Annotated in this window: 94 protein-coding genes (1 of these 94 running past the window's edge); 43 read left to right on the forward strand and 51 right to left on the reverse strand. The window is 70.3% G+C overall.

Annotated features, from left to right (window positions below):
• A partial coding sequence (locus FDA94_RS24095; RefSeq protein WP_137249353.1) for a M48 family metalloprotease occupies positions 1-713 on the reverse strand: 713 nt, incomplete at its 3' end.
• A gap of 65 nt (positions 714-778) precedes the next feature.
• Here FDA94_RS24095 and FDA94_RS24100 point away from each other — a divergent pair.
• Positions 779-1,165 carry a BlaI/MecI/CopY family transcriptional regulator gene (locus FDA94_RS24100; RefSeq protein WP_137249354.1) on the forward strand — a complete coding sequence of 129 codons (387 nt, stop codon included), beginning with the start codon at positions 779-781 and terminating at the stop codon, positions 1,163-1,165.
• Between the two features lie 61 nt (positions 1,166-1,226).
• On the opposite strand, the gene FDA94_RS24105 is transcribed toward FDA94_RS24100, so the two are convergent.
• Positions 1,227-2,141 carry a TIGR03619 family F420-dependent LLM class oxidoreductase gene (locus FDA94_RS24105; RefSeq protein ID WP_137249355.1) on the reverse strand — a complete coding sequence of 305 codons (915 nt, stop codon included), beginning with the start codon at positions 2,139-2,141 and terminating at the stop codon, positions 1,227-1,229.
• Positions 2,142-2,242: 101 nt separating this feature from the next.
• Between FDA94_RS24105 and FDA94_RS24110 the strand changes: the two genes are divergently transcribed.
• Entirely contained in the window at positions 2,243-4,348 is a 2,106-nt protein-coding gene (locus FDA94_RS24110) for a hypothetical protein (RefSeq protein ID WP_137249356.1), read from the forward strand.
• Here the strand turns inward: FDA94_RS24110 and FDA94_RS24115 are convergent.
• The 5 genes from FDA94_RS24115 to FDA94_RS24135 all read right to left on the reverse strand — a co-directional run bounded on the left by FDA94_RS24115 (position 4,292) and on the right by FDA94_RS24135 (position 11,252).
• Positions 4,292-5,248 carry a hypothetical protein gene (locus tag FDA94_RS24115; RefSeq protein ID WP_137249357.1) on the reverse strand — a complete coding sequence of 319 codons (957 nt, stop codon included), beginning with the start codon at positions 5,246-5,248 and terminating at the stop codon, positions 4,292-4,294. The genes FDA94_RS24110 and FDA94_RS24115 overlap by 57 nt on opposite strands.
• Positions 5,245-7,785 carry an AAA family ATPase gene (locus tag FDA94_RS24120; RefSeq protein WP_137249358.1) on the reverse strand — a complete coding sequence of 847 codons (2,541 nt, stop codon included), beginning with the start codon at positions 7,783-7,785 and terminating at the stop codon, positions 5,245-5,247. The genes FDA94_RS24115 and FDA94_RS24120 overlap by 4 nt, the downstream gene beginning before the upstream one ends.
• Entirely contained in the window at positions 7,785-8,933 is a 1,149-nt protein-coding gene (locus tag FDA94_RS24125; protein WP_137249359.1) for a metallophosphoesterase family protein, read from the reverse strand. The genes FDA94_RS24120 and FDA94_RS24125 overlap by 1 nt, the downstream gene beginning before the upstream one ends.
• A 30-nt stretch (positions 8,934-8,963) precedes the next feature.
• Positions 8,964-10,655 carry an ATP-binding protein gene (locus FDA94_RS24130; RefSeq protein ID WP_246060129.1) on the reverse strand — a complete coding sequence of 564 codons (1,692 nt, stop codon included), beginning with the start codon at positions 10,653-10,655 and terminating at the stop codon, positions 8,964-8,966.
• Between the two features lie 69 nt (positions 10,656-10,724).
• The gene (locus tag FDA94_RS24135) at positions 10,725-11,252 is read right to left on the reverse strand and encodes an HIT family protein (RefSeq protein ID WP_246060130.1); all 528 of its coding nucleotides are present in this window, start codon (positions 11,250-11,252) and stop codon (positions 10,725-10,727) included.
• Positions 11,253-11,362: 110 nt separating this feature from the next.
• On the opposite strand from FDA94_RS24135, the gene FDA94_RS24140 reads away from it, so the two are divergent.
• Positions 11,363-11,839, forward strand: coding sequence for an Asp23/Gls24 family envelope stress response protein (locus FDA94_RS24140; protein WP_137249362.1), 477 nt, complete (start codon positions 11,363-11,365; stop codon positions 11,837-11,839).
• Between the two features lie 320 nt (positions 11,840-12,159).
• Here the strand turns inward: FDA94_RS24140 and FDA94_RS24145 are convergent, their stop codons facing one another.
• A complete protein-coding gene (locus FDA94_RS24145; protein ID WP_137249363.1) occupies positions 12,160-12,759 on the reverse strand; it encodes a TetR/AcrR family transcriptional regulator in 600 nt (199 codons plus the stop codon).
• Between the two features lie 121 nt (positions 12,760-12,880).
• On the opposite strand from FDA94_RS24145, the gene FDA94_RS24150 reads away from it, so the two are divergent.
• Positions 12,881-13,273: an ester cyclase gene (locus tag FDA94_RS24150; protein WP_137249364.1), complete on the forward strand. Its 393-nt coding sequence runs from the start codon at positions 12,881-12,883 to the stop codon at positions 13,271-13,273.
• 126 nt (positions 13,274-13,399) lie between these two features.
• On the opposite strand, the gene FDA94_RS24155 is transcribed toward FDA94_RS24150, so the two are convergent.
• From FDA94_RS24155 to FDA94_RS24160, 3 genes are all read right to left on the reverse strand, one after another.
• A complete protein-coding gene (locus tag FDA94_RS24155; protein ID WP_137249365.1) occupies positions 13,400-15,229 on the reverse strand; it encodes a glycoside hydrolase family 15 protein in 1,830 nt (609 codons plus the stop codon).
• Positions 15,230-15,297: 68 nt separating this feature from the next.
• On the reverse strand, positions 15,298-15,522 hold the full coding sequence (locus FDA94_RS39405) for a hypothetical protein (RefSeq protein WP_170991094.1): 225 nt from the start codon (positions 15,520-15,522) through the stop codon (positions 15,298-15,300).
• 270 nt (positions 15,523-15,792) lie between these two features.
• On the reverse strand, positions 15,793-16,470 hold the full coding sequence (locus tag FDA94_RS24160; protein ID WP_137249432.1) for a TetR/AcrR family transcriptional regulator: 678 nt from the start codon (positions 16,468-16,470) through the stop codon (positions 15,793-15,795).
• 101 nt (positions 16,471-16,571) lie between these two features.
• Here FDA94_RS24160 and FDA94_RS24165 point away from each other — a divergent pair, with 101 nt between their 5' ends.
• Positions 16,572-17,537 (forward strand): NAD(P)-dependent alcohol dehydrogenase, encoded by a 966-nt coding sequence (locus tag FDA94_RS24165; RefSeq protein WP_137249366.1) that lies wholly within the window; start codon positions 16,572-16,574, stop codon positions 17,535-17,537.
• A gap of 95 nt (positions 17,538-17,632) precedes the next feature.
• Here FDA94_RS24165 and FDA94_RS24170 read toward each other — a convergent pair whose 3' ends face one another.
• The 3 genes from FDA94_RS24170 to FDA94_RS24180 all read right to left on the reverse strand — a co-directional run bounded on the left by FDA94_RS24170 (position 17,633) and on the right by FDA94_RS24180 (position 20,808).
• Positions 17,633-18,091 carry a MarR family transcriptional regulator gene (locus FDA94_RS24170; protein ID WP_137249367.1) on the reverse strand — a complete coding sequence of 153 codons (459 nt, stop codon included), beginning with the start codon at positions 18,089-18,091 and terminating at the stop codon, positions 17,633-17,635.
• Between the two features lie 38 nt (positions 18,092-18,129).
• On the reverse strand, positions 18,130-20,094 hold the full coding sequence (gene thrS, locus FDA94_RS24175) for a threonine--tRNA ligase (protein ID WP_212735477.1): 1,965 nt from the start codon (positions 20,092-20,094) through the stop codon (positions 18,130-18,132).
• Between the two features lie 120 nt (positions 20,095-20,214).
• Entirely contained in the window at positions 20,215-20,808 is a 594-nt protein-coding gene (locus FDA94_RS24180) for a glycoside hydrolase family 25 protein (RefSeq protein ID WP_137249368.1), read from the reverse strand.
• An 84-nt stretch (positions 20,809-20,892) separates the two neighbouring features.
• Between FDA94_RS24180 and FDA94_RS24185 the strand changes: the two genes are divergently transcribed.
• Both FDA94_RS24185 and FDA94_RS24190 read left to right on the forward strand, forming a co-directional pair.
• Positions 20,893-21,462 carry a TetR/AcrR family transcriptional regulator gene (locus FDA94_RS24185; RefSeq protein WP_137249369.1) on the forward strand — a complete coding sequence of 190 codons (570 nt, stop codon included), beginning with the start codon at positions 20,893-20,895 and terminating at the stop codon, positions 21,460-21,462.
• A gap of 50 nt (positions 21,463-21,512) precedes the next feature.
• Positions 21,513-22,607, forward strand: a complete 1,095-nt coding sequence (locus FDA94_RS24190) for a Gfo/Idh/MocA family protein (RefSeq protein ID WP_137249370.1) — start codon at positions 21,513-21,515, stop codon at positions 22,605-22,607.
• Here FDA94_RS24190 and FDA94_RS24195 read toward each other — a convergent pair.
• The 7 genes from FDA94_RS24195 to FDA94_RS24225 all read right to left on the reverse strand — a co-directional run bounded on the left by FDA94_RS24195 (position 22,582) and on the right by FDA94_RS24225 (position 32,638).
• Positions 22,582-23,700: a glycosyltransferase family 4 protein gene (locus tag FDA94_RS24195; protein WP_246060132.1), complete on the reverse strand. Its 1,119-nt coding sequence runs from the start codon at positions 23,698-23,700 to the stop codon at positions 22,582-22,584. The genes FDA94_RS24190 and FDA94_RS24195 overlap by 26 nt on opposite strands.
• An 11-nt stretch (positions 23,701-23,711) precedes the next feature.
• Positions 23,712-24,602 carry a sulfotransferase family protein gene (locus tag FDA94_RS24200; protein ID WP_246060133.1) on the reverse strand — a complete coding sequence of 297 codons (891 nt, stop codon included), beginning with the start codon at positions 24,600-24,602 and terminating at the stop codon, positions 23,712-23,714.
• 76 nt (positions 24,603-24,678) lie between these two features.
• A complete protein-coding gene (locus tag FDA94_RS24205; RefSeq protein WP_212735478.1) occupies positions 24,679-25,395 on the reverse strand; it encodes a DUF7158 domain-containing protein in 717 nt (238 codons plus the stop codon).
• Positions 25,392-29,522, reverse strand: coding sequence for a glycoside hydrolase family 38 N-terminal domain-containing protein (locus tag FDA94_RS24210; RefSeq protein WP_137249373.1), 4,131 nt, complete (start codon positions 29,520-29,522; stop codon positions 25,392-25,394). The genes FDA94_RS24205 and FDA94_RS24210 overlap by 4 nt, the downstream gene beginning before the upstream one ends.
• Positions 29,519-30,331 carry a carbohydrate ABC transporter permease gene (locus FDA94_RS24215; RefSeq protein WP_212735479.1) on the reverse strand — a complete coding sequence of 271 codons (813 nt, stop codon included), beginning with the start codon at positions 30,329-30,331 and terminating at the stop codon, positions 29,519-29,521. The genes FDA94_RS24210 and FDA94_RS24215 overlap by 4 nt, the downstream gene beginning before the upstream one ends.
• Positions 30,328-31,272, reverse strand: a complete 945-nt coding sequence (locus FDA94_RS24220; protein WP_137249374.1) for a carbohydrate ABC transporter permease — start codon at positions 31,270-31,272, stop codon at positions 30,328-30,330. Before FDA94_RS24220 ends, FDA94_RS24215 begins: the two co-directional genes overlap by 4 nt.
• Positions 31,273-31,339: 67 nt before the next feature.
• The gene (locus tag FDA94_RS24225) at positions 31,340-32,638 is read right to left on the reverse strand and encodes an ABC transporter substrate-binding protein (RefSeq protein WP_137249375.1); all 1,299 of its coding nucleotides are present in this window, start codon (positions 32,636-32,638) and stop codon (positions 31,340-31,342) included.
• Positions 32,639-32,800: 162 nt separating this feature from the next.
• Between FDA94_RS24225 and FDA94_RS24230 the strand changes: the two genes are divergently transcribed.
• The gene (locus tag FDA94_RS24230) at positions 32,801-33,823 is read left to right on the forward strand and encodes a LacI family DNA-binding transcriptional regulator (protein ID WP_212735480.1); all 1,023 of its coding nucleotides are present in this window, start codon (positions 32,801-32,803) and stop codon (positions 33,821-33,823) included.
• Between the two features lie 240 nt (positions 33,824-34,063).
• Here the strand turns inward: FDA94_RS24230 and FDA94_RS24235 are convergent, their stop codons facing one another.
• Positions 34,064-35,314: a BtrH N-terminal domain-containing protein gene (locus FDA94_RS24235; RefSeq protein ID WP_137249376.1), complete on the reverse strand. Its 1,251-nt coding sequence runs from the start codon at positions 35,312-35,314 to the stop codon at positions 34,064-34,066.
• 189 nt (positions 35,315-35,503) lie between these two features.
• The gene (locus tag FDA94_RS24240; RefSeq protein ID WP_137249377.1) at positions 35,504-36,130 is read right to left on the reverse strand and encodes a hypothetical protein; all 627 of its coding nucleotides are present in this window, start codon (positions 36,128-36,130) and stop codon (positions 35,504-35,506) included.
• A 17-nt stretch (positions 36,131-36,147) separates the two neighbouring features.
• Here FDA94_RS24240 and FDA94_RS39410 point away from each other — a divergent pair, with 17 nt between their 5' ends.
• Positions 36,148-36,300: a hypothetical protein gene (locus tag FDA94_RS39410; protein WP_170991095.1), complete on the forward strand. Its 153-nt coding sequence runs from the start codon at positions 36,148-36,150 to the stop codon at positions 36,298-36,300.
• Positions 36,301-36,309: 9 nt separating this feature from the next.
• Here the strand turns inward: FDA94_RS39410 and FDA94_RS24245 are convergent, their stop codons facing one another.
• The 6 genes from FDA94_RS24245 to FDA94_RS24270 form a co-directional block, all read right to left on the reverse strand.
• Complete coding sequence (locus FDA94_RS24245) at positions 36,310-37,167, reverse strand: spermine/spermidine synthase domain-containing protein (protein ID WP_212735481.1); 858 nt, start codon at positions 37,165-37,167, stop codon at positions 36,310-36,312.
• Positions 37,164-37,544: an adenosylmethionine decarboxylase gene (gene speD / locus FDA94_RS24250; protein ID WP_062428271.1), complete on the reverse strand. Its 381-nt coding sequence runs from the start codon at positions 37,542-37,544 to the stop codon at positions 37,164-37,166. The genes FDA94_RS24245 and speD overlap by 4 nt, the downstream gene beginning before the upstream one ends.
• A complete protein-coding gene (locus FDA94_RS24255) occupies positions 37,544-38,731 on the reverse strand; it encodes a type III PLP-dependent enzyme (protein WP_212735482.1) in 1,188 nt (395 codons plus the stop codon). The genes speD and FDA94_RS24255 overlap by 1 nt, the downstream gene beginning before the upstream one ends.
• Positions 38,732-38,943: 212 nt before the next feature.
• Positions 38,944-40,653, reverse strand: a complete 1,710-nt coding sequence (locus FDA94_RS24260) for an MOSC and FAD-binding oxidoreductase domain-containing protein (RefSeq protein WP_137249378.1) — start codon at positions 40,651-40,653, stop codon at positions 38,944-38,946.
• A 19-nt stretch (positions 40,654-40,672) separates the two neighbouring features.
• The gene (locus tag FDA94_RS24265) at positions 40,673-41,596 is read right to left on the reverse strand and encodes a pirin family protein (protein ID WP_137249379.1); all 924 of its coding nucleotides are present in this window, start codon (positions 41,594-41,596) and stop codon (positions 40,673-40,675) included.
• Positions 41,597-41,676: 80 nt separating this feature from the next.
• Positions 41,677-42,903: a hypothetical protein gene (locus FDA94_RS24270; RefSeq protein ID WP_137249380.1), complete on the reverse strand. Its 1,227-nt coding sequence runs from the start codon at positions 42,901-42,903 to the stop codon at positions 41,677-41,679.
• A gap of 187 nt (positions 42,904-43,090) precedes the next feature.
• On the opposite strand from FDA94_RS24270, the gene FDA94_RS24275 reads away from it, so the two are divergent.
• Positions 43,091-43,651, forward strand: a complete 561-nt coding sequence (locus tag FDA94_RS24275) for an RNA polymerase sigma factor (RefSeq protein WP_137249381.1) — start codon at positions 43,091-43,093, stop codon at positions 43,649-43,651.
• A gap of 43 nt (positions 43,652-43,694) precedes the next feature.
• Positions 43,695-46,115, forward strand: coding sequence for a helix-turn-helix transcriptional regulator (locus tag FDA94_RS24280; protein ID WP_170991096.1), 2,421 nt, complete (start codon positions 43,695-43,697; stop codon positions 46,113-46,115).
• Here the strand turns inward: FDA94_RS24280 and FDA94_RS24285 are convergent.
• Complete coding sequence (locus FDA94_RS24285) at positions 46,097-46,894, reverse strand: ABC transporter ATP-binding protein (protein WP_137249383.1); 798 nt, start codon at positions 46,892-46,894, stop codon at positions 46,097-46,099. The two genes, FDA94_RS24280 and FDA94_RS24285, sit on opposite strands and share 19 nt — an antisense overlap.
• A 22-nt stretch (positions 46,895-46,916) precedes the next feature.
• Positions 46,917-48,926: a beta-galactosidase gene (locus FDA94_RS24290; RefSeq protein ID WP_137249384.1), complete on the reverse strand. Its 2,010-nt coding sequence runs from the start codon at positions 48,924-48,926 to the stop codon at positions 46,917-46,919.
• Between the two features lie 154 nt (positions 48,927-49,080).
• Between FDA94_RS24290 and FDA94_RS24295 the strand changes: the two genes are divergently transcribed.
• Both FDA94_RS24295 and FDA94_RS24300 read left to right on the forward strand, forming a co-directional pair.
• Positions 49,081-50,277, forward strand: a complete 1,197-nt coding sequence (locus tag FDA94_RS24295) for an ROK family protein (RefSeq protein WP_137249385.1) — start codon at positions 49,081-49,083, stop codon at positions 50,275-50,277.
• Positions 50,278-50,367: 90 nt separating this feature from the next.
• A complete protein-coding gene (locus FDA94_RS24300; protein WP_030456848.1) occupies positions 50,368-50,589 on the forward strand; it encodes a hypothetical protein in 222 nt (73 codons plus the stop codon).
• A gap of 104 nt (positions 50,590-50,693) precedes the next feature.
• Here the strand turns inward: FDA94_RS24300 and recQ are convergent, their stop codons facing one another.
• The gene (gene recQ / locus FDA94_RS24305) at positions 50,694-52,628 is read right to left on the reverse strand and encodes a DNA helicase RecQ (protein ID WP_281286621.1); all 1,935 of its coding nucleotides are present in this window, start codon (positions 52,626-52,628) and stop codon (positions 50,694-50,696) included.
• 412 nt (positions 52,629-53,040) lie between these two features.
• Here recQ and FDA94_RS24310 point away from each other — a divergent pair, with 412 nt between their 5' ends.
• Positions 53,041-53,520: an RNA polymerase sigma factor gene (locus FDA94_RS24310; RefSeq protein ID WP_137249386.1), complete on the forward strand. Its 480-nt coding sequence runs from the start codon at positions 53,041-53,043 to the stop codon at positions 53,518-53,520.
• Positions 53,517-54,653, forward strand: a complete 1,137-nt coding sequence (locus FDA94_RS24315; RefSeq protein ID WP_137249387.1) for a hypothetical protein — start codon at positions 53,517-53,519, stop codon at positions 54,651-54,653. The genes FDA94_RS24310 and FDA94_RS24315 overlap by 4 nt, the downstream gene beginning before the upstream one ends.
• Before the next feature lie 67 nt (positions 54,654-54,720).
• Here FDA94_RS24315 and FDA94_RS24320 read toward each other — a convergent pair whose 3' ends face one another.
• On the reverse strand, positions 54,721-55,431 hold the full coding sequence (locus FDA94_RS24320) for a MerR family transcriptional regulator (RefSeq protein ID WP_137249388.1): 711 nt from the start codon (positions 55,429-55,431) through the stop codon (positions 54,721-54,723).
• Between the two features lie 49 nt (positions 55,432-55,480).
• Here FDA94_RS24320 and FDA94_RS24325 point away from each other — a divergent pair, with 49 nt between their 5' ends.
• The 7 genes from FDA94_RS24325 to FDA94_RS24355 all read left to right on the forward strand — a co-directional run bounded on the left by FDA94_RS24325 (position 55,481) and on the right by FDA94_RS24355 (position 65,629).
• Positions 55,481-56,428: a zinc-dependent alcohol dehydrogenase gene (locus FDA94_RS24325; protein ID WP_137249389.1), complete on the forward strand. Its 948-nt coding sequence runs from the start codon at positions 55,481-55,483 to the stop codon at positions 56,426-56,428.
• A 298-nt stretch (positions 56,429-56,726) separates the two neighbouring features.
• Complete coding sequence (locus FDA94_RS24330; protein WP_137249390.1) at positions 56,727-58,169, forward strand: sugar ABC transporter ATP-binding protein; 1,443 nt, start codon at positions 56,727-56,729, stop codon at positions 58,167-58,169.
• Positions 58,166-59,119 carry an ABC transporter permease gene (locus FDA94_RS24335; protein WP_137249391.1) on the forward strand — a complete coding sequence of 318 codons (954 nt, stop codon included), beginning with the start codon at positions 58,166-58,168 and terminating at the stop codon, positions 59,117-59,119. Before FDA94_RS24330 ends, FDA94_RS24335 begins: the two co-directional genes overlap by 4 nt.
• Positions 59,116-60,039 carry an ABC transporter permease gene (locus FDA94_RS24340; protein WP_137249392.1) on the forward strand — a complete coding sequence of 308 codons (924 nt, stop codon included), beginning with the start codon at positions 59,116-59,118 and terminating at the stop codon, positions 60,037-60,039. Before FDA94_RS24335 ends, FDA94_RS24340 begins: the two co-directional genes overlap by 4 nt.
• A gap of 3 nt (positions 60,040-60,042) precedes the next feature.
• Positions 60,043-61,263: a substrate-binding domain-containing protein gene (locus FDA94_RS24345; protein WP_425460173.1), complete on the forward strand. Its 1,221-nt coding sequence runs from the start codon at positions 60,043-60,045 to the stop codon at positions 61,261-61,263.
• The gene (locus FDA94_RS24350) at positions 61,264-62,097 is read left to right on the forward strand and encodes a sugar phosphate isomerase/epimerase family protein (protein WP_137249394.1); all 834 of its coding nucleotides are present in this window, start codon (positions 61,264-61,266) and stop codon (positions 62,095-62,097) included.
• A 28-nt stretch (positions 62,098-62,125) separates the two neighbouring features.
• Complete coding sequence (locus FDA94_RS24355) at positions 62,126-65,629, forward strand: ThuA domain-containing protein (protein ID WP_137249395.1); 3,504 nt, start codon at positions 62,126-62,128, stop codon at positions 65,627-65,629.
• Between the two features lie 47 nt (positions 65,630-65,676).
• Here the strand turns inward: FDA94_RS24355 and rhaS are convergent, their stop codons facing one another.
• Genes rhaS through FDA94_RS24375 form a run of 4 tightly spaced genes read right to left on the reverse strand, consistent with a single transcriptional unit; the run spans position 65,677 to position 70,133 of the window.
• Complete coding sequence (gene rhaS, locus FDA94_RS24360) at positions 65,677-66,744, reverse strand: rhamnose ABC transporter substrate-binding protein (RefSeq protein ID WP_137249396.1); 1,068 nt, start codon at positions 66,742-66,744, stop codon at positions 65,677-65,679.
• Positions 66,741-67,682, reverse strand: a complete 942-nt coding sequence (locus FDA94_RS24365; RefSeq protein ID WP_137249397.1) for an ABC transporter permease — start codon at positions 67,680-67,682, stop codon at positions 66,741-66,743. Before FDA94_RS24365 ends, rhaS begins: the two co-directional genes overlap by 4 nt.
• The gene (locus FDA94_RS24370) at positions 67,672-68,667 is read right to left on the reverse strand and encodes an ABC transporter permease (protein WP_137249398.1); all 996 of its coding nucleotides are present in this window, start codon (positions 68,665-68,667) and stop codon (positions 67,672-67,674) included. Before FDA94_RS24370 ends, FDA94_RS24365 begins: the two co-directional genes overlap by 11 nt.
• Entirely contained in the window at positions 68,664-70,133 is a 1,470-nt protein-coding gene (locus FDA94_RS24375; RefSeq protein ID WP_137249399.1) for a sugar ABC transporter ATP-binding protein, read from the reverse strand. The genes FDA94_RS24370 and FDA94_RS24375 overlap by 4 nt, the downstream gene beginning before the upstream one ends.
• A gap of 148 nt (positions 70,134-70,281) precedes the next feature.
• Here FDA94_RS24375 and FDA94_RS24380 point away from each other — a divergent pair, with 148 nt between their 5' ends.
• Positions 70,282-71,268, forward strand: coding sequence for a LacI family DNA-binding transcriptional regulator (locus FDA94_RS24380; RefSeq protein ID WP_137249400.1), 987 nt, complete (start codon positions 70,282-70,284; stop codon positions 71,266-71,268).
• 4 nt (positions 71,269-71,272) lie between these two features.
• Here the strand turns inward: FDA94_RS24380 and FDA94_RS24385 are convergent, their stop codons facing one another.
• Positions 71,273-71,587, reverse strand: coding sequence for a gamma-glutamylcyclotransferase family protein (locus FDA94_RS24385; RefSeq protein ID WP_212735484.1), 315 nt, complete (start codon positions 71,585-71,587; stop codon positions 71,273-71,275).
• Positions 71,588-71,602: 15 nt separating this feature from the next.
• On the opposite strand from FDA94_RS24385, the gene FDA94_RS39415 reads away from it, so the two are divergent.
• Positions 71,603-71,764 (forward strand): hypothetical protein, encoded by a 162-nt coding sequence (locus FDA94_RS39415; RefSeq protein ID WP_170991093.1) that lies wholly within the window; start codon positions 71,603-71,605, stop codon positions 71,762-71,764.
• Positions 71,765-71,767: 3 nt separating this feature from the next.
• On the opposite strand, the gene FDA94_RS24390 is transcribed toward FDA94_RS39415, so the two are convergent.
• Genes FDA94_RS24390 through FDA94_RS24400 form a run of 3 tightly spaced genes read right to left on the reverse strand, consistent with a single transcriptional unit; the run spans position 71,768 to position 73,350 of the window.
• Positions 71,768-72,010, reverse strand: a complete 243-nt coding sequence (locus tag FDA94_RS24390) for a type B 50S ribosomal protein L31 (protein ID WP_062339748.1) — start codon at positions 72,008-72,010, stop codon at positions 71,768-71,770.
• A gap of 3 nt (positions 72,011-72,013) precedes the next feature.
• Entirely contained in the window at positions 72,014-72,178 is a 165-nt protein-coding gene (gene rpmG, locus FDA94_RS24395; RefSeq protein ID WP_137249401.1) for a 50S ribosomal protein L33, read from the reverse strand.
• 17 nt (positions 72,179-72,195) lie between these two features.
• Positions 72,196-73,350 carry an epoxide hydrolase family protein gene (locus FDA94_RS24400; RefSeq protein WP_137249402.1) on the reverse strand — a complete coding sequence of 385 codons (1,155 nt, stop codon included), beginning with the start codon at positions 73,348-73,350 and terminating at the stop codon, positions 72,196-72,198.
• Positions 73,351-73,414: 64 nt separating this feature from the next.
• On the opposite strand from FDA94_RS24400, the gene FDA94_RS24405 reads away from it, so the two are divergent.
• Complete coding sequence (locus FDA94_RS24405; RefSeq protein WP_137249403.1) at positions 73,415-74,443, forward strand: helix-turn-helix transcriptional regulator; 1,029 nt, start codon at positions 73,415-73,417, stop codon at positions 74,441-74,443.
• On the opposite strand, the gene FDA94_RS24410 is transcribed toward FDA94_RS24405, so the two are convergent.
• A complete protein-coding gene (locus tag FDA94_RS24410; protein WP_170991097.1) occupies positions 74,379-74,708 on the reverse strand; it encodes a hypothetical protein in 330 nt (109 codons plus the stop codon). The genes FDA94_RS24405 and FDA94_RS24410 overlap by 65 nt on opposite strands.
• Before the next feature lie 193 nt (positions 74,709-74,901).
• Between FDA94_RS24410 and FDA94_RS24415 the strand changes: the two genes are divergently transcribed.
• From FDA94_RS24415 to FDA94_RS24450, 8 genes are all read left to right on the forward strand, one after another.
• Positions 74,902-77,625: a discoidin domain-containing protein gene (locus FDA94_RS24415; RefSeq protein WP_137249405.1), complete on the forward strand. Its 2,724-nt coding sequence runs from the start codon at positions 74,902-74,904 to the stop codon at positions 77,623-77,625.
• Between the two features lie 207 nt (positions 77,626-77,832).
• Positions 77,833-78,615: an IclR family transcriptional regulator gene (locus FDA94_RS24420; protein WP_137249406.1), complete on the forward strand. Its 783-nt coding sequence runs from the start codon at positions 77,833-77,835 to the stop codon at positions 78,613-78,615.
• On the forward strand, positions 78,612-80,000 hold the full coding sequence (locus tag FDA94_RS24425) for an aldehyde dehydrogenase family protein (RefSeq protein WP_137249407.1): 1,389 nt from the start codon (positions 78,612-78,614) through the stop codon (positions 79,998-80,000). The genes FDA94_RS24420 and FDA94_RS24425 overlap by 4 nt, the downstream gene beginning before the upstream one ends.
• Positions 79,997-81,466 (forward strand): sugar ABC transporter ATP-binding protein, encoded by a 1,470-nt coding sequence (locus FDA94_RS24430; RefSeq protein WP_137249408.1) that lies wholly within the window; start codon positions 79,997-79,999, stop codon positions 81,464-81,466. Before FDA94_RS24425 ends, FDA94_RS24430 begins: the two co-directional genes overlap by 4 nt.
• Positions 81,463-82,410: an ABC transporter permease gene (locus FDA94_RS24435; protein ID WP_212735486.1), complete on the forward strand. Its 948-nt coding sequence runs from the start codon at positions 81,463-81,465 to the stop codon at positions 82,408-82,410. Before FDA94_RS24430 ends, FDA94_RS24435 begins: the two co-directional genes overlap by 4 nt.
• Before the next feature lie 18 nt (positions 82,411-82,428).
• Positions 82,429-83,412: a substrate-binding domain-containing protein gene (locus FDA94_RS24440; RefSeq protein ID WP_212735487.1), complete on the forward strand. Its 984-nt coding sequence runs from the start codon at positions 82,429-82,431 to the stop codon at positions 83,410-83,412.
• Between the two features lie 67 nt (positions 83,413-83,479).
• The gene (locus tag FDA94_RS24445; RefSeq protein WP_137249409.1) at positions 83,480-85,297 is read left to right on the forward strand and encodes a discoidin domain-containing protein; all 1,818 of its coding nucleotides are present in this window, start codon (positions 83,480-83,482) and stop codon (positions 85,295-85,297) included.
• Between the two features lie 79 nt (positions 85,298-85,376).
• The gene (locus tag FDA94_RS24450; protein WP_212735488.1) at positions 85,377-85,661 is read left to right on the forward strand and encodes a hypothetical protein; all 285 of its coding nucleotides are present in this window, start codon (positions 85,377-85,379) and stop codon (positions 85,659-85,661) included.
• A 9-nt stretch (positions 85,662-85,670) separates the two neighbouring features.
• Here the strand turns inward: FDA94_RS24450 and FDA94_RS24455 are convergent, their stop codons facing one another.
• The gene (locus FDA94_RS24455) at positions 85,671-86,837 is read right to left on the reverse strand and encodes a pectate lyase (RefSeq protein ID WP_137249410.1); all 1,167 of its coding nucleotides are present in this window, start codon (positions 86,835-86,837) and stop codon (positions 85,671-85,673) included.
• A gap of 157 nt (positions 86,838-86,994) precedes the next feature.
• On the opposite strand from FDA94_RS24455, the gene FDA94_RS24460 reads away from it, so the two are divergent.
• Both FDA94_RS24460 and FDA94_RS24465 read left to right on the forward strand, forming a co-directional pair.
• Positions 86,995-87,477, forward strand: a complete 483-nt coding sequence (locus tag FDA94_RS24460; protein WP_137249411.1) for a hypothetical protein — start codon at positions 86,995-86,997, stop codon at positions 87,475-87,477.
• A 16-nt stretch (positions 87,478-87,493) separates the two neighbouring features.
• Positions 87,494-87,796, forward strand: a complete 303-nt coding sequence (locus tag FDA94_RS24465; RefSeq protein WP_137249412.1) for a hypothetical protein — start codon at positions 87,494-87,496, stop codon at positions 87,794-87,796.
• A 63-nt stretch (positions 87,797-87,859) separates the two neighbouring features.
• On the opposite strand, the gene FDA94_RS24470 is transcribed toward FDA94_RS24465, so the two are convergent.
• Positions 87,860-88,063, reverse strand: a complete 204-nt coding sequence (locus FDA94_RS24470) for a cold-shock protein (protein WP_137249413.1) — start codon at positions 88,061-88,063, stop codon at positions 87,860-87,862.
• Positions 88,064-88,411: 348 nt separating this feature from the next.
• Between FDA94_RS24470 and FDA94_RS24475 the strand changes: the two genes are divergently transcribed.
• Together FDA94_RS24475 and FDA94_RS24480 are read left to right on the forward strand one after the other, a co-directional pair.
• The gene (locus FDA94_RS24475; RefSeq protein ID WP_137249414.1) at positions 88,412-90,124 is read left to right on the forward strand and encodes an NAD-dependent malic enzyme; all 1,713 of its coding nucleotides are present in this window, start codon (positions 88,412-88,414) and stop codon (positions 90,122-90,124) included.
• Entirely contained in the window at positions 90,124-91,536 is a 1,413-nt protein-coding gene (locus FDA94_RS24480) for a class II fumarate hydratase (RefSeq protein ID WP_137249415.1), read from the forward strand. The genes FDA94_RS24475 and FDA94_RS24480 overlap by 1 nt, the downstream gene beginning before the upstream one ends.
• A 127-nt stretch (positions 91,537-91,663) precedes the next feature.
• Here FDA94_RS24480 and FDA94_RS24485 read toward each other — a convergent pair whose 3' ends face one another.
• From FDA94_RS24485 to FDA94_RS24505, 5 genes are read right to left on the reverse strand one after another with little or no spacing between them, the layout of a single operon-like run.
• Positions 91,664-92,836, reverse strand: coding sequence for a DNA cytosine methyltransferase (locus tag FDA94_RS24485; RefSeq protein ID WP_137249416.1), 1,173 nt, complete (start codon positions 92,834-92,836; stop codon positions 91,664-91,666).
• A 10-nt stretch (positions 92,837-92,846) separates the two neighbouring features.
• Positions 92,847-93,824 (reverse strand): DNA cytosine methyltransferase, encoded by a 978-nt coding sequence (locus tag FDA94_RS24490; protein ID WP_246060135.1) that lies wholly within the window; start codon positions 93,822-93,824, stop codon positions 92,847-92,849.
• Positions 93,825-93,855: 31 nt separating this feature from the next.
• The gene (locus FDA94_RS24495) at positions 93,856-94,683 is read right to left on the reverse strand and encodes a DUF6339 family protein (protein ID WP_137249417.1); all 828 of its coding nucleotides are present in this window, start codon (positions 94,681-94,683) and stop codon (positions 93,856-93,858) included.
• Positions 94,680-95,612: a hypothetical protein gene (locus FDA94_RS24500; protein ID WP_137249418.1), complete on the reverse strand. Its 933-nt coding sequence runs from the start codon at positions 95,610-95,612 to the stop codon at positions 94,680-94,682. The genes FDA94_RS24495 and FDA94_RS24500 overlap by 4 nt, the downstream gene beginning before the upstream one ends.
• Positions 95,609-97,717 (reverse strand): helix-turn-helix domain-containing protein, encoded by a 2,109-nt coding sequence (locus tag FDA94_RS24505; protein ID WP_137249419.1) that lies wholly within the window; start codon positions 97,715-97,717, stop codon positions 95,609-95,611. The genes FDA94_RS24500 and FDA94_RS24505 overlap by 4 nt, the downstream gene beginning before the upstream one ends.
• Positions 97,718-98,151: 434 nt before the next feature.
• Between FDA94_RS24505 and FDA94_RS24510 the strand changes: the two genes are divergently transcribed.
• Genes FDA94_RS24510 through FDA94_RS24530 form a run of 5 tightly spaced genes read left to right on the forward strand, consistent with a single transcriptional unit; the run spans position 98,152 to position 111,914 of the window.
• A complete protein-coding gene (locus FDA94_RS24510) occupies positions 98,152-102,840 on the forward strand; it encodes a DEAD/DEAH box helicase (protein WP_246060136.1) in 4,689 nt (1,562 codons plus the stop codon).
• A complete protein-coding gene (locus FDA94_RS24515) occupies positions 102,837-104,708 on the forward strand; it encodes a UvrD-helicase domain-containing protein (protein WP_137249420.1) in 1,872 nt (623 codons plus the stop codon). Before FDA94_RS24510 ends, FDA94_RS24515 begins: the two co-directional genes overlap by 4 nt.
• Entirely contained in the window at positions 104,692-107,913 is a 3,222-nt protein-coding gene (locus FDA94_RS24520; RefSeq protein WP_137249421.1) for a helicase-related protein, read from the forward strand. Before FDA94_RS24515 ends, FDA94_RS24520 begins: the two co-directional genes overlap by 17 nt.
• Before the next feature lies 1 nt (position 107,914).
• On the forward strand, positions 107,915-109,792 hold the full coding sequence (gene drmB / locus FDA94_RS24525; protein WP_212735489.1) for a DUF1998 domain-containing protein: 1,878 nt from the start codon (positions 107,915-107,917) through the stop codon (positions 109,790-109,792).
• Positions 109,793-109,817: 25 nt separating this feature from the next.
• The gene (locus FDA94_RS24530) at positions 109,818-111,914 is read left to right on the forward strand and encodes a UvrD-helicase domain-containing protein (RefSeq protein WP_137249422.1); all 2,097 of its coding nucleotides are present in this window, start codon (positions 109,818-109,820) and stop codon (positions 111,912-111,914) included.
• Here FDA94_RS24530 and FDA94_RS24535 read toward each other — a convergent pair.
• Entirely contained in the window at positions 111,892-113,826 is a 1,935-nt protein-coding gene (locus FDA94_RS24535; protein ID WP_170991098.1) for a serine/threonine protein kinase, read from the reverse strand. The genes FDA94_RS24530 and FDA94_RS24535 overlap by 23 nt on opposite strands.
• A gap of 154 nt (positions 113,827-113,980) precedes the next feature.
• Here FDA94_RS24535 and FDA94_RS24540 point away from each other — a divergent pair, with 154 nt between their 5' ends.
• Complete coding sequence (locus tag FDA94_RS24540) at positions 113,981-114,415, forward strand: very short patch repair endonuclease (RefSeq protein ID WP_170991099.1); 435 nt, start codon at positions 113,981-113,983, stop codon at positions 114,413-114,415.
• Positions 114,416-114,418: 3 nt separating this feature from the next.
• On the opposite strand, the gene FDA94_RS24545 is transcribed toward FDA94_RS24540, so the two are convergent.
• Positions 114,419-115,343 carry the 3' portion of an ROK family transcriptional regulator gene (locus FDA94_RS24545; RefSeq protein ID WP_212735490.1) on the reverse strand. Its footprint extends 248 nt past the window's final position, so the window shows 925 of its 1,173 coding nt (coding positions 249-1,173); its start codon lies off the right edge, out of view — the gene reads right to left on this strand; the stop codon is at positions 114,419-114,421.

Genomic DNA, 115,343 nt, shown 5'->3' on the forward strand with positions numbered 1-115,343 from the left:
AGCCCCGGCCGGCCCGCCGCCACCAGCGCGGCCTGGCCGACCGCCTGCGCCACCAGCCGCCGGTCGCCCACCTCGGCCGCCGCCCGCTCGTCGGCCGCCCGCTCCACCAGGAAGCCGACCTGGGCGCTCACCCAGCGCAGCGCCGGATGCGCGGCTCCGGCCAGTTCCGCGAGCCGCACCAGGCGGTGGTGCGCGCCGTCGAGATGGGCGCGTTCGTGGGCCAGCAGGGCGGCGTACTGCCGGTCGGTCAGCGCGGCGCGCATGCCGCTGGTGACCACCACCCAGCCCGGCCGGCCGGGGACCGCGAAGGCCGTCACGGCGGGGTCGTCGACCAGCAGGACGTCACCGTGGGGACGCGGGAACAGCCGCCCGGCGCGCAGGTCACGGCGGTGCCGCCGGTGCGTCCACGCCACCGCGGCGACCACCGCCGCCAGCAGCGGCGCCGACCCCCACGACACCCACGGCACCTCGGCGACGTCGGCCCGGACGACGCGCTCGGACCACCCCATCAGGTGGGCCACCGACGGGACCTCGGCGAGCGCGTGGAGGGCGAACACCAGCAGGTTCGCCGTCCCGGCCACCGCGACCGCCACGGCCGACCAGGCCAGCACCCGCGCGGCCAGCGCCGGGGCGAGCCGGCCCGCCACGAGCGCGGCGACGAGCACCGCCAGCGGCGGCACGACCACCACCGAGACCACGAAGTGATCGAACATCCGGGCACCTCCCGGCCATCAGCCTGCCACGAGATCCGGAACGTCCCGATATAGGGTGTGCCCCGATGAACACGGACCCCGGTGACCGCGACGGGCGCCGCCCGCCCGGCGGGCTGGAGGCCGCGATCCTGACGGCCCTGCGCGAGGCGGGCCGCTCGCTCACCCCCGGCCAGGTCAGGGACCTGGTCGCCCCGGACGGCGGCCTGTCCTACAGCGCCGTGGTCACCACCCTGATCCGCCTGCACAAGAAACAGGCCGTGACCCGCCGCCGCGAGGGCCGCTCCCACCGCTACGGCGCTCTGGTCGACCCGGCCGACCTGGTCGCCCAGCGGATGACCGCCCTGCTGCAGGCCGAGCCCGACCGCTCGGGCGTGCTCCGGCGCTTCGTCGACGACCTGGCCGCCGAGGACGAACAACTCCTGCGCCGCCTCCTCGACGACGCCACCGAGTAATGAATCGTCTCAGAACCGGCTGCTTGGTGACGGCGCGGTTCAAGCCGGTCGGCGCCCTGGCTCAGCCGAGGGAGTTTCCGGTGACGTCCCACAGCCGCGCCGCGATCTCCATCCGCTCGACGAACCCCTCCTCCGTGAGGGTCGCGTCGTCGAGGACGAAGTCGAGGAAGACCTCGTCGATCCCCGCGTCGCGGTAGGCCGCCAGGTCGGCCCCGATCTGCTCCCAGGTGCCCTGGAAGGGCCGCCGCCGGTGCTCGGTGAAGCGGACGTTGGCCCGCACCACCACCTCCGGCTCCGGCCGGCCCGCCTCGCGGGCGCTCGTGAACAGGGTCTCCCGCAGGGGCAGCAGCATGTCGAGCGGCAACCCGCCCGGCAGCCACCCGTCGGCCAGCCGGCCGGCCCGTTCGACCGCGCGGGGGGCGTACACGCCCAGATAGATGCGCGGGGCGGCCGGCTTCGGTTCGAAGGCCGTCTCGGGGACGGTGAAGAACTCCCCCGTGTACGCCGTCGTCCCCGCGCCCCACAACCCCCGGAGCACCGTGACGAACTCCTCGCTGCGCCGCCCCTGGCCGTCGGGGGTGTTCCCGGCCGCCTCGATCTCGTCGAGCGACCAGCCCTGGCCCAGGCCGGGGCGCAACCGGCCGCCGCTCAGCGCGTCGAGCGTGGCCAGTTGCTTGGCCAGCACGACCGGGTTGTGCAGCAGCATGCACAGCACGCTCGTGCCCAGGGTGATCCGCGTGGTCACGGCGGCGGCGAAGGCCAGCGTCGTGAGGGGGTCGTAGGCGATCTTCATGGTCTGCGGAAGGCCGCCGTCGCGCGTCCCCGGATAGCGGCTGCGCGGCTTGACCGGGTCGAGCAGGCGCTCGCCCGCCCACAGAGAGTGATAGCCGAGCTCCTCGGCCCGCCGGGCTGCCGAGGCGATGAAGCCGGGTGAGGCGAGGTGTCCGAGAGTCGGCAGTCCGAGTCCTAGTCGCATATCGAGAACCTTCCACGATCACTCGCCGTTGACGCTGGACGCGGCGCACGCCGACCCCCTACGGTGCCGTGTGCCTGGTGGCGTCGACAGAGGGGGACACCGTGCGGCGGTGGGCTGCGGGGATGGTCACGGCCATGCTGGTCGCGATCGTGTGGGGGGCGCCGGCGGCGGCCCGCGCCGAAGGCCCCGGGCAGGTGGCGCTCATCGGGGTGCCCGGCCTGATGTGGAGCGACGTCACCGAAAGTGACACCCCCAACCTGTGGCGGCTGGCCGGTGAGAGCGCCGTCGGGTCGCTGTCGGTCAAGGCGGTCGGCACGATCACCTGTCCCTACGACGGATGGCTGACGGTCTCGGCCGGGGTCAGGTCGGCCGTCGGCCGCCGGTGCGGGCTGCCGCCCCTGCCGGTCGAGGGCACCAACCGGCTCCACGAGTTCGGCTGGTTCGCCTCGGTCGCCGGGGTGCCCACCGCGGGCTCGGTCGGCACGCTGCCCGGCACGATGGCGGTCGGTCCCGGCGGGGTGCTGGCGCTGTCCGACCGGCAGGGCGCCGTCGGCCGCTACCACGCCACGGTCGAGGAGGTCGCCGACTGGTCGGCGCCGGTGATCGCGGTCGACGTCGACACGCTGATCCGGCCCTACGTCGGCGCCGACGGCAAGGTCTCCCCCGAGCCCGAGGCGGTCGCCGCGGCCGATCGGACGGCGGCGGTCCGGCAGGCCGACGCCCAGGTGGGCGCGGTGCTGGCCCAGCTGCCCGCCACGGCGACCGTGCTGGTCGCGGGGCTGGCCGACCACGGGTCGGTGCCCCACCTGCGGGTGGCGATGATGCGCGCGCCCGGCACGACCGGCACCAGCCTGCTCGGCTCGGGCTCGACCCACCGCGACGACATGATCATCCTGCCCGACCTGACCGCGACCCTGTTCAGCGCCGCAGGGCAGGCCGCCGCCATCCCGCCGACCGTCATCGGGCAGCCGCTGAAGGCGGGTGCGCCGATCCCGCTCGACGAGGCCGTCGACCGGCTCAGGAACGCCGACACGGCCGGGCAGACGATCCGGAACATGGGCGGGATCTTCTTCACCACGCTGGCCGTGCTGCAGGTGCTCTTCTACGGGGCGGCGTTCCTGCTGCTGCGCCGCCGGTCGGCACTGGGCCTGGTCAGGGTGGCCGCCGTCGCGCTGGCCTCGATCCCGGTGTCGACCTACCTGATCAACCTCACGCCCTGGGAGGCCGGCCCCGCCCCGACGCTCACCCTGATCGGCGGGCTGGTCGCCTGCGACGTCGTGCTCACCGTGCTCGCCCTGCGGGCGGCCCGGCTCACCAAGCCGGAGAACATCCTCGCGCCGCTCATCGTCGTGGCGGGCGTCACCGCCGCCGCGCTGCTCGGCGACCTTCTCTCCGGTACGCACCTGCAGCTCAACAGCGTCATGGGCTACACGGGCGTGGTCGGGGCCCGCTACTACGGCCTGGGCAACATCCCGTTCGCGCTGCTGGCCACGGCGGTGCTGCTGGTCGCCACGGCGGTCGCCGACACGCTGGTCCGGCACGGCCGCCGGCCCCTCGCGGTCGGCCTGATCGCCGCGCTGGGGGTGTTCGCGATGATCCTCGGCGGCTGGCCGGGGGTCGGCAGCGACTTCGGCGGCGTGATCGCGTTCGTGCCCGGCATCGCGGTCGCCGCGCTCATCGTCGCGGGGCGGCGGGTGTCGATCTGGAAGCTCGGCCTGTTCTGCGTGGCCGGCGGCGTGATCGTGCTGTCGATCGCCTACCTCGACTACCGGCGCCCGCCCGGGTCGCAGACCCACCTCGGGCGGTTCGTCGGGCAGATCTTCGACGGCACGTTCTGGCCGGTCATCGCGCGCAAGCTCGACGCCATGCTGGGCACCCTGCTCAGCCCCAACCTGATGCCCGTCGTCATCGCCGCCGTGGCGTTCCTGGTGTTCGCGGTGCTGCGGCCGGGCGCGGCGACGGCCGGGGTGCTGCCGGTGGCGTTCGAGCGGGCGCCCATGCTGAAGGCGGGCCTGCTCGGCGCGCTGGTCAGCGGCGGCGTCGGCATGCTGGTGAACGACTCGGGCGCGGCCGTGCTGTCGATGGCGCTGGCCCTGGCGGTGCCGCTGGTGCTGAGCGCCGGGATCAGGGCCATCCAGCTCGACGGGGCCTCACCCGGCGACGGCAGCCGTGCGGAGGGCGCGGTAAAGCAGCCGCGCGTCGCCTAGCCGGTGGCGCAGCAGCTTCTCCAGCCCGCCGATCGGGACCAGGTTCTGCGGCGCCCTCGGGTCTTTGTAGTCGACCCCCGCCATCGGCGGCAGCGCGACCGTGACCCGGTCGGCGAGCTCGGCGGCGTCTTCGGCCGACAGGTCGGCGCCCGCCTCGCAGCGGGCGATCCCGGCCCACGGGGCCGTCGAGATCGTGGGCAGCCGCAGGTACCAGGCGTAGCGGCTCCAGTTCGTGCCCATGAAGAAGACCGGGGTCCGCTGGCCCGGCTTCAGGTCGGACACCACGGCCGACTGGGCCGGCGGCAGGTAGGACGTGTGGTGGGTCTTCACGTAGCCGACCGCGTTGGGCAGGTGGGTGCGCCCCCGCAGCGGCCCGTCGACCACCAGCAGCTCGTCGTGCCCGGTCTGCGCGCGGTATCTCAGGGCCAGGTCGACTTCGAGCTCGGTCAGTTTCTGCTGGAGCGCCAGTGACCCGTCGTCGTCGCCGGTCACCTCGTGGGAGGTGTACGTCACCGGCCCCGCCACCAGGTCGGCCACGCCCTTGGCCGGGCTGAACACCCCTCTCTTGACCTCGACCGCGACGGGTTCGGCCCCCTCGCCGCACCGCACGATCCCGGCGGCGTAGGAGGCCGCGATGCCGGGCGCGGGCATGCCGCCCTCGGGGTCGTCGACCCAGACCCGGGCGTCGATCCGGCGCACGCCGTCGGCGATCAGCAGCGTCTCGGGCCGTTTCGTCGTCGCGCCGGGGGTGATCGGCCGCCACTGCAGGACGGGGATCTCGACGTCGAGGGTGAGGGCGGCGCTGCTGCCCTCCATCTCGGCCTCGAAGGCCAGGCTCGCGCCGTAGCCGGGGTCCCAGGGATCGACGCTGAACCCGGGGGCGTGGTACGTGGTGGTCACCGAACCACCTTTCTGACGTGGGAGCCGGAGGCGTCGCGGGCGACCTCGTACCGGACCGGAACCCGGTCGGCCAGGGCCGGAACGTGGGTGACGACGCCGATCATGCGTTCGTGGCCGGAGGCGAGCTTCTCGAGGGTCGCGGCCACCGTGTCGAGCGTGGCGGGGTCGAGGGTGCCGAACCCCTCGTCCAGGAAGATCGAGTCGAGGCTCCGGGCGGCGGCCGCCGCGAGCCCCGCGACCTGGTCGGACAGCGCCAGCGCGAGGGCGAGGGAGGCCTGGAAGGTCTCTCCGCCCGACAGGGTGCGGGCGCTGCGGCGCAGCCCCGCCTCGGCGTAGTCGACGACCTCGATGTCGCCCCTGCTGCCGAGCACGAGCTCGTACTGACCGTCGGACAGATCCTTCAGGGTCTCCGAGGCGGCCGCGACGAGCAGTTCGAGCGCCTCGGCGCAGAGCCAGCGCTCGAACTGGTTGGCCCGCAGCAGCAGAGCCAGCTCGTGGGCGACCCTGGCCTCCCCCTCGTGACCGGCGACGCGCTCGGCCAGGTCGGCGGCGCGCTCCCGCGCCTCCCTGACCCGGGCGAGCCTCTCGTCGGCCTGCGCGGCGGCGCGGGCGACCTGCTCGGCCATCCGGTCGCCCGCCTTCACCGCGACGCCGTGCTCGGCGATGCGCTCGGCCAGCACCCGGCGGGCCTCCTGCGCGCTCCCCCGGGCCCTCTCGAACCCGGCTTCGGCGGCCTCGGCCTCCCGCCGACGGACCTCGGCGGCGCCGTCACGCCAGGCCAGCAGGGCGGTCCAGGCGGCGTGGACGTCACCGGGGTCGAGTGGCGGCGGCCCGAAGGCGGCGACGGTGTCACGGGCCGCGTTGAGATCCCGCCAGGCCTGCTCTGCCTTGCGTCGGGCCTCGTCGACCGCGCGGGCGGCCTGTGCGGCGTGGCGGCGGGCCTCCCGGGCGTCGCGCCGGATGTCTCCCACCTTCCCGGCGGCCCGGTCGATCGCGACAAGGAGCTCCTCGATAGCGGCGACCCTCTCGAGGTCGGGCGGAGCGGCCGTGGCCAGCTCACGGGCCCGGGCGGTGAGGAGCTCGGCCTTGGCGGCGAGACCGTCGTGCCGGGTGCGGGCCTGCTGCCCCTTCTCCCGAATCGCGGCCAACCGGCGTTCCGCAGCGGCCAGCTCCTCGGCCGCGGAGACGACATGGCCGTGGGGGCCGCGCGGCTCGGGCCCGCCAGAGCCGGCGGGCACGTCAGCGCCGTGCGGGTCGGACCCGCCGGCGCGGGCCTGCTGACTCGCGGGCACGTCGGTCGGTCTCGGGCCGATGGGGAGGACGGTGACGAGCTGGTGGCAGACCGGGCAGGGGTCGCCCGGGGTGAGCGTGCGCGCCAGGTCGGCGGCCGTGTGGGCGATCCTGGTCTTCGTGAGGTGGCGGTCGGCCTCCTCGTAGTCGCGGAAGGCCGCGGCCAGCGACTCGGCGGCCTCCGCCAGCTGGACGGTGACGGTGTCGGCCTCCTTCCGGGCCGCTTCGGCTTCGGCGGTGCGGCGGGTGCGGTCGGCGAGGTCGGCGAGCTCTCGCCTCAGGGCGGTCTGGTTGCCCAGGGCCTCCAGGTCGGTCTCCGCCTCTTCCTCCAACGCGTCGAGGCGGGCCTGTTCGAGCACCGCCGCCTCGGCCCGTTCGGTGGCGCGGCGGGCCGATTCGGCCAGGCCGGGCACCTCACCGGGCAGCGCGAGGGCGCCCAGCTGGGCCAGCGCGCGGAGCACCGTCACCCGTTCGGCGTCGGCCGTCTTGGCCGCCTCGTCGAGGGCCCGGAGTTCCTCCAGGTCGGCGCCTACCCGCTCCGACAGCGCGCGCAGGGCGGCGGCGCGCTCGCGGGCGGTCTCCTCGGCCTGCTCGTCGGCGTCGTGCAGGCGGGACAGCTCGCCCCTGGCGAACTCGGCGGCCTGGTTCTGCTTGGTCTCCTCGGCGACGGCGGCCTTGCGGACCTGCTCGTAGACGTCGGCGTCGAGGAGCTGCACGAGCAGGTCCTGGCGGTCGCTCGGGGTGGCGTGCAGGAACTCGGCGAAGCGGCCCTGGGGCAGCACCACGCACTGGGTGAAGAACTTGTATTCCAGGCCGGTGACCTGGGCGACCTCGGCGGCGACCTGTTCGCCTTCGGCCACCGGCCGGGAGGTCGCGGTCAGCTCGACCAGGTCGGAGTCGGCCGGGACCGACGGGTCGAGCAGGTCGAGCCGGGCCTCCTTGGTGCGGACCGTCCCCTTGGCGTCGCGCAGCAGGGTGCGGACGGCGGCGTAGCGGCGGCCGGAGACCTCGAAGACCAGGGCGACCTTGCCGGAGGCGGCGGAGGGGGCCAGCGCGTAGGCGACGACGTTCTCCTTGCCCCACCGGGGCACGCTGCCGTAGAGGGCGAAGCAGATGGCGTCGATGACGGTGCTCTTGCCGGCCCCGGTCGCGCCGACCAGCGCGAAGTAGTCGACCTCGGCGAAGTCGACGTCGGTGGCGGCCCGGAAGCTGCCGAAGTTCTCCATGTGCAGCCGGAGGGGGCGCATCAGCCGGTCACCTCGTCGTGCAGCCGGTCGAACAGGGCCCCCAGTGCTTCGACGTCCTTGCCCGACGCGGCCAGGTATTCGCGGACCAGGTCGCGCGGGCCCCTCCCCGCGCCGGTCGCCTGGCGTCTGCGCACGCTCGCGGGCCGGAAGTCGGGATGCAGGTCGACCTGGAGGGCGCCCGGGAGGAGTTCCCTGACCGTGTCGGCCAGCCCCGCCCGGGGCTTCTCGGCCACGACCACCCGGAGCCAGGCGTCGCCCAGGTCGGCGGCCATCGCCTCCAGCCGGTCGAGACTGCCGGTGACCGTGGTCAGCGTCTTGGCCTTCTCCAGGGCCACCTCGCGCACCTTCGCCGGTACGCCGGGCTCGACCTCGACGATCAGCACGCCCGGCTGGTTCTTCTCCTCGCCGAAGTCGACGGCGATGGGCGAGCCGCTGTACCAGATCGGGCACGCCCCCGGCATCTGCTGCCGCCGGTGGAGGTGGCCCAGCGCGGCGTACTGGGCGGTGGGGGGGAACGCGGTCGACTCGAAGTAGTAGGAGAAGATCGTCTGGGCCTGGCGTTCGCCGCCGCCCATCTTCCCGCCGGGGAGGGTGCCGTGGGTGGTCACCAGGTTGACGGTGTCGCCGGTGAAGCCGGAGGTCAGCGCCTCGGCCAGGCGGCCGAAGCGGTCGGCGTAGCTGCGGTTGTGCTCGGCGGCGGTCTCGGTGATCAGCTCGGCGGCCCGCACCACGTGGCGGTGGGACAGGAACGGCAGCACCGCGCACTTCACCGGTTCGCCGGTCCGGGCGGTGAACTCGATCAGCCCGCCCTGGTCGGGCCGCCGGAACAGCCCTGAGACGTGGATGCCCAGCGCCCCCAGCACCGGCCGGTAGACCTCCAGGAGCTGCGCGTTGTCGTGGTTGCCGGCCAGCACGACCACCTCGCGGCCGCCCTCGCGCAACTGCATCAGCGCGTTGACGACCAGGCCCTGCGACTCGGGCGTGGGCGCGGAGGTGTCGAACAGGTCACCGGCGACCAGCACCAGGTCGACGTCTTCGCGCCGGGCCACGCCGACCAGCTCCCAGAGCACGGCGCGGTGCTCGTCGTGCCGCCCCCGGCCCTTGAGGACCTTGCCGACGTGCCAGTCGGCCGTGTGCAGGATCTTCATCGCGCCCTTCTTCTTGCAGGCAGATTCGCTTCAGAACGGGGGAATGTCGTCTTCAGGCGCGGGCAGCCCCGCGAACGGATCTCTCTGAAGGGCCGGGGACGCGGGGGCCGCGCCGGCCTCCGACGGCCGGGTGGCCCAGGCGGGGAACGGGAAGTTCACGGCCAGCGGTACGGGGATCTCCGGCTGGACCGCGAACATGGTGCCCGGTTTGGCGATGGTGGCGCGGTCGCGGGCGGTGCCGGTCAGCCAGCCGTATTCCGAGCGGGTGGCCTCGGCGGGGTCGAGCCGCCCGGCGATGCGGACGGCGCAGTTGGCGACGATGCGCCGCTCCACCTCGGAGGCGGTCTGCTGGGCCCCGATGAGGATGACGCCGAGCGAGCGGCCGCGCTCGGCGACGTCGAGCAGGATCTCCTTGATCGGGGAGTCGCCGTCGCGGGGGGCGTACTTGTTGAGCTCGTCCAGGACCACGAACAGCAGCGGCCGGGCCGAACCCGACAGCTCCTTGCGGGCGAACTCGCCGCGCAGCACCACGCCCACCACGAACCGCTGGGCGCGTTCGGGCAGGTTGTGCAGGTCGACGATGGTGACCTGGGCGTCGGAGACGCCGATCGAGTGGGCCCGCCCGGCCGGCAGGTCGCCCCGCACGATCGGGGTGAGCGACCTTATCGAGCTGCGCAGCCGCCGCAGGAACGCGTTGACCGTGCCCAGCGACGCCGGGAAGCCGGTCCAGGAGGCCCGGCTCGACTCGTCGGCCAGCCGTTCGTCGATCAGGTCGACCAGCTGGGGGTAGGTGCGGCACTCGACGTCGTCGACCTTGACCGCGCCCGAGTCGCCCAGCGGCTCGGCCAGCACCTTCAGCTTCGCCGCCACCTGGCCGATCAGCAGGCTGTACTGCGCCTTCTCGTCGTCGGCGTCGGCGAAGACGTAGCGGAGGAGCTCGGCGTCGCAGAACTCGGCCAGCGTCCAGTAGAAGGAGCTGACGCCCTTGGTGCGGGCCGTGACGTGGGGCACGCCGTGGACGTCGCCGGGCCTCGGCGGCGCGAACACGTGGACGCTCCTGAACGGCTGGGCGGGCAGCCCGAGCGTGGCGTAGGCGGCGCGGGCGGTGTCGTCGACGCGGGTGTTGGCGTGGTCGAGGAACAGCAGGTCCTCACCCTTGACGGAGAAGATCAGCGCCTTGGTGTTGGCCGCCTCGGGCCCCAGCACGCCGGAGTTGAACACCGAATAGAGCAGGAACGTCGCGAACGAGGTCTTGGTCGCCACGCCGGACACCCCGGAGATCGACACGTGCGCGCCGCGGGTGCCGTCGAGGAAGTCGAAGTTGAGGTAGGCCGGTTCGCCGTCGCGGCCGAGGCCCATGGGCACCCGGCGCTCCATCACGTCGAAGTAGAGCGCCTGGTCGCGGTCGGCCCCCTTGGCCCGGAACGCCGGCGCCCCCGGCAGCGGCGGCACGAACACCTCGGGCTCGACCCGGGTGACCCGCACCTCAGCGACCTCGACGACGGCCGCCGGCAGCGACCCCTCGGAGATCAGGAACACGTCGGAGTCGTAGGCGGCCCCCTCGTGCCGGGCCTCGACGTGGGTGACCACCCCGGCGACCAGCACCGGCCCGTGGCCCGGCACCTCGCGCCGCGTCACCACCACTTCGTCGAGCTGCACGACCTTCCCCGGCTCCAGGCCGATCCAGAACGACAGGGGCGAGGCCGACTGTGTGCCCAGCACACGGCCGACGGCCTCCCCGGCAGGGGCACCAGCGAACCCATCCGTCACCCGAGGCAGGGTAGTGCAGCCTTACGACGTTTTCTCGGGCCATGCCCGCGCGAGCAACTCGCGGGTGTCTCGGAGCAACTGTGGTAGGACGCGCGTCTGCCCGACGATCGGCATGAAGTTGGTGTCGCCGCCCCAGCGGGGCACGACGTGCTGGTGGAGATGGGCGGCGATGCCGGCCCCCGCGACGTGCCCGAGGTTCATCCCGACGTTGAACCCCTGCGCCCCGCTCGCCTCCCGCAGCGTGACGAGCGCCTTCTGGGTGAACTCGGCCAGTTCGGCCGTCTCGGCGGCGTCGAGGTCGGTGTAGTCGGGCACGTGCCGGTAGGGACAGACCATCAGATGGCCGGAGTTGTACGGATAGAGGTTCAGTACGGCGTACACGACCTCGCCCCGGGCCACGATGAGCCCGTCGGCGTCGTCCATCTTCGGGATCTCGCAGAACGGGCACCCGTCACCGGCGCCCGGCCCGGTCGGCTTGTTCTCCCCCTTGATGTACGCCATCCGGTGCGGCGTCCAGAGCCGTCCGAATGCGTCGGGCACGTCTGTCATGTCGGCCAGCATAGGGGGGCCGGCTCACGCGACCCCCGCCGACCGGGCCTAACGCCGGACAAACCCTTCGATCTTCCGGCAGAATCCTGCTGACCTGAGGAGATGATCGTGTGACCGACGTCGCGTACGAGCACCAGAACGAGACCCCCTCCGAGGAAGAAGCCCCCGCCGCCGAGGAGAGCTCCCCCGCTCCCCAGATCTCCGTCGCGGGCCTGAAAGGCAAGATCACCGTCGCCGACGAGGTCGTCGAGAAGGTGACCGCCCTGGCCGCCATGCAGGTCCCCGGCGTGGCCGACCTGGGCGGCGACCTGGCCCGCGCGTTCGAGTCGGTCCGCGACCGCATCGGGTTCGGCTCCAAGCGCGCCAACCAGGGCGTGCGGGCCGAGATCCAGGACGGCATGGTCGCCATCGACATCACGATCGTCATCCTCTACGGCCACGTCGTGATGGAGGTCGCCGCCGAGGTCCAGTCGAGCGTGGCCACGTCGGTCGCCCAGATGCTCGGCATGGAGGTCGTCGAGGTCAACGTGACAGTCGACGACGTGCGCCTCCCGGGCGAGGGCAAGGCCGACGAAGCCGCCGCCTGAACGGAACTCACCCCGACCGGGCTCCCCGCGGGGCCCGGTCTCGCGTGTCCGGGGAACCTGGACGAGTCTTTTCCGGACACTGTCAGTGGTCATGGGCGGTCAGTGAGCGGTAAGGCCGCCTGGCCGGTCCGGAAGTGCGCCAGATCACGGCAGCGAGTACCCGGACCCGTCGTGCGACGCGGACAGCGACGCCTTCGACGGTCCGTGCGCTGGGTCGCTGCAGGCGGAAACGTGATCCGCCGAGGCTCTCGCGGAACTCGCACAGGTGAACGTCACCAAAGCCGGCTCGCGGGGCAGGACGTGCTTCGCGGCCTGTGGCGTCAGGCGGGTGGCCAGTTCCGCAACGTTGCGTCGGCCACCTGTTGCAGGTCCTCGCATGCCGCGCCGCCGGCTGCCTGTACGGCGATGCCGTTCGCGATCGTCATGACATAGCGAGCGATTTTCTCCGGGTCGGCGCTGTCGGGCAGATCGCCCGTCTGGACGGCCTGCCGGAACCTGTCCCGGAGCAGTGCCTGGCCGTGGGCGCGCCACTCGGCCAGGATGTCGCGGGCGGTCCGTCCGGTCCCGCCGGCGGCCAGTGCGCCCTGGACGCCCAGGCAGCCGGCGGGGAGTCCGGGCATGGTGCCGGAGCGGGCGGCGCCGGCGAGGAAGGCCGCGGCGACCTCGCGGGCAGTGGGTTCCCGCAGCGCTTCGGCGACGTAGGCGCCGGGGCCTTCTTCGTAGCGCCGCAATGCCTTGCGGAAGAGGTCCTCCTTGTTGCCGTAGGCCGCGTACAGGCTCTTGCGGGAGATGCCCATGGCTTCGGTCAGGTCGGTGAGGCTGGCACCTTCGTAGCCCTGCGCCCAGAAGACCGTCATCGCCTTCTCGAGCGCCGCCTCGGCGTCGAATGCCCGGGGGCGGCCGATCTGTGACGCGCGCATGTCGCCATCCTACCGGTTTGACACCGTTCGGTGCCGAACTGGTACTGTCCTGTTCGGCACCGATTGGTGCGTATATTTCTGCACTTCACCGCTTCTTGCGGCACGAGAGAAGAGAATCGCCATGTCCGAGAGTGATCTGCGTGACTGGTACATGCGCTACGCCGAGGCGCTCAACGCCCACGAGTTCGACCGCATGGACGAGTTCATCAACGACCAGGTACTGCTCGGCGGTCAGCCCGCCACCCGCGAGGACGTCGTCACGGTCCTGAAGGGGATCGCCGACGCCGTCCCGGACATCCGCTGGGACGTCGATGAACTGCTGTTCGACCGGGACGGCATCGCCGTCCGCGCCATCAACACCGGCACCCCGGCGAAGGAATGGCTCGGCGTCCCGCCCACCGGCGCCTCGTTCGAGATCGTCGAGTACGCCATCTACAAGGTCCAGGACGGCCGGTTCACCCAGATGACAAACCTGCACGACTCCGCCGAGATGCTCCGGCAGCTGACCGCATGACCACCGCCAGCCGTTGTCGACCACCTTTCGCTGGGTTCGGGGCTCCTGCCACTGATCAGCGGCGAAGGATCCGCCTCACCCCCGCCGCGATCCGGCACGACCTCCAGACCGGCCAGGCGGCCTTGATCAGGCCGTGGTTCCTGCTTCCGCCCTGGCGAGATTGACGCCGCTGGCGATGATCCCGATGTGGCTGAACGCCTGCGGGAAGTTGCCGGTGAATGCTCCCGTGGACGGGTCGATCTGCTCGGGCATCAGCCCGACCGGGCTCGCGCGGGCGCACAGCGACGTGTACAGATCCTCAGCCCGTTCTCGATGGCCCTGCAGGATCAGGTTGTCGACCAGCCAGAAGCTGCACAACAGGAAGGCACCCTCGTCGCCGGGCAGGCCGTCGGGGGATTCTTCGTGCAGGTACCGGTAGAGCAGGCCGTCACCGGCCGACAGACGTTCGGCGATGGCCGCAGTGGTGGCGGCCATGCGTGGATGGCCGGCCGGGATGACCTTGCGCAGCGGCAGCGCGAGCAAGCTGGCGTCCAGACCGCCGCCGCCGTCGAGGTGCTCGCTCAGGCATTGAGCCTCCTCGTCCCAGGACTGCTCGAGGATGAGCCGGCGCAGCTTCTCGGCGGTGGCCCGCCAGCCGGTGTTCGGCCCGGACAGGCCGAGCCGCTCGCCGATGGCCGCGGCCCGGTCCAGGGCCACCTGACACATCCCGGCCGAATAGGTGAAGACCCGGCCTTCGCTGCGTACCTCCCAGATGCCCTGATCCGGCTGCCGCCACGTCTGCGCGGCGGCCTCGGCCAGCTCCGCCAGACCGGACCACAGCGCCGGCTGGAGTTCGCGGCCGCGGAGCAGCCACTGATCGGCGCAGTCCAGCACCTCGCCGTAGACGTCGTGCTGGCGCTGGTCGGCGGCGCCGTTGCCCCACCGCACCGGCGCCGACCGCCGGTAGCCTTCCAGGCCGCCGTCATGGATCTCCTGGGGTACGGGGTCGCCGCGAAGGGTGTACATGATCCGCGGATGGCGGCTCTGCTCGAAGGCGTCCAGGACCCAGCCGAGGAAGGCGTCGGCCTCCTCCTCGAAGCCCACGCGGCGGAACGCGAACACGGCGTACGCGGCGTCGCGGATCCAGGTGTAGCGGTAGTCCCAGTTGCGCACCCCGCCGATCGGCGCGGGCAAGGACGAGGTGGGCGCCGCGACCAGCGAGCCGTTGCCCCAGTCGTCGCACAGCTTCAACGTGATCACCGAGCGCCGGACCAGCGCTTCCTGCGGGCCGCGGTAGCTGCACTTGCGCATCCAGCGCCGCCAGGCCTCGGTGGTCTGCCGCAGCATCGCCTCGGGGTCGAACCGGTGATGGCGGTGGAGGCGGCCCCAGGACAGCACTAGATCGAGGCGGTCGCCCTCCTGAAGGTCGTGCGCGGTGCGCAGGCCGGTCAGCGGGCGGCTGGAACGCAGATGTAGCCGCAGGTCGGGCCGCCGGGAGACGAGCACCTCCAGACCGCTGCACAGGGCCCTGGCCTGCCCGCCGCCGCGCGGCTCCAGCTCCGCCCGCAAGCGCACGGTCCCGGCTTGCACGACCGCGGACCGGATCAGCTCGTCCCGGCCGCCGCCCGCGTCGTCGCTGAGGTCGGCGCCGGCACGCAGGGCCAGCCCGTCGGTGATCCGGACCAGGCCGGTCGGACCGCGCAGCTCGGTCACCAGCACCGCGGTGTCCGGCTCGTAGAACTGCCGGGCCTCGCGCAGGTCGTCCACGGTGAGCGTGAAGTGACCGCCGCGTTCGTGATCCAGCAGGCCGCACAGCAGAGGGTCGCTGTCGAAGCGGGGCAGGCACAGCCATGGGATCGAACCGTCCACGCCGACCAGCGCCGCCGTCGTGCCGTCGCCGATGAGGCCCAGGTCCTCTAGGGGCAGGTAGCCCTCCCGGCGGTGCACCGGGCGGAAGGGTGGATCGAGATCGAGCATGCCTGGTTCTCCTCCGTACTGACGTCCGCCGGCGGAGGGAAGCTCCGGGCGGGCGGACGTAGCTTCCGTCACGAGACGGTGATCAGCACCTTCACCATGTCCTCGACCACCATGTCCTCGACGTTCTTGTCCGAGACCTCGAAGCCGCCCTCCATCCCGTCGAGGCGGAACGGGTGGGTGGGCATGTGCTTGGACGCGCAGCAGCCGTTCCATGCGCAGCCGGCCGACGCTTTCATCGCTGCCCCGGTTTGTTCTTCGGCGTGCTTTCGAGGCGCGCAGACGGCGCCGATCACAGCCACATTCGCCGGTGTCGCCGACGGGACCCCATAGAGCGGCGCCCATGGCGTAGCCCGCTCACGCAGGCGCCGCGGCCCCCCGAAACGGCGCCACCGGTGACGGGCCTACCCTCCCGGGCTTATGGCTAACACCCGCTATCGCTCTGCGACGTGAGCGATCTCGCTGACGTTCAGTGCGTCGGCGACCCAGCAGCGGCGAGGCCGGCGGGACATCCATGCCACCGGCCCGTCGACACCATGACGGCCGATGGCGCCGGCCAGTTCAGGTCAGGCTTTGAGAGATCGCCGACCCTGGGAACTGTCAGCGATCGGGAGGCTGCTCACTGTCAGCGCAGTCGGCGGAGGCAGCGGCCTGTTGGCCGGGCCGGCGCGGAACGACTGGAGCAGATAGGCCACCAGGCGCCGGGACGCTGCACCGTCATCCGGCAGGGCGGCCACCAGACCGCAGTGTGCCAACAGGACCACGGCGAGGTCGGACGGGTGGAAATCGGCCCGCAGCGCGCCCGACGCCTGGGCCCTGCGTACCAGGGTCGCGAAGTCCCGCTCGGCTCGCTGCCAGGACTGCGCCTCTTCCGACATGCTTTCCGGGAAGGCTGCGACGAACGCGGCCGGGAATCCACGTTCCTCTCGTTGTAGAGCGCAGACCGTCTCGACCAGCTGCTGGAAACCTTGCCACGGGTCAGGGGCGGCCAGAGCCTCGGTGAGCGCCCGCCCGCAGGTCTCCATCTGCTGCGCGAACGCGCCTCTCAACAGGGCGTCCCGGGTCGGGAAATGCCGGTACAGCGTCGCTACGCCGACCCCGGCCCTTCGGGCCACGGTCGCCATCGGGGCGTCGATCCCGTGCTCCGCAAAGACCGCACGGGCGGCGACGAGGACACGCTCCCGGTTGCGCCGGGCATCCGCCCGCACCCCGTCATGGGCTGTGATCCGAGAGGATTCCGCCATCACTGTCTCTCTCTTCCGGTCTAAGCGGACGATCGCGTCCACTTAAGAGCTTAGGGTCGATGCCAGATCCCCGTACGACCCCCGGCGGCGAAGGCAGAACGATGAACGACCGCATGATGAAGGCAGTGCTCTACGACCACTACGGCGGCCCCGAGGTGCTTTACACCGGTCTCGTGCCACGCCCCGATCCGTCCCCCGGCGAGGTCCTGGTGAAGGTGCGCGCGTTCAGCGTCAACGGCGGCGAGCTGGCAGTCCGGGCCGGCCGTCTCCGCCTCCTGACCGGCCGGAAATTCCCCAAGCGCGTCGGCTTGGACTTCACAGGTGAGGTCGCCGCGCTGGGTGCCGGAGTCCCACACTTCGCGGCCGGTGACCGCGTATGGGGGGTCTTGGGCCGCGCTTCCGGGTTCGGCAGCGCCGCCGAGTACGTGACCGTGCCCGCCGAACGGGTCGGCCGGCTCCCCGACGGCCTTGACCTGGTGGGCGCCGCCGCGCTGCCGGTGGCCACCACGGCCATCACCGCGCTGCGGGACAAAGCCGGGCTGCGCCCCGGCGAACGACTCCTCGTTCGGGGCGCGGCGGGCGGTGTCGGCAACGCCGCCGTCCAACTCGGACGGGCGTACGGCGCAGAGGTCACGGCTCTGGCCCGCGCGGCCAACCTCGACTTCGTCCGCGGGCTGGGCGCGCACGAGGCCGTCGACCACCGGACCGTACGGCCAGCGGAACTGGGCCGCTTCGACGTGGTCCTGGACACCGCGGGGACCGATCTGCGGGCCTTCCGGCGCCTTCTGAATCCCGGAGGCCGCATGGTCGCCATCGCCTTCGAACCGAAACGGGCCGCCGCGTCGCTCGGCTACCTCGCGGCCAGCACGGTCCACGGACGCGGCCGGGTGCGCTTCTTCAGCGGCAATCCCAAGCGGGCGGACTTGGACGACCTCGCCCGCCATGTGGCCGAGGGCAAGCTGAGTCCTGCGGTGGACACGGTCTTCCCCCTGGAGGAGACGGCGGCGGCACACCAGGCGCTGGAGGCGGGCGGCGTCCAGGGCAAGTACGTGGTCAGGGTCGCATAGGACGTCTGTGGAGTCGCTGATCAGACACTCGTCGATGGCAGCGACGAGGACGGCCGCAAGGTGGGCGGTCACCATGCGGCCCCTCGTACCGAACCTCAGGTGGGCAGGTCGCCGTCGCCGCCCAGGTTGGCGACCACCCGGCGCAGCACGTTGATGGCCGTCACGTAGTCGTCGGGGTCGACGCCGGCGCGGGTCTTCTCCAGGACCGGACCCAGCCGCTCCCACGCCCGCTGCCGCCCGGCCTCTCCTCCCGGGGTCAGGGCCATCACCCCGTCGTCCTCGGTCAGCCAGCCCCAGCGGACCAGGTCGTCGAAGACCTCGTCGAAGTCGAGGCCGAGGTCCTCCCACGTCGACAGTCGCTCGGCCAGTTCGGCCCGGGTCCAGCGGCCCGGCGACCCCGCCGCGTGGTTGATCGTCCACCAATGAGGCTGGGTCAGGCCCTCGACCGCCAGCTCGGCGCGGATCGCGCCCACCACCCGCCGGTAGGCCTCGCCCGTCCAGGCCCCGAGGGGCTGGCCGTTCAGGACCTCCGGCGGATACTCCTTGATCGTCATGACGACGACGCTAGGACCTCAAGCCGACTTGACGTCAACTAGGCGAGGCGGCGCTCCACCGCGTCGACGATCTCGGCCACCGCCTGGTCGACGGAGACGCCGTTCTTCTGCTCGCCGTTGCGGTAGCGGAAGGACACCGCCCCGGCCGCCACGTCGTCGTCGCCGGCGAGCAGCATGTAGGGCACCTTCGACTTCTGGGCGTTGCGGATCTTCTTCTGCATGCGGTCGGAGGAGGCGTCGACCTCGATGCGGATGCCGTGGGCCTTGAGCTTCTTGGCGACGTCCTGCAGGTAGGCCACATGGTCGTCGGAGATCGGGATGCCGATCACCTGGACCGGCGCGAGCCAGGCCGGGAACGCGCCCGCGTAGTGCTCGGTCAGCACGCCGAAGAAGCGCTCGATCGAGCCGAACAGGGCGCGGTGGATCATGACCGGGCGCTGGCGGGAGCCGTCGGCGGCGGTGTATTCGAGCTCGAAGCGCTCGGGCAGGTTGAAGTCGAGCTGGATGGTCGACATCTGCCAGGTGCGGCCGATGGCGTCGCGGGCCTGGACGGAGATCTTGGGGCCGTAGAAGGCCGCGCCGCCCGGGTCGAGGACCAGTTCGAGGTTCTCGCCCTCGGCGACCTCGCGCAGGACCGCCGTCGCCTCTTCCCAGGTCTGGTCGTCGCCGACGAACTTCACCGGGTCTTTGGTCGACAGCTCGAGGTAGAAGTCGTTGAGGCCGTAGTCGCGCAGCAGGTCGAGCACGAAGCGCAGCAGCGAGACGAGCTCGCCGCGCATCTGCTCGCGGGTGCAGTAGATGTGCGCGTCGTCCTGGGTGAGGCCGCGCACGCGGGTCAGGCCGTGGACGACGCCCGACTTCTCGTAGCGGTAGACGGTGCCGAACTCGAAGGTGCGCAGCGGCAGCTCACGGTAGGACCGGCCACGGGCCCGGAAGATCAGGTTGTGCATCGGGCAGTTCATCGGCTTGAGGTAGTAGCGCGCGCCCTCGAGCTCCATGGGCGGGAACATGCCGTCGGCGTACCAGTCGAGGTGGCCGGAGACCTTGTAGAGGTTGTCTTTGGTGATGTGGGGGGTGTTCACGAAGGAGTAGCCGGCCTCCTCGTGCTTCTTGCGCGAGTAGTCCTCCATCACCTTGCGGATGACGCCGCCCTTGGGGTGGAAGACCGGCAGGCCGGAGCCCAGTTCGTCGGGGAAGGAGAACAGGTCGAGCTCGGCGCCCAGCTTGCGGTGGTCGCGCTTCTCGGCCTCTTCGAGGAAGGCGAGGTATTCGTCCTGCTTCTCGCGGGACTCCCAGGCGGTGCCGTAGATGCGCTGGAGCTGCGGGTTCTTCTCGCTGCCGCGCCAGTAGGCGCCGCCCGACCGCATCAGCTTGAAGGCGGGGATGACGCGGGTGGTGGGCAGGTGGGGACCCCGGCAGAGGTCCTTCCAGACGAGGTCGCCGCTCTTGGGGTCGAGGTTGTCGTAGATCGTCAGCTCGGCCCCGCCGACCTCGACGCTCTCGCCCGAGTCGCCGTCGGCCGCGCCGCCCTTGAGACCGATCAGCTCCAGCTTGTAGGGCTCGGCCGCCAGTTCCTCGCGGGCGGCGTCGTCGGAGACGGGCCGGCGGGCGAAGGTCTGGCCCTGCTTGACGATCTCGCGCATGCGCTTCTCGATGCGCTTGAGGTCGTCGGGGGTGAAGGGCGCCTTGACGTCGAAGTCGTAGTAGAAGCCGTTCTCCACGGGCGGGCCGATGCCGAGCTTGGCCTCGGGGAACAGCTCCTGGACGGCCTGGGCCATCACGTGGGCGGTGGAGTGGCGCATGATCGCCCGGCCGTCGTCGCTGCCGATCTCCACCGGCTCGACGACGTCGCCCGCGCCGGCCACGGCCGCGAGGTCTTTCAGCTCGCCGCCGACCCGGGCCGCGATCACGGTCCGGCCGTCGGCCTCCAGCAGCTCGCCGTACGTCGTGCCCTCCGTTACCGAACGCTCGACCCCTGCGACGGTGACGGTGATAGCGGACACGATGGTTCTCCTCAAACGAACGAGCGTGGATGTCAGGCCGACTCTACCGGGATTGAAGCGAGACGCGGACGGCCGAAGGCCGGCTGTGGCTCGCGTTGTGGATCTACCTGAAGACGCGTCCTATTTCCCGCGCCGGTCCGGTGCGCCCAGCGCGATCAGCTCGGCCACGGTGCCCGCGAAGACGTCGAGATCGAGCGGGCTGGCGGCGTACTGCTGGATGGCCCAGCCGGACCACGGCGCGGGCACCCGCGGCTCCCCGATCGGCCGGCCCGGGTCGGCGATCCACAGGGGGTAGTCGGACAGGCCCTCGCAGTTGCCCTCGGCGGCGAAGTGGAGGTGCGTCCAGACGAACGGGAGCAGCCCGCAGCGGCGGGTGACCTCGGCGCACCAGCGGCGGCCGAACTCGGCGACCTCGGCGGCGGGCAGCCCGTCGGTGGCCTTGAACTCCAGCGCGGCCAGGTCGCCGGGGGCGAGCCGGACGGTCTCCAGGAAGTGCCTGGCCTGGGCGCGGGCGTCGCCCAGCGGCCGGGCCACGTGGTAGGCGCCGCGGACGAACCCGGCCCGGCCCATGGCCGTCCAGTTCTCGGCGAAACGGGTGTCGGCGAGCCGGTCGCTCTCGGTGGCGCGCGCGAAGGCGAACACCGCGTCGGTCTCGGCCTGGGCCGACCAGTCGACGGGGCCCTGCCAGTCGGACACGTCGATGCCGTGGATCACCGCTGAAGGGTAATACCGGCGTCATCGGGTCGCGACCGGTTCCCATATTTGACCGCTCGTTCCACATAGGCGTACGGTCCTCCCATGGCACGGGCCAGGGAGTTCGACACCGAGGCCGCCGTCGAGGCGGCCATGTGGGCCTTCCGGCGCACCGGTTTCGAGGGCACCTCGATCCAGGACCTGGTCGAGGCCACCGGCGTCGGCCGGGGGTCGCTCTACGCCGCCTTCGGCAGCAAGGAGGGCCTCTACCTGGCGGCGGTCGACCGCTACCGCGACAGGTACGCCCTCCCGCTGATCGAGGAGCTGCGGCGCGGACTGCCGGTCCGCGACCTGGTCCACGGGATCCTGCTCGACCTCGTCGACGAGATCGCGGCCGACGGCAACCGGCACGCCTGCCTGATGGTGAGCGCAGCGGTCGAGCGGGCGCCCCACGACCCCGAGGTGCGGGTGCGCATCCGGGCGACCACGGCCTCCCTGGAGGACGCGTTCGCCGACCTGATCGGCGCCCAGGGCCTCTCGGGCGACCGCGACCCGCGCGACCTGGCCCGCTTCCTGATGACGACCATTCACGGAATGCGCGTCATGGCCGCCATCAACCCCGACCGGGCGGCCCTCACGGCGATCGCGGAGGTCGCCCTGGGCTGCCTGGCCTAGTTTTTTCACGCCCGAATTCTGTAACGAACAGTCAAGAAAAGGAGCCGTCGATGGACACGATCGGCGTCGGCATCATCGGAGCCAGCCCGGACGGCTGGGCCGCGTTCAGCCACGTCCCGGCCCTCAAGGCGCTGCCCTGCTACGAGCTGCGGGCGGTCGGCACCTCCCGGAGGGCCTCCGCCGACGCGGCGGCGGCCCGGTTCGGGGTCGCGGCGGCCTTCGACGACCACGAGGCGCTCATCGCCCACCCCGGCGTCGACCTGGTGGTGGTGGCCTCGACGGTGACCCGCCACCACGAGCACGCCGCCGCGGCGCTGGCGGCGGGCAAGATGGTCTACTGCGAGTGGCCGCTGGCCGGCCGGCTCGCCGACGCCGAAGACCTGGCCGCGCGGGCGGCGGGCCGGCGTACCGTGATCGGGCTGCAGGCCCGGTACGCCCCGGCGGTGCGGCACGCCCGCGACCTGGTGGCCGGCGGCTACGTCGGCGAGGTGCTCGGCACCACGCTGATCGGCTCGGGCATGTCGTGGGGCGGCGAGACCGACCGCGCCCACGTCCACCTCTTCGACGCCGCCGTCGGCCTGTCCCCGCTGACGGTCTCGGCCGCGCACGCGCTGGAGGCGGTCACCCACGTGCTGGGCGGCTTCGCCACCGTGTCGGGCCAGCTGACCACGGCGCGGTCGCGGACGCGGGTCACCGACGACGACACCACGATCCCGTTCACCGTCCCCGACCAGGTGTCGGTCGTGGGACGTCTGGAGAGCGGCGCGGCGGTCTCGCTGTTCTACCGCGGCGGGTGGTCCCGGGGCGAGAACCTGCGCTGGGAGATCAACGGCACCGAGGGCGACCTGGTGCTGCGCGCGGACGGCCCCAACGGCAACCTCCAGACGCGCGACCTGGTGCTCGAAGGCGGCCGGGGCGACGACGACTCCGTCCACGAGATCGCCGTGCCCGGCTCCTACTTCGACCCGGTGCCGCGCACTCTGGAGGGCCCGGCGCAGAACGTCGCCCAGGTCTACGCGGCGCTCGCCCGCGACCTGCGCGAGGGCACCCGGACCGTGCCCGGCTTCGACCACGCCGTGGAGCGCCACCGTCTCGTGGCCGCTCTGGAACGACAGCAGGTCAGCGGCGCTCCAGCAGCTCGGTGAACAGGGCCTCCCAGCGCGGCATAATCGAGTCGGCCGTGTAGTTCCTGGCCGTCTCCAGCGCCGCCGCGCCGAGCCGCTTGCGCAGCGTGTCGTCCTCGATGAGGCGGGTGATGCCCTCGGCCAGCGCGGTGACGTCCTTGGGCGGCACCAGCAGGCCGTTGACGTTGTCGACGATCACGTCGCCGGGGCCCGTCGGGCAGTCGAAGCTGACCACGGCCAGGCCGTGGGCCATGGCCTCCAGCATCACCATCGGCAGGCCCTCGAACCGGGAGCTCAGCACGTAGATGGAGGAGTCGGCCAGCTCGTCCCAGAGCTTCTCGGTGCGGCCCCGGAACCGGACCCGCTCCGCCTCGGTGATCTTGTTCAGCAGCTTGGGGAGCGAGGAGCCCTCGCCGTACACGTCGAGGGTCCAGTCCTTGTGCGGGACCTGCTCGAAGGCGGGGATCAGCAGGTCGAAGCCCTTCTGGGCCTTCAACCGGCCGGCCGCGATCACCCGGCGGTTCGTCAGCTGCGACTGGCGGCGCCCGGCGATGTGCACGGAGTTGGGCATCAGCCGGGTCTTCACGCCGGGGGCGAGGCGTTCGTACTCGTTCTTGTCGGTCCGGGTCAGCACGGTGACCAGGTCGAGGCGGCTGTAGTGGCGGGCGATGTCCTGGCGCACCGGCTCCTTGTGGGTGCGCAGGTTCATGTGCTCCTGGCCGACCCGCACGACGCTCTTGCGGCCGTGCCGGGCGGCGATCAGGTTCAGCGCCGGCCGGGTGGTGACCAGGATGCCGTCGTCGAGGCCGGCCACGTATTCGGTGACGGCCTTCTCGACGTGGGCGGTGAACCAGTGGGCGGCGAACTCGCCCTCGGGCACCGCCTTGCCGCGCAGCCGCCGCATCACGCGGTCGGTGAAGGTGACGGGCTCGATCCCGCCGCGTTCGTCGACGATGGCGGTGATCTTGACGCGCGGGTCGACCTCGAACTGGGGGCGGTCGCGGCGCTGGACGGTGCTGACGATCTCGACGTCGTGGCCGCGCTGGGCCATCGCGTTGGCCTGGGTGATGACGGTCCGAATTGTTCCACCCATGCCGTACGCGTGGAGGAGCATATAGCGGATCTTCACTTGGACAGGTACCCCCAGCTAACGCTCATCGGGCGGAGCACGTCGGGAATCTCGGACTCGTCGGGCAGGTCGCGCCCCTTCTGGACCTCGCCGGAACGGATCTTGTCCTTCCAGTCGCCCAGACCCTTCTGCACGACCGTCTGCGCGGAGCCGTAGCGCAGCATGCCGGGCTCGAAGGGGATGCCGAGGAAGTCGCAGACCGCGCGGATCTCGCCCTCGGGGTCGGCCGTGAGCTCCTCGTAGTGGATCGTGTGACCCGTGAGGCCCTTGCGGGCGCGCTCGACGGCCTTCATGTAGCGCAGCGCGTCGGCCGCCGCCCCGGCGAAGTCGCGCTTCTCCGGGTCGGCCTCGTGCCACGACCGCGCGATCGAGACGGGGTGGCGCAGCAGGAAGACGAACCGGGCGTCGGGCCAGCAGGCCGCCAGGCGCTCGAAGGCGAAGGCGTTGGCCGGGGTCTTGTCGACGATGTGGCTCTTGCCGCTGCGCAGCAGCTCGCGGTGCAGCACCCGGTCCCACAGCAGGTGCTCAAGGTCGGCCTGGTTGTGACCGAGGGCGTGCATCGCCCGTTCGGCCAGCCCGGTGCCGAAGCCGACGGTGAGGCGGCGGACGTGCAGTTCGTGCGGGGCGTGCAGCAGCGAGTGGGCGTTCAGGATCGAGCGCAGGAGGGTCGAACCCGACCGCACCGGCGACATCACGAAGATGGGGGCGCGCAGCAACCGGTCAGTCCGGGCGTCGGCCGGGGGCCGCACCTCCGAGGCGGGCGCGGGGGCGGGCTTGGCCGCCTTCGCCGCTTTCCCCACCTTGCCGGATTTGGGCGAGTTCGCCGATGCGGACTCGCCCATCTTCGTCAGATGAAACCCGGTGAACTCGCCCAGCGCAACGTTCACTCGTTGTTTCCAGTTCATGTGTGGACCTTACGGACTTTCCCTGAGAATTACCTGGAACTGCCCGTAGGTTGGCACATCAATGGCGGTGCGTGTGATCAGGATGACTGATGTCGCCCGGGTGCTCGTAACCGGGCGTCAACACCGCGGCCGCGCAGCGGGCGTCCGCCCAGAGCGCGAACCGCCGCCGCCGGGCGGCGTCGAGGAGCGTCGCGCGGATGCGCGGCGCCGCCTCGGCCAGGCTCAGATCCCGTCTCGTGTACGCCCCCACGACGAACACCTCGTCGCCGTGTGCCACGTGATCGCCCTCGGCCGCCCCGAACACCACCTCGGGCACCAGCTCGGCGCGGGTCACCACGTAGTCGGCCGCGACCCCGTTCCGCCAATGGGTGACGGCGCGGGCCGGCCCCGGCCGGTAGCGGTCGGGGTTGGCGGCGTAGTAGCGGCGCACGTCCTCCTCGGAGACCGTGACCCCGGCCGTGAGGTCGCGGTAGACGGCCTGGGCCAGCCGGTCGCCGGTGAGCACGGCGGCCATCACGCTGCCGAGCTCCAGCCGGGCGGTGGCCGACAGCTCCATCGGCGGCCCGGCCCAGGGCGCGAGCCCCCGGCGCGCGGCCTCGGCGGCGATCACCCGTTCGGCGACCAGGAGCTGCACCACCCAGCGGCGGAGCTGGCGGCCCTCGGTGGTGCCGTCGGCCGGGAGCAGGTCGCCGCGGGGACCGCGGCGCAGTGCGGCCATCCGGCCGGCGACCTGCTCCAGCGTGACGGGGGCGCCCTCGACGAGAGCGGTGATCACCGGTCCCCCCTCACCCTGAGCGGCACGGCGGGCGAGTAGCTCACCCGGCCGAACCACATGGCCTTGACCAGCACCCACCAGTCCCCCGGCCGCATGCCGAGCGGCACGTCGGCGACCACGTCGAGCACGACCTGCTCGCCCGGCGCGATCTCCAGCGGACGGATGAGCGGCCCGGTGACCCCCCAGGTCCCCCACGGACCCAGCACCTGGACCTCCCCCCTGAGGGCGAAGACGGCGCGATTGGTCAACGTGACCGGCAGCAGGGCCGTCCGCCCGGGAGCCGCCTCGAGGCCCTCCTCCGGTACGTCCACCGCGAGCAGCGACGCCGGACCGGGGCTGACCGGCCGCCCCGAACCGTCGAGGAACACGACGTCCTCGTGGGTCTGGCCGCCGTGCGCCAGCGTGACCGCCACCGGGAAGGGGCCCTCCCCCGCGCCGGGCGGCGGCGTCACCGCGACGTCGAAGGCGGTCCAGCCGCGCGGCGGGAGCCGTACCGGACGATCGGACGGCGCGGCGGCCCAGCCGGGCGGCACGACCACGCGGACCTCGCCCTCGGCGGCGGCGTCGACGAGGTCGGAGGCCAGGGAGACCCGGACCCCGCCGGAGACCGCCCGCGCGTGCACGCTCAACGGCTGGTAGCCGAGCGGCGCCGAACCCCGGTTGTGCAGCCAGTAGCGCGAGAACACCGGCTGCGCGGGTTCGGCGGCCCGCCCGAGGCGGTCGCCCGGCCCTTCGGGGTCGCGGGCGTCGGTCTTCAGCACGAACGTGGCGATCTCGCTCGGCCCGAGGTCGGCGACCAGTGCGCCGTCGCGCACCTTGGCCTCGCTCGTCGCGGTCTCCAGCAGGTCGGCCACCGCCGCCTCGACCAGCGGGAACGGTGAGGTCACCCGCAGCGAGACGGGCGTGCCGTGCGGCTCGTAGAACCGCGCGGCGACCCCGGCGCGCGGATCGGCCGGGACCGACCGGCCGCCCGCCGTCGGGTTCCCGGCCGCCTTGAAGGCGGCCAGCACGGCCGCTCCGGCGGGTTCGACGGTCACCAGCGACGCGGTCGCGGGCAGGGGGCCCGGATGGGCCGGTTCGACGACCGGGCGCAGCGGGTGGCCGTAGTCGTGCGCCTTGGCGACGATCCCGGCCGCGCGCCAGTCGCCGCCGCCGGAGGCGATGGCGTAGTCGAAGGTGTGGCTCCAGTGCTGGAGGCCGAAGCCGGTGCCGTCGGGGGCGGTCCGGCGCGGCGGGTCGATCCACATGCCCGACGGCCAGCCGGTCGACGACCGCATGAGCGACAGGTGCAGCCGCCCCCGGGTGTCGACGGCGAACCCGGGCACGCCCCGGTTCAGCACGGCGACGGTCCGGCGCTCCTCGGCGTGGTCGGCCGTCTGGTCGACCGTGATCACGTGATCCTCGATAACGTTGTCCGGCGACCCGGCGAGCACCACGACCGGGATGTCGAGCGCGCCGCGCAGGTCCGACTCCGGGTGGAAGGCCTGCTCGCGGGTGTGCCGGCCGGGCAGCCAGACGACCGCCGACCCCTTCTCCGCGAGCTGCCGGTTCAGCTCCTCCGTGTAGGCGGGCCCGGCGGCGCGCAGGGCCTCGGCGGTGAAGGCGTTCTCCTCCGGCCCGCCGACGGCGAACCGCACGTCGGGCAGGTTGGAGTCGAAGGCCAGCAGGCCGTAGCGGGTGCCGTGGGCGTACGCCGTCGTCGAGGTGACCCCCGACTGGGCCAGCTTCACCGCCAGGTCGCGCGCGTCGGCGGTGTCCTCCTCGTGCGGCACGACGATCTCGGCGACCGCGATCGGCACGCCGGTCCCGTTGGCGAAGGCGATCCGGGCCGGGGCGCTCAGCCCGAACCACTGGTAGGCCGGGTTGTCCAGCGTCCACGGATGCTCGGCCGCGTCGACGTCGGGGTGCGCGAACGGCCGCCCGACGACGGCGTGGCCGACCTCGGAGACCGGCACCGCGCCCGGCACCGCGCACGGCCAGCGGAGCCGCACCAGCTGGTCGGCGCCATCGAAACCGTCGACGTGGGTGGCGCAGTCCACCCGCGCGAGGCCGTACCACAGAGTGACCGTCTGCGTGTACGTGATGGGACCGAGGGAACCGGTGACGGTGATCCGCCGGCCGAGCCGCGACCGCTCGGTCGTCACCGAGCGCGCGGGGAGTGCGGCGCTCCCCGTGGAGACGCCCGTCGGCAGCAGGTGCCACGGGCCCTCACGGAAGACCGGGTGTTCGTGGTACTCCTCGTACACCACCAGCTCGTTGCCTACCTCGCCGGGCGTGATCAGCTCGTCGCCCGTGGCCAGGTCGACCAGGGAGACCACGCCGCCGCCCCGCGCCGGGTCGACGGTGAGCCGGTGGAACTCGTTCTCGATCGTGTACGCGTCCTCCACGGCCCATTCCCCGCCGGCACCCGATGCGGCGAGGCGGTAGGAGCGGTAGCCGACCGACGGCACGTCGGCGGCCAGGAAGACGATCTCGGCGCGGGTGTCGTCGGCGTGCTCGACCAGGCACGGGACCTCGGTCCCGGTCTCGTCGGTCAGCCCGGTGAACGGCGCGGGCACGGTGGCGCGCACGACGTCGGTGCGCGGCCAGGCGTTGGCGTTGTAGACGATCACGCTGTCGCTCCGCACCTCGGTCCGCGCGGCCAGCTGCCGCAGCGCCGCCGTGTGCACCTCCGCCGCGAGGTCGTACGCCTCCCGCCACCCCGCCAGCAGGTCGAGGTAGACCTGGTCGGACTCGGTGCCGGTGATGGCGTCGTGGTGGGCGCCGAACACGAGCTGCCGCCAGGCCTTGTCGAGCGCGGCCTCCGGATACTCCGCGCCCCCGGCCAGGCAGGCCAGCGCGGCGAACCGCTCGGCGTCGAGCAGTTCGTTCTCGGCCGCCCGCTGGGCCTGCTTGGTGTCGATGTACGACACGTCCTTGCCGGTGTAGATCGGGTTCATGTCCCGGGTCTGCGGCGACAGGCGGCGGCCCTCGGCGGCCAGTTCGGCGGTGACCGCCGAGAAGAACTCACGCGGGATCGCGCACCGGAACCGCGGCCAGGCATAGCGGGCGTTCCAGTCGCGGTGGATGTCGGTCAGCCACTTGTTCGGCGGGCTGTAGTCGGTGCCGACCGGGACCAGCACGTTCCTGGTCGCGGCGACCTTCTTGAGGTCGAGGAACAGCCCGTACACCGACTCCTCGGCCGCCTCCAGGGTCTGCGCGGAGTCCATCGACCAGCCCGCGCCGTAGTGGGCGGCCATGTAGTGGGTGAGCAGGCCGCGCCCCGACGGGGAGATCCACTCGAACTCGGTGCGGAACTGCATGTCGGAGGGGTCGCCGTGCGGCGTGTCGTAGGTGCCGACCTCCAGGATCGGCCCCCACTGGTGGAACGGCCCGCGCGCCCACGCCGACGAGGTGAGCCCGACGTCGGCCATCATGCCGGGGAACTGCGGGTCGTGCCCGAACGCGTCGAGCTGCCAGGCCGTCGCGGGCTCCCCGCCCAGGACGTCGCGCTGGAAGCCGATCCCGTAGACGGCGTTGCGGATCGTCGTCTCGGCGCCGGTGAGGTTGGTGTTGGGCTCGTTGTAGGTCCCGCCCATGATCTCCAGGCGGCCCTGCCCCACCAGGTCGAGGATGATCGCGCGCTGCTCCGGGAAGCTGTCCCAGTAGGGCTTGAGGTAGTCGACCTCGGCCAGCACGAACTTGTAGTCGGGGTCCCGGCGGGCCAGCTCCAGGTGGGCGTCGATCAACTGGAACGCGGTGAACTGGAAGCTCATCCGGATCTCTTGGGCGTCCGGCTGGTCCTCCCACTCGCTGGCGTACCCGGCCTGGGTGTTCCACCAGACGGGGTCGTAGTGGAAGTGGGAGACGAGGTGGACGGTCCAGCCGGGCTCCGCGACGGTGATCAGGGCGGTCGCGGAGGCGTCTCCGGCCGACACCTCGACGGTGATCCGGTCCCCCGGGCGGGCGTCGGTCGAGAAGGGGACCTCGTGGGTCCCCGTACCGGAGACACCCCGGAGTTCCCCTCGCGCCCCGCCCGTGACCTCGATGTCGACGAGGCCGGCGAAGGCCGTGGTGACCCGCAGGATCTGGCGTGGGGCGTCGGCCGGTCCGGCGAACAGCTCGGTCGCCTCGATCGTCAGATTCATCCTTTGACCGCTCCGCCGGTAAGGCCCTTCACGAAGTTCTTCTGCAGGGCGAGGTAGAAGATCAGGATCGGCAGCGTCGCCAGGAACATGAAGGCGAAGACCGATCCGAAGTCCGATTGGTACTGCCCGATGGCCCGGTAGACGCCGACCGTCACGGTCGTGCCGCTGTCGGGGCCGAGGACGATGAGCGGGGTCAGGAAGTCGTTCCAGATCCACACGCCCAGGAAGATCATCACGCTGGCCGACGCGGGCCGCAGCAGCGGGAAGACCACCTGCCAGAACACCCGGAACCGGTTCGCGCCGTCGAGCGCCGCGGCCTCTTCGAGCTCCAGCGGGACGCCGCGGACGAACCCCATGAACAGCAGCACCCCGAACGGCACGTAGTAGCCGACGTTCACCAGTACGAGCCCCTGCAGGGTCGTCATCAGGTCGAACCACTTCAGCACGGTCGTGATCGGGGCCATGATGACCGGCACCGGGATCATGAGCCCGCACAGCAGCGTGCCCATGACGACCTTGGCGGCCCAGTGCCGCGAGCGGGCCAGGTAGTGGCCCAGCATCGCCGAGAAGACGGTCAGCACGGTCACCGACAGGGCGGTGACGGCGATCGAGTTGATCAGGCCGAAGGTGAACAGGTGGTCGGGCCGGTTCAGCACCGCCGCCAGGTTGTCGAAGGTGGGCGGGAACGGCAGCCCGGCCGGGTCGGCCACCACCGCCGCGCTCGGTTTGAAGATGTTCACCAGCACCAGGTAGAGGGGCAGGAAGAACACCACGCCCACGAACGTGGCGACGATCGGCCGCGCGTTCACTGGGACACCTCTCTCTTCTGCAGGAACCGCAGCACGACCACCGAGATGAACGCGACGATCGCGAGCATCACCGCGGCCAGGGCCGAGGAGTAGCCGATCCGGTTGCTCACGAAGGCCGTCTGCACGACCTGGAAGGCCATGGTCACCGTGGTGCCGTTGCCGGGCCCGCCGTTGGTGATGACGCGCACCTGGTCGTAGGCCTTGAAGCCGGTGATCAGCAGCATGACCACGTTGATGGTCAGCGCCGGGGCGAGCATCGGCCAGGTAACGTTGCGGAAGCGCTGGAGCGCGCTCGCGCCGTCGATCGAGGCGGCCTCGTTGAGCTCGCGGGGCACGCCCTGCAGCCCGGCCAGGTAGACCACGACGCAGAAGCCGAGCATCTGCCAGGCCATGATCCAGGCGATCGAGTAGATGGCCAGGCCGGGGTCGGACAGCCAGCCGGGCGGCTCGTCGACCCCGAGGCCGCGCAGGGCCGAGTTGAGCAGGCCGTCGTCGGTGAGGATGGCCTGCCAGATGACGCTGATGACGACCGAGCTGAGCACGACCGGGGTGAAGAACACCCCGCGCAGCAGCACGTAGAGCTTGGTCGGCCGGTCGAGCAGCATGGCGATCAGCAGGCCGCCGGCGTTGGCCAGCACCGTGATGATGGCCGTGATGATCACCGTGTTGAGCAGCGCCTGGTGGAACTCGGCGTCGCTCAGCAGGTTGACGTAGTTGCGCAGGCCCACGAATTGGGTGGGCGGGTTGAACGGGTTGAGGTTCGTCAGGCTGTTGTAGCCGGTCATCCCGATCGGGACGAGCACGAACAGCGTGTACGCCAGCAGTCCGGGCAGGGCGAACAGGGAGAATCTGCCCAGGGCCGGCAGAAACCTGCCGTTCCTCCTGGGAGGCCGCGCGGGGCGCGGCGTCACCCGCGTCTCGCGGTGCGTCGTCTGGGTCATGGGGTCACCGTCTGGGCGCGGGGCGCGCGTCCGCGCGCCCCGCTGAGCCTGGTCTGGAGCATGGGGGTTACTGGGTCGCCTTGGCGTACTCGTCGTCGAGGAACTCGGCGAACTGCTGGGCGTTCTTCTTGCCGGTGATCAGGTCCTGGACGCCGAGGGCGGCCTTGTCGGCCAGGCCCGGGGGCAGCGCGCCGTCGCCGGCCTCCTGCGAGAAGGCGTCGAAGATCGAGCCCTCCTGCATGCCCTTCTGGTAGATCTCGACGGTCGCGTTGTAGACCGGGCCCATGTCGGCGGGCGGGGTGTAGCCCTTGATCGCCGGGATCGAGCCGTCGGCCTTCACGAACGCGTCGTTGTTCTCCTTGTCCTCGTCGAAGGCCAGGGCCCACTTCTTGGCCAGCTCGACGTTCTTGGCGGTCGCGCTCACGAGGGTGCCGCCGCCGGTGAAGGTCGGGGTGACCGGGGAGCCGTCGTCGGTCGGCCACGGGAAGGCGCCGACCTCGAACGACGGCTTGTTGGCGTCGGCCGAGGTGGCGAACCAGGAGCCCATGGGGTACATGGCGCCCTTGCCGTCGCGGAAGGCCTGCTCGGTGTCGGCGTACGACCTGCTCAGGCCGGCCGGGTCGATGTACTCGTTCTTGGCGAGGTCCTCGATCTTCTTGGCGGCGGCCACGAAGTCGGGGTCGGTGAACTTGACCTTGCCCTGGGCCCGCTGGAGCAGCCAGTCGGGCGTTGTCTTGTAGACGTCGGTGGCGACCGTGCCGGTCAGCGGGTACATGTCCGCCCACGTGTCGGCGCCGCCGCCGCCCACGATGAACGGGGTGGTGCCGCCGTCCTTCAGCTTCTTGGAGATGTCCAGAAGCTCCTGGTACGTCGTCGGTGTCGCGGTGATGCCCGCTTTGGCGAACATGTCCTTGTTGTAGTAGACAACCGGGATGACCTGCGTGTTGTACGGGAGCTGGTAGACCTTGCCCCCGATGGCCCCCGCCTTCGGCGCGATGAAGTTCTTGAGCTCCTCATCCGTGAACGGCGCCAGCTTCCCCGCCTGGGCGAACCCGGCGGGGTTGACCGACTGCAGGATGTCGGGCAGGTTGCCCGCGGCGTCCAGCTGCTTGGCGTACGCCGTGCGGTCGATGTTGGGCGTCACGAGCTTCTTGATGGTCACCTCGGGGACCTTCGCCGACGCCCGCGCGATGGCGGCGTCCCAGAAGGCCGCGTTCAGGTTGGGCGTCTCGAAGACCAGGAAGCTCAGCTCCACCTTGCCGCCGGCCGACGCGCTCGCGCCACCCTCCGCCTGGGGGGTCTCGCCCACGCCACAACCGGCCGCCGCCAGCACCGCGGCCAGGCCGAATATCAAAGTTCTGCGCATCAGCACAGCCCTCCTCGTTGCCGATCCGGCTCCCCGAAGCCGATTGAGATAACGTTATCCCGATACCGTAGAGTGTTGCGCGGAGGTTTCAAGAGCGAGGCGGGCAACGAATTGGTCACGGGCCGAATGGCGTCAACGGGCGATCATGCGGATGATAGGCGGATGCAGGAGAAGCCGAGGGCGCGGAAGGGCCGCAGGCCGACGATGGTCGACGTCGCCCGCGAGGCGGGCGTGGCGCTGCGGACGGTCAGCCGGGTCGTCAACGACGACGCGACCGTCGGGGCCGAACTGGTCGAACGGGTCAGGAGCGCCATCGCGGCCCTCGACTACCGCCCCGACGAACGGGCCCGCCACCTGCGCCTGGGCGTGACCGGCACCCTCGGGGCGGCCGTCCGGCAGCTGTCCCACGTGAACCCGGTGCTGCGCGCGGTCGAACGCGCCGCCCGCGCCGCCGGCCTCATGGTCCTCGCCGCCTCCACCGAAGACGACGAGAAGATCGAACGCCACGTCGTCGAGTCGATGTGCCGCCGCCGCTTCGACGGCATCCTGCTCGAACCCATCGGCGCCGACCACGGCTACCTGGTCCCCGAGCTGGCGGCCGGCCTGTCGCTCGTCGCGGTCGACCGCCCGGTGCTCGGGCTGGAGGTCGACTGCGTCCTGTCCGACAACGTCGCGGGCATCGAGACCGCCTTCGCCCACCTGGTCGCCCACGGTCACCGCCGGATCGCCTACATCGGCGACGACGAGCGGATCTACACCGCCCAGGAACGCGCCACCGCCTTCCGCGCCTGCCTGCGCGCCCAGGGCGGCGCCGCCGACGCCATGATCCACACCGGCCCGATACAGCGTGAACGCATCCACCGGGCCCTGGAGAGCGCGCTGTCGGGCCCCTCCCCCGCGACCGCCGTCATCACCGGGAACGCGACGCTCAGCGTCGAGACGGTCCGCTGGTTCCGCGACCACGCCGACGACGTGGCGATCGTCGGCTTCGACGACTCGGAGCTCGCGACGCTGCTGCGCCCCGACCTGACCGTGGTCGCCCAAGACGACGCGGCCATCGGAGACACGGCCATCACGATGCTCCGCACCCGCATCGCCGAACCGGCGACCCCGGTGCGTAAGGTCACCGTCCCGGTGACGCTGCGGGCCCGGGGCTCGGGCGAGACGACGCCGAAGCGGCCCTGACCCGCCAGGCCACGACCGCACAGGCGAGCACGACAAAGACCAGCTCGTGGGTGGTGCCGTCGGCGCCGGGCACGCGGCGAGGAAGCGTCGGCGGGCGGAGGGTACTGGGAATCGTCGGACCCACCGGGCTGCCGGAAAACCAGGACGTTCATCGTGTTCGATCGGAACTCCTGCCGATGAGATGAGCCGCGCCGGTCCCCCGACTGCCGGGCCCACCATGGCGGGCCCGGCACACCTTCCCTACTGCGCCGGAAGTGCCGCACGCAGCGCCGCGACGGCGGCGGTCTCCGCGCGGTGGATGGTCGCCAGTCGCTCACCCAGCGCCGGGAAGAATCCGGGCTCCGGCGGCGTCGCCTCCGCCTTCAGCGCCCACAGTTCCGCCGCCGCCGACTCCGCGTCGGCCGCTCCGGCGGAACCCTCGGCCACGGCGGCCCGGACGGCCGCGGTGAGTTCGCGCAGCCGCCGGTTCTCCGTCTCCGGCAGCGCCGTCTCGGCGAAGTCGTGCCACAGGCCGTGGATGCGCCGGAACTCGGCCGCGAGGTCGCGCAGCGGCAGGCCGAGCAGGTCGGCCGCCTCGTCGAGGCCGTCGGCGAACAGGTCGCGGTGGTTGCCGCCGTCGGTGCCGACCGGCTCGACGGCCTCCCAGATCGACAGCATCGCGCCGGCCAGCCCGCGCCCATCGGCGAACACCTTCGGCCAGCCCTTGGCCGCCGACCCGTCGACGACGGTCCGGCTCCACTTGCGCCAGGCCGGCAGCGAGAACGAGTCGGACGACCCGCTGAGGTGCTCGGCGCAGTCGCGGAGCCCTTCCAGCACCGCCTCCTCCAGCCGGAGCGGGCCGGGCGTGAGGGCGTGCAGCATGTTCTTGTACGACCCCACCCGCCCCCGGGCCGCGTCGAGCCGGGCCCGGTCGACGCGCAGCGGCGCGAGGTTGCGGTCGTCGACCCAGACCCCGTCGCCGTCCTCCCGGTAGACCACGACCGGATGCCCGCCGTGGCCGTCGAGGACGGCCGGGGCGTGCCAGTAGCCGATGTGGTAGAGATCGGGCAGCACCACGCACGCCCGCCCCGCCGCGAGCTCGGCCGACAGCCGCGCCGACGCGCCCTTGGCCCCGCCGGTGGTGTGGACGTCGAACGGCACCCCGAGCCGGGTCAGCGTGGTGTCCATCCACTTCTGCGGATACTGCCAGCGGTTGCGGAACCCCAGCACGACGGTGGCCGACTGGTCGCGCTTGAACTCCCAGAGGATGTAGCCCGCGCCGAGCCCTCCTCCGGCGAGGTAGACGAGCGGCTCGCTGACGGGGAACCCGCCGTTGCGCAGGACGTTGGCCACCGCCGCCGAGGCGGAGTGACGGCCGCCGTGGAGGGTCCAGCCGTGGTTCGTCTGCGGCCCCGCCGCGCCCGCGACGTGCATGCGGGCGGTGGTGTAGCTCTCGCCCGTCTTGGCCATGCGCGCCCGGATGCGCGCCTTCAGCTGCTTCTTGCCGGTCATGACGACTCCATCGCGGCACACGCGAACGCCCGGTCCACGCCCGCGGTGTTCGGTTCGGCCGCATCGGTTGTCGCCGTGTCGGACCAGCCGCGCTCCAGAGGCGATGAGGTCCCCTTTGCCTCCGCGTGCGACGGGCCGCGTGGAGACCCGCTGAAGGAGGTTGGGCGGTGGAGCCCGCCACCGCCGAACCTACACCTTCGGGATGTCGACCGCGATCTCGTCGCCCAGCCGGTATCCGGCGGCCAGGTCGAGCCGGTCGCCGCTCCAGAAGCGCCCCGGGTCGTACCAGTTGGCCGCCTTGCGGTTGGTCAGCAGGCCCATCGCCTCGTAGGTCACCGCCACCACCTCGGCGCAGTAGGCCGACTCCAGGGCCATGTCGCGCGCGCGCCGCGAGGGCAGGCGGCCCTTCAGCCACCGCCCGGCCAGCCGTGCCGTGGACGGGAAGGGGGTGCCGTCGAGGCGGGCGATGGTCTTCAGGACGCCGTCTTCCATCTCGCGCGTCACGTCGGGCTGGAGCTGGCGCAGCCAGCCGCGCTGGCCGTAGCGGTTCGACCACGTCACCACGGCCTCGCGCAGGTCGTGGAGCTGCACGCCGCGCTGGCGGGTGCCCGTCCACATGTCGACCAGGGACTTGCCGAGCTCGGCGTGCCACATCAGCGGCGGCAGGTCCTCGATCACGACCGACATGCCGACGTGGTTCACCGGGCTGTTGGTCGTCATCTGGATCGCCCGGTCGGGCACGGACCGGCCGCGGAAGACCCACACGTCTCCGGTACGGGTCTGGGTCAGCGCTTCGTCGAGGGTGATGCCGCTCATATCGGTAACCTAAGCACATGCGCTGGTGGAAAATCCTGGGCCTGGCCGCCTTCGCCGGGGTCGCGGCGAGCGGAGTCATCGCGGTGCGCGCCGAGCGCCGCCGCCGGGCCTACACCCCCGAGGAGATCCGCGACCGGCTCCGCGAACGGACGGCCGAGATCTCCTCGTAGGGCGCTCTGCTAGTTCCGCACCGATCGGGGCGGCACGGTGTTGCCGGTCAGCGCCGCGTCGTCGATCGAGACGGGGCGGTAGGGCAGGCGGGCCAGCCGTTCGCGCATGAAGCCCACCGGGTCGGCCAGGTCGTCGGCGCGGGCGCTGACGAACGCCCACTCGTGCTCGTCGGAGCCGTAGTAGACGACCGACGGGAACGCCCGGGTGAAACGGTCCCAGGAGCGGCGCAGCGTGTCGTTGCGCCACATCGTCATGCACCCGGCCTGCGTTGACACCACTCCCCCAGGTGCCAATGCCTTGCGGCACATCTCCAGGAACGCCGTTCCGTAGAGGCGGTCGTGCTGCGCGTCGCCCTCGGGGCTCTCGTCGGGCAGGTCGACCACGATGACGTCGTAGCCGGCGGCCGACTCGAGGAAGGCGTAGCCGTCTTCGTAGCGCATCCTGATCGGGCCGGCGCCCCGCTCGGCGGCGGTGAGCTCGGTGACGGTGTAGCCGTAGGGCAGGTGGTCGGCGCAGATCCGGACCGCCCGCCGGTCGATGTCGACGTGGTCGACGGCCTGGGCGCCCGCCGCGACCAGGATCTGGCAGGCCACCCCCTCGCTCGACCCGATGACCAGGCAGCGGTCGAGCCGGTCGGCGAGCAGCGCCGGGGGGATGACCAGGGCCTCGTGGTAGACGAGCTGGCTGAACTCGGTCGACTGGCGCTCGCCGCCGCAGAACAGGCTCGCGCCCTGCTCTGTGACGGCGACCAGGACGTCTTGGAACGGGGTCGTCTCCTCGTGGAGCACGGCGTCGACCCGCCACAGGCGGCGCATGCCGCGGGTCGTCGGCTCGTCGATCCACAGGTGACCGTCGTGTTCGATCAAAGTGTCGCCTCCACTCGCTGACCGCCTCTGCCGATGATCCTCGTCGTCACCCGGCCCGGTGTCAGCTCCGCGGCGAGCACGCTCACGGCCTTGCGGGGGTCGGCGCGGTCGCCGCAGGTGAAGACGTCGACGAACGCGGCGCGGTGCTGGGGGTAGGTGTGCAGCGAGGCGTGCGACTCGGCCAGCAGGGTCAGGACGGTGACCCCCTGGGGGACGAACCGGTGGGAGACGACCTCCATGACGGTCGCCCCGGCCTCCTTCATGGCCCTGGGCAGCAGGGTGCGCAGGAGTGATTCGTCGTCGAGGAGCGCCGGGTCGGCGTCCTCGAACTCGACGATGACGTGGATGCCGCTGAACCGGCCGATCTGCGCGGTCATCAGCCCGGCACGCAGAAGGTCGGCAGCGCGGGCAGGCCGTTGACCGCCGCGCAGGAGTAGCTGGAGGTGTACGCCCCGGCGTCCATGACCTCGATGGGGTCGCCGGGGGCGAGCGAGAGCGGCATGGCGTAGTCGGTGTGCTTGTAGAGCACGTCGTCGCCGTCGCTGGTCGGCCCGGCCAGCACGACGGGCCCTTCGGGGCCGAACCCGGCGGGGGCGTGGATGCGGTAGGCGATGGTGTCGTTCTCGGTCTCGACCAGGCCGTTGTAGCGGCCGACGTCGAGGAACACCCAGCGGCGCGGGTCGGCGGGGACGCCGCCGCGGACCGCCACGACCTCGGCGCGGATCATGCCAGACGGGCCGACGAGGGATCGGCCCGGCTCGATGACCAGTCGCGGACGGTCGCGGGGTTCGAAGTGGCGGGCGAGCGACAGGTCGATCGCGCGGGCGAACTCGTCGGGGGTGGCCGACCGCTCGCGGTAGGAGATCGGGAACCCGCCGCCGATGTCGATGACCGGCAGCCGCACGCCCTCGGGTTCGAGCATCTGGGCGATCTTCGCGGCGGCGGCGATGCCGGCGTCCCAGGCCGCCAGGTTGCGCTGCTGCGAGCCGACGTGGAACGTGACACCCTGGGGCCGCAGACCGCGGTCGGCGGCTTCCGCGAGCATCTCTGGTGCCGCCTCCTCGGGGCAGCCGAACTTGGCCCCGAACGGCATCGCGGCGGCCGGCGGGGTCACCTGGATGCGACAGAAGACCTTCGACCCGGGCGCCTCGACGATGATGTTGCGCAGGTCGCCGGGGTTGTCGAAGGCGAAGGTGCGCACTCCGCGCTCGTAGGCGGCGGCCACGTCGGAGCGCTTCTTCACCGGGTTGCTGAACGACAGCCGGGACGCGGGCACCCCGCGCGCCAGGCAGAGCTCGATCTCGGCGAGGCTGGCGACGTCGAAGCCGGCGCCTAACCGGGCGAGCGTGGTGATGACCCCGGGTGCGGCGTTGGCCTTGACCGCGTAGAGGATCTCGGCGCCGATGAACGCGTGGCTCATGGTCCGGTAGGTCGACTCGAGGGTCGGCAGATCGATGAGCAGGCAGGGACTGGGCGTCTCGTGACGGTCGGCGAAGGCGCGCAACCGCACTGCGGCCCCCTCCATCGCGCCCTCGACACGTCGAGTGAGAGTCAGGTCTGGCACGGCTCCCCCTTACTTTCCGTGGTATATCGCCCACCGAAAGTAGTCACAGAGGAACCCTGATGACCATAACCTGAAGGTGACACGGACCTTACTTAGCCAATTGATAGAGCCCACGGGTTTTAACTGTGTGACGGGAAGGGCAGAAGAGAAGATTCCCGTCCTCCCAAATGCCGAAATTTCACCAATCGTGGCACGTTGCTCTCAGCACGTAACTAGAGATCCAGGACGAGGCTCTCCCGCACCGGCACCGAGCAGCAGATGAGGACGTCGCCCACCGCCGGCGGCTCCAGCGGTTCGGTCCGGTAGCGGACGTCACCGGCCAGCAGCCCGGTCACGCACGTGTGGCACACCCCCGTCCGGCACGACCACCGCACCGGCACGTCGCACGCCTCGGCGAGTTCGAGGAGACTGCCGTACTCCTCGCCCCACCGCACGGTCAGCCCGCTGCGCGCGAAGGTGACCTCCGGCCCGGTCCCCTGCGACGCCGGCGGGTGCGGCCGGACGTGCCTGGCCCCCACCACACCGGGGTTGACAGCCGCCAGCGTCCCGAACAGTTCGGTGTGCACCCGGCCGGCCGGGAGCCCGGCGCCGGCCAGCGCGTCGGACATGGCGCTCATGAAACCGGTGGGTCCGCATATATAGGCGTCGGTGTCGGCCGGGAGCCCGAGTTCAGCCAGGCCGGCGGCGGTCGGGCGGCCGATCTCGGCGTGCGGCGGCAGCGGTTCGCCGGCTTTCTGGGCGGTGAGGAACACCTTCTGATGGGCGCCGGGGATGCGGTCGAGCAGCGCGCGTACCTCGTCGGCGAACACCTGCGTCCTGACAGTACGTGTAACGTGCAGCCACCAGACGCCCCGTTCGGCGCCCGTCTCGGCCAGCGCGTGGAGCATCGCCAGCACGGGGGTGATGCCGATCCCGGCCGAGATCAACGCGACCGGCGACGAGCCGTCGGCCATGGTGAACTCGCCCCGGGGCGCGGCCACCTCCAGCGAGTCGCCCTCGGCGACCCGGGAGTGCAGGTATCCACTGACCTCGCCGCCGGGCTCGTGCTTGACCGTGATCCGATAGCCGGACGATCCAAGTGACAGCGAGTAGCTGCGGACCGACCCGTCGGGCACCCGTACCGTCAGGTACTGGCCCGGCAGGGCCACGGGCAGGGCCGAGCCGTCGGCGGGCGCGAGATAGAAGGAGACGGTGTCCTCGGTCTCCCGGCGCACCCGCGTGACGGCCAGCGGCCGGAACCCCGGCCAGGCCGGCTGCGCGACGGTCCGGGCGGCGAGCAGGTCGCGGAACGAGCCCTGCCAGCCGGGGCTCAGCGCCGGATTGTCCAGCGCCGCCCGCAGCCGCGCGGGGTCGCGCCGGCCGGGGAGGTAGAGCAGCCCGTCGGCCTCGGTGACCGAGACCTCCCCCGCGCCGACCGACAGCCGCTCGATGTCGTCTCCGGCCTCCACGACGCCCTCGGTGATCACCCGGAGGTAGAACCCGGGCCGCCGGTGCCCGACGAGCAGCGAGGCCATCTCGGGCACGCCCATCCGCATCCCCACCCGGAAACAGGTGACCCGGGGCTGGGTGACCTCGAAGACGGCCGTGCCGATCCGGTAGCGGTCGCCGATGTTCACCTCGTCGTCGGGCAGCCCGTCGACGGTGAAGTTCTCGCCGAACTGGCCGTGGACGAAGTCGTCGCGCCCGAAGTGACGGCTCCAGTAGGCGTAGGAGTCGATCTGGTAGACCAGCACGGCGCGCTGCTCGCCGCCGTGCCCCGCGAGGTCACCCTGCCCGTCGCCGTCGACGTTGAGCCGCCGCACCCGCCGCGGCCCCCGGACGCTGCTCTTCCAGATGCCCGTGTGGACGGTGCGTCCCTCCCAGGGCACGTCCTTGGGCAGGCCCACGTTCACCGACAGCAGCTTTCCGACAATCTCCCCCATATGGGTGGACCTACCCAGCTCAGCGCACACGCCCTCGCGGCTTCAGCCGCAGAGAGGGCAGCTCGGGGGCGCGCAGGGGGTCGCCGTCGTAGCCGGGCACCGGGCCGAGGGCGCCCTCCCCCCAGGCGCGCCGGAACTCGACGATCTCGTCGTGGGAGCGTCCGACGAAGTTCCACCACATGACGATCCGCTCCTCGAAGGGCTCGCCACCGAGCAGCAGCAGGCGGGCGTCCCCGCCGAGATCCACCGACGAGCGGCCCGCGCCCAGGTAGAGCAGCGGACCCGGCTCCAGCGTCGTCCCGGCGACCTCGGCGGTCCCCGACAGCACGAGCGCCGCGTACTCCCAGGCGGGCTTGAGCGGCAGCCGCGACGGCGCGGACACCACGATCTCGGCGCCTGCGATGGGCGTGTGCGCGGTGGCGGGCGAGGTGAGCCCGGCCAGCTCCCCCAGGAGCACGGTCACCGAGCAGCCGGGCTCGGTCAGCTCGGGCAGGTCGGGGTGGTGCTCGAAGGCGGGAGCGGTGTGCCGGGCGCTCTCGGGCAGCGCGACCCACAGCTGCGCGCCGTGCAGCCGCCCGTACTCGGACTCCTCGGAGTGGGCGATGCCCCGTCCGGCGGTCATCAGGTTGAGCTGGCCCGGCTTGATCACCTGCTCGCTGCCGAGCGTGTCGCGGTGCAGCACCTCGCCCTCGACGAGCCAGCTGACCGTCTGCAACCCCGTGTGGGGGTGGGGCGGCACCGTCATCGCGGCCGGTTCGGGACCGTAGGCGTCGGCGAAACACCACGCCCCGACCATCCGCCGCCCGGCGGTGGGCAGCGTGCGGGTCACCTTCATCCCGCGTGTCCCGCCCAGCACGACGTCGCGGCCGGGCAGCAGCTCCGGTTCGCCCGCGCCCTCGCCGCCGCAGACGGCCTCCCGGGGGTCGCTTTCGAGGTTGCTCATGTACCGGAATCTACGCCGACACCCGTACGGAAGAAGACGAAGGCCCCGCTCGCGACGAGCGGGGCCATCGGGAAAGGTGATCAGCCGGCGTGGGCGCCGTTCACCGACAGGACGCGCTCGGCCGGGATGGCCGGGAACTGGCCGGTGTCGACGATGCCGTGCTCCAGGTAGGCCGCCTCGATCAGCGCGTGGGCCTTGGCCTCGAGCTTCCAGAGGGAGCGGAACTCCTTGGCCATGTCGATCGGGACGCCGGTCTCGCGGGCGATGTCGACCGCGCGGGGCACGAAGCGCTCCTCGATGGCCTGGTCCCAGTACGCGCGGGCGGCCTTGATCCACGACGAGCGCTGCATGATGTCGACCGGGGAGGCGGCGGGCTGGCGCTGCTCGTCTTCCTCGTCGGCCGGGGCCATCAGCGCGCGCACCGCGATGCTCGGCTGCGGGGGCTCGGGCTCCCACGGCACCGGCGGGTGCAGGTCGAGCAGAGCGCTGGTGTTGAACAGCGCGCCGATCTGCGACAGCAGCGCCTCCTGGCGCTCGGCGTCGTTGGCCAGGCCGGTGTGCTCGACGGCCTGGTCCATGGCGCGGTCGAGGCGGGCCAGCGCGGCGCGCATGCGGCGCTCGGAGGCGCCGGTCTCGCGCAGGTGGCGGGCGCGCTTGGCGGCCAGGGCCACCCGGGTCAGGCGGCGGTGGGCGTCGACGTCGCTGGCGGTGCGGTCGCTCGACTCGGCCAGGCCGAGGCGGACCATCGCGCGCTCGGGGGTGAGCCGCCAGTGGATGCGGTGACGGCCGGTGAGGCGGACCCGCTCGATGGCCATGCCGCGCTCCCAGAGCCAGGCGGCGACCAGCGGGGCGGCCAGGCGGAAGATCGCCTCGGCGACGCTGGCGGCGTCCATCGCCGACAGCACGGCCGACAGGCCGGTGAGCACCCAGACGGCCAGGCCGTCGATGCCGGCGGCGTAGTTCTCGCGCATGTTGCGGCGGGCCCGCACGGCGCTCGTGATGACGGCGACCTCGATGAACGCGAAGAGCAGCAGCCGCAGCGGGCCGTCGAACCCGAGGACGTCTCCGGCGAACTGCCACATGCCCTGGGCCGACACACCGGTCGCGATGCTCGCGGCGACGATGGTCAGGATGTCTTCGGTGGGCCGCGGGGCGATGTACTTGGTGAAGACGCGGCCGGCTCCGCGCCAGACGGCGCGCAGGACATAGAGCAGGATGACGAGCGCCACCAGGGCGAAGACGGCGATGATCGCCGCGCCGACCGGGTTCGCGGAGACCCAGGCGGAAATCTCTTCGAATTCAGGCATACGAACCATCAATCTCGACGTCCGACGGTATAACGACGCGATCATTCCAGAATGTCGCGTGCCACGCGCGCGAAACCCCTGTGACAGCGGGGAAATCGGTGATTCCAGCCTCCTGTGGCGGGGAGGCTTATCGGGTACCGAACCGGCCCGAATCGTTGTTAGATGGCCCTCGGCGGAGGAGGACACCATGGACGTCGCCGACCTCGTCAAAGGGGCCGCCGGTGGAGACGAGGCGGCCTGGAACGCTCTCGTGGCCCGGTTCACCGGGCTGTTGTGGGCGGTGACCGCCGGGTTCGGGCTGGGCGACGACGACCGGCGGGACGTCGTACAGGAGGCCTGGTTACGCCTGGCCGAGCGGCTCGACCGGATCGAGCAGCCCGACAAGGTCGGCGGCTGGCTGGCCACGACCGCCCGGCGCGAGGCGCTGCGGCTGGCCAAGGCGGCGGGCCGGGTGACCCCGGCCGGAGACGACTTCCTCGCCGACGTCCGCTCGCCCGACCGCACCCCCGAGCAGGTCCTCCTCGACGCCGAGCAGGCGATGCTCGACGCCGCGCGGGCGACCCGGCTGCTGGCGGCGTTCGAGCAGCTCGGGCAGCGCTGCCGTGATCTTCTGAGGATCCTGTCGGCCACCCCGCCGCCCAGCTATCTGGAGATCGCGGCCACCCTCGACATGCCGGTCGGCAGCATCGGGCCGACCCGTGCCCGCTGCCTGAAGACGCTGCGCGCGAAACTCGGTGGCCCCGACTAGGTATCAGGACCGGCCGGTCACGCTCCTACCTTCCGTGACAATCGTGTCTGATCTGAGGGCCGCCTTCGTCGGACGTGACCGCGAACGGGCCGCCCTCCACGCGTGCGCCGCCGGGGCCCGTTCGGGCCGCCCGGCGCTGGTCCTGGTCGACGGCCCGCCGGGCGTGGGCAAGACCGCACTGGTGCGGAGCGCGCTCGACGGTTTCCGGGTGCTCGCCGCGAGCGGCGATCCCCTCGAAAGCTCCTTTGATTACGGCTTCGCCCAGCAGTGGCTCCACGACGACGCCGCCGGCGACCCGACCGATGTCGGCGCCCGCCTGCTGGGCCTGCTCACCGCGTCGCAGGAGCCCGTGGCCCTGGTGGCCGACGACGCGCAGTGGGCCGACCTCCCCTCGGTGCGGGCGCTGGCGTTCGCGCTGCGCCGCCTGCACACGGGGACCGCGCTGGTCGTCGTGGTCACCCGCGACGAACCGCCCGACGGGCTGCGGCGGCTGTTCCGGGACGCGACCCGGCTGTCACTGACCGGGCTGAGCGTGGCCGAACTGGGGGAACTCGCGGCGCTGGTGTGCCCGGAGCCGATCGGGGCCGCGGCGCTGGCCCGGTTGCGGGCGCACACCGGCGGTCTCCCGCTGCACGCCGAGGCGCTGCTCCGGCAGACGCCTCCCGACGTGCTGGCCGACCCCATGGGGCGGCTGCCCGCGCCTCGGGGGCATGCGATGGACGTGCAGGACCGGCTGGGACGGCTCGACGAGAAGACCCGCGCGCTGGTCCGGGCCGCGAGCGTGCTCGGCGGGGAGTGCCCGCTCTGGCAGGCCGAACGGCTCGCGGGCACCCCCGACGCGATCCTGCTGCTCGACGAGGCGGTGACGGCCGGGCTGCTGGTCCACCGGGTCGGCGGGGAGCTCCTGGTGGGGTTCCCCGATCCGCTGACCGGGGCGGCGGTCTACGAGGGGCTGCGGCCGTGCGAGCGGGCCCGGCTGCATCTGGACGCCGCCGCGATCTGCCCCGACCCGGTCGACCGGCTGCGGCACCGGATCAGCGCCGTCTCGCGGGCCGACGACGCGTTCGCCGGGGAGGTGGCCGCTTTCGCACGGGAGCAGGGGGCGTCCGGGAACTGGGACGTGGCGGCCGACCACCTGGAGCGTGCCGCCCGGCTGACGGCCTCGGCCCGCGAGCGCGGGGTGCTGCGCGCGGAGGCGGTGCACGCGCTGGTCCTCGACGGCCAGCTGTCGCGGGCCGCCGAATCGGCGCGGGAGCCCAACGCCCATCCGGGCGCGCGGGCGTTCGCGGCGGGGATCGTCGAGGAGGCGTGCGGGGACGGCGCACGGGCCCGGCGCCTGCTCGAACTCGCCTGGCGCGACCGGGAACCGGCCTTCGAAGGCGCGGTGGCGACCGCACTGGCCCGCCTCTCCTTGGCGGAGGGCCTGCTCTCGGACGGACACCGGTGGGCGTTCCGGGCATCCGGACCCGGGGCGGGGTTCGTCCAGATGGTGTCCCAGTTCGCCGCCGGTCGCCTGGACAAGGTTCTGGACCTTCGCCTGCCGGATCCCGCGGTGGCCTCCTTCGGGGAACTCGACCTGCTGACCGGCCGCGCGGCGGTCCGGCTCTGGACGGGCGACGCGGCCGGGGCCCTGGCCGACCTGACGGGTGTCCCGGGAGAGGTGGCCGAGGCGTTGCGGGCTCTCGCGGAGGTGCGCACGGGAGCCTGGGACGAGGTGCTCTCCCGCACCATGGGCACCTGGACGGCGCCCTACACGGCGGCGGCCCAGGCCATGGTCCACGCGGCCAGGGGGGCCATCACCACCGCCCGCGCCCTGCTCACGAGGTGGGGGAACGTCGGCACCCCGGCGAGCGGTCTGGCGTGGACGTTCCTCGCGTCGGCGGCGGCGTTCGCCGACCAGGTCGAAAGCGGGTCCGAGGGCCCCGCGGCGCCGGAGACGTCGCCCGACGCCGGGCGGGCGATTCCTCCGGGCCTGCTGCCGGTGGACGACGTCTGGGTCGGCGGGCCACGGGTCCGGGCGGGGACGGCGGCCGCGCGCGGGGAGGGCGCGGCGGCGGTCCGGCTGTTCGAGGAGGCGGTGCGCTCGCCCGATCCGTTCGAGTGGGCGCGGGCCGAGTTCGCCTACGGCTCGTTCCTGCGCAGGTCGGGGCGGCGTACGGACGCGGCCACCCGGCTGCGGGCCGCCTGCGACGGGTTCCGGGCGCTCGGGGCCGCGCCGTTCCTGGAACGGTCCAAGCAGGAGCTGGCCGCCTGCGGGCGGTCGAACGACGCGCTGACGGCCCAGGAGAGCACGGTCGCCGGGCTGGTGGTGGCGGGGCTGACCAACAAGGAGATCGCCCGGCGGCTGATGCTCAGCGTGAAAACGGTCGAATATCACCTGTCGAACGTGTTCGCGAAGCTGGGGGTGTCCTCCCGGACCGCTCTGGTGGCGCGGCTCGTGCGGGGTCAGCCCCTGCGGGCGTAGAAGCGGCCGTCGTGGCGGTCGATCCGCAGCGGGCGGCCGAAGCACTCCGAGAGCAGCTCGCCCGTCAGCGTCTCGTCGACCGGGCCGCCGGCCAGCACCCGGGCGTCGCGCATCAGCAGCGCGTGGGTGGTGGTCGCGGGGACCTCCTCCAGGTGGTGGGTGACCAGCACGGTCGCCAGGCCGGGACGGGCGGCGAGCTCCTCCAGGGCCTCGATCAGGTCTTCGCGGGCGGGCAGGTCGAGGCCGGCGAACGGCTCGTCGAGGAGCAGGATCTCGGGGTCGGCCATGAGGGCGCGGGCCACCCGGACGCGGGCCCGCTCGCCCTGGGAGCAGACGACGAAGAGCCGGTCGGCCAGGTCCTTGCAGCCCAGGTCGGCCAGCAGGCCCTCGGCCTTGGCGTGCTCGGCCGGGCCGTACTGCTCCCAGAGGGGGGCGCTGGTGCCGGTGTGGCCGGTCAGGACGACCGTCTTGGCGGTCGCGCCCTCCTCCTCCAGCAGGGACTCGTCGACGAGCCGCTGGCTGGCCGCCACCAGGCCGATGTGGCGGCGCAGCTCCCGCAGGTCGACCTTGCCGAGCTGCTTCCCCAGCACGCGGGCGGTGCCGGAGGTGGGGTGGCGGACGGTCGCGGCGACCGACAGCATCGTGGTCTTCCCGGCGCCGTTGGGGCCGAGCACCACCCAGTGCTCGCCCTTCCGGACGGTGAGGTCCACGTCGGAGACCAGCGCGCGGCCGACGGCGCGGACGCTCACCCCGTGGAGTTCAAGCGCGGAATCGTTCATCCGCACAGCATGTCAGGGTGTTTCAGGACACCCGGAACCGACCTCCCACGCGGTCGAGGTCGGCGGGGTGGTCGGCGATGTGGATGCGGTCGCCGTGCTTCACCCCGGCGGGGACCGCCGAGTCGAGGTAGGTGTTGATCCCCTTCACCAGGAAGTCGTCGAGCTCGCCGTCGACCAGCCGCAGCAGCGCCGCGCCGCCCTTGGCGGTGATCAGCTCGATCGGCCGGCCGTCGAGTTCGACGCAGACGGCCCCCTCGTGGTCGCTCTGGGTCAGCACGGTCAGGTAGGCGACGTCGCGGTCGGGGTGGACGCGCAGGTAGGCGTCGGCGTGGCCGTGCGTGATCCGGACCCGGGAGGCCACGACGGCGGGGGCCGAGGGGAGGGCGTCGGCGAGGACCGTACAGGGACGGAGTTCCTCGTCCAGGGTCGGCGCCGGGCCGTCGACGACGACCGAGCCGCCGGCGGCGAGGTGCGCGGCCAGCAGCGCCTGCACGTGGCGGTGCATGAACGGCCCGCCCGGTACGGTCACGCTCCCGTGGGCGGCGAGGTCGGCGACGGTGGCGCTCTGGAGTTCGACCAGCGCGTAGTCGACGCCCTCGGCGCGGCAGCGCTCGTGGTAGGCGCGCAGCGACCGGCCGAGCTGCGGGGCGTCGGAGCCCTCGGGCGAGAAGGCGGCGATCCCGGCGTACGGAAGATAGAGGCCGTAGGCGCCGGCCCGCTCGGGGCGGGACTCCAGGAACTCGGCGCCGTGCAGCGTCAGGAAGTCGGACATCGACTTCAGGGTGTGGGCCTTCGGGGTGGCCTCGCCGTTCTCGTCGATCGGGGCGCAGTCGGGGTAGGGCGACTCGTGCACGTCGTCGAGGTCGGCGGTCCAGCCCGAGGTGTTGACGCCGGTGTAGACGTTGTAACCGGTCGCGCCGGCCGCCAGGGCGAGCAGCGTCTGGTGGTAGGAGGTGGTGCCGTCGGCGTAGGCGGGGTCGTAGAGCTTGGAGAAGCCCCAGTTCTCCTCCAGGTTCGGGCCCGGGGCGCGCTTGGCGGCCGTCACGTAGCGGGCGTGGGAGTCGCGGTTGGCCGACACGACGCCCATCCAGTTGGTGAAGCCGTAGTTGATGCCGTCCCAGATCTCGGGTCGTACGCGGGCCAGCCAGTCGTCGAAGGAGTGGTGGTGCTCGGCGGGCGGGTTGAGGTTGACCACGACCGGGACGCGCGCGGCGACGGCGGCGCTCCAGCGGTGGTAGACCTCGGCCATGTACTCGGCGTGGAAGCGTCCCCAGTCGGCGTAGGACTGCAACTCCTCCGATCGCGCAGGCCCGGTCCACTCCCTCGGGGGCTCGACGTCCGACCAGTCGGTGATCGCGGTGCCGTGGAGGCGGTCATACTCCTCGACGGTGCCGTACCACTCCTTCAGCCGGTCGCGGTAGAAGGCCAGCGCCGAGGCGCTGTAGTCATAGGCGCTCAGCGGGAGCGCGCCGCTGGTGTAGATGCCCTCGTTGGCGATCTGCATCAGGATGATCGGCCCGTTCGGCCAGGTCGCGGGCTCGATGACCTCTTTTCCGGTGGCGTTGAGCCACTGGGTGACCATGCCGTCGAACAGCGGCGCGAGCGGCGCGGGCAGCGGGTCGCCGAGCCAGTTCGAGGCCTCGCCGGCCGAGTCGAGGACGGCCTCGATCGCCGGGTTGTTCTTCGGGCACACCCAGTCGGGCAGACCGCCGTAGTTGGTCTCGGCGTGGATGAACGGCCCGGGTTTGGCGACCACCTGGATCCCGAGGTCGTGGCAGAGCGCCAGGAATCCCACCACGTCACGGTTGCCCTGGCTCTCCCCCGAGAAGTCAGGCGGCCCGTCCGGGGTCGGCTGGTGGTGCCGCCACGGGAGGTAGCACGTGATCACGCGGATGCCCAGCACGTCCCGGATCGCGATGAGCCGGTCACGCCACACGGAGGGATCGTCCCGGTAGTAGGGATAGTCGGCCGTTACGAGCACCTGCGGCTCGCCGTCGATGACGGTAACCCCGTCGCGGACCTCGATGGCCACGCTCACTCCTTCGCTGATACACCCGATTGCTCTAATACATAGTCTATATCTTGAAAAAAGTCACCCACAGATCATTGGTAACGCTCCGACCACGTCGGATGACTTATTTTTGGCTCTGATCTAACATGGGCCCAGACATGGGGGAAGGAAGATCATGGTGAGGCCCGAGCGACGTACCGTCCGCGATCTCCGAAGGGGGAACCGGGCGGTCCTGTTGCGCGCCCTCTACTTCGCGGGCCCGACCAGCCGTCACGAGCTGACCGCCCTGACCGGGCTCAGCGCGGCCACCGTCAGCAACGTGACCGGCGACCTGCTCGCCGACAACATCATCGTCGAGGCCGGGCTGGTCGACAGCGACGGCGGGCGCCCGCGCGTGCTGCTGCGCGTCAACCCGACCTACGGCTTCGCGATCGGCGTCGACGTCGGCGAGACCCACGTGCGCGTCGAGCTGTTCGACCTCGACATGAACGAACTGGCCAAGAGCGAGTTCGCGCTGCGCCCCGGCGCCCACGAGGTCGACGTCGTCGTGCGGCACGTGCTGTCGGGGATCGACGCCGTCGTGGCCGACAGCGGGGTGGCGCCGTCGAAGGTCCTCGGCGTGGGCGTCGGCGTGCCCGGCATCGTCGAACGCGGCCCCGAGGCGATGATCCACGCGCAGACGTTCGGGTGGGACTCGGTCCCGCTCGGCACCCTGCTGCGCGCCGGCACCCCGTTCCCCCTGCACATCGACAACGGCGCCAAGACGATGGGCCAGGCCGAGATGTGGTTCGGCGCCGGACGGGGATCACAGCACGCGGTGATCGCGCTGATCGGATCGGGCGTGGGCGCCAGCATCATCGCCGACGGCATGACCTACCGGGGCGCCAACAGCTCCGCCGGCGAGTGGGGCCACACGAAGATCGCCATCGGCGGCCGCGACTGCCGGTGCGGCGGGCGCGGGTGCCTGGAGGCCTACATCGGCGCCGAGGCCGTGCTGGAACGTGCCGGAATCGACGTCGACACCTCGACCGAGCAGGCGGCCTTCGCCGAACTCGTGACCTCGGGGTCTCCCGTGGTCGACGAGACGGTCGAGTACCTGGGGGCCGGCCTGGCGAACCTGATCAACCTGTTCAACCCGGAGCGGATCGTCGTCGGCGGCTGGGCCGGCCTGCTGCTCGGCCAGCACCTGCTGACCACGATCAAGCAGAAGGCCGCCGAGAACTGCCTCACCCAGCCCTATTCGACCGCCTCGATCGTGCTCGGCCGGCTCGGCCCCGACGCCGTGGCCCTGGGCGCGGCCACCCTCGTCGTGGACGAATTCCTGCTCAGCACCACCTCGTCGTCAGTGTCTCGGGAGCCCGCCGTAAGCTAGTTCGGCGCGCTGACCTTACGGATTTCCGTCGCGTGAGGGAGCGCATACCGCAGAATGGCGTCAAACCCCCCACTGGCCGAGGAGATCACTTTGGGCACTTCACGCGACATCCTGGACCTCGCCCTCAGCGCCCGCGAACTGGCCGACAACCAGCCCGCCGGCACGTTGGAACACGCGGCCGCCACCTCCGTGGCGATCACCTGCGCGACCACGCGAGACGAGGACCAGGCCCGATCGGTGCTGGAGGGGGTATCGCCCGAAGAAGTCCGCGCCGCCGCGCTGGAACTCTTCGAACGTCTCGCCCAGCAGTAAGAGGCACGACGGCTCCGGCCTGTGGGCGCGCCGGAGCTCGGGTCGTGTACGGCCCGGGGATGCGGACGAGCCCGCCTCCCCCGTGATCGCCAGGCCTCCGGTGGTCATTCGGCCGTGTCGGCCGTCTCCCCTGTGACGACCTCCAGGACCGATTCGCCGTATTTGGCCAGCTTGTTCTCGCCGATGCCGCTGATGGTGGCGAGTTCGGCGAGGGTCGCGGGCAGGCGGGTGGCGATCTCCTTCAGGGTCGCGTCGTGGAAGACGACGTAGGCGGGGACGCCCTGTTCCTTCGCGGTGGCGCCGCGCCAGGCGCGCAGGCGTTCGAACAGCGGCTTGGCCTCGGCGGAGAGGTCGGCCGCCTGGGGAGCGGACTTCGCCACGGCGACCCTGGCCTTGCGTTCCGGGTCTTTGCGCATGCTGATCGGGCGCTGACCCCGTAGGACGTCGGCGCTGGCGTCGGTGAGGATCAGGGTCGGATAGTCGCCGCCCTCGACATCGAGGATGCCCAGGGCCAGCAGCTGGCGGATGACCGCCCGCCATTCGGCCTCGCGAAGGTCGGTGCCGACGCCGTAGACGCTCAGCGTGTTGTGGCCGTATTGGCGGATCTTCTCGTTGTCGCGGCCGAGCAGGATGTCGGTGATGTGCGCCGCGCCGAACTTCTGGCGGCGTTCGCGGTGCAGGCGCAGGATCGTCGACAGGACCTTCTGGGCGGCGACCGTGCCGTCCCAGGACTCGGGCGGGGTCAGGCAGGTGTCGCAGTTGCCGCACGGCCCGGCCTTCTGGCCGAAGTAGTCGAGCAGGCCGACGCGACGGCAGCCGACCGACTCGCACAGGGCCAGCATCGCGTCGAGGTGCCGGGACAGCCGCCGCCGGTGGGCGTCGTCGCCCTCGGAGGTGTCGATCATGCGGCGCTGCTGGACGACGTCCTGTAGCCCGTAGGCCATCCAGGCCGTCGACGGCAGGCCGTCGCGCCCGGCGCGGCCGGTCTCCTGGTAGTAGCCCTCGATCGACTTCGGCAGGTCGAGGTGGGCGACGAACCGGACGTCGGGCTTGTCGATCCCCATCCCGAACGCGATCGTCGCCACCATCACCAGCCCCTCCTCCCGGAGGAACCGCGACTGGTGGGCCGCCCGTGTGCGGGCGTCGAGCCCGGCGTGGTAGGGCAGCGCCGGGACGCCGTTCTGGGCGAGGAAGGCCGCGACCTGCTCCACCGAGTTGCGCGACAGGCAGTAGACGATGCCGGCGTCGCCCTTGTGCTCGTTGCGCAGCAGGTCGAGCAGCTGCTTCTTCGGCTCGTTCTTGGGGACGACCCGGTATTGGATGTTGGGCCGGTCGAAGCTGGCGACGAAGTGGCGGGCGTCGTCGAGCTTGAGCCGGGTGGCGATCTCGGTGTGGGTGGCCGGGGTGGCCGTGGCGGTGAGGGCCACCCGGGGCACGTCGGGCCACCGCTCGTGGAGTGCCGACAGGGCCAGGTAGTCGGGCCGGAAGTCGTGCCCCCACTGGGACACGCAGTGGGCCTCGTCGATCGCGAACAGCGAGATCTTCGCCCGGTCGAGCAGGTTCATCGTCTGCTCCGACCGCAGCCGCTCGGGCGCGAGGTAGAGCAGGTCGAGCTCACCGGCGACGAACAGCGCCTCGATGGCCTGGCGCTCCCCCATGTCCTGCGTCGAGTTGAGGAACCCGGCCCGCACCCCGAGCGCGGTCAGCGCGTCGACCTGATCCTGCATGAGCGCGATCAGCGGTGAGATCACCACGCCGACGCCGGGCCGCACGAGGGCGGGGATCTGGTAGCAGAGCGACTTCCCGCCCCCGGTCGGCATCAGGACCAGCGCGTCACCACCCGCGACGACGTGGTCGATGATCTCCTGCTGGCCGTCACGGAAGGTGTCGTAGCCGAACACCCGGCTCAGCACGTCGTGCGGGTCGGTGAACCGGGTCTCGTCGGCCCAGGGGGCCATCTCGAGCCGCGGCTCGTCTTCGTCGTCCCAGTCGGGGGCCTCGGCGTCGGGCCAGGGGGCGAGTTCGTCGGGGGAAGCCACCCGCACACCCTAACGAGCCCGGACGACAATCCCGCCCCTCCTCCCAAGAGCCGTTCGCGCCCGAACCGACGGATCATGTCTCCGTCCCGTTGATGGAGGCAATTGTCGCCCTTTGCCGTGATTGGACGGCTGAAAGACCCGGAGTCGCATATTTCACGGGTAGACGGGCGCTTATTTGAGAAAGTCGCCGAGATCGTCCCCGGAAACCCGCCGTCGCGAGCTCTAGAGGGATGAGCATGATCTCAGCCGGGACCCCCTCAACCGATCACGCTCCGGTCAGCGAAACCTCTCAGCCTGCCTCGACGTGCGCGAACCCGTCCCGGCTCACCGTGCATGAAGATCTCCTCCCTCGATTCAGAATGACGTTCACCCGCCCATGGAAAATGAATTCGCAGACCAGTTGGAGCATGTGATGAACATGCATTTCCGCGCAGTCGGGAGGTACCTCGCCGCAAAGGGATATGACTCGGCGGTCGTCGACGACGCACGCCAGCACGCTTTCATCCAGTCGTGGGGGAAGATGAAGGCCGGCGACTGGCACACCATCGAAAATCCGGGGGCGTGGCTCAGGAAGGTGGCACTGCGCCAGGCGTCCCGGTCGCACTCACCGACCCGTCGTCGCGAGCTCCCCCTGACGCCGCACGAGAACGCGCTCGCGACCGACGATCCCGGCGAAGCGGTGATCGCCGCTCTCATCACCGAGGAGGCGATGCGATCGCTCGACCCGATGAGCAGGATCGTGGCCACCATGGACAGGGACGGATTCACCTCGCACGAGATCGCGGAACGTCTCAGCATCTCGGAGCAGAAGGTACGCGACCTGAGGAAGAGGTATCTCAAACAGCTCAGACGCTTCTTCCTCAAGCAGTCGGCCGGGGAGGTGGGCGGATGAGCGGCCAGGAGAACGACGACGGATTCGACGACGGCGAAACCGGCGATCTGGAAGCCCTGTTCGCCGGGCAGCCCGGCTACGCGTCGGTCTATCTCGGCATCATGGAGGCCGAGGAACAGGGCCTCATCGGGCCTCCGCTGTCCCATCGCCAGGCGGCGGCCCAGGACTTACGCACCCGATGGCTGCACCACCTGATCGAGCTCCGCAGCATGAGGACCCCCGTTCCCGACAGGGTGGCCGAATCGGTCATGGGTTTCGCGCAGCGGCTCCTACGCGCCCTCAAGCCCGACCTTTTCCATCTCCGCGCCTCGTCCGAGACCTTCGACGTCGGAAGCCATCTGGCCCACTCCCTCGCCAGCAATCTGTCGCTCAATTTCGTCTCGGATCTCGACCTCGCGTACGAGCTGGGCTGCCGGGACCCCGAGACGATGGACTCCGTGCGGGCGAAGCAACTGGTCGCCGCACTCAGCCGGGCCAGATACGTCACGCTCGACCGAGCCGGGGCGACCCGGCGCAGGGGTCTGACATGGCCCATGGACGAGCCGCCTCCGGCGCACCGCGTCCTGGAGGCGGTACGGATGCTGGAGACCGGTGGCGGTCCGTGCTTCCGGGGATCACCGGACGCCCAGGAGCTGGCGGCGACGTGGAGGAGGACCCCCGGCCACTCCCCCGGATTCGGCGACGCCTCGGAACCGGACGCCGAGGACGACCACGACCGCGAGCGAGCGGTCAGCCTCGGGGAGGACATGACCCGCGCCCTCGCGCTCGCCCGGGAGGTCGCGATCGCACTGGAGATCGTCGAGGACTGCCACCACAAGGACGCGCACATCGGCCTCCCCCTGTGGCTCCGGAGGCGGCACCTGGACGCCCGCGATCTCGACCTGTCGCAGACCGTCGTCGACGACCCCGAGCATCTCGAAGGCCTCATCTGGTCACCCGGAACCCGTCTTCCCCCGGCCGTGGCCGACGACCTCGAAACCGATTCGATTCACGTCGTGGACGAGACGAGGGTCCGCCACTACCACTCGGACAAGAACCCGGACTGCTCCGCGTCGCAGTGGAGCATGCTCGGAGCTCCGAGGGTCGACAACATGGTGCTCCTGTTCGCTCTCGCCCCCAGAGCCGCCGGCTAGCCGGCGCCCGAGACGCGGTGGGGCCCGCATCCGGCGAGCCCTCCGCGTGCCGGGACCTCATGGGCGGTCAGGGGCGGTTCGCCCGGACCGTGTCGGCGAAGGACACGATGGCGCGCAGTTCCTCCGTGCTCCACGGCAGGCGGGCGCTGATCTCCTCGCTGTTCTCGTCCCACATCCGCCGGGTGGCGGTCTCGGTGCCGGTGCCCGCCGCATGGAAACCGGCGCCCAGGGCGTCCCATTTCGCGACCACGTCGCGGGCCTCGGGCGAGTCGGGGGCGACGTCGTTCCGTACACAGGCGAGCAGCGCTTCGACCAGGGTCCGGAATTCCCCCTTGGCCGATTCGACGGCCTCGGGGCCGAGGGCCTCGCGGCGGGCGGTGAGGGAGTCCTGCTGTTCGGGGGTGAAGTAGGCGTCGAGCATGGCCGTCATCTCCAGGGCTTTCAGGTAGTCGTCGGGGTCGTCGTGGTCGAGCAGGCGGGTCAGCTGGGCCCTCAGGGCGTCGAGTTCCGCGGCGCGCTGCGACAGCAGGGCCAGTTGCGCGTGCAGGAGCGTCTCCATGGCCCCGGGGGCTTCCAGAGACGTGGCGATTTCCTCCAAGGACATGCCAAATGTCCGCAATGACCGGATGCGATAGAGTCGCCGCAGATCTTCCGGGCCGTAACGGCGGTGGCCGTTGGGGGTTCGCCCCGTCGGGCGCAGGAGACCGATTTCGTCGTAGTGGCGCAGCGCGCGTACGGTCGTTCTGGTCGCCTGCGCGAGCTGGCCGATCGTCCACATGCGGCAACCGTACGACCTGCCGTAACGTCCGATTCAAGGGGAGATTCCCATGTTGGTGGCACGACTCCATGGGGCGGCGGATCTGCGGATCCACGAAGAGGCCGATCCGGTGCCCCAGGCCGGGGAGACCGTCGTCAAGGTGACCTCGGTCGGGGTGTGCGGGTCGGATCTGCACTGGTTCGGCGAGGGCGGCATCGGCGACGCCCAGCTGACGCAGCCGCTCGTCGTCGGGCACGAGTTCGCGGGGGTGACCCTCGACGGGCGGCGGGTGGCGGTCGATCCCGCCGTGCCCTGCGAGGAGTGCCCCTCATGCCTGCGCGGCTACCGGAACCTGTGCCCTTACGTGCGGTTCGCCGGGCACGGGCAGACCGACGGCGGGCTGCGCGAATATCTGGCCTGGCCGGACGCCTACCTCCACCCGCTGCCCGACTCGGTGTCCGATCTCGAGGGGGCGCTGCTGGAGCCGCTGGGGGTGGCCATCCACGCGTACGACCTGGGGCATCTCCCCCTCGGCGGGACCGCCGGCGTCGTCGGGTGCGGGCCCATCGGGCTGATGCTGATCCAGTTGCTGCAGATCGCAGGGGCCTCGATGGTCGCGGCGGTGGAGCCGCTGCCCCACCGGGCCGCCAAGGCGCGGGAGCTGGGGGCCGACACCGACCCCCACGGCGACCTCGACGTCGTGTTCGAGGTGGCGGGCACCGACCAGGCCGTCGACACGGCCTTCGAGATGGCGCGGCCGGGCGGGCGGGTCGTGCTGGCGGGCATTCCAGACGAGGACCGCACCGTCTTCCGGGCCTCGACCGCGCGGCGCAAGGGGCTGACGATCGCGATGGCGCGGCGGATGAACGACGTCTACCCGCGGGCGATCAACCTGGTGGCCCAGGGCCGCGTCGACCTGGTCTCGCTGGTGTCGGGGCGGTTCGCGCTCCAGGACGCGGCCAAGGCGTTCGGCGAGGCGCAGTCACGGCAGGGTCTCAAAATCGTTATCGAGCCCTAAATCGCGATTTGGGCCACACCCAAATGCGGCTGCCGATAGATCGTTTTGGCCTTGAACTAACCTCCGAATCCATGGCCCGTTCCACCCGAAACCGATCGCCCACGTCAGTTTCGATTGTCAACCCACAAAAGTCGGCCCGAACCGCACGCCTCGTGCCGGTGGGCACTCGAAAGCACCCCTAATTAGGTTATTTACCTGCGGACTTTTGCCTTGCGGCCGTCAAAAGTCCCGCTTAACATCCGGCAATATGGAGGACATAAACCAGAAACGAGCTGAGTCAGCGCAGGTCATCCTGCGTATGACTGGCATCGGCAAGAGTTTTCTGGGGATCCGCGTCCTACGCGGGATAGACCTGTCGGCGACGGCCGGAGAGGTGCACGCCGTCGTCGGGGAGAACGGCGCCGGCAAATCCACCTTGATGAAGATCCTCGCCGGGGTGCACCAGCCCGACGAGGGCACCGTCGAGATCGGCGGTGAGACGCGGTCGTTCGCGCATCCCGTCGAGGCGCAGCGCGCCGGGGTCGCGATCATCTACCAGGAGTTCAACCTGCTGCCCGAGCGCAGCGTGGCCGACAACGTCTTCCTCGGCCGCGAGCCCACCCGGCGCGGGCTGGTCGACCGGGCCGCGATGGACGAGGCGACCTCCCGGCTGCTCGACGAACTCGACGAGCACTCGTTCGGCCCGCGCGCCCTGGTCAAGGACCTGTCGGTGGCGCAGCAGCAGGTCGTCGAGATCGTCAAGGCCCTCAGCGTGGACGCCCGCATCGTCGTCATGGACGAACCCACCGCCGCCCTCGCCGAACACGAGGTCGAGCTGCTCTACCGGCTCATCCGCCGCCTGCAGGGACGCGGGATCGCGGTCCTCTACATCTCCCACCGGCTCCGCGAGGTGTTCGACCTGGCCGACCGGGTGACGGTTCTCAAGGACGGCGCGCACGTGGCGACCGTACCCGCCAAGGACGTCACCACCGGCGAGCTGGTGAAGATGATGGTCGGGCGGGAGCTCGACGCCTACTTCCCGGCCAAGGCCGAGGAGTCGGCCATCGGGGAGGTGCGGCTGACCGTACGCGGCGGCGGGAACGGCAAGCTCGACGGCATCGACCTCGAACTCCGCGCCGGAGAGATCGTCGGCGTCGCGGGTCTCCAGGGGTCGGGGCGGTCGTCCCTGGTCAAGGCCATCTTCGGGGCCGAGCCGTTCACCCGCGGCGAGATGACGCCGGCCCGGCCCGCCAGCGTCCGCGCCGGCGTCGCCGCCGGGATCGGGCTGGTCACCGAAGACCGCAAGGCCGAGGGCCTGGCCCTCAACCAGTCGGTCCGCGACAACGCCCTCCTGGTGGCCCGCGCGATCGGCCACCGCTCGCGCACCACCGTCTCCGACCTGCTGCGGCGCGTGCAGCTCGCGCCGCCCCGCCAGGAGACCGAGGTCAAGTACCTGTCCGGGGGCAACCAGCAGAAGGTCGTGCTGGCCAAGTGGCTGACCGTCTCCCCCAAGGTGCTGCTGTTCGACGAGCCCACGCGCGGCGTCGACGTGGGGGCCAAGGCCGCCATCCACGACCTCATGCGGGAGCTGGCCAATGCGGGGACCGCGATCTTGATGATCTCCTCGGAGTTACCCGAGCTCATCGGCATGAGCGATCGCATCGTCGTGCTCCGCGACGGCCGCGTGGCCGGGCAGCTGCCCGCCGGGTCGTCCGAGGAGGCCGTCATGGCGCTGGCCGCGGCCGACGGGGTCGCCGCGTGATCGCCCTGGTCGCCAACCCCACCCGGGCGGTGTACGCCGCCCTCATCGCCACCCTCGCCATCGGCTGGGCCCTGGTCGCCTTCGACGGCGGCACCTTCACCCTCAACGACCTCGTCGGCATCCAGCAGCGGTCGGCCGCCCTGGGCATCGTCGCGGTCGGCCAGACGCTGGCCATCCTGGCCGGGTCGCTGGACCTGTCGGTGGCCTACCTGATCAGTCTGGTCTCGCTCATCGCGGCCGAGACGATGGCCGGGCAGACGTCCAACATCCTGACCGCCGTCGTCGTCGCGCTCGGCGTGAGCGCGCTGGTCGGACTGGTCAACGGCGTCGTCATCACCAAGCTGAAGGTGCACGCCTTCATCGCCACCCTCGGGGTCGCCCTCGTGATCCGGGGCGTGCTCGACCACCTCTACGACGGGCCCGCCGGGCGGGTGCCGGTCGACTTCCAGCAACTCGGGTACGCCCGCATCGGCCCGATCCCGGTCGCGGCGATCCTGTGGGCGGCGGTCGCGGTCGGGGTCTGGTTCCTGCTGCGGCGCACCCGGTTCGGGCACCGCGTCTACGCCGTCGGCGGCGACGTCGAGGTGGCGCGGCTGTCGGGGGTGCGGACCGACCGGGTGGTGATCGCGGCGCATGTATTGTGCTCGCTCTGCGCGGGCGTGGCCGGGCTGCTGCTGGCCAGCCGTCTCGGCGCCGGGGCCCCCACGGTCGGCACCGACGGCGGCTACGACCTGGAGTCGATCGCCGCGGTGGTGCTCGGCGGCACCGCGCTGGCCGGCGGCCGGGGCGGGGTGGCCGGGACCGTCGGCGGGGTGTTGCTGCTGGCGGTGCTCGACAGCGTCTTCAACCAGCTCGAAGTGAACTCCTTCTTCAAGGACGTCGTGCGCGGCGTCGTCATCGTCGTCGCGGTCGCCGTCTACGCCCGCCGGACCGGCAGGAGGGCGTCGTGAAACGGGCCATCCCGATCTTCGTCGTGCTGGCCGGGCTGCTGGTGGCCATCGCGGTCGCCAACCCGTTCTTCCTCGAACCGGCCGGATTCCTGGCGTTCCTCAAGCGGGTCGCGCCGCTGGCCATCCTGGCCGCCGGGCAGTACTTCGTGATCGTCTCCGGGGAGTTCGACCTGTCGGTCGGGTCGCTGGTCACCGTCGAGGTGGTGGTCGCGGCGCGGCTGATCGACGGCGACGAGGCGATGACCTGGCCCGTGCTGATCCTGCTCGTCGTGATCGGGCTGCTGGTCGGCCTGGTCAACGGGCTGGTCACCACCAAGCTGCGGGTGCCGTCCTTCATCACCACGCTGGGCGCGATGCTCATCCTGTCGGGCGCGGTCTTCCTGTGGACGGGCGGCGCCCCGCGCGGCGCGCTGTCGCAGGGGTTCCGGGTGTTCGGCCGCGAGGGCGTCTGGGCCGTGGCGATCCTGGTCGTCGTCGTGATCGCCGCCGTGCTGCTGATGCGGGCCGACTTCGGGCGGACCCTCGTCGCCGCCGGCGACAACGAGAAGGCCGCGCGGCTGAGCGGGGTCCGGGTCGACCGGGTGCGGGTCTTCGCGTTCGTGCTCTCGGGCCTGTCGGCCGCGGTCGCCGGGATCCTGCTCGGCGGGTTCGCCGGGGTGTCGGCGCAGGTCGGCCAGAGTCTTGAGTTCCAGGCGATCACCGCCGTCGTGCTCGGCGGGGTCGTGCTCGGCGGTGGACGCGGTCACGTCGTCGCCGCCATCGCGGGGGCGTTCACCCTCGAAGCCCTCTTCACCCTGCTCAACCTGCACGGCATCTCCGGCGCGCTGGAATACGCCGTGCAGGGAGTGATCATCATTGCCGCCGTGGCGGTCGGGGGCCTCCGGCTCCCGTCCCTGCGGTTATCACCTTCGAAAGTGTAAGGAGTGACGTCCATGCGTCGTTTATTGGTGGCGGTCGCCGCCTTGGCCCTGGCCGCCGCGGGATGCGCCAGTGACCTGCCGCCGACCGGGGCGAGCGCCCAGCCGAGCGCCGCGCCGGCGACGTCGGCGGCCGCTTCCGCGCCGGCCTCGGCCGGGACCGGCGCGCAGTCGGACTTCTTCGTCCAGGCAGACTACGACGCCCAGCTCGCGATGCGGTCGCAGACGGCCGAGGGGCCGGCCGACAAGCCGTGGGAGCAGGCGATCGCGCCGCAGATGGTGGACACGGCCAAGTACAAGAAGGACGGCCCCTACCACCTGTGCTTCTCCAACGCCGCGGTCAACAACCCGTGGCGGCAGGTCGGCTGGACGACCATGCAGGAGGAGGTGGCCCTGCACAAGGAGATCAAGGAGTTCACCGCTCTCGACGCCGAGGGCAAGGACGACAAGCAGATCTCCGACATCGCCGAGCTCCAGGCCAAGGGCTGCGACGCGCTGATCATCTCCCCGAACACGACCGCGACGCTGACCCCGGCCGTCTCGGGCGCCTGCCCCGAGGTCCCGGTCATCGTCTTCGACCGCGGCGTCGAGACCGACTGCCCGGTCACCTTCATCAAGCCCATCGGCGGCTACGCCTTCGGCGCCGACGGCGCCGAGTTCCTGATCGAGAAGGTGCCGGCCGGCGGCAAGATCCTGGCTCTGCGCATCCTCCCGGGCGTCGACGTGCTGGAGACCCGCTGGTCGGCCGCCAAGGTCGCCTTCGACAAGTCCCAGCTCCAGGTGGTCGGCGTGGAGTTCACCGACGGCGACGCCGCCAAGACCAAGAGCATCGTGTCCGACTACATCGCCCGGCACGGCAAGATCGACGGCGTCTGGATGGACGCGGGCGCGACCGCCGTGGCCGCCATCGAGGCGTTCGAGGACGCCGGGGTGCCCGTTCCGGCCTTCGTCGGCGAGGACCAGCAGGACTTCCTGCAGAAGTGGAAGGACGGCAACCTGACCGCCGTCGCGCCCACCTACCCCACCTACCAGTGGCGGACCCCGATCATCGCGGCGCTGAAGATCCTCAAGGGCGAGGAGGTGCCGAAGATGTGGAACCTGCCGCAGCCGAAGATCACCCAGGAGTCCCTCGGCACCTACCTGCAGCCCAACATGCCGCTGCTGCACTACGCGCTGTGCGGCTGCGAGTCCATGCCCGGCTTCCCCGGGAAGTGGGGCGGGAAGTAGATGCTCCCCATCGGCGTCAACACCTGGGTCTGGGTGTCGCCGCTGACCGACGGCGACCTGGCGGCGCTCGCGCCCCGGGTCGCCGGCTGGGGGTTCGACGTGCTCGAACTCCCCGTCGAGAACCCCGGTGACTGGGATGCCGGCCGGGCCGCCGACGTGCTGGCCGAGCACGGCCTGCGGGCGTCGGTGGCGCTGGTGATGCCGCCGGGCCGCGAGCTCGTGGCCGCCTCGGCCGACGTCGTCCGCGAGACCCAGGACTACCTGCGGCACGTCGTCGACGTCGCCGTCCGGGTGGGCGCTCCGGCGATCGGCGGCCCCGCCTACTCCTCCGTCGGCCGGACCTGGCTGCTGTCCGCCGAGGAGCGCCGGGCCGCGTACGCGGAACTGCGCGAGAACCTCGCGCCCGTCGTCGACTACGCCGCCGAACGCGGCGTGCGGGTCGGGGTCGAGGCGCTGAACCGGTACGAGACCAGCCTGGTCAACACGGTCGAGCAGGCCCTTGAGGCCATCCCGGAGCACTGCGGGATCATGCTCGACTCGTACCACATGAACATCGAGGAGAAGAGTCCCGCCGAGGCCGTCCGCCTCGCCGGTGAGAGGGTCGCGCACATCCAGGTGTGCGGGACGGACAGGGGGGCGCCCGGAGACGACCACTTCGACTGGAAATCCTTCATCGACGCGGTGACCGACATCGGATATTCAGGACCGCTCGTGATCGAGTCCTTCACCGCGGAGAACCGCACGATAGCCACGGCCGCCTCCATCTGGCGGCCACTCGCCCGGAGCCAGGACGCCCTGGCAACCGACGGGCTCGCGTTCCTCCGGGCTCTCTGACACATCCCGCACCCTCCCAGGGAGCGCCATGCGTAGGTACCTCATCGCCCTCTTGACCCCGCTTCTCCTGTTGTTAGCGCTACCAGCCCCCGCCGCGGCGGCGCCCGTCTTCCGGGCGCTGCTGTTCACCGAGACGGCGGGCTACGTGCACGACTCGATCTCCGCGGGCGTCACGATGGTCAACAACATGGCGGCCGCGAACAACTTCGAGGTCGTCCAGAGCAACAACTCCAGTTCGTTCACCACCTCCAACCTGGCCACCTTCGACGTGATCATCATGCTGCAGAACTCCGGCATGGTCTGGGACAACGACTCCCAGCGCCAGGCCCTGCAGAGCTACGTCGAGGGCGGCGGCGGCATCGTCGCCATCCACAACGCCACCGACATGGGGATCGAGTCGACGTTCCCCTACTGGGACAACCTGATCCAGGCCGGCGCGCACATGCCCGCCCACTCCAACATCGTCCAGGGCACCGCCAAGGTGGCCGACGACGTTCACCCCTCCACGTCCGGGTTGCCTGACCGCTGGACGCGGACCGAGGAGTGGTACAACTTCGACCGCAGCATCCGGGGCGACGCGCACATCCTGGTGACGGCCGACGAGACGACCTACTCCCCCGGCGGCAACGCCATGGGACACGACCACCCGATCTCGTGGTGCCGTGAGGTCGGGGCGGCCAAGGTCTGGGCGACGGCCATGGGCCACACCGCCTCGACCTACAGCGAACCGCTGTTCCAGCAGCACGTGCTGGGCGGCATCCGCTGGGCCGGCGGCGAACTGCCCGGCGGCTGCGGCGGCACCGTCTGGAACCGGTTCCAGAAGGTGACCCTCGACTCGGCGCCCAACCAGCCGATGCAGCTCGACATCGCGCCCGACAAGACGGTGTTCTACGTCAGCCGGGCCGGTCAGCTGAAGACGATCAACCCGTCCAACGGCCAGATCGCGACCGCGCACACCCTCAGCGTCTACACCGGCGGCGAGGACGGCCTGGTCGGCCTGGCCCTCGACCCGAACTTCGCCTCGAACCGCTATCTGTATCTCTACTATTCGCCGACCGGCAGCCAGTCGATCGTGCGGGTGTCGCGGTTCACGTACACCGCCTCGGCCGCGCCCAGCGCCCTGAGCGACGAGCGCGTCCTGCTCACCATCCCGGCCGAGCGCATCGACGAGCCGGGCCACACGGGCGGTTACCTGACGTTCGGCCCGAACGGCAACCTGTACATCGGCGTCGGCGACGACGTGAACCCGAACGCCTCGTCCGGCTACGCGCCGATCGACGAGCGCTCGGGCCGCGCCCACTTCGACGCGCAGCGTACGGCGGCCAACACCAACGACCTGCGCGGCAAGATCCTGCGCATCCACCCGGAGGCCAACGGGACGTACACGATCCCGAGCGGCAACATGTTCCCGCAGGGAACCGCGCAGACCCGGCCGGAGATCTACGCCATGGGCTTCCGGAACCCGTTCCGGTTCGCGGTGAACAAGGAGAACGGCTGGATCTCGATGGCCGACTACGGCCCCGACGCGGGTTCGCCCAACTCCAGCCGGGGCCCGGCGGGCACGGTCGAGTACAACCTGATCAAGTCGCCCGGCTTCTACGGCTGGCCCTACTGCACCGGCAACAACACCCCGTACAACGACTTCAACTTCGCGACCAACACGTCGGGGTCGCTGTTCAACTGCTCCTCCCCGACCAACACCTCGCCCAACAACACGGGTCTCCAGACGCTGCCGGCCGCGCGGGCGGCGAACGTCTGGTACACCTACAGCGGCGCGGTCCAGTGGCCCGAAATGGGCAACAGCGGCGGCGCGGCCCCGATGGGCGGCCCGTTCTACCACTTCGACCCGAACAACACCTCCGAGACCAAGTTCCCGCAGTACTTCGACGACACCCCGTTCTTCTACGAGTGGAGCCGGAACTTCGTCGCCGAGATGCGGCTCGACAACTCCGGCAACCTGCTGAAGATCAACCGGTTCCTGTCGTCGATGCAGTTCCGGTCGCCGATGGACATGAAGTTCGGCCCCGACGGGTCGCTCTACATGATCGACTGGGGCAGCGGTTTCGGCGGCGCCAACACCGACGACGGCGTCTACCGCATCGACTACATCAACGGCTCCCGGGCCCCGCTCGCCAGGGCGTCGGGCACGCCGACCTCCGGCCAGGCCCCGCTGACGGTGCAGTTCTCGTCGTCGGGCTCGGCCGACCCCGACGGTGACGCCATCACCTACGCGTGGGACTTCACCGACAACGGCTCGGTCGACTCGACGTCGGCCAACCCGAGCTTCACCTACACCTCCAACGGCAACTACACCGCGCGCCTGACCGTCCGGGACGCAGGCGGCAAGACCGGCACCGCCACCGTGCCGGTCGTCGTGGGCAACACGGCGCCGACCCTGCAGTTCTCCGCTCCGCCGAACGGAGGCGCGTTCAACTTCGGGGACACGATCTCGTACACGATCACCGGCAGTGACCCCGAGGACGGGTCGATCGACTGTTCGCGCGTGCAGGTCATCGTCGCCCTCGGACACGACACGCACAGCCACGACGTCGAGCAGCGCACCGGCTGTTCGGCGACCATCACGACCGGCCAGTCGGGCCACGAGCCGACCCAGAACGTGTTCTACGTGCTCTCGGCGACGTACACCGACAGCGGCGGCCTCACCAAGGGCGCCGAGCTGATCCTCCAGCCCAAGCAGAAGCAGGCCGAGCACTTCACGAACTCCTCCGGAGTCCGGGTCGTGGCGGTGTCGGGCGCGGAGAACGGCAACCGGGTCGGCGACATCTCCAACAACGACTGGATCGCGTTCGCGCCCATGGCGACGCAGGGCATCACCGGGATCTCCTACCGGGTCTCCTCGATCTCCTCGGGCGGCTCGATCGAACTGCGGGCGGGCTCGGCGACCGGCACCCTGCTCGCGACCACGTCGGTGCCCTCCACCGGCGGCTGGGACACCTACCAGTCGCTGTCGGCGAGCACCGTGACAGGGGTGAGCGGCAGCCAGACGTTCTACCTGGTGTTCAAGCACTCGACGGCCAACCAGTTCGACCTCGACTCCTTCACCCTCCAGGGTCAGGGCGTCGGCGGCGGTTCGTCGACCACCGGACCGGTCGCGAACGGCGTCTACCAGATCGTCAACGTCGGCTCCGGCAAGGCGGTGGACATCGAAAGCCAGTCGACGGCCGACGGTGCCAGGGCCGTCCAGTGGACGGTCGGCAGCGGGACGAACCAGCGGTTCCGGTTCGTGGACGCGGGCAGCGGCGCGTTCCGGCTCCAGGCGATGCACTCCAGCAAGTGCCTGGACGTGTCGGGCGCCTCGACCTCCGCGGGCGGGCTCCTGGTCCAGTGGACCTGCCACACGAACGCGAACCAGTCGTACCGGTTCACGGCGCAGGGGTCGAACTGGCGGATCCAGGCGGGGCACAGCAACCTGTGCCTCGAATTGCCTGACTCGGCCAACCTGACCCAGCTCCGCCAGAACACCTGTTCCTCGTCCAGCACCCAGCAGTGGTCGCTGACCCGGATCAGCTAGCGTGACCGGCCGGCCCCCGGAGATCGTCCGGGGGCCGGTTCCGGCCCTCAGAAGTCGAAGTCGTCGATGTTCTTCGCGTCGAACACGGTCGGCTTGCCCAGCAGGACCTCGCCGCCCGCCCCCACGGTGTACTCGCCGAGCTTCCCGGCCTTGAACCTCTCCCCCTCCGCCCCGGTGATCTGGCCGGAGGCCAGGGCCGCGGCGGCCCAGCCGGCGAGGTAGCCGAGGTCGCCCGGGTTCCAGAGTTCGAAGCCCTCGATGGTGCCGTCCTTGACGAAGGCGCGGAGCTGGTTGGGGGTGCCGAGGCCGGTCAGCTTGACCTTGCCCTTGAAGTCGGAGTCCGACAGGTAGCGGGCGGCGGCGGCGATGCCGACGGTGGTCGGGGAGATGATGCCGGCCAGGTCGGGGTAGCTGCGGAGCAGGCCCTGGGTCTCGGTGAAGGACTTCTGGTCGTCGTCGTTGCCGTAGGCGACCTTCACCAGTTCCATGTCCTCGTATTCGGGCTTGGTCAGCTCGTCCTTCATGAACTCGATCCAGGTGTTCTGGTTGGTCGCGTTCGGGGTGGCCGACAGGACGGCGATCCTGCCCTGGTGGCCGATCTGCTCGGCGAGGAGCTGGACCTGGGTGCGGCCGAGGTCTTCGGCGCTCGCCTGGTTGACGAAGACGTGCCGGCCGTCCTTGGCGGTGTCGGAGTCGTACGAGACGACCTTGATGCCCGCCGCCATGGCCTGCTTGAGCGCCGGGACGACCGCGTTGGGGTCGTTGGCGGAGATGACGATGGCGTCCTGCTTCTGCTGGATCAGCGTGTTGATGTAGGAGACCTGCGACGAGGCGCTCGCCTCCGACGGGCCGACCTCCTTGCCCTCGCCCCCGAACTCCTTGGTGGCGGCGACGCCGTCGCGGTCGGCGATCGTGAAGTAGGGGTTGTTGACCTGTTTGGGCAGGAAGGCGATCTTCAGGCCCGGTTTGATGGGGGCGTTCGGGTCGGCGGCGGCGGGGGCCGAGGAGGCCGCCGGTGCGGCGCTCTGCTGGGCGGCGACGTCGGACCTGGTCGTGCCGCCGCAGGCCGTGGCCAGCAGCGCGAGCCCCGCCAGGAGGGCGATCGGACGCTTCATTGGACCGGTTTCCTTTCCAGACGGACTTTCAGGTTCGGTGCGAGCACCGAGGCGACGAGCAGCAGGCCCGTCACGAAGTTGAGGACCTCGTTGGCGACGTCGGCGAGGATGAGCGCGTTGCGGACGACGGCCAGCAGCAGCACGGCGGCCACGACGCCCGGGAGGGTGCCGCGTCCGCCGAAGATCGACACCCCGCCCAGCAGGACGGCGGCCACGACGGCCAGTTCCAGTCCGACGCCGTTGTCGGCGCGGGCGCTGGCGTACCGGAAGGTGAACACGAGCGAGGCGAGGCCGGCCATCGCGCCCGAGGCGACGAAGAGCCAGAACTTGATGCGCTTGACCCTGATCCCGGCGAAGTAGGCGGCCTCCTCGTTGGCGCCCAGCGCGGTGATCGCCCGGCCGAGGCCGGTCGCGTGCAGCAGGATCCCGGCGGCGACGGCGAGCGCCGCGACCAGCAGGGTCATGAGCGGGATCGGGCCGACGGACTGGGTGGCCAGGCTCGTGTACGCGGGCGGCAGGTCGGCCACCGCCTGGTCGCCGAGGATGACGTAGGCCAGGCCCCGGTAGAGGGCGAAGGTGCCGATGGTGACGGCCAGCGACGGCAGCCCGAGCCGGGTGACGAGGAGCCCGTTGAGCGCGCCCGCGAGCGCGCCGACTACGAGGCAGATCGGCATGATCGTCTCGATGGGGAGGCCGGCGGTCCACAGCCGGCCGAGCACCGCGCAGCAGAGCCCCAGTGTGGACGCGACCGACAGGTCGATCTCGGCGGCGACGATGACGAGGGTCATGGTCAGCGCCATGAGGGCGATCTCGGTGACGTCCAGGAGCAGGAAACCGACGTTGGAGCCGTTGGCGAACCCGTCGACCCCCAGCGAGGCGGCGACGGTGACCGCGGCGAGCAGGGCGACGACGAGGGTCTCCCAGCGGTCAACGCGCATCGCGGTACCTCCGCTTCCTCAGAGCCCGGGCCATCCGTAACGCGAGCAGGCGGTCGAGCATGATGGCGGCGAGGATCAGCGCGCCGTTGACGGCGGTCTGGGCCAGGGCGTCCACGCGCAGGACGGCCAGGGCGCTGGTGATGCCCGAGAGCAGCAGCGCGCCGAGCGCGGCGCCGTAGACGGTCCCCGAGCCGCCGAAGATGGCGACCCCGCCGACGACCACGGCGGCGATGACGTCGAGCTCCTTGCCGGTGGCGACCGTGGCGTCGACGGTGCCGAACCTGGCCGCCCAGATGACGCCGGCCAGCCCGGCCAGCGCGCCGCTGACCACGAACGCCGACACGACGCGCCGCTTCACCGCGATGCCGGCCAGCACGGCGGCGTCGGGGCTGGAGCCGATGGCGTAGAGCTCGCGGCCCTGCGGCAGGTTGCGCAGCACCCAGCCGACGGCGAGCACGACGGTGAGCGCGACCAGCGCCGGGAGTGGGACGCCGAGCACGTCTGCGGAGCCCAAACGCAGGAAGCCCTCCGGCATGTCGGCGGCGTTGACCTGGCGTCCGCCGGCCCAGGCGTAGTCGACGCCGCGGAAGGCGTAGAGCGTGCCGAGGGTGGCGACCAGCGCCGGGACCTTGGCCACCCCGACGAGCAGGCCGTTGACCGCGCCGCACGCCGCGCCGAGCAGGACGCATCCGGCGACGACGACCGGGATCGGGACGCCCGGGTGGTCGGCCAGGATCAGCGCGCCCCCGAACGCGCTGATCCCGACGACCGAGCTGACCGACAGGTCGACGTTCCGGGTGACGACGACGAGCGTCTGGCCGACGGCGAGCGTGGCGATGATGGCCGAGTTGAGCAGGATGTCGCGGATGCTGGCCGGGGACAGGAACGCCGGGTTGACCACCCCGGTGACGCCGAACAGCGCGGCCAGCGCGACGACGATCCCGAGCTCCCTGACCCGCCCGACGCGGTCGACCAGCCCGGTCACGCGGGCCTCCCCGTCGCGGCGGCCACGATCCGCTCCTCCGTCGCCTCCGCCCGGGGGACGTCGGCGACCAGCCGTCCCTCGTGCATGACGAGCACCCGGTCGGCCATGCCGAGCACCTCGGGCAGCTCGGAGGAGATCATCAGGACCGCGAGGCCCTCGGCCGCCAGTTCCGACAGCAGGCGGTGGACCTCGGCCTTGGTGCCGACGTCGATCCCCCGCGTGGGTTCGTCGACGATCAGCACGCGAGGCCGGCGGGCCAGCCACTTGGCCAGCACGACCTTCTGCTGGTTGCCGCCCGACAGCACCGTCACGGCGTCGGTCAGATTGGCGTACTTCACCTGGAGGCGGATCGCCCAGTCGGTCGCGCGGGCCCGCTCGGCGGCGCGGGAGAGCAGGCCCCACTTCAAGCCCGTCAGGCCGATGTTGCGCTCGATCGACAGGTCCATGACGAGGCCCTGCTGCCGCCGGTCCTCCGGGACCAGCGCCAGCCCCGCGGCCATGGCCGCGGTCGGGCTGCCGGGGCGTAACGGGCGTCCGCCGACGTGGACGGAGCCGGCGTCCCGGCGGTCGACGCCGAACACGGCGCGGGCGACCTCGCTCCGGCCAGCGCCGACCAGCCCGGCCAGCGCCACGATCTCGCCCGAGCGGACCTCGAAGGAGACGTCGGTGAAGACGCCCTCCCGGGTCAGGCGGTCGACCTTCAGGGCCACCTCGCCGGGCGCCGTGTCCTGTTTGGGGAACAGGGCCGCCAGGTCGCGGCCGACCATGCGGCGGACCAGGTCGTCGGGGGTGAGGTCGGCGAGCACGTCGGTGGCGACGAGGGCGCCGTCCCGCAGGGTCGTCACCCGCCGGCACAGCGCGAACATCTCGTCGAGGCGGTGCGAGACGAACAGGACCGCGCACCCCTGGTCGCGCAGCGACCGGGCCACCCCGAACAGGCGCTCCACCTCAGGTCCTGAGAGGGCGGCGGTCGGTTCGTCCATGACGAGGACGCGGGCGTCACGGGACAGCGCCTTGGCGATCTCCACGAGCTGCTGGTCGGCGATCGACAGGCCGCGCGCGGGCCGGTCGGGGTCGAGCGGCACGCCCAGCCGGGCGAACAGGTCGAGGGCGCGGGCCCGCATCGCCCGGCGGTCGACGCGCCCGAGCGAGCGCCGGGGCTGGCGGCCCATGAAGATGTTCTCGGTGACCGAGAGGTCGGGGAAGAGGGTCGGTTCCTGGTAGATGACCGCCACTCCGGCCGCCTGCGCGTCGGCGGGGCCGTGGAACTCGACCGGCTCACCGTCGAGGAGCAGGGTGCCCTCGTCCGGGCGGTGGACGCCGGACAGGATCTTGACGAGGGTCGACTTGCCCGCCCCGTTCTCCCCGGCCAGGGCGTGCGCCTCGCCGGGGGTCAGGTCGAGTGACACCCCGCGCAGGGCGCGGACGGCGCCGAAGGACTTGCTCACCTCCCGCAGCGCGAGCATGCGACCTCCCGGGCCAGAAAAACGTTTCAAATTTGTCCGGACAGTAGATGAGCGTTACTGCCTCGTCAATAGCGGGTTTCCAAGCCATTTCGTGTAATGGAGCACCTCACGTTGCCTCTTGGCGCTTATTACGTTTTAATCAACGTCCATGAGCGACGTGGGCATCAAGGATGTCGCCGCGCGAGCCGGAGTGTCGCCGGGCACCGTGTCCAACGTGCTCAACCGGCCCGAGAAGGTGTCGCCGGCGACCCGCGAGAGGGTCGAGGCGGCCGTCCGGGAGCTGGGGTTCGTGCGCCACGGGTCGGCGTCCACGCTGCGGGCCGGGCACAGCAAGACCATCGGCCTGTCGGTGATCGACATCGGCAACCCGTTCTTCACCGACGTCACGGCCGGCGTGGAGGAGGTCGCCAGCAGCCTCGGTTACGCCGTCATCCTCAGCAACTCGGCCGGATCCCGGGCCAAGGAGGAGCGCAACCTGCTCGTGCTGGCCGAACAGCGGGTGCGCGGGGTGCTGATCACCCCGTCCGACGAAGACCCGGCGCGGCTCGACCGGCTGCGCAAGCGCGGCATCAGCGTCGTCCTGGTCGACCATCCGGCCCACTGCCCCGACCAGTGCTCGGTCGCGGTCAACGACGTCGGCGGGGGCATGACGGCGGTGCGCCACCTGATGGACACGGGGGCGAGATCCATCGTGTACGTCACGGGCCCCCTCACCATCCGCCAGTGCCTCGACCGCAGGGCGGGCGCCGAGCGCGCCTTCGGCCGCCCGCTGCGGGTGATCGAGATGGGCGCGATGACCCCGCGCGCCGGCCAGCAGGCCGCCGAGAAGCTGCTCGCCGAGGGCGACCTGCCCGACGCCGTGTTCTGCGCCAACGACTTACTCGCCCTCGGCCTGATGCGCGGCCTCACCCACGCGGGCGTCAGAGTGCCCGACGACGTCGCCCTGATCGGTTACGACGACATCGACTTCGCGGCGGCCTCGGCGGTGTCGCTGACCTCGATCCGCCAGCCGACCCACCAGCTCGGCCGGGTGGCGACCGAACTGCTGCTCGACGAGTGCGACAACCCGGCCACCCACGCCCACCAGCAGATCATGTTCCAGCCCGAACTGGTGGTCCGCGAGTCGACCCGGTGACGGGTCAGGCGGGCTGGGCCTCGTTCGACAGGTAGACCCACGCGGTGATGCCCGACTTGAGGGTGACGAGACGGCGGGCGTACTCGACGCCCTCGTAGGCGTCGGCGGCGGCCAGCTCCTCGGCGCTGAGCTGGTAGATCACGCCGAGCACCTCTTCACCGGGCGACCGCTGGACGATGGGGAACGTGCCGCCGGTGATCTTGATCGTGGTCAGGCGGTGGTTCGGCAGGGCGTCGGGGCGACCTTCCAGGCGGCGGCCGAACTGGGCGAGCTGCACCCGTTCGAGCTGAAGGGTGCCGTACGAGAAGAGAAAGATCACCCGCCCAGTGTGCCAGTGAGCAGTGTCTTGCCGAAGACCGCCCGGCCCTCCATGGCGGCGTGCGCGGCGCAGCGGCGGATCCGCCACCTGCAGCAGGTCCTCGGCGAGATCACCGGCGGCGAGAAGCTCTGCGAACAGCGAGAGCCGGCCACCAACGGTGGCCGGCTCCCGGTCTGAGGCCTACTTGGCGTAGCGGCGGCGGAAGCGCTCGACGCGTCCGGCGGAGTCCACCACGCGGCTCTTGCCCGTGTAGAACGGGTGGCTGGCGGAGCTGACGTCGACGTCGACGACCGGGTAGGTCTGGCCGTCCTCCCACTCCACCGTCTTGTTCGACCGCACCGTCGACCTGGTCAGGATCGCGAACCCCGCGCTCGGGTCGCGGAAGACCACGGGACGGTACTCGGGGTGAATGCCCTTCTTCATGCGCTATCGCTCCTCTCGGAAGGTCACGTGCTGCCGGATGACGGGGTCGTACTTGCGCAACTCCATCCGGTCGGGGTCGTTGCGGCGGTTCTTCCTGGTCACATAGGTCGCACCGGTACCTGCGGTGGACCGGAGCCGGACCAGCGGGCGGAGGTCGCTTCGCTTCACGGGATCGAAAACCGTTTTCAATCTCGGGATATTCCCGGGGCGCGGAAGAAGGCGCGGATGTCGGCCGCGAGCAGCTCCGGCTCCTCCATCGCGGGGAAGTGACCGCCCTCGGTGAACTCGCTCCAGTGGCCGATCGCCTTCCACGGGTCCATCGCGCGGCGCATGAGCGGGTGGGCGTCGAACACGGCGAATCCGGACGGCACGCCGGCGCCCATGAGCACGTCGAGACCGGAGTGCGCGTTCTCGTAGTAGAACTGCGCGCTCGACGCGCCGCTGCGGGTGAACCAGTACAGGCTGATGTTGGTGAGGAGCTGGTCGCGGTCGACCGACTCGTCCGGCGTCCGGTAGGCGCCCCCGGCCCTGGTCTTGAACTTCTCGGCGATCCACGCGAGCTGACCGACCGGTGAGTCGGTGAGCGCCGCGCCGATCGTGTCGGGACGGTGGTTCTGCATCTCCAGATACCCGCGCTCGGGGGCGTCCTCGGCGCGCACCGCCTCGATCTGGGCGATCTCGTCGTCGGACAGGCCGTCGGGGTAGGGGAACGTGTCGCCGACCAGCGCGAGCCACTTGGCGTCGCTGCCGAAGTGCGTGCCGATGACGCGCTCCGGATGGACCGCCGCGAGGCGGCCGACGGTGCCCGCGCCGACGTCGCTGCCGTGGGCCCCGAACCTCTCGTAGCCGAGCCGCGTCATGATCTCGGCGTAGGCGTCCGTCGTCCGCGCCAGCTCCCAGCCGGTCGCCGACAGCGGGGTGGAGAACCCGAAGCCGGGCGGCGACGGGATGACCACGTGGAACTCGTCGGTCAGCAGCGGGATGAGCCGCTGGTACTCGACGAACGAGCCCGGCCAGCCGTGGTTCAGCATCAGCGGGGTGGCCTCCGGATTCGCCGACCGAACGTGGACGACGTGGAACGTCTGGCCGTCGACGACCGTCGTGACCTGGTCGTACGCGTTGAGCTTCGCCTCCTGCGCCCGCCAGTCGAATGCGTCGCGCCAGTACTCGGCGAGCTCCTTCAGGTAGACCGGCGGGATGCCGCGGCTGAAGTCGGCGCGGTCGTCCCGGCCCGGCACGGGGATCGGCCAGCGCGTGCGGGCCAGCCGGTCACGCAGGTCGTCCATGTCGGCCTGGGGGATGTCGACGCGGAACGGGGTGAGTGCGGTGTTCTGATTCACGACGCCGACGCTCCCAGCCAATGCGGCAGACAAGCTTCCGCAATCGGGTGGAATGATCGGGACCATGTTGGAGACCTCGGTCCGCCTGCTCGAACTGCTGTCGTTGCTCCAGCTCAAGCGCGACTGGACCAGCTCCGAACTGGCCGCCCGGCTCGGCGTGAGCACGCGGACCGTGCGGGCCGACATCGGCAAGCTGCGGTCGATCGGCTATCCCGTGGACGCGCGCCCCGGCGTCGCGGGCGGCTACCGGCTGGCCGCCGGGACGGCGATGCCCCCGCTCCTGCTCGACGACGACGAGGCCGTCGCCGTCGCGGTCGGACTGGGCGCGGTCGCGACCCAGCGGCTCGGAGTCGAGGAGACCTCGCTCACCGCGCTCGCGAAGCTGGAGCAGGTGCTGCCCGCACGCCTGCGCCGGCGCGTCGAGGCGGTACGCGAGGCGACGAGCGTCGTGCCGGGAACTCGGCCTCCGCTCGACCTCTCGGTCCTCGGCGCGGTCGCCGCCGCGGTCCGCGGCCGCGAACGGCTCCGGTTCGGCTACACCAAGCCCGGAGGCAGCGAGGAGGCCCGCCACACCGAACCGCAACGGCTGGTGACCTGGGGGGCGCTCTGGTACCTGCTCGCGTGGGACCTCGACCGCGACGACTGGCGGGTCTTCCGGGTCGACCGCATGGTTCCCCATCCACCGACGGGCGCCCGGTTCCGGCCGCGCGCGATCCCGGAGGACAGCGCCGTCGAGTACGTCGTCAAACGCGTCAGCAAGGCGGCCTGGACCTACCGCGCCCGGGTCCTCGTGCACGCGCCCGCCGCCGAGGTCACTGCGAAGATCCCCATCCCGCTCGACATCGAGGCGGTCGACGAGTCCACGTGCCATGTCGAGCTGGGCTCCGACGACCCGAACCGGCTCGCGCTGTGGCTGATCCAGCTCGACCTCGACGTCGAGGTGCTCGACGGAGCCGAACTCGCGACGGCGTTCACCCGCCTCGCGACGAGGCTCCACCGCGCGGCGGGCGGCGCATCCGGACCAGGCCCTAGTCGCCTTCCAGATGGAGTTCGAGGCCGGGCTCCGTCGCGCAGCGCTCGGCCAGCCTCCTGACCTCCTCGACCGCGCGCCGGGCCGGATCGTCCCCGGCCAGCGCGAGCGTCTCGGTCAGTTCGGCGATGAGCTGCGGCATCTCCTCCGGCGTCAGGACCAGCGATCCGTAGGGGTCCACGCGCCGCAGCATCGGCAGTCGGCTCTGGCCGCAGAGGGTCGCGAAGACGTCTCGCACGTCGGGGAAGGACTCGGCCACCTCGAAGCGGCGGCCCTTGGGACTGGTGCCCGTCTGGGTCACGCGCATCACGATCACGTCCACACCCATGGCCCGCCCCATCGCCGCGCAGGTCACCGCCGCCGACCATGCTCGTGCACACGGATCCATGACGACCGGAACCGGAAATGCCGTTATCGACTTGTGACTTTCGGCGCTCTTTGAAACCTCCGGGTAACAATCTACGGTGCGGGATAACGTTATCCCACTCTCGCCATCCGGGCCACCACGGAAAGGCACCTCCATGATCAGAACGCGTGGCTCAGCCATAGCCGCCGCGCTCGCCCTGCTCGCCGGCCTGACCACGGCGACGTCCGCGCAGGCCGCCACCCCCACCCCCGACCAGCAGTGGAGCGCCGTCCAGTCGCTGGTCGGGGCGGTCAAGGGCCGCTGGACCAACCAGGCCTACACCGGCTCGGTCACCGACACGATGCCGGACACCGCGCTCCTCGGGAACGGCGACATCGGCGTCGTCTCGGGCGGCGGCGACGGGTTCAAGACGTTCCGGATCGCCAAGGGCGACTTCTGGACCGCCAGCGCCAACCGCTCGCTCGTCGCGCTGGGGTCGGTCTCGATCAACCCGGTGAGCAGCGGCGGGTCGCCGAACCTGGCGCTCGGGTCGACGGCGACGGCGTCCAGTTCGCACTCGTCGTTCCCGCCCGGCCGGGCCGTCAACGGCGGCTGGGGCGCCGGCTACGAGGGCTGGGTCTCCAACATCGGCAAGCCGCAGACGATCACCCTCGACCTGGGCTCGGCGAAGACCTTCACCCGGTACGTCCTGCGCCACGACGCCGCCGCCCGCCCCGCCGAGACGGCCAACACCACGAGGAACTGGACGCTCCAGACCAGCGGCGACAACGCGACCTGGACGACCCGCGACACCGTCACCGGCAACACCGCCGCCACCACCGACCGGACCGTCGGCGGCGTCACCGCCCGGTACGTGCGGCTGAACATCAGCGAGCCCACCCAGGGCACCACCTCCGACAGCCTCAACAACCCCCGGGCCCGCATCGGCCAGTTCGAGCTCTACAACGGGACCGGCGGCGGAGGCGGGAGCACCTCGTTCCTGGAGGAGCAGAACATCCTCAAGGGCGACGTCGACACCACGATGAGCCTCGGCGGCGGGCCCGTCACCATGCGGACGTGGGTCGGCGCCACCGACAACCTGGTCGTCACCCGCATCCAGGCCAGCGCCGCCACGACGATCAGGGTCTCGAACACGACCCAGATCCAGAACGGCCGGCCGGGCTTCACCAGCACGTCGGGCACCTCGGGCGGCACGGTCTGGGCGGCCCGCCAGACGTCCTCGGGCCAGTGGACCTCACGCGCGGCGATCGCCACCCGCGTGATCGGCGGCACCCAGTCGGTCGCGAACAACCAGATCACCGTCGCCATCCCGGCCGGCGGCGTGGTCAGCGTCGTCACGGGCGTCGCCGGCGGCGGCACGAGCACCGGCGACCCGGCCCCGGCCGCGCGGAGCCTCGCCGACGCCCAGTCGGCCGGGAGCCTCGACGCGCAGTACGCCACGCACCTCGAATGGTGGAAGCAGTACTGGCTGAAGTCCTACGTCGACCTCAACGACGACGTGCTGGAGCGCTACTACTACGCCGCCCAGTACTTCATCGGCTCCTCCAGCCGCGCAGGGAAGACCGCGCCGGGCCTGTTCGGCATCTGGGCCACCACGGACTATCCGTTGTGGGGCGGCGACATGCACCTGAACTACAACTGGATCGCCAACTTCTACGGCGTCTACTCCTCCAACCGCCCCGAGCTGGCCCTTCCGATGTTCGACCTGGTCAGCGCCTATCTGCCGGAGGCCAGGCGCCGGGCCACCCAGGACCTGCGCAGGGTCAACTCCGGCTACGTGAACGGCCGCTTCCCCAGTGGCGGCGTGCCGTCGGGCGTACTGTTCCCGGTCGGCATCGCGCCCAACGGCTCGACCGCCGACGACAACTACCACCAGCAGGTCGGCAACAGCCTGTTCACCGCGACCCAGTACGTCGCCTACTGGCAGTACACCCGCGACCAGACGTGGCTGTCGCAGCGCGGCTACCCGTTCATGAAGGAGGTCGTCACGTTCTTCCAGCACTGGCTGCAGCTGGAGAACAACCGGTTCAACCTCTACTCCGGCCCGCACGAGGGCACCTGGGCCCGCAACTCCAGCGCCGACCTCGGCATGCTGAAGACGCTGCTGTCCACCACGATCGACGCGAGCACCCGGCTGAACGTCGACTCGGGCCTGCGCGCCACCTGGCAGGACATGCTGAACCGGCTGGCGCCGATCCCCCGGACGACGTACAACGGCCAGCAGGTGTACGCCCTCGGCGACCCCGGCACCCTGAGCGACGGCCGGGCCATCCGTCCCGGCGACAACACCGTCAACCTGGAGTTCGTCCACCCGGGTGAGGCGCTGGGCATCAACGGGCCGGCAGCCGACCGCCAGGTCGCGATCCAGACGCTCGACGCGATGAACTCCTGGGGCCAGGACAACTCCTTCCCGAAGGTCTTCACCCAGGCGGCGAGGGTCGGCTACCCGGCCCAGTCGCTCATCGACCGGCTGAAGACCCAGATCACCAACCGGTCGGCGGCCAACCTGCGGGTCACCGACCCGCACCACGGCCTGGAGAAGTCGGGCACCGTCGAGGCGATCAACAGCCTGCTGCTGCAGAGCGACCTCGGGATCCTGCGGGTCTTCCCGGTCTGGCCGTCGGGCAAGAACGGCTCGTTCGTGAAGCTCCGCGCCAAGGACGGCTTCGTCGTGTCGGCCGCGCGTGAGAACGGGCAGGCGAGCTACGTCGACGTCACCAGCACCGTGGGGGCGCAGCTGCGGCTGCTGAACCCGTGGCCGGGGCGCGGCGTGACCGTCGTCCGGGTCGGCGGCGGGTCGGTGACGCCGTCGGTGAGCAACGATGTCATCACTTTCTCCACCGTTGCGGGGGCGACCTACTCGATCACGCCCAACTAGATCACCCGGAAGGCCGGTCACCACGCGTGGCCGGCCTTTTGTGTTTGCAAAAACGACAAACTAACACGCAAGAAGACGACGACTCCGAACTCATAACCCTCCATACACGACAAAAGCCCCAAACAACAGGGGCTTGACAGGATTTGAGGGCAATGCAACTCTCGCAAGCATGTTACAAGAATATGAAAATAGATTCGAGTAACTCGAATGCAGAGTGGTCGTAAATCAGCAAGCGTCGACAAAGCCTTCGAGCTGGTGCACGCCGTCTCCGACGCCGGGCGCGACGGGATCACCCTGGGCGCGCTCGCGAACCGCGCCGGGATCGCCGTCAGCACCGCCCACCGGTACGTGACGTCCCTGCTCGAACTCGGAGTGCTCGACCGTGACGCGGCCGGGTCCTACCGGCTCGGGGTCACCCTGATCGTGCTGGCCGGGCAGTACCTCGACGAGGACGGCCTGCGCGCCGCCGCCCGGCCCTACCTGGCCGAACTGGTGGAGCTGAGCGGGGAGACCGTGCACCTCGGGGTCCTGGTCGGCGAACAGATCGTGTACGTCGACAAGGTCGAGAGCGCCAAGTCGATCCGGCTCGTCTCCCACATCGGCAAGCGTGCGCCGCTCCACTGCACGGCCATGGGCAAGGCCATGCTCGCCCTGCTCGGCTCCGCCCGTCGCGACGAGATCCTTTCGGGGCCCCTTGAGGTGCGTACACCCAAGACCCTCACCGGGAACGCCCTGCTCGCCGAGCTGGGCGTGGTGGCGGACCAGGGCTTCGCGATCGACGACGAGGAGAACGAGGAAGGGGTGCGCTGCGTCGGGCTGGCGATCATGAACGCCTCCGGCGAGCCGGTCGGCGCGTTCAGCGTGTCGGCCCCGGCCGCGCGGTTCAGCCGCGACGACTGCCACCGCCTCGCCCCCAAGGCCCGCGCGATGGCCGCCGACATCAGCAAACGGATCGGCGGGCGAACCCCCTATCGAAGGAGCAGCAAATGAGCATCGTGGTGCGGAACCCGGGGACCGGTGAGCCTCTCGGCGAGGTCCCCGACCTGAGCGCCGACGCAGTCGTGGCCGCCATCGCGGACGCGCAGAAGGGGCAGCGCGCGATGGCGGCCATGCCCGGCCACGAACGGGCGGCCCTGTTACGCCGGGTGGCCGACCTGATCGAGGGCGAGATCGAGTCGCTGGCGAACCTGCTGGCGACCGAGAACGGCAAGCCCTTGATGCAGTGCCGGGGTGAGGTCGAGGCCGCGATCCGCATCTGGCGCGGCTACTCCGCCGAGGCGACCCGGTTGTTCGGCCGGCAGACGCCGATGGACGCGGTGCCCGGCATGGAGCGCCACCTCGCGGTGACGATCCGCGAGCCGCTCGGCGTGGTGGCCGCGCTGGTGCCGTTCAACTACCCGGTGGAGCTGTACTCCCACAAGGCCGCCGCCGCGCTGGCCGCCGGGAACGCGGTGATCGTCCAGCCGCCCGCGAAGTGTCCGCTGGCGCTGCTGCGGGTCGCCGAGCTGGTCGAGGAGGCGGGCGCTCCGGAGTTCGCCCACCAGATCGTCACCGGCGGCGTCGAGGTCTCGACCACGCTGGCCGAGGCCCCGGGCGTCGCCGCGATCACGCTCACCGGCAGTACCAACGCCGGCCGCGCGATCGCCAAGCTGGCCTCGGGCACCCTGAAGAAGGTCTTCCTCGAACTCGGCGGCAACGACGCGATGATCGTCTGCGACGACGCCGACGTGGCGGCCGCCGCCACCGCCGTCACCCTCGGGCGGCTGGCCCGGGGCAACGGCCAGATCTGCTGCGCGGTCAAGCGGGTGTACGTCCAGGACGGCGTCCACGACGCCTTCGTCGCGGAGCTGTCGGCCCAGGCGGCCAAGCTGGTCGTGGGCGACCAGCTCGACGACGGCACCGACGTCGGGCCGCTGATCACCGAGCAGGCCGCCGAGGAGGTCGAGAAGGCCGTCGGGAAGCTGGTCGGCGAGGGCGCGCGGCTGGTCGTCGGCGGCGGCCGCCGGGGCTCGTTCGTCGACCCCGTCGTGCTCGTCGACGTGCCGGTCGAGAGCCCGACGTTCGCCGAGGAGATCTTCGGGCCGGTCGCGCCGATCGCCCGGTTCTCCGACCCGCGCGAGGCCGCCGCCCTGGTCTCCGACTCCCCGTACGGGCTGCACGCCTCGGTGTTCACCCGGGACGTCTCGCGCGCGTTCACCCTGGCCAAGCTGCTCGACGTCGGCGGCGTGATCGTCAACGGGTCGACCGCGATCCGGGCCGAGAACCTGCCGTTCGGCGGCACCAAGGACACCGGCGGCTACCGCGAGGGCCTGCACGAGACCGTGCTCGACTTCACCCGGCAGAAGACCGTGCTGGTCATGGAGGCGTTCGGATGAGCCTTTCGCTCCGGGACGTCCGGAAGAGCTACGGCGACGTGGAGGTGCTCCACGGCGTCGACCTCGTCGGGCGCGACGGCGAGGTCCTCGCCGTCGTCGGGGCCAACGGCGCGGGCAAGTCCACCCTGATCCGGATCTTCTCCGGGGCGCACGAGATGTCGTCCGGCGAGATGCGCATCGACGGCGAGCCGGTGCATCTGCGCTCGCCGCACGACGCCCACGAGCGCGGTATCCGCACGGTCTACCAGGAGCTGTCGATCGTGCCGGGCCTGTCGGTCACCGAGAACCTGCTGATGGGCCGGTTCCCGAAGCGCAGGTCCGGCCTCATCGACTGGCCGGCCGCGCACCGCAAGGCGAAGGAACTGCTCGACGCCGCCGGCTTCGGCGCCATCGAGCCGCGCACGATCGCGGGCCGCCTGACGGTGGCCCGCCAGCAGATGGTGGAGATCGCCAAGGCGCTGGCCGGGGAGGTCCGGGTGCTGGTCCTGGACGAGCCCTCGGCGGTCCTGGCCGGCAGCGACCTCGACGCGTTGTTCGACCTGATCCGGCGGCTGAAGGCCCGCGGGGTCCTGGTCGTGTACGTCTCCCACCGCCTCGCCGAGGTGATGGAGCTGGCCGACTCGATCGTCGTCATCAAGGACGGCGTGATCATCGAGACCACCGAGCCCGCCCGCACGTCCGAAGACGAGCTGATCCGGCTGATGGCCGGGCGCAAGCTCGAACAGATCTACCCCGACCGGCGGGACTCCCCCGGCGAGACCCGCCTCTCCGTGACCGGCCTGTCGCGGCGCGGGGAGTTCTCCGACGTCTCCTTCGAGCTGCGCGCGGGCGAGATCGTCGGCCTGTTCGGGCTGGTCGGCTCGGGGCGCAGCGAGATGGCCCGGTGCGTGTTCGGCGCCGAGCCCCCGACCTCCGGCACGGGGGCCTTCCGCTCCCCGGCCGACGCCATCTCCCACGGTCTGGCGTTCGTCACCGAGGACCGGAAGCGCACCGGCCTCGTGGGCGGGATGACCGTGACCGACAACATCGCCCTGGCGACCATGCGGGCCACCACGAAGGGCCCGCTGATCGACATGCCGGGGCGGAAGGAAAGGGTCGCCGGGATGATCGACCGGCTCAGCATCCAGCCCGCCCGGTGCGCCACCATGCCGGTGGCCGCGCTCAGCGGCGGCAACCAGCAGAAGGCCGTGCTCGCCAAGTGGCTGCTGGCCGAGCCGCGCGTGCTCATCCTCGACGAGCCGACCCGGGGCGTCGACATGGCCACCCGGGTCGACATCTACCGGATGATCGACGCGCTGGCCCGCGAGGGCCTGGCCGTGCTGCTCATCTCCTCCGACCTGACCGAGGTGCTCGGCGCCACCGACCGCGTGCTGGTCATGCGCGAGGGCCGGCTCGCCGGCGAGCTGCGGTCCGAGGGGACGACCGAGGACGAGGTGCTCGCGCACGCGATCGGGGTGGCCGCGTGAGCGTGAACGCCCTGCCCAAGATCTCCCGCGACCTGCTCGTCACGGTGGCGTTCGGCCTGCTCATCGTGGTGATGGTCGTGGTGGCCGCGGTGACGACCGAGTCGTTCCTCACCCAGGCCAACCTGACCAACCTGCTCAAGCAGATGGTCACCATCGGCCTGCTGGCCTACGGGATGCTGGTCGTCATCCTCACCGGCGGCATCGACCTGTCGGTCGGCTCGGTGGTGGCGTTCTCCGGCATCCTCACCGCCGGGATGGTCTCCAGCCTGCCGATCCCCGCCGCGATGGCCGTCGGCGTCGTCTCCGGCATCGGGTTCGGCCTGGTCAACGGCGTGCTGGTGGCCCGGTTCGGGCTGGCGCCGTTCGTGGTGACGCTGGCGTCGCTGACCACCATCAGGGGTCTGGCGTTCGTCTACTCCGAGGTGCCGATCGCGCCGGAGGACCCGGCGTTCTTCACGCTCGGGTCGGCCATGGCCGGGCCGATCCCGGTCTCCACGCTCATCATGTTCGCCGTCTTCCTCGTCGGCGGCGTCTTCCTCACCCGCACCCCGGCGGGGCGGTCGATCATCGCGATCGGCGGCAACGCCGAGACGGTCCGGCTGGCCGGCATCAACGTGCGCCGGCACGTCGTGCTGGCGTACACCGTCTCGGGCCTGTGCGCCGGGCTGGCCGGGGTGATCCTCGCCAGCCGGGTCGGCATCGCCCAGCCCAGCGTGGGCGTGGCGTTCGAACTCGACGCCATCGCCGCCTGCGTCATCGGCGGCGCCAGCCTCGCCGGCGGCAAGGGCTCCGTCCGCGCCACGTTCGGTGGCGTGCTCGTCCTGGTCCTGATCAACAACCTGCTGAACCTGTACGGCGTGCAGAGCTTCTGGCAGCAGGTTCTCAAGGGGTTGATCATCATCGCCGTCATCCTCGCCCAGCGCACCAACCGCGTGCGCGCGTAACCCCCCAGGAGAAACACCGTGATTTCCAAGAAGATCCTGGCCGGCGCCGGCCTCTGCCTTGCGATGCTGACCGCCTGCTCCTCGGGTTCGGAGGAACCGGCGACCGGCGCCGCCGCGTCGGGCGACGCCGGCTACACGATCGGCGTCGCCAACTTCATGCTGAGCGGTCCCTACTTCAGCGGCATGGACAAGGCGATCGCCGCCCAGGCCCAGAAGAAGGGCAACGTCGAGATCATCAGCACCGACGCCAACGGCGACGCCGCCAAGCTGGCCAGCAACGTCGAAGACCTGCTGACCAAGAACGTCGACGCCGTCATCATCTCGGGCGGCCCGCTCGAGTCGGCCCCCGCCGTGCTGAACAGCATCAAGGCGGCCGGCAAGCCGGTCGTCCTGGTCGACCGCAAGTTCCAGACCGGTGAGTACACCAGCTGGATCGGCCCCGACAACGAGGCCATCGGCCGCCAGAACGGCGAGTACCTGTCGACCGCGCTGCCCGACGGCGGCAAGGTCGCCATCATCAAGGGCGGCCCGGCCGACAACAGCATCGGCCTGGCCCGCACCAACGGCGTCAAGTCGGTCCTGTCGGCCGACTCCAAGTTCACGCTGGTCGAGGCGCCCGACTTCGGCAACTGGGGCTCCGACGGCGGCCTGACCGTCATGGAGAGCCTGCTCGCCACCAACAAGGACATCAAGGCGGTGTTCTGCGAGAACGACGCCATGTGCCTGGGCGCCCAGCGCGCCATCGCGGACGCGGGCCTCGCCGACGGCATCATCATCGCCGGCGTCGACGGCCAGGCCGAGGCGCTGAAGGCGATCCTCGACGGCACCAACTACAAGGTGACCGGCCTGAACGACGCCGACATCATCGGCGCCAAGGGCCTGGACCGCGCGGTGGAGATCCTCGGCGGCGCGGCCAACGTCGAGAAGGACACGGTCGTGCCCTCTCCGATGGTCACCAAGGACAACGCCGCCCAGTTCCAGAACCCGGACGGCAGCTTCTAAGCCCCTCCCATCCCCCGCCGGGGTGGCGGGCGGCGACGCCACCCCTTCTCACCCAGAGAGGTTGTCCATGCGTACACGAAGAGGCAGCGCCGCACGCCGAGCGGCGATGGCGTTGCTGCTGACCAGCTCGGCGCTGACGCTGACGAGCGCGCCCGCCCAGGCCGACGACCCGACCCGGCCTGGCTGGACGCTGCTCTACAACGAGAACTTCGTCAACCCGATCAACACCGGCAACGCGCCGTGGGTGCGCGACGACTACTCCCAGCCGTTCGACACCATCATGGACGACCCGGGCCAGTGGTACCGCAACGACTACGGCCCGGCCTGGACGACCGCGCTGAACTCCTTCTCCACGTACCGGAAGGAGTTCCCCGTCGGGCAGAACGGCTGGCTGACCGCCTCGCTGTCGGCCCGTGACTGGAACAAGGACGGCAACATCGAGGCGCCGCCGACCCTGACGACCCAGACGCTCGGCAGCGAGAAGGTCGCCGTCATGAACGTCCCCGACCACACCGGCGGCGTCATCCTGCGGCCCACCCAGAAGCTCCCCGACTACTACCGCATCGAGTACAAGCTCAAGACGCTCGACTTCGGCGGCAAGCGCAACGGGTCGATCGAGTACAACGGGCGCACCAACGGCTACAGCAACACCGGCTGCAAGACCCAGCACCCGTGGGGCGAGGGCGAGAACTCCCCCGGCTGGTCGGGCAACCCCTCGGCCCCCTACTGCGAGTGGCAGGACGTCCGGCGCGGCACCTACGGCTACAACGGCTTCCACTTCCTGTCGATCGTCGACTTCGCCGACCCGGCCCCGCGCAACAACCACTTCTGGCACTACCGCCGCAAGGTCCTGATGGACGCCTTCTCCCAGCACCCCGACCGGGTGGGGAGCGGCACCGGCGGCCGGGTCTGCAACGCCGCGAACAACACCTACTACAACTACCGCGACGGCAACTTCAACACCGTCAACATGTGGATCAGCGGCATGCCCAACTGGAACCCCGGCCCCGGCGGACTGGCGGGCAACTCGCAGTGGTTCATGACCCCGTGCTCGGGCGGCGTCGCCGAACAGCAGCTCTCGTCGGCGGCCGAACTCCAGCCGGAGCTCATGCCGAACGAGTTCTACACCTTCGCCATCGAGCGCGACCAGACCGGTTACGTCCTGGAGGTGACCGGCAACTTCGCCCGCTCGGGCCAGCGGACCATCCGCATGCACCGCCCGTTCGTCGTCAACAACAACCCGATCTGGCACTACAACGTGAAGGCCGGCGAGTACAACGGGCAGTTCAACGGCAACCTGGTCCAGAACGACAACAACGGCTCGACCACCTGGTCGAACCAGTGGCCGGCCGGTTCGGCCTACCCCGACTACTTCGTGATCGGCGACCTCTACACCAACGTGTACGAGGGCAGCGCCTCGCTGACGGACGTCCGGCTGTACGTGCCGCAGACCACCGGCAACCCGAACCTGGCGCTGAACAAGACCGCCACCGCCGACTCCTCGTGCGCCGCGAACGAGGGCCCGGCCAAGGCCGTGAACGGCTCGGTGTCGGGCGGCAACGCCGACAAGTGGTGCTCGCTCGGGTCGAACAAGTGGCTCCAGGTCGACATGGGGTCCAACCAGCGGGTGGCCAAGATCGTGCTGAAGCACTCCGCGGCGGGCGGGGAGCAGGCGATCTGGAACACGCGGGACTTCGACGTCCAGGTGAGCACGAACGGAACCTCGTGGACCAACGTGGCCCAGCCGCGCGGGAACACGGCCAACATCACGACGCACACCTTTACGCAGCGGGATGTTCGGTATATCAGGGTGAACGTGCTGGCGCCGACGAGTAACTCGGACACGGCGGCACGCATCTACGAACTGGAGGCGTACGCCTCGTAGTCCCTGTTTCACGAGGGGCCGGTCCGGCGAAATCGGACCGGCCCCTCTATGATTTTTTCCTATGTGCACATACGCCGAAGTGACGTACAAAGTGCACTATGTCTGCGTGCCCTGCCGCCAGAGCCACAAGCTGCCCTGGGACGGCGCCGAGCACCTGTGCACCCGCTGCCGCACACCGATGACGTACGCCGGCCACGACTTCGCCGCCCCCCGCCGCCGCAGAAGCGGCGAGTGGGCGGCCGTCGCCGCGGTCCTGGCCGCCGGCCTGCGCTACGAGGGCTTCGAGACCTGCGGCTGCGGCCGCGACCCCAAGCCCCGCCCGCGAACCAGGGCCCAGCTCAGGAGGGGCCTGCCGGCGCGGTGAGCCGCCCTCTCATCGGTACGTGAGATCCGAGGACGAGTAGAAGCAGTTGGTCGAATCGGCCCCCGTCCCGACCTGGGTCGGTTCGTTGCCGCTGTTGTTGCCGTTGTACTTGCGGCAGATCACCATCGACCGGCCGGAGTCGTTGACGATCGTCACCCCGGAGAAGCGGGCCGTGTCGCCGTAGTTGACGTTGACGCCCGCGACGGTGTTGCCCGGCCGGGTCAGCGTGACGTTCCTGACGACGACGTCCCGCTGGTGCTGCGTGGAGCAGTTGCCGCACGAGCGGTAGAACGTCCCGAAGTTGGTCGCCTGGAAGTTCTGGACCGTGAGGGTCCCCGCGCCGTTGTGCTGGAACACCTTGTCGCTCGCGTAGCGGGCGCCGCCGCCGTCGACGAGGAAGCTGGGGTCGCCGCTGCCCCGGAAGGTCGCGGCGTCCTCGCCGACGTCCTCCCACCAGACGTTCCGCAGCGTGCACGACCCGGAGCAGTGCACGCCGTCACCGGCGGGGGCGCCGATGATGACGTTCTGCAGGGTGGCGCCGTTGGCCAGCTGGAAGACCGGGTCCTGGCTCTCCTCCTGCCCGCCGTCGCCGATGCAGCAGTAGCGCCGCATCCCGCCGTCGAAGGTGCCGGAGACGGAGATGGTCCCGTTGACGCCGACCTGGCCAGTCGGCGTCGGCCACGTCGTGGGTTGCGGCGTCGGAGTCGGGGTCGGGGTCGGTGTGGGCGTCGGGGTCGGTGTGGGCGTCGGGGTGGGGGTCGGGCTTGGGGTGCCTCCGCCGCAGGTCACGCCGTTGACGGCGAAGGTGGTCGGGGCCGGGTTGCCGCCGTTCCAGTTCGCGTTGAAGCCGAACTGGACGGAGGCACCGGTGGCGAGGGCGCCGTTGTAGCTCAGGCTTGCCGCGGTCACCGCGCTCCCGCTCTGGGTCACGGTGGCGTTCCACGCCTGCGAGACGGTCTGGCCGGCGGCGTACGACCACGTCACCCGCCAGGTCGAGAGGGGGTCGCCGGTGTTGGTGAGGGTGACGCCGGCGGTGAACCCGCCGGGCCACTGCGACTGGACGGCGTAGGTCACCCGGCAGGCGACCGCCGCCTGCGCCGCGACCCCTGTCAGGGGTGTGACGGCCACTGCGGCCGTCAGGACGAGTAGCGCCTTCTGACGCCATGTGCGCAGCATGCTGCCTCCTGCTGCTCGGGAACGTGCAGGCAGCATGCGAGCTCCGGCCGCCGCCGACCAGCGGGCGTTTTCCGGCGGGTGCCATCGCCCCTGGTCACCTCGGAACCGAGGTGAAACGTTCACCTCGGACCATCAGCGCCGAACTTGAGGAGTGATCGTGGTGAGAGGTGGAGTGATCGCCGGGCTTGTTCTCCTGCTCGCCGCCGCCGTGTGGTGGCTGGCCGGCGCGGACGATCGGCGGCTGGACGGCCGCATGGAGCACGTCCTGCGGGGCGGCGGGCCGGTGAAAGGCGAGGACGTCGGCGCCCTCCGCGTCGAGACGGCCGTGCTGCTGCCCGACGGGCGGACGCTCCGGCTCGTGTTCACCGGCGGGGCGTCGCAGGGCGACTGCGCGGAGACCTACGCGGGCCGGGCCGTCGAATCGGCCCGGTTCGTGGTGGTCGCCGTCGTCACCACGACGGGGTTCCGGTTCGGAGAGCGGACCTGCACCGCCGTCGGCTACGAACGGATGGTGGACGTGACCCTCGACCGGCCGCTTGAGGCTCGGGGGGTGCTCGACGTGACGACCGGCGGGCCGGTCCGGCTGAGCGCGTCCGCGCGGCCCATCCCCGGCCGGGATCTTGCCCCGACACCGTCATAGCGACTTTACTGGTGTGATGATTATGCGGACCTGGCGCGGCTGGACCCGGCGGGAAGACGCCGACGCCTATGCGGACTACCTCATGGAGACCGGGCACCCCGGCTACGTCTCCACCCCCGGCAACCAGGGCGTCACCTTCACCCGCCGCGACGACGGCGACCGGACCGAGTTCTTCCTCGTCACGCTCTGGGAGTCGTGGGAGGCCGTCCGCGCCTTCGCCGGCGACGAGCCGGGCACGGCCGTCTTCTACCCGCAGGACGACCGCTATCTCGTCGACCGGGAGACCACCGTCGACCACTTCGAGGTGTTCGCGCACTGATCGCCGGACGAGAAAACCGGGCCCGCGCCGTGTGGCGCGGGCCCGGTCAGGTCGTGCTCGGGGTCAGGCGGGAACGATGTTCTCGGCCTGCGGGCCCTTCTGGCCCTGCGTGACGTCGAAGCTCACGCGCTGCCCCTCCTGGAGCTCCCGGAAGCCCTGGGCGGCGATGTTCGAGTAGTGGGCGAAGACGTCGGCGCCGCCGCCGTCCTGCTGGATGAAGCCGAAGCCCTTTTCCGAGTTGAACCACTTCACGGTACCGGTAGCCATAATATTTCTCCTTCGGGGTTGAGCCCCGTGAGACGTGCACTGTGCGCGCCTCGCGTCGCCGCGATGATTACCCCGACCGGAAAAATGATCCGGAAATACGAAAGTGCCACCACCGATTCATTTCATCGGTGAGGCACTTGAAGTCTTCGGGAACCACAACTGCAACTGATAAAGACAGTATCACGGCAGCCCAGCCTTTATAACGGCGGTGCGGAAAAACCTGGCCGCCCGGTCGGCCGAACCGGATCATGGGTGATTCCTGGCGAAAACCTGGCTTTGCCCTGCGTGTCGCGGGGGCACGGCCCGTCGGACAGCCACTTTCGTGGGCGAGACGGGGGGATGGTGACGATGTCACCTGGGAACAGGAAGCCGGACACGGCCCGCCGGGCGTTCTCCGAGCAGGAGGACGGCTCGTACGCGACGTCCCTGCGGGGTCTCGAACTGCTGCGCGAGCCGCTGCTGAACAAGGGGACGGCGTTCACGCCGGAGGAGCGGGAGGAACTGCTGCTCGACGGCCTGCTGCCGCCGGTGACCGAGTCGCTCGACCAGCAGGTCCATCGCGTGTACGCCCAATACCGGGCGCAGCCGACCGACCTGCTCAAGAACGTCTACCTGGAGGCGCTGCGAGACCGGAACGAGACCCTCTACTACCGGCTGCTCGGCGACCACCTGCGCGAGATGCTCCCCATCGTCTACGATCCGACGGTCGCGCAGGCGATCGAGACCTACAGCCACGAATACCGCCGGCCCCGAGGGGTGTTCCTGTCCGTCGACGACCCCGGCGGCATCGAGCGCGCCTTCGCCAACCTCGGTTTGGGGCCCGACGACGTCGACCTGATCGTCGCCTCGGACGCCGAGGAGATCCTCGGCATCGGCGACTGGGGCGTGGGCGGCGGCGCGGGCATCGCGGCCGGCAAGCTGGCCGTCTACACGGCGGCGGCGGGGGTCGACCCCGACCGCGTCATCCCGGTCGCGCTCGACGTCGGCACCGACAACGAGGCGCTGCTCAACGACCCGGCCTACGTGGGCAACCGGCATTCGCGGGTACGCGGGAAGCGCTACGACGACTTCATCGACGCCTACGTGACCGCGGCGACCAAGATGTTCCCCGGCGCGATGCTGCACTGGGAGGACTTCGGGCCCTCCAACGCGCGGCGGATCCTGGAGAAGTACACCGGCCGGATCTCCACCTTCAACGACGACATGCAGGGCACCGGCGCGATCGTGCTGGCCGCCATGCTGAGCGCGGTGAAGGTGTCGGGGCTGCCGATGCGCGACCAGCGGATCGTCGTCTTCGGCGCGGGCACGGCCGGCATCGGCATCGCCGACCAGCTCCGCGACGCGATGATCCGCGACGGCCTCGACCACGAGGAGGCCACCCGCCGGATCTGGCCGATCGACCGGCAGGGCCTGCTCACCGACGACATGTCCGGCCTGCGGGACTTCCAGGTCCCCTACGCCCGCCCGGCCGGCGAGGGCGGCGGCGGGCTGGAGGAGGTGGTGGCGCGGGTCAAGCCGACCATGCTGCTGGGCACGTCCACCTCGCACGGGGCCTTCACCGAGAAGATCGTCCGGACGATGGCCTCGAACGTGGAACGGCCGGTCATCTTCCCGATCTCCAACCCGACCGAGCGGATCGAGGCGATGCCGGGCGACCTGATCCGGTGGACCGACGGCCGGGCCCTGGTCGCGACCGGCGTGCCCATCGACCCGATCACCCACAACAGCATCACGTTCGTCATCGGCCAGGCCAACAACGCGCTGCTCTACCCGGGCCTGGGGCTCGGCGTGATCGTGTCGCGGGCCCGGAGGGTCAGCCGGGGCATGCTCCAGGCCGCCGCCGAGGCGGTCGCCGGGCTGGTCGACCCGACCCTGCCGGGGGCGTCGCTGCTGCCGCAGGTCGACAACCTGCGCGAGATCTCCGCCACGGTCGCCGTCGCCGTCGCCGAGCAGGCCGACCGGGAGCAGCTGGCCCGCACCACCCTGCGCGACCCCGTCCAGCAGGTCCAGGACGCCATGTGGCACCCGCGTTACCGGCCGGTCCGGGCGAGGGAGCGGTGATGACGACGTACAAGGAGACCCGCACCGAGAGCGACTCGCTCGGCGAGATCCAGGTGCCGGCCGACCGGCTCTGGGGGGCGCAGACCCAGCGGTCGCTGATCCACTTCGACATCGGCGACGACCGGATGCCCAAGGCCGTCTACCACGCCTACGGCTACGTCAAGAAGGCCGCCGCGATCGTCAACGCCCGCGCGGGGCGGCTGCCCCAGTGGAAGGCCGACGCCATCGTGGAGGTCGCCGACGAGGTGATCGCCGGGAGACTCGACGACGAGTTCCCCCTGTACGTCTGGCAGACCGGCTCCGGCACCCAGTCGAACATGAACGTCAACGAGGTGATCTCCAACCGGGCCATCCAGATGCTCGGGGGCAGGCTGGGCACCAAGGACCCGATCCATCCGAACGACCACGTCAACATGGGCCAGTCGTCCAACGACACCTTCGTCACCGCGATGCACCTGGCCGCCGTGGAGGCCGTCGAGGGCGGCCTGCTCCCGGCGGCCCGCCGCCTGCGCGACGCCGCCGCCGAGAAGAGCCGGCAGTGGGCCGACGTGGTCAAGATCGGCCGGACCCACCTGGAGGACGCCACCCCGCTGACGGTCGGCCAGGAGTGGTCCGGCTACGCCGCCCAGCTCGACGACGCCGCCGACCACCTGGCGGCCACCGCCAAGGGCCTCTACCGCCTGGCCATCGGGGGCACCGCGGTCGGCACCGGCCTGAACGCGCCGCCCGGCTTCGCCGAGGAGGTCGCCGCCGAGATCGCCGAGCTGACCGGCCACCCGTTCACGGGCGCGACCAACCCGTTCGCCGCCCAGGCGTCGTGCGACACGCTGGTCAGGGTCTCGGCCGCGATCAAGGCGCTGGCCGTGCCGCTGTTCAAGTTCGCCAACGACATGCGCTGGCTCGGCTCGGGCCCGCGCAGCGGCCTGCACGAGCTGATCCTGCCGTCGAACGAGCCGGGCTCCTCGATCATGCCGGGCAAGGTCAACCCGACCCAGGCCGAGGCCATGCTGATGGTCTGCATCCAGGTGATGGCCGACGACTCGGCGGTCTCGGCGGCGGGCGCAGAGGGCAATTTCGAGCTCAACGCCTTCCGCCCGCTGATCATCAACAACGTGCTCCACTCGGCCCGCATCCTGACCGACATGATCGACCACTTCCGCAAGTTCCTCGTCGCCGACGCCCGCCTCGACACCGAGAGGCTGACCGAGAACGTGGAGCGCTCGATCATGATGGTGACGGCGCTGAGCCCGGTGATCGGCTACGACAGCGCGGCCAAGATCGCCCACCGGGCGCTCGACGAGGACCTGACGCTCAAGGAGGCGGCGCTGAAGTCGGGCGTCGACGAGAAGTTGTTCGACCGGGTGGTCGTCCCGGAACGGCTGACCCGGCCCGGCACGGCCGACGGCACATGACCGGTTTCGACCGGTACGCATTTTCTACCGGGCCTTCCTGGTCGCGGAGGCCACCCGGCTCTGGGCTCACCGCCCAGGGGCGATCTCTACCCGATCGCGTCGAACCGCAGCCGACTACGGAAGCGCTTCAGGATCCGGCCTCGGACAGGTAGTCATGAAGCTCCCCGGCGATCGCCCTCGCGAGACCCACGGGCACAGCATTGCCGATCTGGCGGGCGATCTGCACCTTCGTACCGACCCAGCGGTAATCGAGCGGGAAGCCCTGTAACAACGCGGCTTCCAGGTGCGTGATCGGACGGTCCGCCTTCGGGTGCAGGTAGCGCCCCTTCTCCGGCTTGTAGAACTCGGTCCGGATGGTCACGGACGGCCGGTCCCACCACAGCCTGCCCATGACGTCCCCGGAACCGCTGCGGTGTCTGATCCAGTTCTCGGTCGAGAGTTCGTCCGGAAGCGAGTGCCGGTTGCCCCCCTCGGGGATGGCCCGGTAACGACGAAGAGAGTGGGGTGTCGGGTTACGGCCTATGTGCAGTTCGACGGTCCGGAAGCTGCCGGGCAGCTCCTTCCCGAGAAAGTCGCATCTGCGATCCGGGAGTTCGGTGGTCTCCGTCTCCGGCGGTGTCGTGCTGAAAACAACGCTTGAGGGCAACCATGACTCCATCGGAGCGAAAAGCGTGCCATCATCGCCCTTTTTGTCGGGCTTTCGATGCGTCGCCGCAGGGTGTCCCAGAGGCATGCGAGACGGATGGGAAGCGATCACATCCCGGTGCGTGGCCAGGACGATCACGCGTCTGCGGGTCTGGGGAACCCCGTAGTCGGCGGCGTTGAGCAGTTTGGTCCGCAGAACGTAGTCGCGCAGCTCGCCCTCGCGGGTCGAGGCGTCGAGGAGCTCGAACTCCCGCGACTTGAGGAACCGATCGACATTCTCAATGACGAACACCTTGGGCTGCAACGCGCGGACGACCCGCACGTATTCGGTCCACAGTTTGTTGCGCGGATCGTTGGGATCTTCCTTGCCCAGGCCGGAGAACCCCTGGCAGGGCGGGCCGCCGAGAATCACCTCCACCTCGGATCCGAGGCCGGCGGGATCCCACTCGGCGATGTCTCCCGCGTAGACGTGGTCGGATCCGCCGGCCTCCGCGGCGAAGTTCGCCGCATACGTGGAAGCGGCTGCGACGTCCAGTTCGACTGCCCCGACCGTTCGGAAATGCCCCCTCTCGAGTGAATGAAAGCCCTGGGTCAGTCCGCCACACCCCGCGAAGAGGTCAACGATGCGTATGGGGTTGGTGGAAGTGGCGGTCATGGGCGTCACCTTATCGAGAGCCGGGCGCCAGTGCCTTCGCGATCTGGTGACCAACGGCCTCCGCCAGTGGGGGCGGGACGGCTTGGGCGACCTGCTTGTAGCGGGCGGTCTTCTTTCCCGTCACGATCCAGTCGGCGGGGAACCCCTGCAGGGTCATCACCTGACCGACCGTCAATTTGGGCACGCCATCCCGGCCGAGCCCGGGATCCAGCACGAAATCCCGGTCGGGCACGTCGTCGCCGAGGCTGTGGGCGTTCACGGCCAGTTCCATCCACTGGCGTTTGGTGCGGGTCGGGCCGAGATCCGCGCCACCGTGCTTCTTCGAGCCGCCCACGATCGTGGGGGCGACCCGATTGGCGAGAGCGGCCCAGGCATCCACGTCGCGCCAGCCGTTCGCGGCCATCGAGTCGCGCAGGACCTCCCCCACCGTCGCGGCGACGGAGGCGGTGGGTTCGGGCCATGAAAAGTGATCGAAGTCATCGGCCCGCATCGCGACCAACAGACAGCTTCGCCGGGTTTGGGGCACACCGTAGTCCTGCGCGTCCAGAACCTTCCACTGCCAGGAGTACTCGAGGTGTTTGAGCTCGGCTTCGACGTCCGCGCGGACGTTGACGAACTTGGGCGCCAATAAGGACGGGGTGGTCTCCAAGAGGATCGCCCGGGGCTGCAGCTCGATCGCTAGACAGATCGCGGCGACCAGCAGATCCCGTTCATCCCGTGGGCCGTCCTGCTTACCGGCGATGGAATAGGGCGTGGACGGCAGGCCGCCGGACAGAAGATCAACGGTGCGGAGCCCGAAGTCGGCTCCCACGAACTCCTTGAAGTCGATCTCCAGCACGTCCCACTCCGGGCGGTTCGCCCGGAGGGTCCGGCACGCGTGTGGATCATTGTCGATGGCGATGACTGGGTCGAACCCGGCCCTTTCCAGTCCGAGCGCCTGTCCTCCGACGCCGGCGCCCATCTCGAGTCCAGTGAATCGCCGTTCCATGGGTGAACCCCTTCCGCGGTACCGTCCCGAACTAGTCGGGGGTTTCCCTTCCGGCCGGAATTTCCGTGTAGAGCTGCTTGAACAGGGTCGACAGGACGTCCACCGAAGCCGGCCTCGCCCGTCCGTCGGCGGGGCCGGACGGGAGCGTGTCGTAGGGAACCAACTCTCCCGCCAGTTCCTCGATCCAATCGCGGTAGGCGTCACCGTCTCGTGCGGCATCAGGCGCGAGGGCTTCGTAGGACAGTGTTCCGCCCGCGGTGTTCACGGCCCCGGCCAACGCGTTCACCTGACGCCCGGTTCGGATCACGTTCGTGGCGAGCAATCTTATGATCGCCTGGGCGGTGGGTCGGTGCAGGATCATTTCGAGCCGCAACACCGTGTTCATGACATCTTGGTTCGCGCAGGCCACCGCGACCGGGCCGTAGTCGGGTCCGTCGCGGAACAGCTCGGCCGCCCACCACAGGCGGGCGAAGGCCTGCGAGTAGAAGGGACCCGAGAACCTGGTTCGGGAAACCGTCGGCGGATTGCCTCGGCTCATGTGGCGCCAGTAGACGTACTCGGGCGCCAACCCGATCGCCAGATAGTTCCAGAGACCGGGATCGGAGGCCTCACGCCGAGTCAGTCGAAGGGTGGCGTGCAGCACCGGCGCCAGCCAGGCGTCGGCCGACGTCCGCTCGGCCGGCGTATGGCGCTTCATGGCCTCATCGAAGAGTTGGCGTACGGGCTCGGCCTCCCGTTGGGTCGTCTCCGAGATCTTGTCGATCGCGGCGCGGGGCAGCGGCTCGCTGTTCTCCAGCACACCCGTGGTGAGGAACTTCGCGGCGGCCGCGTCCGGCAGCGATCCCAGTGTGGCGTTCACTCGTCCTCCGGTCCGACCTTACGCAGGGAGCGGATGAAGCCGCCCAGGCTCCGTGGCATGCGCGCCTGCTTCGCCGCGGCATGGAGCACGCGGGCCTGGATGGCTCCGGTGCCACCGTTGACGATCTCATGCAGCGCGTCATCCGGAGAGTAGTCGGGGAAGATGTCGGGCAACATCCGGCGGAGCACCTGTCCCCGCCATCCTTCGGGCCAATCATGGCCTTCGACGTGGTAGACCGCCTCGTTGAAGAGGGTGCTCCACAGATCGACGGCGATCTGCGCCGCCAGCGCCTCGCGCGTCGCGCGGTCGGCGGCAGTGGGGCTCTCCAGCACGGCGCGCAGGCCATCGAAGCCACTGTTGAGGACCAGCGTGGCCGTCTCGTCGGTAGTCGTGACGGTCCACGGGTCGGTCTTGCACCACGAGAACCGGGAGTCTTCGGCGAAGTTGGCCCACTGGGTGTCGATGGACTCCCGATGGGCCGTCGTTCCCGGTCGCAGATCCACCGTCCAGGGCCGATTGACGGTCGCGATCACTCTGCCGGGCACGCCGTCGACCGTCGCGACGAGCTGTCCGGAGACCTGTACGCGGCCGACATGATCATCTCGATGGATTTCCACCTCCCCGGTCCACTCACCGGGCTGGCCCATCATGAGCTTGACCGCCGAGTGAGCGTTCGTACGGCGCTCGGACGCTGTCGCGAGGAACGAGAGACTCAACCAGGGCCCCGCGTCCAACTCGTATCGCTGGGCCCGGACCTGCACCCCCAACCGGATGACCTCCCAGTCATCGCGCTCCAACGGACGCGGGACGACCGTGCGATCCTGTTCGGAGATCACCGAGTAGGGGAGCTGCACGTCGTCGAGACGCGCTTCCCGGATGGTCATCGTGACCTCGCCGGTCAACACCGGGTAGGGCATGATCCGCTTCATCGGCCGCCCTCCTTGGCCCTGATGAGATCCACTTCGACGATCGTCATGCGACCGGCCACCGGATGGCTCGCCACATCACTCACGCCGGTGAACACGGCGGAGCGCTCGCGGGGCGCACAGCTCAGGATGTCGCCGTTGACATCGCAGTTCGACTCGGCGACCAACTCGGCCCATCGGCCCTCGGGTTTGGGGCCGGAACGCGTGGCGAATCGCAGCACTGGCCGGAGCACCCAGGGGTCGTCTCGTTCCGGCAACTTGATCTCGACCCTGATCCGCCACGCGCCGGTCTCATCGACGTCTCCGGTCGCGCTCTTGACCGTCGGGTAGCCACGTGTGCGGGCAGGGGGCGTGGGTTCCAAATCGACGATGTCGCGCAAGATGGTGGGGGTCCCCCCGGACTCAACGCTCTCGGCCGGTTTCACCGTTGCCCGGACCAGGGCGAACGCGGTCTGCCGAAACTCCCGCAGCCGCGTCGCCGCGCCCCGGGCATAGGTGGCGACCAGGTCTTCCGTGGCCTTCCAGTCGTTGTGCTCTGGCGGTTCCGCGGCGCGGAGGAACGCCTCGGCCGACGTGTCGGCCGGCAGCTTCCTGTCACCGACGATCCCGGCCAACAGAACGGCCTGGAACGGCGTCGAACCGAGGGAGAGCGCCGTGACGGGCCGATTCACCACGGTCATTCGGGTGCCGCGCATGCCGACCAGGCGATTGGGCTTCGGATCGCCCTCGACCGCCGGTGTGACCAGGAGTACGGCGGTGTGCTCCACCGGAGCCTGGCCCTTTTCCGACTTCCGGGGCGGCACGGTCAAGGGAACAGCCAGTTCGACGACGTCATCGGACTTGGTGAGCCGGGAGACCGTCGTCCCGTCGAGGAACGCCCGGATAGCCCGCGCCCTCCCCGGTTCGTATCGATAGGGGTCGACCCGCTCTTCGGCCACCACGACCTGCCCGTCGCACAACGCTTCGACCGACGCTTCGAGCATCGGCGGCTTGCCGTCGCCGGCGACCATGGAGGCCCAGAAGTTCGTCGCCAGGCCCCGGACGAGCGCGCCGTGCATTTCTTCAAGCGAGTTCGCTTCGCCCGATGGGTCGTGGGCGCCGACGATGAGGAAGCTCGTTCCCGGGTCGCCGCTGGCTCGGCGGAGGTAGAGCTCGTCGAGGGCGCGTTCGCCCGCCCACCACGAACGCGCCGCGGTCTCCCGGCTCGGATCGCGGTTGCCCAGCCAGGCGGGACCGGCGTACTGCGCACCGTTGAGCTGGTGCCACGGCAGATCGATGCGACCGATCACCCGGCGCTCCCGCAGCCCTTCGTGAGGCTCGGAAAGGGTGCTGTTCACGATGACGAGGCCGAAGCGGCTGGCCCCCCAGATCGTCGCCTTGCCCAAGCCGAACGAGCCGCCGGCCGTTCCGAGTTTGTGGCTGTCGAGCTGGCGACGCACGACTGCGGCGAACCGCCCGTCGTCGTAATCGTCTCCCGTCAGGCCATTCGCGTTGTAGTCGTCGATCCGCAGGAGCAACAACTTGCCGGTTTCCTGGAGCTCCCGCAGACCTTCGGCCAGTTTCCGGCCGACCTTCTGCTTGCCGACCTTCTCATTGGGATCGCTCGCCGCCTCGATGTGCGGGGCGAGTTCGTCCCACCGGATCGCCTCCTGAAGGCGGCGAAGACGCTCGCCGCTGATCTCGTGCAGGATGAACCGCACCCGGACCGGACGCGTCGGATCGTGGCATTCGTCCAAGCTATTCTGGGTCGCCTCGCGCGCGGTGATCTCCAGAGAGGAGTCGAACGCGAAGGCGGCGGCGTTCCCCAGTTCCCTCCCGCCGTCGCGGTGGGCCTCGCGGTGATGCCAGGCGATGTAGCCGCTGGACTCGGGCGTCTCATCCCTGGTTGCCGAGGCTCCGGCGGCCAGGTTGAGGAACTCTTCGATCGCCTGGATCTTGTCGACCCGGGGGGTCGCCCTCCCGGTGATCCAGGCCGACACCGCCGCCCTGGTCACATCCAGGGCGGCGGCGAGCTCCGACTGGCTCACGCCCTTGCGGCGCAACTGCCTGCCGAGCCAGGGACCGAAGGCTTCGGGGTCCGGGGGGAGGTGGTCACCGTCCAACGTCATCGGCGGGTCGCTCCGTGGGTCTGATCGAGCACTGTTTGACAGCCAGGCTAGCGTCAAACGAAAGTTGACACCACCCGGCGGAGCTTGTCCTATGAGGCGAGCGCATCACCAGCCTCGAAAGGCTGATAGATGTACGCATAATGCATTTTTGTGCCACAAGTCCTATTTTCGTCCCTCTTGCGCGAAGCATCAGGCTTATGCAAGCATCAACGCACTCGCCAAAGCGGGTCGACGCACAATGACTTTCCCAGGGGTGGGGTTTACCCAAACCCGTTCACTCCACCGGACCGCACTACTGGTATAGAGCCCCCTTTGGGGTGCCCGGGCAAGGGCTGCGAACACGCGCCACCGGGGTCACCTTCGGCATTCCCAAATCGGCCCCATACCCGCGCCCCACCTTTCCAATTGGCTTTTCCATTGCGGGAGATAGTGCCGTGAACAGCGAAGATGCCTCTGTTATCGAGGTAATCCTCGAACAGACGATGCGCGTGCTCGAAACCTACAGAATCGACCCCGGCCTCATCCAGGAACACGCGAACGGCGAGCGTCGCATCAAGGAAGGCGGGTACGGCGACCGCCAGATCTATGAACTCGTCCAGAACGGTGCCGACGAGCTGAGAAACGAGCCCGGCGGGGAAATCGCGGTCGTGCTCACGGACACCCACCTTTATTGCGCGAACCAGGGGACCGCCATGTCCCCCGCGGGCGCCGACACCATTCTGCGCATGGGGGTCTCCCGCAAGCGCGGCGGCCAGATCGGCCGGTTCGGTGTGGGGGTGAAGTCTGTCCTCAGCGTCACCGATGTGCCCGAGTTCTTCAGCAAGGAGGACGACAAGAGCTTCGGGTTCGACCGGGAGTGGGCCGAGATGGAGATCCGGCGCGTGCGGCCGGACACGGTCGAGACCCCCGTGCTCCGGATGGCCCGCCCACTCGACCGTGACCGGGCCATGGCCGCCGACCCGATCCTCGCCGAGCTGCTGACCTGGGCGACGACGGTGGTCCGCCTCCCACTCAAGCCCGCCGCCGTGCCGGATCTGGTCAAGGACATCGACGAGTTCCCCGCCGAGTTCACGTTGTTCTCACCCCACGTAGGCACGATCACCCTGGAGAAGAGGCTGTCGGGCCGGGTCTCCCGACGGCAGATCTTCCAGCACCTCGACGGCGACCGCCGGACGCTCCAGCGGGTCGTCTCCGTCAACGGCGGCGACGAGCGCGATGAGACCGAGGAGTGGCGGGTCTTCACCCGTGTCCATCGTCCGTCCGCCCGGGCGCTGACCGAGGCCGGCGAACTGCACGACCGGCCCGAGATCGATATCTCGTGGGCGGTGCCGCACTCCGAGGGGCGGGCCGCCGGGCGTGGCCAGTTCTGGGCGTACTTTCCGACGAACTACGAGCTGACGCTGCGCGGCATCGTCAACGCACCTTGGAAGACCAGCGAGGATCGGCAGAACCTCTACGCCGGCAACCAGTTCAACGAGGAACTCATCGACCAGGTCGCGGACCTGGTGGTCTCGTCCCTACCCGCGCTGTCCCAGCCGGACGACCCCTGCTCCTACCTTGACTTCGTGCCCGCCCGTGGGCGGGAAGAGCCGCAGTGGGCCGCCAAGAAGCTCGTCAAGAGGGTCTGGGAGATCGCGGCCGGACGATCTGTCTTCCCCGACCAGAACGGTCGGTTCGACACCCCCGCCCGGATCCGTGTGCACCCGGATGGCCTCCAGCAGGAATGGCTCGACTGGTGGGCGGGATATTCGGGTCGGCCGGTCGAGTGGATCCATCACTCCGCCGACTCGGGCAGGAACAAGCACCGTCGTGACAGCGTCAAGCACATTCTGTCCAATGCGGTCATCCCCATCGCCACCGTCAAGGAATGGCTGGAGGCGCTCGTCTCCGACGGCAGCGCCGAGGCGTCGTCGCGGGCCGTGCTGATCGCCGCGAGCATGAAGGGCCACCCGTTCTTCGAGGAGGCGTCGCGGGCCAGGATCGTACTCATCGAGGGGGGCGGCATGGTCGCCCCCTCCTCCCGGGTCTTCCGCCGCTCCAAGGCCGACAGGCTGGCAGACAACACGGTCTACGTGGACGAACGCGTCTACGAGGGCAACGACATCATCGCGCGGGCGTTGGAAACGCTCAATATTCACGAGGCCAACCACCGGGGCAGGTTCGCCTCCGTGGTGGAGCGCGGCTTCCAGGGCTACAACACGCGTGACTGGACCGCGTTCTGGGACTTGGCGCGGCTCGCGGGTCCCGAGGGCGTCCGCTCGGCTTTCCGGGGAAAAGAGATCGACACCGCCAAGGAGCTGAAGGTCAAAACGCTGGCCGGAGATTTCCGGCGAATCCGCGACTGTCTGCTCCCCGGTCCGGTGGTGCCCGCCGACGGTTCGAGAGACGCCGGCATCGCTGTGGACCTGGACTTCCACTCGAACGATCGCGCGTATCTCGCCGAGTTGGGGCTTCTCTCGGGCCCCATCCTCAACGTCAGCCCGGGGGACGAGGAATGGTTCCAGGCCTATAAAAAGGCCTATTGGGAACTTTACCTCGACAAACTGCCGAAAGCGGAAGCCCGCCCGTCGCTGGCCAAGATGCACTTCGACGGCACCAACCCGGCAGGGCCCCTGCATCTGTTCATCTCACTGTCGAAAGAGGGTAGGGCGGCTTTCCTCAAGGCCATTCCCTCGGGCGGCGCGGTGACCCAGTGGACCATGCAGCCGGGGAACAAGGGCCTCTCGAGTAGGGTCTCGGTTTCATCTCCGATCAAGTGGCTCTCTCTTCGGTACGGCCACCTCCGCACCTCCCGCGGCCTCCTCAAGATCGGAGACTGCGTCTCCCCGGAACTGTCCGAGTACCGCGACGTGCTTCCGGTCGCCGACGTGTCCACCGGTGTGGCGTCGATGCTCAACCTGCCTTCGTCCCTGGGCGACTTGCGTCAGCCCATGTGGGACAAGTTGGTCGCCGAGGCTTCGGCGTCAACCGACGACCGCTTCCCCGGCCGCGTCTACGCCCTGATGTTCGAGGTGGAGGCGGACTTCCCCGAAGGCGCCATGACCCGGTGCCGCGTCGGCGACGAATGGCGCAGTGACGTCCCCGACACGGAGATCGCGGTCACCCACCTTCGCACCGAGTACGACGCCCTGCTGAAGGAGCGGGTGCCGGCGCTGCTCGTCCCGACCGACTCCCTCGCGCGGACGATGCGGGAGGCGTGGCACATGCTCTCCCCCGCCGAAGCGATCCAGACCGAATACCGCCACGTCGAAGTGGCCGATCCGGTGCCGCTCATCGAGGAGTTCCCGTACCTCAAGACACTTCGGCGCGCCCAGGTGGAAGGATGGTCCACCATCCGGTGCGAAGAGGTCGAGGAGATCACCCGAACACCCGGCGGCATGCGCACCAGCTCGGTTCCATTTGCAGTGTTGCTGAGCGAACGCAAGGTTCTGGTCCGGATGCCGGCCGACGACCTGCAGATCCTCACCATCGTCGACCGGGTGTTGAAGCTCGGGCTGGGGCAGGCCAGCTGCAGGGCCGTGCTGGAAAGGCGCGAGCAGGAACGCAACAACGAGCGGGTGCTGCGCATCCGGCAGACCGAGAGTATGGCGGAGAAGCTGCTGCTCCTCATCGGTGTCGAGGCCCTGAAGAACGGCCTGCCCGACGGCCTTCTGGAGAGCGATCGGGCGCGAAGCGACGCCGACCCGTCGGACCTCCGGATCGCCGAGCTGGCCCACAACTCTCACCGAACCGAAGTCCTCCGCGTCTACCGCAAGGACATCGAGGTGAACTTCCCCCAGCTCGCGGCCGGCTTCCGGGGCGACGCCACGTCGGTGCGCATCGTCAACGATCTCGGCTTCCCGGGCGACTACGCCGGCAGCAGGCAGGAGACCCTGCCGCCGCTGGAGAAGATACCCGGCCCGACCGCTTTTCCCCGGCTCCACGACTATCAGGAGCGACTGGCGCGGAAAACGGTCGACCTGCTGACGAAGTACGACGCGCCGAGGGCCATGCTGTGTCTGCCCACAGGCGCCGGCAAGACGCGGGTCGCCGCCGAGGCGGTCATTCGCGTGATCCGGGAGCGCGGTCTCGGCGGTCGGCCCGTGCTCTGGATCGCCCAGAACTGGGAGCTCTGCGAACAGGCCGTCCAGAGCTGGTCCTTCGTCTGGGGCAAGGTCGGACCGGGCGAACAGCTCGTCATCAACCGTCTGTGGGCCTCCCATGAGGCGGCGCCCAGCAGGGACACGGCGCAACTCGTCGTGGCCACCGACGCGAAGCTCGCCGCGTGCCTGGACAAGGACGAATACTCCTGGCTGCGCGACCCGGCCCTGGTGATCGTCGACGAGGCGCACGTCTCCATCACCAAGGAGTACACCCAGATCCTCAGGTCGCTCGGGCTGACCGCCCGGGAGACCTCCCGCCCCCTGCTGGGGCTCACTGCCACACCGTTCCGGGGGAAGAACGAGGCCGAGACCAACCGGCTCGTGGAGCGCTACGGCGGCAACCGACTCGACATGGGCGTGTTCGAGAGCGACGACCCGTACGCGGAACTGCAGGAGTTGGGCGTCCTGGCCCAGGTCGACCACCGGCAGCTCACGGGCATGACCATCACCCTCTCCGAGGAGGATCTCCGGCAGGTGACCGCCTTCGACGGCGCCCGGCTTCCGTCCTCCGTGGAGGAGAAGCTCGGGCGGGACATCGAACGCAACGAGATGCTCATACGGGAGATCAAGGCACTGCCCGAAGACAGCCCGATCCTGCTGTTCGCGACCTCGGTCAACCATGCCAAGCTCATGGCCGCGCAGCTCAACGACATGAACATCAGCGCGGCGTCGATCGATTCCGCCACTCCCATGGCCGATCGGCGCAACCTGATCGAGAAGTTCCGGAGTCGGCAGATCCGGGTGATCGCCAACTACTCGGTGCTCGCCCAGGGCTTCGACGCGCCGGCCACCGAAGTGGTCATCGTGTCCCGCCCCACCTTCAGCCCCAACGTCTACCAGCAGATGATCGGACGCGGCCTGCGCGGTCCCAAGAACGGCGGCAAGGACACCTGCCTGATCCTCGACGTCGCTGACAACATCATTAACTATGACCGCAAATTAGCCTTCCGCGACTTCGAGCACCTCTGGGGTGAGAAATGAGCGAACCGTTCGCGCTCACAGAGGAACAGTGGGCCGTCGTGGATCTTCCGGCAGACGCCCTGACCCTGGTGACCGCGGAGGCGGGGGCGGGTAAGACGTACACCCTCGCGCGGCGCCTCGACAGGTTGGTCGGAGAGGCCGGCCTCGGCGCCGAAGAGATCCTCGTTCTCACCTTCTCCCGGGCCGCGGTCCGGGAGCTGCGGGAGCGCCTCTCCCTCCACGGGGACGCCGCGCGTCACGTACGGGCCCAGACCTTCGACTCATGGGCGCTCGACATGCTCAACCGCGTGGACGCCCGGGGCGAGTGGGTGGAACGCTCCTTCGAGGCGCGCATCGACGGCGCCCGGCAGGCGATCGACGACGAGCTCGTCGACGACTTGTACGAGCACAACCTCCGCCATGTCGTCATCGATGAGGTCCAGGACCTGGTCGGCGCCCGCCGGGAGCTGGTGGAGGCGCTGCTGGATCGGTTTGAGTGTGGCTTCACGATCGTGGGCGACCCGGCCCAGGCGATCTACGGTTTCACGGTCAAGGACCCGGCCGAGCGGAAGGGGGAAACCAACCGCTTCTTCGAATGGCTTCGAGGCACCTTCGGCGAGGACCTGACGGAGTTGCGGCTCACCCACAATTTCCGGGCCCGGACCGACGAAGCGCGCATCGCCCTCGGCTTCGGGCCGCGGCTGCGGGTTTTATCGGAGACCGGGCACAACGGTGGCGAGGTTCTCCTCAAGGAGCTGCGGGACGCTCTGGCGGGTGTCATGAGCTTCGGTGACTTCGACGGACTCGCCGCCGAGGCGCTCAACTCCCACCCCGGAACGACGGCGATCCTGTGCCGCACGAACGGTCAGGCGTTGCTGGTCGACGAACAGTTGCAGGCCATCGGCGTCCCCCACCGGTTGCAGCGGTCCGCGCGCGACCGGGCGGTTCCCGCGTGGCTGGGCATGTTGATGGCGCGGATCGACGCCTCGTCGCTGCCCCGCGAAAGGTTTGACGAGGTGCTGAACGGGCTGCCGGTTCCCGAAGGGGTCAACGCCGACCTGGCGTGGCGGCTGCTGAGGCGGACGGGATCGGGCCGGGGAACGGACCGTCGGCTGGATCTGGCCCGCGTGCGGTCCGCGCTGGCCGGGGGGCGTCTGCCGGACGAACTGACCGCCCAGCCGCCCGCGCGGGTGGTGGTCTCGTCCTTCCACCGGGCGAAGGGACTGGAATTCGACCGGGTGCTGATCGTCGATCCGGGATCGGGCGAAGGGCAGCGTGACTTCGATCCGGCCGAGGAAGCCAGATCTCTGTACGTGGCCATGACCAGACCCCGGGACGAGCTCTATCGAGTCCCCACGATCGAGACGCGGTTCGTGCGAACCGACCCGTCCACGAAGCGGTGGGGCCGCTACTTCTTCAAGCGGTGGCACCGCTTGGGGCTGGAAGTGGCGGCCGGCGATGTCACCACCAACCACCCCGGCGGCACCGTGGATTTCGCGGCCGACCCCGCCGAGTTGCAGGACTACCTGGCCACCTCGGTCCGGCCGGGCGACGAAGTCGAGCTGCGGCGCCTCCACCCCGACCCGATCGGACTCCGGGAGAGCCCGCCCTACCTGGTCATTCATGGGGATCGCCCGATCGCGACGGCGTCGGAGCGCTTCCGGGCCGATCTCCACACCTTTCTTAAGTTGGGGCCGAGTTATGAACCCCAACACTTCCCCGCCCTGATCTCCGGCGTCCGGGTGGACGCCGTCGAAACGGTCGCGGGGGACGTGGCCACCGGGCTGCGCGCGGGGCTCAACGACCATGGCGTCTGGCTCTCGCCCCGACTGGTTGGTCTGTCCACATTCATCTGGGACAAGGGGGAATCCGATGCCCAATCACAGTGAGCACTATGCCTTCCGCTCCGCGCTCGCCGAGCAGCTTCGGCTGGACGCGATTGGACCGGTCGGTGGGCCGGAGGAGATCCTCAAGGACTCGCCCGTCACCACGTACGCGGCGGGGGTTCTGTACCCGCGACGGCGTGACACGGTCGAGGTGGCCGACGAGATCGGCGAACGTGATGGGGACCTCGCACCCGAGACCCGGGTGAGGGAAGATCCGCCCGACACCGGCGTGTCGTTGGCGAACGACCAGGCACCGTCCTCCATGGGCCTGACTTTCGGCGTCGATCCGACGGTCTCCCCCACCATCACCGTGACCGCGACGGCCGCGATGTACGCGCCGTTCGACACCGCCGGTCGGCCGGTCCGGGCCCAACGCGCCGAACGTCGCACCACCGAGGAGCAAGATCTGCGGTGGCACCGGCGTTCTTTGGACCTCGCGCCGTATCACGTGGACGTGCTGTCACCCCGGCAGCACACCGTGGAGCTGGGTCCGGGACTTGAGCTCCGCGTGCGCGTACGCCCCGTGAAGGACCGCGCAGTCTCCGTCACGGTGGCGCTGCTCAACGTGACGGAAGTCGAGAAGTTCGACATCAGGGACGCTTCCTGCGTATTCCAGCCGGAGATCCGGGTCAGCGGCGCCGAGGGCACACTGCCCTTCGTGGAGCGCCGCGTGCCGGTGGGCGCCGACGAGTCGGAGATGCGGACGAACCGGCTGCTCTACCGGTACGCCCCCAACTTCGCCGTCGGCCACGGCTGCGCGGCCGACTGGGACTGGACCCCGCCCGCTCCGCGGGACGAGGCGCTGCTCAGAATGGAGCCGGCGGCCGTCGGCGAGATCCGGAGCGAGTTCGTCCCGGCCAAGGAGGTCCTGCTCACCGACTCCAACCCCGATATCGACAACTCGGCGCTTCGCATGATCGATCTCGCCAAGGGATCCGATGAGGAGATCCTTACCGCGCTCCGCGCCCTCGTAAGCGGTTACCGCGCCTGGATCGCCGAACGGGCCGAGGAGTCCCGTCTGCTCGGCGACGTCGACTTCGCCGAAGCGGCCAGGGAGCAGGTCCGGCAGTGCAACACCGCGTGCGCCCGAATGGACGCCGGCATTACCACGCTGCGCGACAACCCGATGGTCATGCGGGCCTTCCGGCTCGCCAACGAGGCCATGGCCAATCAGAGAGCCCAAACCGGGTGGATCAGGAACGGAAGAGCAGGCGCCCCCGACAACAGGGAAGGCCGATGGCGTCCCTTCCAGATCGCCTTCCTCCTGCTCTGTCTCAACGGCATCGACGATCCCGAACACGACGACAGGGGCATTGCCGACCTGCTCTGGTTCCCCACGGGCGGCGGAAAGACCGAGGCATACCTGGGCATCATCGCTTTCACGGTCTTTCTCCGCCGGCTGCGCAAGGGCGAGGAGGGAGGAGGGGTCACCGCGATCATGCGGTACACCCTTCGCCTACTGACCCTTCAGCAGTTCGAGCGGGCCGCCGCCCTGATCTGCGCCATGGAGATCATTAGGAGCGGGAACCCGCGCGAACTGGGCAAGGAGACCATCTCCATCGGCATGTGGGTCGGCGCGGCGGCCACTCCCAACAAGCTGAAGGACGCGGCCGCCAGCCTCGAAAAGCTCCGCAGCGGCAAGGAACTCCACAAGGAGGATCCGGTCCAGCTGAGGTTCTGTCCGTGGTGCGGCACGCCGATGGGGCCCGACGAGTACGTGGTGGACGTCGCCGCCTCGAACATGCGCATCTTCTGCGCCAACGGCGACTGCGCCTTCCACCACGAGCTCCCCGTCTACGTGGTGGACGAGAAGATCTACGCGGTCCGTCCCACCCTGATCATCGCGACGGTCGACAAATTCGCGCAGATCGCCTGGAAGCCGGAGGTCGCGGCGCTGTTCAACCGGGACCGGCCGGGCACCGCGCCGCCGGAGTTGATCGTCCAGGACGAACTCCATCTCATCTCGGGCCCGCTGGGCAGCCTCACCGGGCTCTACGAGACGGCGATCGACGAGGCCGCCGAGCGACCCAAGATCGTCGCATCAACGGCGACCATCCGCCGCGCGAAAGACCAGGTCAAACGCCTTTTCAACCGGGAGGTCGCCCAGTTCCCGCCCGCAGGCCTGGACGCCCGTGACTCCTGGTTCGCGGTAGAGACCCCGGCGAAGGACAAAGCGTCACGCCTGTACGTCGGCCTGCTCGCCCCCAACACCAGTCAGGCGACCCTCCTGGTTCGCGCGTACGGGGCACTGCTGCATCACGCGACCCATATCGAGGGCGAGGACAGCGTCCGCGACGCCTACTGGACTCTCGTCGGATACTTCAACAGCCTGCGCCTGCTGGCCGCAGCGGAACTGCAGGTGCTCGACGACGTCCAGGACCGGCTCAAGGTCCTGGCCGAACGGCACGGCATCACCGTACGTCCGCGAGACCACCTCACCGAGTTGACGAGTCGGGTGAAGTCGAGCGAGATCCCGAAGCGGCTCAAGGATCTCGAGCGCAGACATCCGGACCCCGAGGTGTTCGACGCGGTGCTGGCCACCAACATGATCTCCGTCGGTGTCGACGTCAGCCGGCTCGGTCTGATGGCGATCACGGGACAGCCGCAGACGACCGCCGAGTACATCCAGTCGAGCAGCCGGGTCGGCCGTGAGCATCCGGGTCTGGTCGTCATGCTCTACAACGCCAACCGCTCCCGTGACCGCTCCCATTACGAAAGCTTCGTCTCCTACCACTCCGCGCTCTACCGGCAGGTCGAGTCGACGAGCGTCACCCCGTTCTCACCCCGCGCCAGGGACCGGGCCCTGCACGCCGTACTGGTCGGCATGGCCCGACTGCTTCAACCAGAACTCCGCTTCAACCACGCGGCGGCGAGCGTACTCGCTCACGAGCACCGCATAGAGGAGTTGAAAGACCTCATCGTGGCGCGGGCGAGGGCCGCGCTGGAGAAGGACGGCACCGTCGACGAGGTCGAACTCGCCGGCGTTGAGAAGGACCTCGACGAGCTCATCGCCGACTGGATCACACTCGCCGACGAGAACGACAAGCTGGTCTATCAGGCCAAAGCCCGATTCAAGCGCAGCGAGAGGCGAAACCCCCACGAGGCGCTGCTGCGGTCATTCACCGACGACGACCTCGATTATGCCTGGGACACCCTCTGGAGCCTGCGCGACGTCGACGCCGAGTCCGACCTTTACCTGGAGCGATGAAATGGCACTTCGTGGCGGAAAAAACCAGCGGGCGGGTCGGACCGGTGAGGCGGAGACGACCAAAAAGCCCCTGGGCGCCGTTCGGCGCGCCCAGACGATCACGACCTACGGCGTGGGCTCAATGATCGCTATTGAGGATCAGTCATACATCGTGAGCGGGCTCGACAGCTGGCGCGTATGGCCCTCGGACGAGATCTTCGAACCCCGCCTCCAGAGATGGCTCGGTGTCGAGAGGTTCCAGCTCCCGCCGGCCGACGAGCCCTCTTCTGGAGACGGCATCCGGACGCGACGCTTTCCCGAGTGGTACTCGTGCGGCGACTGCGGCAGCCTCCGCGAGTTCCGGGATTTCGATTCCTCCACCGGTACGGCCAAATGCGACACCTGCGAAAAGACGCTGACCCCGTCGCGGTTCGTGATCGCCTGTGAGAATGGCCACCTGGACGACTTTCCCTACTTCGCGTGGCTGCACAAGAAGAACGCTGCCGGCTCCGCGGACACCTCCGGTGGTCACCGGCTCTCGTTGGAGAGCAGCGGTCAGACCGCATCGCTCAGGTCCATCGTCATCAAGTGCTCCTGCGGTGTGCGTCCCGCGTCGCTGGAGGGCGCTTTCGACAAAGGCGCGATGCCCGACCTGGGCATCAAGTGTCGGGCGAAACGGCCGTGGCTCGGCCGTGGCGCCGCGGAGACGTCCTGCGACGCCGCGCCCCGGACGCTCCAGCGAGGCGCATCGGCGGCCTGGTTCGGAATCACCCGGTCCGCGCTGGCCATTCCCCCGTGGTCGGAGACCCTTCAGCAACGGCTGAACCGCGCCTATCCGGCCCTGCGCCGACGAGTCGAGCGAGGAGATCGGGAAGAGGACCTGCTCGAGGACATCGAGGCCGATTCGACACTGACCGACAACGGACGCTTCACTCCGGAGGCGATCTTGGCGGCGGTCCGTCGGCGAATGGAGTTGCTGGACTCCGCACCACTGCCCGACCCCGACGAGACTCTGATCTTCGAATCGGCAAGCACGCTGCGCCGTGAGGAGTACGCCCAGCTCTACGACGGCACCGGCACCGTGTCCCGCGAAGAGAACTTCGAGTGCGTTCGGGCCGGAGACGACCTCATCCCGCTTCCTTTCGGGATCAAGCGTTCCATGCTGGTCAAGCGGCTGCGCGAAGTGCGGGCACTGGAGTCGTTCACGCGGGTCACCATGCCCGACCCGGTGGGTGGCGACACGCGCAGGGCGGCGATGGCCGGCACTCCACCGAAGTGGCTACCCGCGATCGAGGTCAGCGGCGAGGGTGTATTCCTGGCGGTGGACGAGGAGCGACTCCAGACATGGGAAAGACGGGAAGGCCCGAGGGACCGTGCCCGTCAGATAAGGCTCCGGCACACCGCGAATCTTCGCGAACGCGCCGAAAAGGCCCGCCCTTCGAAGCCGACCGGCGAAATCACCTCACCCGTCACTCCTCGATACGTGTTTCTGCACACGCTCGCGCACGTGTTGATAAACGAGTGGAGCCTGGACTGCGGCTATCCGGCGGCCGCGCTGCGCGAGCGGCTCTATGTGGACAAGGACATGGCGGGCATTCTCATCTACACCGCCACCAGCGACTCGGCCGGCTCCCTCGGGGGTGTGGTGGCCCAGGGTGAGCATCGCGCGCTCCATACCTCTCTCGAGGCGGCACTCGCCCGTACCGAGTGGTGTTCGCAGGACCCGCCTTGCATGGAAGCGGAGGCCGCCGGCATCGACAGTCTCAACCTGGCCGCCTGCTACGCCTGCGTGCTGCTGCCGGAGACGAGTTGCGAGACCAACAACGTCTTTCTCGACCGGGCGATGCTCATCGGAACACCGGACGACCCCCTGACCGGCTTCTTCAACGAAGCCCACTGATCCATACGAACGCGGGAGGTAAACGGTGCCACGCCTGGCCATCCACCAGGATTTCCTGCGAGACCTGATCCGGCTGGAACGCCCCGTCGCCCAGAAAGTTCTCGACACCCTCGGCAAGTTCGGACAGACGGCGCACGCCGGAGCACATCTGGAGAAACTTCAGGATATTCGTGACCCGAGATTCAAGAGCATCAGAATCGACCGACAGTACCGCGGAATCGTGCTGGTTCCGGATTCCGGCGACCTTTTGACGCTCCTGCACGTGGACACCCACGACGAGGCGTACGCCTGGGTGCGCAACCGTCGGGTCTCCGTGAACATGGCAACCGGGCACATGGAGATCCGCGATGACGCGATCATCGCGGAGACGATGGACGGCCTGACACGTACGCCCGAGACCACTGTGGACAAGCTCTTCGACCACGTCTCCGACGGGGAACTCACGCGACTTGGCATCGACGAGCAGATGCTGCGATTCGCCCGGATGCTCACTGACGTCGGGATGCTGGAGGCACTGGACGGCAAACTTCCCCAAACCCAGTTCGACGTGCTGTTCGGACTGGCGGCGGGGATGTCTCCCGAGGAGGTCTGGACCGACCTCGTGGGGTCGGTGGACGTGCCGGACATCGACCCCGGAGACGTGTCCGCCGCCACCGAGCGCACCCTTCACAAGGTCGCGCTGGTGGACGGCCCGGAAGAGCTGATGGAACTGTTCGCCAAGCCCTTCGACCGGTGGCGCGTCTACCTGCACCCGGTCCAGCGTGAGGTGGCCTTCCGATCCTACGCCGGGTCGATCCAGGTCACCGGCGGCCCGGGCACCGGCAAGACCGTGGTCGCCCTGCATCGGGCCCGCCACCTCGCGCGCCGGGGCGGCCGTGTGCTGCTGACCACCTTCACTGCCACACTCACCAGGTCGTTGTCGGAATGGCTGCGGCTGTTGGAGACGGACGAGGAGGTGCTCTCACGGATCGACGTGCTGACCGTCGACCAGGTGGCGCGCAAGTTGGTCAACGACCATGTCGGTTCTTTCGCCCTGCTGGGCAACGAGGAGGAGAAACAGATCTGGCGGCGGATCCGGCGGCGTCGGGACCTGGACCTACCGGAAAAGTTCCTCCAGGAGGAGTGGAGGCAGGTGGTTCTCGCCCAGGAGATCGGCACGCTGGATGACTACCTCAAAGCCCGTCGGGTTGGGCGCGGGCGGCGACTCGGTTCCCTGCAACGTACGAAGATCTGGCGGGCCGTCACCGAATTCGAACAGGAACTGGCCGAGCGCCGCTATCGCACGTTCGAAACGATCTGCAGGGAAGCGACGCGGGTGCTCGGCGGGCTCGCCACCTTCCCTTACGACCACGTGATCGTGGACGAGGCCCAGGATCTCCATCCGGTGCGGTGGCGGGTCCTGCGGGCGGCAGTCCCGGAAGGTCCCGACGATCTGTTTATCACCGCCGACACACACCAACGCATCTACGACAACCGGGTCTCCCTGGCCGCGGTCGGGATCCGGCTCGGCGGCAGGTCGACCACGCTGCGGATCAACTACCGCACCACCGGCGAGATTCTCACCTGGAGTTGCGCCATGTTGGCGGACGAAAAGATCGACGACCTCGACGGCAGGCGAACCGATCTGGCGGGTTGCCGCTCCGAGATGCGGGGCAGCGAGCCCGAGATGTTCGGGGCGGCGACCCGCCACGCCGAACTTGCCCGGCTCGTCGAAACGGTCAACGGATGGATCGATGCCGGGGTCCGCCCCGAGGAGATCGGCGTGGCCGCCCGGTCGGAAACCCTCGGGCAGTCGGCGGCGGAGGCCCTGGCGCTGGCGGGAATCGGAGCTCTGTTCCTGTCCCGCGACCGGGACGGCACGACCGACCACGTCTCGGTCACCACGATGCACCGCATGAAGGGGCTGGAGTTCCGCTGCGTCGCGGTGATCGGCGTGAGCGCAGGTCAAATCCCCGCCGACAACGCCGTCACCCCGTTGACGGAGGACGCCACCACGCACCGGAACGACCTCCAGCGCGAACGGTGTCTGCTCTTCGTCGCCGGCACCCGGGCCCGCGAGCGTCTGCACATCTCTTGGCACGGAGAGCCGAGCCCGTTCCTCAAGTTATCCAGTGGCCGATGATGGCCGCGACCTCCTGATCCGAGATCGCGGCCAACCCGATCTGTCCGGGTTGGCCGCCATGGACCGAGAACAGGCCGGTCCCCGTGCGCAGTGTTTCGGCTCCGGCGCGGTCGATGACCGCAATGCTCTCTTCGACGGATGTCAACGGAAGGGCGAGCCGCGCGGGGAAGTAGCCCTTCACCCGGGAAACGTCGGCGTGCTCCGATGGTCTCCCCATGCGGGCCACGACGTGGAAGCCGACCGCCCGCCCTTCCATGGTCAGTTCGACGACCGAGTCGGGGGACACGTCGTCGATTTCGTCGATGACGACGACCACGTCGGGGTGTGCCAGGTCGGAGTCTCCGAGCGCGCCGGCGGGAACCGGCCCACCCGTCTCCCGCACCCTGTCGTTGAGCTGCGCGGTCGTTCGGCACCCGTGGGCCCTCAGGTCGTCGTAGCGGCAGGCGACCTCGGCGACCGCCCAGGTGAGCGGGTCTCCATCGGCCTGCCTGACCACATGAGGAAGGGTGGCGAACGGACTTCCGGGGGCGGCGAACACCAGCCGCAGGTCATGGGGCGAATGGCGCATCGCGAATGACGCGACAATGACACGGAGCGGGTCGACCTGGCCGCCCCTGCCACCGATGAGCAGATGCGGTGTGTCCGCCGGCTCAAAAAAGACAGCCGTACCATCTGCGGCGCGGCCCAGTCCGGCCAACTGTGCGTGCGCATCGGGAGCCTCGCGCAGGATGTCACCGAGGCCGAGCGCGTCGGGGACCCGGTGCGGCACCTCGACACCGATCGCGGGCACGCCCGGCAGCGGGGATGTCGACCGCCGCATCGGCAGGGCCCGGAGGCCATCCTGGCCCGTCACCCGGACGAACTCTCCAACCAGGGCCATGACCGCGTTCTCGTGGACGTTGGGGCCCAGCCTGACCTCGAATCGGGTGAGCTGGGGAGTACGGACGTAGTCGGCCACCCTGGCGTCGATCCGGGACCGTCGCAGCACCTGGTCGATCGCTCTGGCCATTGCTTCGTCGACGTCGGAGTGCAGTCGCTCGGACGCACCGGACCGCAGAAGCCGATCATCGGGGAGCAGAACCGTCGCCTTGGCGGGCCCCGGGTCGGTCTGGTGGATCGCCCGGAGCCGGGTCGTCACTTCATCGGCCGACTGCGGCCGATCCTCCGGTTTCTTGGCCAAGAGGTCGAGGATCAGCTCTTCCAGCAACGAGGGAACGTCCCCACGGAAGTCTCCCGGACGCGGAGGCTGCTTCGTCGCGTGCTTGTACAGCACTTCCATCGCGCCCCCTTCGAAGGGGCGGTCGCCCGTCGTCATCTCGTATAACACACAGCCGAGCGAGTACAGGTCGCTCCGCTCGTCGGGTCTGCCCTCGTTCTGTTCGGGGGCCGTGTAGGCCGGAGTGCCGATCGGGGCGGTCGCCCCGCCCGCATCGAGGACTTTGGCGATGCCGAAGTCAAGGAGCTTCGGCCGGTCTCCGGGGAGAAGCATGATGTTGGCGGGCTTGATGTCGCGGTGGATGACCTTCTTCGCGTGGGCGGCCGCGAGGGCGTCGGCCAGCCCGATCCCGATGCGGATGATCCGGTCGAAGGGGAGACCATTCCTCGCGTCGTCCATGACTGCCCTCAGATCCCGGCCGTCCAGCATCTCCATGACGAAGAAGAGCCGTCCTTCGTCGTCGTTGGCGTCGTGGACGACGACAACCCCCGGGTGCTGAATCTGACCGCAGAGTTGGGCCTCGGCACGGAACCTCGCCGCGCGGCGGGTGTCGACACTCGAGTGCTCGGGGAAAACCTTCACCGCCACATCTCGGTTGAGCCGCGTGTCGATGCCGTGCCACACCTCGCCCATGGCCCCGGCACCCAGCTTCCTGTCCAGACGGTAGCGACCGACCAATGTGACACCGCCGAGCACGTCAGCCCTCCCTCGTCGTGACCGTGTCATCGTCCCGCTTGATGATCGAATATCACCGGACGGTCCGGACCCACGTCTATCGGTCACGTTACAATGAAGGGCAAGAAAGCGATTCTTCCGAGATCAACCAATCGTTCGGATATCGTCGACGATCATGGTGGCCACCGGACCCGTTCCTCGCGACGCAGGGGTGTCACGCCGGATGCGCTCACAGCGCGAATTCGACACCGGCATTGAAGTCGAGTTGCGCAAACTTCTGTGGGCACGCGGCCTTCGCTATCGGATTCACGCGCAGGTCATCCCGGGCACCCGCCGGAAGGTCGATCTCGTCTTTCCGGGGGCCAAGGTCGCCGTCTTCGTCGACGGCTGCTTCTGGCACGGATGCCCCCGGCACTACACGGCCCCGGCGAACAACAACGATTGGTGGCTCAAGAAGATCCGGACCAACCGGACGCGGGACATCAACAGCTTCCGAAGGCTCCGGTCCATCGACTGGAGAGTCATTCGGGTGTGGGGCCATCAGGATCTCGAAGCGGCCGCAGACAAGATCGAAGCGATCGTCCGCGCCCGCCGGGCCACCACCCAATGATCCTCAGCCGGCGGGCCGAGTTCCGTTCGATTCGAGAATGAGCGGGTCGTCGAGGACGCGGTCGACCACCGTCCCGGCCGCGCCCCGCGAGGCCGCCTCGAAGCCCAGCTCCGAGGCCATGATCTTGCACCGCCCGCCGGCCACGACCCGTCGTTCGAGTTCGGCCTGGGCCGGGGGGATGAGCCGTTCGGCCAGGCGGGCGAAGTAGCCGCCGACCACGATCGCGCGCGGGTTGAAGAGGTTCACCAGGATCGAGCCGCCCAGGCCCAGCCAGCGGCCCACCTCGGCGAGCGCGTCGAGGGTGCGGGCGTCGCCGGCCGCGGCGGCCGAGGCGATCGAGTTCACCCGCGCGTCCGGGCCGGGCGAGGTCGCTCCGGCGGGGCCGAGTGCCGCCAGTCCGACCTTCGTCTCCCAGCATCCGGTACGGCCGCAGCCGCACCTCGCGCCTCCCGGGTCAACGAGCAGGTGGCCCGTCTCCCCGGAGAAGCCGTCGGCGCCGCGCAGTAATCGGCCGTCGACGATGATGCCGCCGCCCACCCCGACCTCGCCCGTCAGGTAGACCATGTCGGGGGTGCCGGCGGCCACGCCGCACGCGTATTCGGCCAGGGCGGCCAGGTTCGCGTCGTTGCCGACCCCCACGGTCACGCCCAGTTCGGCGCGGAGCAGGTCGGCCAGGGGCACCTGCCGCCAGCCCAGGTTCGGGGCAAAGGTCACCACGCCGTCGGAGACCAGCCCCGGCACGGCCACCACGACGCCGGCCAGGGAGCCCATCTCGCCCGCCGCCCGGCGGGCCACGCGGACCAGTTCGGTCAGGCACGCCGAGAGGCCGGCGCCGGCCGCGTCGAAGCCCTCGCGGCAGGAGAACAGGACGCGGCCGCCCAGGTCGGAGCCGTGGGCGGCCACATAGTCGACGTTGATCTCCAGGCCT

It is taken from the genome of Herbidospora galbida (assembly GCF_005233835.1).
Classification (GTDB): domain Bacteria; phylum Actinomycetota; class Actinomycetes; order Streptosporangiales; family Streptosporangiaceae; genus Herbidospora; species Herbidospora galbida.

Excerpts from the sequence above, each read along its gene's own strand:
- FDA94_RS24100 (WP_137249354.1), top strand. The coding sequence starts at position 779 with ATGAACACGGACCCCGGTGACCGCGACGGGCGCCGCCCGCCCGGCGGG.
- FDA94_RS24105 (WP_137249355.1), bottom strand. The coding sequence starts at position 2,141 with ATGCGACTAGGACTCGGACTGCCGACTCTCGGACACCTCGCCTCACCC.
- FDA94_RS24120 (WP_137249358.1), bottom strand. The coding sequence starts at position 7,785 with ATGCGCCCCCTCCGGCTGCACATGGAGAACTTCGGCAGCTTCCGGGCC.
- FDA94_RS24125 (WP_137249359.1), bottom strand. The coding sequence starts at position 8,933 with ATGAAGATCCTGCACACGGCCGACTGGCACGTCGGCAAGGTCCTCAAG.
- FDA94_RS24135 (WP_246060130.1), bottom strand. The coding sequence starts at position 11,252 with ATGACAGACGTGCCCGACGCATTCGGACGGCTCTGGACGCCGCACCGG.
- FDA94_RS24145 (WP_137249363.1), bottom strand. The coding sequence starts at position 12,759 with ATGCGCGCGTCACAGATCGGCCGCCCCCGGGCATTCGACGCCGAGGCG.
- FDA94_RS24150 (WP_137249364.1), top strand. The coding sequence starts at position 12,881 with ATGTCCGAGAGTGATCTGCGTGACTGGTACATGCGCTACGCCGAGGCG.
- FDA94_RS24155 (WP_137249365.1), bottom strand. The coding sequence starts at position 15,229 with ATGCTCGATCTCGATCCACCCTTCCGCCCGGTGCACCGCCGGGAGGGC.
- FDA94_RS24160 (WP_137249432.1), bottom strand. The coding sequence starts at position 16,470 with ATGGCGGAATCCTCTCGGATCACAGCCCATGACGGGGTGCGGGCGGAT.
- FDA94_RS24165 (WP_137249366.1), top strand. The coding sequence starts at position 16,572 with ATGAACGACCGCATGATGAAGGCAGTGCTCTACGACCACTACGGCGGC.
- FDA94_RS24170 (WP_137249367.1), bottom strand. The coding sequence starts at position 18,091 with ATGACGATCAAGGAGTATCCGCCGGAGGTCCTGAACGGCCAGCCCCTC.
- FDA94_RS24185 (WP_137249369.1), top strand. The coding sequence starts at position 20,893 with ATGGCACGGGCCAGGGAGTTCGACACCGAGGCCGCCGTCGAGGCGGCC.
- FDA94_RS24190 (WP_137249370.1), top strand. The coding sequence starts at position 21,513 with ATGGACACGATCGGCGTCGGCATCATCGGAGCCAGCCCGGACGGCTGG.
- FDA94_RS24195 (WP_246060132.1), bottom strand. The coding sequence starts at position 23,700 with ATGCTCCTCCACGCGTACGGCATGGGTGGAACAATTCGGACCGTCATC.
- FDA94_RS24210 (WP_137249373.1), bottom strand. The coding sequence starts at position 29,522 with ATGAATCTGACGATCGAGGCGACCGAGCTGTTCGCCGGACCGGCCGAC.
- FDA94_RS24220 (WP_137249374.1), bottom strand. The coding sequence starts at position 31,272 with ATGACCCAGACGACGCACCGCGAGACGCGGGTGACGCCGCGCCCCGCG.
- FDA94_RS24225 (WP_137249375.1), bottom strand. The coding sequence starts at position 32,638 with ATGCGCAGAACTTTGATATTCGGCCTGGCCGCGGTGCTGGCGGCGGCC.
- FDA94_RS24230 (WP_212735480.1), top strand. The coding sequence starts at position 32,801 with ATGCAGGAGAAGCCGAGGGCGCGGAAGGGCCGCAGGCCGACGATGGTC.
- FDA94_RS24235 (WP_137249376.1), bottom strand. The coding sequence starts at position 35,314 with ATGACCGGCAAGAAGCAGCTGAAGGCGCGCATCCGGGCGCGCATGGCC.
- FDA94_RS24240 (WP_137249377.1), bottom strand. The coding sequence starts at position 36,130 with ATGAGCGGCATCACCCTCGACGAAGCGCTGACCCAGACCCGTACCGGA.
- FDA94_RS39410 (WP_170991095.1), top strand. The coding sequence starts at position 36,148 with ATGCGCTGGTGGAAAATCCTGGGCCTGGCCGCCTTCGCCGGGGTCGCG.
- speD (WP_062428271.1), bottom strand. The coding sequence starts at position 37,544 with ATGACCGCGCAGATCGGCCGGTTCAGCGGCATCCACGTCATCGTCGAG.
- FDA94_RS24260 (WP_137249378.1), bottom strand. The coding sequence starts at position 40,653 with ATGGGGGAGATTGTCGGAAAGCTGCTGTCGGTGAACGTGGGCCTGCCC.
- FDA94_RS24265 (WP_137249379.1), bottom strand. The coding sequence starts at position 41,596 with ATGAGCAACCTCGAAAGCGACCCCCGGGAGGCCGTCTGCGGCGGCGAG.
- FDA94_RS24270 (WP_137249380.1), bottom strand. The coding sequence starts at position 42,903 with ATGCCTGAATTCGAAGAGATTTCCGCCTGGGTCTCCGCGAACCCGGTC.
- FDA94_RS24275 (WP_137249381.1), top strand. The coding sequence starts at position 43,091 with ATGGACGTCGCCGACCTCGTCAAAGGGGCCGCCGGTGGAGACGAGGCG.
- FDA94_RS24285 (WP_137249383.1), bottom strand. The coding sequence starts at position 46,894 with ATGAACGATTCCGCGCTTGAACTCCACGGGGTGAGCGTCCGCGCCGTC.
- FDA94_RS24295 (WP_137249385.1), top strand. The coding sequence starts at position 49,081 with ATGGTGAGGCCCGAGCGACGTACCGTCCGCGATCTCCGAAGGGGGAAC.
- FDA94_RS24310 (WP_137249386.1), top strand. The coding sequence starts at position 53,041 with ATGAACATGCATTTCCGCGCAGTCGGGAGGTACCTCGCCGCAAAGGGA.
- FDA94_RS24315 (WP_137249387.1), top strand. The coding sequence starts at position 53,517 with ATGAGCGGCCAGGAGAACGACGACGGATTCGACGACGGCGAAACCGGC.
- FDA94_RS24320 (WP_137249388.1), bottom strand. The coding sequence starts at position 55,431 with ATGTGGACGATCGGCCAGCTCGCGCAGGCGACCAGAACGACCGTACGC.
- FDA94_RS24325 (WP_137249389.1), top strand. The coding sequence starts at position 55,481 with ATGTTGGTGGCACGACTCCATGGGGCGGCGGATCTGCGGATCCACGAA.
- FDA94_RS24330 (WP_137249390.1), top strand. The coding sequence starts at position 56,727 with ATGACTGGCATCGGCAAGAGTTTTCTGGGGATCCGCGTCCTACGCGGG.
- FDA94_RS24350 (WP_137249394.1), top strand. The coding sequence starts at position 61,264 with ATGCTCCCCATCGGCGTCAACACCTGGGTCTGGGTGTCGCCGCTGACC.
- FDA94_RS24355 (WP_137249395.1), top strand. The coding sequence starts at position 62,126 with ATGCGTAGGTACCTCATCGCCCTCTTGACCCCGCTTCTCCTGTTGTTA.
- rhaS (WP_137249396.1), bottom strand. The coding sequence starts at position 66,744 with ATGAAGCGTCCGATCGCCCTCCTGGCGGGGCTCGCGCTGCTGGCCACG.
- FDA94_RS24365 (WP_137249397.1), bottom strand. The coding sequence starts at position 67,682 with ATGCGCGTTGACCGCTGGGAGACCCTCGTCGTCGCCCTGCTCGCCGCG.
- FDA94_RS24375 (WP_137249399.1), bottom strand. The coding sequence starts at position 70,133 with ATGCTCGCGCTGCGGGAGGTGAGCAAGTCCTTCGGCGCCGTCCGCGCC.
- FDA94_RS24380 (WP_137249400.1), top strand. The coding sequence starts at position 70,282 with ATGAGCGACGTGGGCATCAAGGATGTCGCCGCGCGAGCCGGAGTGTCG.
- FDA94_RS24390 (WP_062339748.1), bottom strand. The coding sequence starts at position 72,010 with ATGAAGAAGGGCATTCACCCCGAGTACCGTCCCGTGGTCTTCCGCGAC.
- FDA94_RS24405 (WP_137249403.1), top strand. The coding sequence starts at position 73,415 with ATGTTGGAGACCTCGGTCCGCCTGCTCGAACTGCTGTCGTTGCTCCAG.
- FDA94_RS24410 (WP_170991097.1), bottom strand. The coding sequence starts at position 74,708 with ATGGGTGTGGACGTGATCGTGATGCGCGTGACCCAGACGGGCACCAGT.
- FDA94_RS24415 (WP_137249405.1), top strand. The coding sequence starts at position 74,902 with ATGATCAGAACGCGTGGCTCAGCCATAGCCGCCGCGCTCGCCCTGCTC.
- FDA94_RS24420 (WP_137249406.1), top strand. The coding sequence starts at position 77,833 with ATGCAGAGTGGTCGTAAATCAGCAAGCGTCGACAAAGCCTTCGAGCTG.
- FDA94_RS24425 (WP_137249407.1), top strand. The coding sequence starts at position 78,612 with ATGAGCATCGTGGTGCGGAACCCGGGGACCGGTGAGCCTCTCGGCGAG.
- FDA94_RS24430 (WP_137249408.1), top strand. The coding sequence starts at position 79,997 with ATGAGCCTTTCGCTCCGGGACGTCCGGAAGAGCTACGGCGACGTGGAG.
- FDA94_RS24445 (WP_137249409.1), top strand. The coding sequence starts at position 83,480 with ATGCGTACACGAAGAGGCAGCGCCGCACGCCGAGCGGCGATGGCGTTG.
- FDA94_RS24455 (WP_137249410.1), bottom strand. The coding sequence starts at position 86,837 with ATGCTGCGCACATGGCGTCAGAAGGCGCTACTCGTCCTGACGGCCGCA.
- FDA94_RS24465 (WP_137249412.1), top strand. The coding sequence starts at position 87,494 with ATGATTATGCGGACCTGGCGCGGCTGGACCCGGCGGGAAGACGCCGAC.
- FDA94_RS24470 (WP_137249413.1), bottom strand. The coding sequence starts at position 88,063 with ATGGCTACCGGTACCGTGAAGTGGTTCAACTCGGAAAAGGGCTTCGGC.
- FDA94_RS24475 (WP_137249414.1), top strand. The coding sequence starts at position 88,412 with ATGTCACCTGGGAACAGGAAGCCGGACACGGCCCGCCGGGCGTTCTCC.
- FDA94_RS24480 (WP_137249415.1), top strand. The coding sequence starts at position 90,124 with ATGACGACGTACAAGGAGACCCGCACCGAGAGCGACTCGCTCGGCGAG.
- FDA94_RS24485 (WP_137249416.1), bottom strand. The coding sequence starts at position 92,836 with ATGACCGCCACTTCCACCAACCCCATACGCATCGTTGACCTCTTCGCG.
- FDA94_RS24490 (WP_246060135.1), bottom strand. The coding sequence starts at position 93,824 with ATGGAACGGCGATTCACTGGACTCGAGATGGGCGCCGGCGTCGGAGGA.
- FDA94_RS24500 (WP_137249418.1), bottom strand. The coding sequence starts at position 95,612 with ATGAAGCGGATCATGCCCTACCCGGTGTTGACCGGCGAGGTCACGATG.
- FDA94_RS24505 (WP_137249419.1), bottom strand. The coding sequence starts at position 97,717 with ATGACGTTGGACGGTGACCACCTCCCCCCGGACCCCGAAGCCTTCGGT.
- FDA94_RS24515 (WP_137249420.1), top strand. The coding sequence starts at position 102,837 with ATGAGCGAACCGTTCGCGCTCACAGAGGAACAGTGGGCCGTCGTGGAT.
- FDA94_RS24520 (WP_137249421.1), top strand. The coding sequence starts at position 104,692 with ATGCCCAATCACAGTGAGCACTATGCCTTCCGCTCCGCGCTCGCCGAG.
- drmB (WP_212735489.1), top strand. The coding sequence starts at position 107,915 with ATGGCACTTCGTGGCGGAAAAAACCAGCGGGCGGGTCGGACCGGTGAG.
- FDA94_RS24540 (WP_170991099.1), top strand. The coding sequence starts at position 113,981 with ATGGTGGCCACCGGACCCGTTCCTCGCGACGCAGGGGTGTCACGCCGG.